The organism is Alsobacter sp. R-9, from assembly GCF_054612375.1.
The window spans coordinates 467,354-581,405 of record NZ_JBTSWJ010000001.1; the positions used below are offsets into that span (position 1 = coordinate 467,354).

93 protein-coding genes and 2 tRNA genes (2 of these 95 cut by a window edge) are annotated in these 114,052 nt (G+C 70.9%); 52 read left to right on the forward strand and 43 right to left on the reverse strand.

The window, feature by feature from the left end:
• Positions 1-147, forward strand: partial view of an ABC transporter permease gene (locus ACX9GQ_RS02180; RefSeq protein ID WP_459627889.1) — the 3' end only. 729 nt of this gene lie to the left of the window's left edge; 147 of the gene's 876 nt are visible here — the last part of the coding sequence; its start codon lies beyond the left edge, outside the window; the stop codon is at positions 145-147.
• Positions 148-193: 46 nt separating this feature from the next.
• Positions 194-1,987 carry a gamma-glutamyltransferase family protein gene (locus ACX9GQ_RS02185; protein ID WP_459627890.1) on the forward strand — a complete coding sequence of 598 codons (1,794 nt, stop codon included), beginning with the start codon at positions 194-196 and terminating at the stop codon, positions 1,985-1,987.
• Between the two features lie 48 nt (positions 1,988-2,035).
• Here ACX9GQ_RS02185 and ACX9GQ_RS02190 read toward each other — a convergent pair whose 3' ends face one another.
• Positions 2,036-2,629, reverse strand: coding sequence for a Spy/CpxP family protein refolding chaperone (locus tag ACX9GQ_RS02190; RefSeq protein ID WP_459627891.1), 594 nt, complete (start codon positions 2,627-2,629; stop codon positions 2,036-2,038).
• A 424-nt stretch (positions 2,630-3,053) separates the two neighbouring features.
• Here ACX9GQ_RS02190 and ACX9GQ_RS02195 point away from each other — a divergent pair, with 424 nt between their 5' ends.
• The 3 genes from ACX9GQ_RS02195 to ACX9GQ_RS02205 are packed head-to-tail and all read left to right on the forward strand — an operon-like array spanning position 3,054 to position 7,156.
• Positions 3,054-5,693 (forward strand): ABC transporter transmembrane domain-containing protein, encoded by a 2,640-nt coding sequence (locus ACX9GQ_RS02195; protein ID WP_459627892.1) that lies wholly within the window; start codon positions 3,054-3,056, stop codon positions 5,691-5,693.
• 44 nt (positions 5,694-5,737) lie between these two features.
• Positions 5,738-6,193 (forward strand): Crp/Fnr family transcriptional regulator, encoded by a 456-nt coding sequence (locus ACX9GQ_RS02200; protein ID WP_459627893.1) that lies wholly within the window; start codon positions 5,738-5,740, stop codon positions 6,191-6,193.
• Between the two features lie 48 nt (positions 6,194-6,241).
• Positions 6,242-7,156, forward strand: coding sequence for an MBL fold metallo-hydrolase (locus ACX9GQ_RS02205; RefSeq protein ID WP_459627894.1), 915 nt, complete (start codon positions 6,242-6,244; stop codon positions 7,154-7,156).
• Here the strand turns inward: ACX9GQ_RS02205 and ACX9GQ_RS02210 are convergent.
• From ACX9GQ_RS02210 to ACX9GQ_RS02240, 7 genes are all read right to left on the reverse strand, one after another.
• Positions 7,118-9,295 carry a CHASE2 domain-containing protein gene (locus ACX9GQ_RS02210; RefSeq protein ID WP_459627895.1) on the reverse strand — a complete coding sequence of 726 codons (2,178 nt, stop codon included), beginning with the start codon at positions 9,293-9,295 and terminating at the stop codon, positions 7,118-7,120. The genes ACX9GQ_RS02205 and ACX9GQ_RS02210 overlap by 39 nt on opposite strands.
• 184 nt (positions 9,296-9,479) lie before the next feature.
• Positions 9,480-10,127 carry an SOS response-associated peptidase gene (locus ACX9GQ_RS02215; protein ID WP_459627896.1) on the reverse strand — a complete coding sequence of 216 codons (648 nt, stop codon included), beginning with the start codon at positions 10,125-10,127 and terminating at the stop codon, positions 9,480-9,482.
• 69 nt (positions 10,128-10,196) lie between these two features.
• Positions 10,197-10,436, reverse strand: coding sequence for a hypothetical protein (locus ACX9GQ_RS02220; RefSeq protein ID WP_459627897.1), 240 nt, complete (start codon positions 10,434-10,436; stop codon positions 10,197-10,199).
• Positions 10,437-10,625: 189 nt separating this feature from the next.
• A complete protein-coding gene (locus ACX9GQ_RS02225; RefSeq protein WP_459627898.1) occupies positions 10,626-13,175 on the reverse strand; it encodes an arylsulfatase in 2,550 nt (849 codons plus the stop codon).
• A gap of 523 nt (positions 13,176-13,698) precedes the next feature.
• Positions 13,699-13,775 (reverse strand) — tRNA-His (locus ACX9GQ_RS02230).
• Between the two features lie 147 nt (positions 13,776-13,922).
• Positions 13,923-14,735, reverse strand: a complete 813-nt coding sequence (locus ACX9GQ_RS02235; protein WP_459627899.1) for a phasin family protein — start codon at positions 14,733-14,735, stop codon at positions 13,923-13,925.
• A 138-nt stretch (positions 14,736-14,873) separates the two neighbouring features.
• On the reverse strand, positions 14,874-15,350 hold the full coding sequence (locus tag ACX9GQ_RS02240; RefSeq protein ID WP_459627900.1) for a phasin: 477 nt from the start codon (positions 15,348-15,350) through the stop codon (positions 14,874-14,876).
• 253 nt (positions 15,351-15,603) lie between these two features.
• Here ACX9GQ_RS02240 and ACX9GQ_RS02245 point away from each other — a divergent pair, with 253 nt between their 5' ends.
• From ACX9GQ_RS02245 to ACX9GQ_RS02255, 3 genes are all read left to right on the forward strand, one after another.
• Positions 15,604-18,666 carry a PAS domain-containing sensor histidine kinase gene (locus ACX9GQ_RS02245; RefSeq protein WP_459627901.1) on the forward strand — a complete coding sequence of 1,021 codons (3,063 nt, stop codon included), beginning with the start codon at positions 15,604-15,606 and terminating at the stop codon, positions 18,664-18,666.
• 77 nt (positions 18,667-18,743) lie between these two features.
• Positions 18,744-19,901 carry an acyl-CoA dehydrogenase family protein gene (locus ACX9GQ_RS02250; RefSeq protein WP_459627902.1) on the forward strand — a complete coding sequence of 386 codons (1,158 nt, stop codon included), beginning with the start codon at positions 18,744-18,746 and terminating at the stop codon, positions 19,899-19,901.
• A gap of 462 nt (positions 19,902-20,363) precedes the next feature.
• On the forward strand, positions 20,364-20,552 hold the full coding sequence (locus ACX9GQ_RS02255; protein ID WP_459627903.1) for a DUF3008 family protein: 189 nt from the start codon (positions 20,364-20,366) through the stop codon (positions 20,550-20,552).
• A 169-nt stretch (positions 20,553-20,721) separates the two neighbouring features.
• Here ACX9GQ_RS02255 and ACX9GQ_RS02260 read toward each other — a convergent pair whose 3' ends face one another.
• Complete coding sequence (locus ACX9GQ_RS02260; RefSeq protein WP_459627904.1) at positions 20,722-21,615, reverse strand: substrate-binding domain-containing protein; 894 nt, start codon at positions 21,613-21,615, stop codon at positions 20,722-20,724.
• An 89-nt stretch (positions 21,616-21,704) separates the two neighbouring features.
• Here ACX9GQ_RS02260 and ACX9GQ_RS02265 point away from each other — a divergent pair, with 89 nt between their 5' ends.
• From ACX9GQ_RS02265 to ACX9GQ_RS02310, 10 genes are all read left to right on the forward strand, one after another.
• Positions 21,705-22,406, forward strand: coding sequence for an ABC transporter permease (locus ACX9GQ_RS02265; RefSeq protein WP_459627905.1), 702 nt, complete (start codon positions 21,705-21,707; stop codon positions 22,404-22,406).
• A gap of 4 nt (positions 22,407-22,410) precedes the next feature.
• Positions 22,411-23,136 (forward strand): ATP-binding cassette domain-containing protein, encoded by a 726-nt coding sequence (locus ACX9GQ_RS02270; RefSeq protein WP_459627906.1) that lies wholly within the window; start codon positions 22,411-22,413, stop codon positions 23,134-23,136.
• Between the two features lie 50 nt (positions 23,137-23,186).
• Positions 23,187-23,999, forward strand: a complete 813-nt coding sequence (locus ACX9GQ_RS02275) for an ABC transporter substrate-binding protein (protein WP_459627998.1) — start codon at positions 23,187-23,189, stop codon at positions 23,997-23,999.
• A gap of 5 nt (positions 24,000-24,004) precedes the next feature.
• Entirely contained in the window at positions 24,005-24,505 is a 501-nt protein-coding gene (gene tsaA / locus ACX9GQ_RS02280) for a tRNA (N6-threonylcarbamoyladenosine(37)-N6)-methyltransferase TrmO (RefSeq protein WP_459627907.1), read from the forward strand.
• Positions 24,502-25,527, forward strand: coding sequence for an iron ABC transporter substrate-binding protein (locus ACX9GQ_RS02285; RefSeq protein WP_459627908.1), 1,026 nt, complete (start codon positions 24,502-24,504; stop codon positions 25,525-25,527). The genes tsaA and ACX9GQ_RS02285 overlap by 4 nt, the downstream gene beginning before the upstream one ends.
• Positions 25,524-26,540 (forward strand): FecCD family ABC transporter permease, encoded by a 1,017-nt coding sequence (locus ACX9GQ_RS02290; RefSeq protein WP_459627909.1) that lies wholly within the window; start codon positions 25,524-25,526, stop codon positions 26,538-26,540. Before ACX9GQ_RS02285 ends, ACX9GQ_RS02290 begins: the two co-directional genes overlap by 4 nt.
• Positions 26,537-27,301: an ABC transporter ATP-binding protein gene (locus ACX9GQ_RS02295; protein WP_459627999.1), complete on the forward strand. Its 765-nt coding sequence runs from the start codon at positions 26,537-26,539 to the stop codon at positions 27,299-27,301. Before ACX9GQ_RS02290 ends, ACX9GQ_RS02295 begins: the two co-directional genes overlap by 4 nt.
• A 376-nt stretch (positions 27,302-27,677) precedes the next feature.
• On the forward strand, positions 27,678-29,369 hold the full coding sequence (locus tag ACX9GQ_RS02300; RefSeq protein ID WP_459627910.1) for a mucoidy inhibitor MuiA family protein: 1,692 nt from the start codon (positions 27,678-27,680) through the stop codon (positions 29,367-29,369).
• A 198-nt stretch (positions 29,370-29,567) separates the two neighbouring features.
• A complete protein-coding gene (locus ACX9GQ_RS02305) occupies positions 29,568-30,860 on the forward strand; it encodes an adenylosuccinate synthase (RefSeq protein ID WP_459627911.1) in 1,293 nt (430 codons plus the stop codon).
• Between the two features lie 31 nt (positions 30,861-30,891).
• Positions 30,892-32,358, forward strand: coding sequence for a hypothetical protein (locus tag ACX9GQ_RS02310; RefSeq protein WP_459627912.1), 1,467 nt, complete (start codon positions 30,892-30,894; stop codon positions 32,356-32,358).
• A 179-nt stretch (positions 32,359-32,537) separates the two neighbouring features.
• Here the strand turns inward: ACX9GQ_RS02310 and rpoH are convergent, their stop codons facing one another.
• Together rpoH and ACX9GQ_RS02320 are read right to left on the reverse strand one after the other, a co-directional pair.
• Complete coding sequence (gene rpoH / locus ACX9GQ_RS02315; protein ID WP_459627913.1) at positions 32,538-33,443, reverse strand: RNA polymerase sigma factor RpoH; 906 nt, start codon at positions 33,441-33,443, stop codon at positions 32,538-32,540.
• Positions 33,444-33,606: 163 nt separating this feature from the next.
• The gene (locus ACX9GQ_RS02320) at positions 33,607-34,620 is read right to left on the reverse strand and encodes an RluA family pseudouridine synthase (protein WP_459627914.1); all 1,014 of its coding nucleotides are present in this window, start codon (positions 34,618-34,620) and stop codon (positions 33,607-33,609) included.
• Positions 34,621-34,664: 44 nt separating this feature from the next.
• Here ACX9GQ_RS02320 and ACX9GQ_RS02325 point away from each other — a divergent pair, with 44 nt between their 5' ends.
• Positions 34,665-35,099, forward strand: a complete 435-nt coding sequence (locus ACX9GQ_RS02325) for a hypothetical protein (protein WP_459627915.1) — start codon at positions 34,665-34,667, stop codon at positions 35,097-35,099.
• A 149-nt stretch (positions 35,100-35,248) separates the two neighbouring features.
• Here the strand turns inward: ACX9GQ_RS02325 and ACX9GQ_RS02330 are convergent, their stop codons facing one another.
• Both ACX9GQ_RS02330 and ACX9GQ_RS02335 read right to left on the reverse strand, forming a co-directional pair.
• Complete coding sequence (locus ACX9GQ_RS02330) at positions 35,249-36,052, reverse strand: UDP-2,3-diacylglucosamine diphosphatase (RefSeq protein ID WP_459627916.1); 804 nt, start codon at positions 36,050-36,052, stop codon at positions 35,249-35,251.
• Between the two features lie 114 nt (positions 36,053-36,166).
• Entirely contained in the window at positions 36,167-38,452 is a 2,286-nt protein-coding gene (locus ACX9GQ_RS02335; protein ID WP_459627917.1) for a methyl-accepting chemotaxis protein, read from the reverse strand.
• Between the two features lie 414 nt (positions 38,453-38,866).
• Here ACX9GQ_RS02335 and ACX9GQ_RS02340 point away from each other — a divergent pair, with 414 nt between their 5' ends.
• Positions 38,867-39,262: a hypothetical protein gene (locus tag ACX9GQ_RS02340; RefSeq protein ID WP_459627918.1), complete on the forward strand. Its 396-nt coding sequence runs from the start codon at positions 38,867-38,869 to the stop codon at positions 39,260-39,262.
• Positions 39,263-39,322: 60 nt separating this feature from the next.
• Here the strand turns inward: ACX9GQ_RS02340 and ACX9GQ_RS02345 are convergent, their stop codons facing one another.
• Both ACX9GQ_RS02345 and motA read right to left on the reverse strand, forming a co-directional pair.
• Positions 39,323-40,198, reverse strand: a complete 876-nt coding sequence (locus ACX9GQ_RS02345) for a flagellar motor protein MotB (RefSeq protein WP_459627919.1) — start codon at positions 40,196-40,198, stop codon at positions 39,323-39,325.
• Between the two features lie 23 nt (positions 40,199-40,221).
• The gene (gene motA / locus ACX9GQ_RS02350; protein ID WP_459627920.1) at positions 40,222-41,085 is read right to left on the reverse strand and encodes a flagellar motor stator protein MotA; all 864 of its coding nucleotides are present in this window, start codon (positions 41,083-41,085) and stop codon (positions 40,222-40,224) included.
• 259 nt (positions 41,086-41,344) lie between these two features.
• Between motA and ACX9GQ_RS02355 the strand changes: the two genes are divergently transcribed.
• The 4 genes from ACX9GQ_RS02355 to ACX9GQ_RS02370 are packed head-to-tail and all read left to right on the forward strand — an operon-like array spanning position 41,345 to position 43,366.
• Positions 41,345-41,707 (forward strand): ArsR/SmtB family transcription factor, encoded by a 363-nt coding sequence (locus ACX9GQ_RS02355; protein WP_459627921.1) that lies wholly within the window; start codon positions 41,345-41,347, stop codon positions 41,705-41,707.
• Positions 41,700-42,233, forward strand: coding sequence for an arsenate reductase ArsC (locus ACX9GQ_RS02360; RefSeq protein WP_459627922.1), 534 nt, complete (start codon positions 41,700-41,702; stop codon positions 42,231-42,233). The genes ACX9GQ_RS02355 and ACX9GQ_RS02360 overlap by 8 nt, the downstream gene beginning before the upstream one ends.
• Complete coding sequence (locus ACX9GQ_RS02365; protein ID WP_459627923.1) at positions 42,227-42,955, forward strand: MIP/aquaporin family protein; 729 nt, start codon at positions 42,227-42,229, stop codon at positions 42,953-42,955. The genes ACX9GQ_RS02360 and ACX9GQ_RS02365 overlap by 7 nt, the downstream gene beginning before the upstream one ends.
• A gap of 39 nt (positions 42,956-42,994) precedes the next feature.
• The gene (locus tag ACX9GQ_RS02370; RefSeq protein WP_459627924.1) at positions 42,995-43,366 is read left to right on the forward strand and encodes a DUF1045 domain-containing protein; all 372 of its coding nucleotides are present in this window, start codon (positions 42,995-42,997) and stop codon (positions 43,364-43,366) included.
• Positions 43,367-43,481: 115 nt separating this feature from the next.
• Here ACX9GQ_RS02370 and ACX9GQ_RS02375 read toward each other — a convergent pair.
• Positions 43,482-43,557, reverse strand: a tRNA-Glu gene (locus ACX9GQ_RS02375).
• Between the two features lie 210 nt (positions 43,558-43,767).
• Between ACX9GQ_RS02375 and ACX9GQ_RS02380 the strand changes: the two genes are divergently transcribed.
• The 3 genes from ACX9GQ_RS02380 to ACX9GQ_RS02390 all read left to right on the forward strand — a co-directional run bounded on the left by ACX9GQ_RS02380 (position 43,768) and on the right by ACX9GQ_RS02390 (position 47,649).
• Positions 43,768-44,913, forward strand: a complete 1,146-nt coding sequence (locus ACX9GQ_RS02380) for a M24 family metallopeptidase (RefSeq protein WP_459627925.1) — start codon at positions 43,768-43,770, stop codon at positions 44,911-44,913.
• Positions 44,914-44,917: 4 nt separating this feature from the next.
• A complete protein-coding gene (locus tag ACX9GQ_RS02385) occupies positions 44,918-46,423 on the forward strand; it encodes an amidohydrolase family protein (RefSeq protein ID WP_459627926.1) in 1,506 nt (501 codons plus the stop codon).
• Positions 46,424-46,500: 77 nt separating this feature from the next.
• Positions 46,501-47,649 (forward strand): M24 family metallopeptidase, encoded by a 1,149-nt coding sequence (locus ACX9GQ_RS02390; protein ID WP_459627927.1) that lies wholly within the window; start codon positions 46,501-46,503, stop codon positions 47,647-47,649.
• A 77-nt stretch (positions 47,650-47,726) separates the two neighbouring features.
• Here the strand turns inward: ACX9GQ_RS02390 and ACX9GQ_RS02395 are convergent, their stop codons facing one another.
• From ACX9GQ_RS02395 to ACX9GQ_RS02405, 3 genes are all read right to left on the reverse strand, one after another.
• Positions 47,727-49,418, reverse strand: a complete 1,692-nt coding sequence (locus ACX9GQ_RS02395; RefSeq protein ID WP_459627928.1) for a SulP family inorganic anion transporter — start codon at positions 49,416-49,418, stop codon at positions 47,727-47,729.
• Positions 49,419-49,644: 226 nt separating this feature from the next.
• A complete protein-coding gene (locus tag ACX9GQ_RS02400) occupies positions 49,645-50,307 on the reverse strand; it encodes a class I SAM-dependent methyltransferase (protein ID WP_459627929.1) in 663 nt (220 codons plus the stop codon).
• A gap of 114 nt (positions 50,308-50,421) precedes the next feature.
• Positions 50,422-51,852, reverse strand: coding sequence for an amidohydrolase (locus ACX9GQ_RS02405; RefSeq protein ID WP_459627930.1), 1,431 nt, complete (start codon positions 51,850-51,852; stop codon positions 50,422-50,424).
• 240 nt (positions 51,853-52,092) lie between these two features.
• Between ACX9GQ_RS02405 and yghU the strand changes: the two genes are divergently transcribed.
• Together yghU and ACX9GQ_RS02415 are read left to right on the forward strand one after the other, a co-directional pair.
• On the forward strand, positions 52,093-52,962 hold the full coding sequence (yghU, locus tag ACX9GQ_RS02410; protein WP_459627931.1) for a glutathione-dependent disulfide-bond oxidoreductase: 870 nt from the start codon (positions 52,093-52,095) through the stop codon (positions 52,960-52,962).
• Positions 52,963-53,342: 380 nt separating this feature from the next.
• Positions 53,343-53,465 (forward strand): hypothetical protein, encoded by a 123-nt coding sequence (locus ACX9GQ_RS02415; protein WP_459627932.1) that lies wholly within the window; start codon positions 53,343-53,345, stop codon positions 53,463-53,465.
• Positions 53,466-53,568: 103 nt separating this feature from the next.
• Here the strand turns inward: ACX9GQ_RS02415 and ACX9GQ_RS02420 are convergent, their stop codons facing one another.
• Entirely contained in the window at positions 53,569-55,749 is a 2,181-nt protein-coding gene (locus ACX9GQ_RS02420) for a methyl-accepting chemotaxis protein (RefSeq protein ID WP_459627933.1), read from the reverse strand.
• A gap of 31 nt (positions 55,750-55,780) precedes the next feature.
• Positions 55,781-56,935: a TRAP transporter substrate-binding protein gene (locus ACX9GQ_RS02425; protein ID WP_459627934.1), complete on the reverse strand. Its 1,155-nt coding sequence runs from the start codon at positions 56,933-56,935 to the stop codon at positions 55,781-55,783.
• Positions 56,936-57,139: 204 nt separating this feature from the next.
• Between ACX9GQ_RS02425 and ACX9GQ_RS02430 the strand changes: the two genes are divergently transcribed.
• Entirely contained in the window at positions 57,140-57,943 is an 804-nt protein-coding gene (locus tag ACX9GQ_RS02430; protein WP_459627935.1) for a DeoR/GlpR family DNA-binding transcription regulator, read from the forward strand.
• A gap of 16 nt (positions 57,944-57,959) precedes the next feature.
• Here ACX9GQ_RS02430 and ACX9GQ_RS02435 read toward each other — a convergent pair whose 3' ends face one another.
• The 13 genes from ACX9GQ_RS02435 to ACX9GQ_RS02495 form a co-directional block, all read right to left on the reverse strand.
• Positions 57,960-58,610, reverse strand: a complete 651-nt coding sequence (locus ACX9GQ_RS02435; protein WP_459627936.1) for a response regulator — start codon at positions 58,608-58,610, stop codon at positions 57,960-57,962.
• Positions 58,603-59,976, reverse strand: coding sequence for a sensor histidine kinase (locus tag ACX9GQ_RS02440; protein WP_459627937.1), 1,374 nt, complete (start codon positions 59,974-59,976; stop codon positions 58,603-58,605). Before ACX9GQ_RS02440 ends, ACX9GQ_RS02435 begins: the two co-directional genes overlap by 8 nt.
• Positions 59,977-60,317: 341 nt before the next feature.
• A complete protein-coding gene (locus ACX9GQ_RS02445) occupies positions 60,318-60,968 on the reverse strand; it encodes a transcriptional regulator (RefSeq protein WP_459627938.1) in 651 nt (216 codons plus the stop codon).
• Positions 60,969-61,150: 182 nt separating this feature from the next.
• Positions 61,151-62,857, reverse strand: coding sequence for an adenine deaminase (gene ade / locus ACX9GQ_RS02450; protein WP_459627939.1), 1,707 nt, complete (start codon positions 62,855-62,857; stop codon positions 61,151-61,153).
• A gap of 73 nt (positions 62,858-62,930) precedes the next feature.
• Complete coding sequence (locus tag ACX9GQ_RS02455) at positions 62,931-65,138, reverse strand: mechanosensitive ion channel family protein (RefSeq protein WP_459627940.1); 2,208 nt, start codon at positions 65,136-65,138, stop codon at positions 62,931-62,933.
• A gap of 116 nt (positions 65,139-65,254) precedes the next feature.
• Positions 65,255-65,545, reverse strand: a complete 291-nt coding sequence (locus tag ACX9GQ_RS02460) for a hypothetical protein (RefSeq protein ID WP_459627941.1) — start codon at positions 65,543-65,545, stop codon at positions 65,255-65,257.
• Positions 65,546-65,767: 222 nt separating this feature from the next.
• Positions 65,768-67,783: an ASKHA domain-containing protein gene (locus ACX9GQ_RS02465; RefSeq protein WP_459627942.1), complete on the reverse strand. Its 2,016-nt coding sequence runs from the start codon at positions 67,781-67,783 to the stop codon at positions 65,768-65,770.
• A 26-nt stretch (positions 67,784-67,809) separates the two neighbouring features.
• Positions 67,810-68,730: a dihydropteroate synthase gene (locus tag ACX9GQ_RS02470; protein ID WP_459627943.1), complete on the reverse strand. Its 921-nt coding sequence runs from the start codon at positions 68,728-68,730 to the stop codon at positions 67,810-67,812.
• A gap of 145 nt (positions 68,731-68,875) precedes the next feature.
• Positions 68,876-69,910 carry a methylenetetrahydrofolate reductase gene (locus ACX9GQ_RS02475; RefSeq protein ID WP_459627944.1) on the reverse strand — a complete coding sequence of 345 codons (1,035 nt, stop codon included), beginning with the start codon at positions 69,908-69,910 and terminating at the stop codon, positions 68,876-68,878.
• Positions 69,907-70,428, reverse strand: coding sequence for a methylenetetrahydrofolate reductase C-terminal domain-containing protein (locus ACX9GQ_RS02480; RefSeq protein WP_459627945.1), 522 nt, complete (start codon positions 70,426-70,428; stop codon positions 69,907-69,909). Before ACX9GQ_RS02480 ends, ACX9GQ_RS02475 begins: the two co-directional genes overlap by 4 nt.
• 11 nt (positions 70,429-70,439) lie before the next feature.
• A complete protein-coding gene (locus ACX9GQ_RS02485) occupies positions 70,440-70,742 on the reverse strand; it encodes a virulence factor (protein WP_459627946.1) in 303 nt (100 codons plus the stop codon).
• Positions 70,735-71,412 (reverse strand): DUF1638 domain-containing protein, encoded by a 678-nt coding sequence (locus ACX9GQ_RS02490; RefSeq protein WP_459627947.1) that lies wholly within the window; start codon positions 71,410-71,412, stop codon positions 70,735-70,737. Before ACX9GQ_RS02490 ends, ACX9GQ_RS02485 begins: the two co-directional genes overlap by 8 nt.
• 7 nt (positions 71,413-71,419) lie before the next feature.
• Positions 71,420-72,121 carry a corrinoid protein gene (locus ACX9GQ_RS02495; RefSeq protein WP_459627948.1) on the reverse strand — a complete coding sequence of 234 codons (702 nt, stop codon included), beginning with the start codon at positions 72,119-72,121 and terminating at the stop codon, positions 71,420-71,422.
• Between the two features lie 277 nt (positions 72,122-72,398).
• On the opposite strand from ACX9GQ_RS02495, the gene ACX9GQ_RS02500 reads away from it, so the two are divergent.
• From ACX9GQ_RS02500 to choV, 12 genes are all read left to right on the forward strand, one after another.
• Entirely contained in the window at positions 72,399-73,421 is a 1,023-nt protein-coding gene (locus tag ACX9GQ_RS02500; protein ID WP_459627949.1) for an isopenicillin N synthase family dioxygenase, read from the forward strand.
• A 147-nt stretch (positions 73,422-73,568) separates the two neighbouring features.
• Positions 73,569-75,113: a trimethylamine methyltransferase family protein gene (locus tag ACX9GQ_RS02505; RefSeq protein ID WP_459627950.1), complete on the forward strand. Its 1,545-nt coding sequence runs from the start codon at positions 73,569-73,571 to the stop codon at positions 75,111-75,113.
• A gap of 61 nt (positions 75,114-75,174) precedes the next feature.
• Positions 75,175-77,586 carry a GcvT family protein gene (locus tag ACX9GQ_RS02510; protein ID WP_459627951.1) on the forward strand — a complete coding sequence of 804 codons (2,412 nt, stop codon included), beginning with the start codon at positions 75,175-75,177 and terminating at the stop codon, positions 77,584-77,586.
• A 9-nt stretch (positions 77,587-77,595) separates the two neighbouring features.
• On the forward strand, positions 77,596-79,692 hold the full coding sequence (locus ACX9GQ_RS02515) for a hydantoinase/oxoprolinase family protein (protein WP_459627952.1): 2,097 nt from the start codon (positions 77,596-77,598) through the stop codon (positions 79,690-79,692).
• A complete protein-coding gene (locus ACX9GQ_RS02520; protein WP_459628000.1) occupies positions 79,685-80,821 on the forward strand; it encodes an iron-containing alcohol dehydrogenase in 1,137 nt (378 codons plus the stop codon). The genes ACX9GQ_RS02515 and ACX9GQ_RS02520 overlap by 8 nt, the downstream gene beginning before the upstream one ends.
• Positions 80,822-80,841: 20 nt before the next feature.
• Entirely contained in the window at positions 80,842-81,951 is a 1,110-nt protein-coding gene (locus ACX9GQ_RS02525) for a mandelate racemase/muconate lactonizing enzyme family protein (RefSeq protein WP_459627953.1), read from the forward strand.
• Positions 81,952-82,139: 188 nt separating this feature from the next.
• Positions 82,140-83,687, forward strand: a complete 1,548-nt coding sequence (locus ACX9GQ_RS02530; RefSeq protein ID WP_459627954.1) for a trimethylamine methyltransferase family protein — start codon at positions 82,140-82,142, stop codon at positions 83,685-83,687.
• Between the two features lie 107 nt (positions 83,688-83,794).
• Positions 83,795-86,302 (forward strand): GcvT family protein, encoded by a 2,508-nt coding sequence (locus ACX9GQ_RS02535; RefSeq protein WP_459627955.1) that lies wholly within the window; start codon positions 83,795-83,797, stop codon positions 86,300-86,302.
• Between the two features lie 24 nt (positions 86,303-86,326).
• A complete protein-coding gene (locus ACX9GQ_RS02540; protein WP_459627956.1) occupies positions 86,327-87,883 on the forward strand; it encodes a trimethylamine methyltransferase family protein in 1,557 nt (518 codons plus the stop codon).
• 134 nt (positions 87,884-88,017) lie between these two features.
• Positions 88,018-88,965, forward strand: coding sequence for a choline ABC transporter substrate-binding protein (locus ACX9GQ_RS02545; protein ID WP_459627957.1), 948 nt, complete (start codon positions 88,018-88,020; stop codon positions 88,963-88,965).
• Positions 88,966-89,038: 73 nt separating this feature from the next.
• Entirely contained in the window at positions 89,039-89,884 is an 846-nt protein-coding gene (gene choW, locus ACX9GQ_RS02550; protein ID WP_459627958.1) for a choline ABC transporter permease subunit, read from the forward strand.
• Positions 89,884-91,101, forward strand: a complete 1,218-nt coding sequence (choV, locus tag ACX9GQ_RS02555; RefSeq protein WP_459627959.1) for a choline ABC transporter ATP-binding protein — start codon at positions 89,884-89,886, stop codon at positions 91,099-91,101. The genes choW and choV overlap by 1 nt, the downstream gene beginning before the upstream one ends.
• 3 nt (positions 91,102-91,104) lie before the next feature.
• Here the strand turns inward: choV and betA are convergent, their stop codons facing one another.
• The 5 genes from betA to ACX9GQ_RS02580 all read right to left on the reverse strand — a co-directional run bounded on the left by betA (position 91,105) and on the right by ACX9GQ_RS02580 (position 98,166).
• Complete coding sequence (gene betA, locus ACX9GQ_RS02560; RefSeq protein WP_459627960.1) at positions 91,105-92,769, reverse strand: choline dehydrogenase; 1,665 nt, start codon at positions 92,767-92,769, stop codon at positions 91,105-91,107.
• 250 nt (positions 92,770-93,019) lie between these two features.
• A complete protein-coding gene (locus tag ACX9GQ_RS02565; RefSeq protein ID WP_459627961.1) occupies positions 93,020-94,705 on the reverse strand; it encodes a formate--tetrahydrofolate ligase in 1,686 nt (561 codons plus the stop codon).
• Positions 94,706-94,893: 188 nt separating this feature from the next.
• Entirely contained in the window at positions 94,894-95,910 is a 1,017-nt protein-coding gene (locus ACX9GQ_RS02570; protein WP_459627962.1) for a GlxA family transcriptional regulator, read from the reverse strand.
• A gap of 374 nt (positions 95,911-96,284) precedes the next feature.
• Entirely contained in the window at positions 96,285-97,412 is a 1,128-nt protein-coding gene (locus ACX9GQ_RS02575) for a hypothetical protein (protein ID WP_459627963.1), read from the reverse strand.
• A 124-nt stretch (positions 97,413-97,536) separates the two neighbouring features.
• Complete coding sequence (locus ACX9GQ_RS02580; protein ID WP_459627964.1) at positions 97,537-98,166, reverse strand: DUF1134 domain-containing protein; 630 nt, start codon at positions 98,164-98,166, stop codon at positions 97,537-97,539.
• A 142-nt stretch (positions 98,167-98,308) separates the two neighbouring features.
• Here ACX9GQ_RS02580 and ACX9GQ_RS02585 point away from each other — a divergent pair, with 142 nt between their 5' ends.
• From ACX9GQ_RS02585 to ACX9GQ_RS02610, 6 genes are all read left to right on the forward strand, one after another.
• Positions 98,309-98,788 carry a YHS domain-containing (seleno)protein gene (locus tag ACX9GQ_RS02585; protein ID WP_459627965.1) on the forward strand — a complete coding sequence of 160 codons (480 nt, stop codon included), beginning with the start codon at positions 98,309-98,311 and terminating at the stop codon, positions 98,786-98,788.
• A 107-nt stretch (positions 98,789-98,895) separates the two neighbouring features.
• Positions 98,896-99,543, forward strand: a complete 648-nt coding sequence (gene chpT, locus ACX9GQ_RS02590; protein ID WP_459627966.1) for a histidine phosphotransferase ChpT — start codon at positions 98,896-98,898, stop codon at positions 99,541-99,543.
• 109 nt (positions 99,544-99,652) lie between these two features.
• Entirely contained in the window at positions 99,653-102,313 is a 2,661-nt protein-coding gene (locus tag ACX9GQ_RS02595; RefSeq protein ID WP_459627967.1) for a hybrid sensor histidine kinase/response regulator, read from the forward strand.
• Positions 102,310-102,831 carry a chemotaxis protein CheW gene (locus tag ACX9GQ_RS02600; protein WP_459627968.1) on the forward strand — a complete coding sequence of 174 codons (522 nt, stop codon included), beginning with the start codon at positions 102,310-102,312 and terminating at the stop codon, positions 102,829-102,831. Before ACX9GQ_RS02595 ends, ACX9GQ_RS02600 begins: the two co-directional genes overlap by 4 nt.
• Complete coding sequence (locus ACX9GQ_RS02605; protein WP_459627969.1) at positions 102,828-103,193, forward strand: response regulator; 366 nt, start codon at positions 102,828-102,830, stop codon at positions 103,191-103,193. The genes ACX9GQ_RS02600 and ACX9GQ_RS02605 overlap by 4 nt, the downstream gene beginning before the upstream one ends.
• 16 nt (positions 103,194-103,209) lie before the next feature.
• Positions 103,210-104,040 (forward strand): CheR family methyltransferase, encoded by an 831-nt coding sequence (locus ACX9GQ_RS02610; protein ID WP_459627970.1) that lies wholly within the window; start codon positions 103,210-103,212, stop codon positions 104,038-104,040.
• A 117-nt stretch (positions 104,041-104,157) separates the two neighbouring features.
• Here the strand turns inward: ACX9GQ_RS02610 and ctrA are convergent, their stop codons facing one another.
• A complete protein-coding gene (ctrA, locus tag ACX9GQ_RS02615; protein ID WP_459627971.1) occupies positions 104,158-104,859 on the reverse strand; it encodes a response regulator transcription factor CtrA in 702 nt (233 codons plus the stop codon).
• Positions 104,860-105,248: 389 nt separating this feature from the next.
• Here ctrA and fliI point away from each other — a divergent pair, with 389 nt between their 5' ends.
• Together fliI and fliJ are read left to right on the forward strand one after the other, a co-directional pair.
• A complete protein-coding gene (gene fliI, locus ACX9GQ_RS02620; protein WP_459628001.1) occupies positions 105,249-106,562 on the forward strand; it encodes a flagellar protein export ATPase FliI in 1,314 nt (437 codons plus the stop codon).
• A 62-nt stretch (positions 106,563-106,624) separates the two neighbouring features.
• Positions 106,625-107,041, forward strand: coding sequence for a flagellar export protein FliJ (fliJ, locus tag ACX9GQ_RS02625; protein ID WP_459627972.1), 417 nt, complete (start codon positions 106,625-106,627; stop codon positions 107,039-107,041).
• 87 nt (positions 107,042-107,128) lie between these two features.
• Here the strand turns inward: fliJ and ACX9GQ_RS02630 are convergent, their stop codons facing one another.
• Positions 107,129-107,749 carry a GNAT family N-acetyltransferase gene (locus tag ACX9GQ_RS02630; protein ID WP_459627973.1) on the reverse strand — a complete coding sequence of 207 codons (621 nt, stop codon included), beginning with the start codon at positions 107,747-107,749 and terminating at the stop codon, positions 107,129-107,131.
• A 548-nt stretch (positions 107,750-108,297) separates the two neighbouring features.
• Here ACX9GQ_RS02630 and ACX9GQ_RS02635 point away from each other — a divergent pair.
• Together ACX9GQ_RS02635 and ACX9GQ_RS02640 are read left to right on the forward strand one after the other, a co-directional pair.
• On the forward strand, positions 108,298-109,338 hold the full coding sequence (locus ACX9GQ_RS02635; protein ID WP_459627974.1) for a lysylphosphatidylglycerol synthase transmembrane domain-containing protein: 1,041 nt from the start codon (positions 108,298-108,300) through the stop codon (positions 109,336-109,338).
• A gap of 12 nt (positions 109,339-109,350) precedes the next feature.
• Positions 109,351-110,184 (forward strand): class I SAM-dependent methyltransferase, encoded by an 834-nt coding sequence (locus ACX9GQ_RS02640; protein ID WP_459627975.1) that lies wholly within the window; start codon positions 109,351-109,353, stop codon positions 110,182-110,184.
• 231 nt (positions 110,185-110,415) lie between these two features.
• Here the strand turns inward: ACX9GQ_RS02640 and flhA are convergent, their stop codons facing one another.
• Both flhA and flbD read right to left on the reverse strand, forming a co-directional pair.
• Positions 110,416-112,548, reverse strand: a complete 2,133-nt coding sequence (gene flhA / locus ACX9GQ_RS02645) for a flagellar biosynthesis protein FlhA (protein WP_459627976.1) — start codon at positions 112,546-112,548, stop codon at positions 110,416-110,418.
• A gap of 939 nt (positions 112,549-113,487) precedes the next feature.
• On the reverse strand, positions 113,488-114,052 hold the 3' end of the coding sequence (flbD, locus tag ACX9GQ_RS02650; RefSeq protein ID WP_459627977.1) for a sigma-54-dependent transcriptional regulator FlbD. The gene runs 797 nt beyond the window's last position; the window shows 565 of its 1,362 coding nt (coding positions 798-1,362); its start codon lies off the right edge, out of view; the stop codon is at positions 113,488-113,490.

A 114,052-nucleotide genomic window follows, 5' to 3' on the forward strand; every position in this document is an offset into this window, starting at 1 on the left:
GCGATGCTCAACACCGGCAAGAACTTCGTGCAGCAGGGGCAGTGGTGGATGTCGGTGTTTCCCGGCGTCGCCATCTTCCTCACCGTGCTCGGCTTCAACCTGCTCGGTGACGGCTTGCGCGACGCCCTCGATCCGCGCGAAAGCTGATCGTCCGCATCACCCAGACAACAAGAAGCATCCGGAGGTCCGCCCCGTGTTCACCACCCGTCCCGAGATCAAGGGCACCTTCGGCGTCGTCACCTCGACGCACTGGCTCGGCACCGCCGTCGGCATGGCGATCCTGGAGAAGGGCGGCAACGCCTTCGACGCCTGCGCTGCCACCGCCTTCGTCCTGCAGGTCGTGGAGCCGCACCTCGTCGGCCCCGGCGGCGACATGCCGGCCGTGTTCTGGTCGTCGCGCACGAAGAAGGTCGAGGTCATGTGCGCGCAGGGCGTCGCCCCGAAGGGCGCGACGATCGAGGCCTACAAGGCGCGCGGCATCTCACTCATCCCCGGCTCCGGCCTCCTCGCCACCGTCGTCCCCGGCGCCTTCGACGGCTGGATGACGCTGCTGCGCGACCACGGGACGATGCGCCCGCGCGACGTGCTCGAGCCCGCCATCCACTACGCCCGCCACGGGCACCCGATCCTGCCGCGTGTCTGCGACACCATCGCCGGGCAGGCGGATTTCTTCCGCAAGGAGTGGCCGACGTCGGCCGCCACCTGGATGCCGGGCGGCGACGTGCCGAAGCCCGACTCGCTCTTCCGCAACGAGGTCCTCGCCGACACCTACGAGCGCATCTGCCGCGAGGCCGAGGCCGCCGGCGGCGACCGGGAGCGCCAGATCGAGGCGGCGCGCGCCGCCTTCATGAAGGGTTTCGTCGCCGAGGCCATCGACCGGTTCTGCCGCACGCAGGAGGTGATGGACGCCAGCGGCCACCGCAACGGCGGCGTGCTCACCGGGCAGGACATGGCCGAGTGGCAGGCGAGCTACGACGCGCCGCAGACGCTGGACTACCACGGCTGGACCGTCTGCAAGCAGCGGCCCTGGGGGCAGGGCCCGGCCTTCCTGCAGACGCTGTCGATCCTCGAGGGCTTCGACATCGGCAAGCTCGACCCGGTCTCGCCGGACTTCGTCCACCTCGTCGTCGAGGCGATGAAGCTCGGCTTCGCCGACCGGGAGGCCTATTACGGCGACCCGGACTTCGTCGACGTGCCGATCGACCGGCTGCTCTCCAGGGAGAACGCCGCCGCCCGCCGCGCGCTGATCGGCGAGACCGCCTCGCGCGAGCTGCGGCCGAGCGTCCTGCCGGGCTACGAGGAGCAGGTGCGCCGCACGCTGGAGCTGCTCGCCTCCATCGGGCCGACGCAGGGCGGGGCGGGGGTCGGCGAGCCGACCATGGCGCACCTGCGCACGGCGCGCCGCGGCGACACGGTGCACATCGATGTCATCGACCGCTGGGGCAACATGATCTCGTCGACGCCGTCGGGCGGCTGGCTGCAGTCGTCCCCGGTGGTGCCGGAGATCGGCTTCCCGCTCAACTCGCGGGCGCAGATGTTCTGGCTGGAGGAGGGACTGCCGTCGAGCCTGGCGCCCGGAAAGCGGCCGCGCACCACGCTCACGCCCTCGCTGGCGCTGCAGGACGGCGTGCCGCGCATGGTGTTCGGGACGCCCGGCGGCGACCAGCAGGACCAGTGGCAGATCTCGCTGTTCCTGCGGAAGGTCCACCACGGGCTCAACCTGCAGGAGGCGATCGACCTGCCGCTGTTCCACACGGGGCACTTCCCCTCGTCGTTCTTCCCGCGCGAGGCGAAGCCGGGCAGCCTGATGATCGAGAAGTCGGCGGGGGAGGCGACCATCGCCGAGCTTCGCCGGCGCGGGCACGACGTCGAGGTGGCGCCGGAGTGGACGGTGGGCCGCCTCACCGCGGCGCAGCGCGACGACGACGGCCTGCTCCGCGCGGCGGCGACGCCGCGCCTGATGCAGGCCTACGCCATCGGTCGCTGAGAGGGGACGAGCCGGCCGCCCCGGCGATGGGGCGGCGGCTCGGCAGGGTCAGTTCCAGCGGTGGCGGTGGCCGTCCATCATGTGGCCGCCGGCTCCGCCGCGCGTCGACCAGCGCATCTGGTCGCGCTGCTTGTCGTCGAGCTTGGCGTAGAAGGCGTCGAAGGCGGGCCGCACCGTCCTGATCGCGTCGAGCGCCGCGGTCATGCGCTTCTCGGCGAGCGCGAGGCGGCCCGTCGGCGTGCGGTCGTTGCGCTCCGCCTCCGTCGGGCACGCGGCCTTCAGCGTCGACTCGGCCTTGGTCATCGCGGCCTTCAGCGCCTCGAAGTCGGGCTTCTGGGCGTCGGTGAGCGTGACCGAGCGCTCCAGGCGCTGCGTCATGCGCGGCACGAAGCTCTCGGACGCGTTGCAGAGCCGGCCGCCCATCATCATCGGACCGCCCATCATCCCGCCCATGCCGTCCATTCCGCCCATCCGGTCGCCGCGGTCGCCGCCGCCGCGGCCTTCGCGCCACTGCGTCTGCTGCAGGCCGCCCTCGACGCCGCGGTTCTCCGCGGCATAGGCGACGCCGCCGGCCGCCAGCACGAGGGCGAGGCCCGCCGCCGTCAGCACGGTCCGGTCCATACGATTCGACAGGGTGCTCATCGTCTTGCTCCACGTTTCGAGCCGGCGTGACGCCCGGCACACCACCAGACAAACCCGGTCCGGCCTTCCGCCGCGTGGCGACAACATTACTGTTTCGCAATGGTTCCCGGCGTGGCCTCGGCCGCGTTCACGGGATTCTGAGCACGGATGCCCGCGAACCGGCGTAGAATTAGCACGTTGTCATCCCGTTGAGGAGCAAACCCATGCTCGACCGGATCGCGACCGCCATCTTCGCCCTTCTCATGGCCCTCTCGATGGGAGCGGTCTCGCTGCTGCCCCTGTAGCGGCTACAACCTACGGTTAATGAGACTGCAAGGCTGCTTGGGTTCTTGCAACCATAAGCTATAGTTGCCGCAGGGGTACGGGGGGTCGTGCCTCATCCTCGCGCGGAGCCGGGTTGCCGGTTTCCGGTCCGGCGGCCTGCATGAACCGAAATCTGTTTTCGTACATCTGGACGCACAGCCGGCGCGAGCAGCTGGCCATCCTCGCGGTCGTCCTCGTATCGCTCCCGTTCTATTTCGTCTCGCTCGACCTGCCGAAGTACATCGTCAACGACGCGATCCAGGGCCGCGCCTTCGCGGGCGGCAAGACGGAGGCGACGCTCTTCGCGTGGAAGGTGACGCTGCCATCGTGGCTGGGCGGGGCGCAGTTCACGCTGTTCGACGGCCTGTCGCTGGAGCGCTTCCCCTACCTCTTCGCGCTCAGCGGCATGTTCCTGCTGCTCGTCTTCGTCAACGGCGGGTTCAAGTGGTACATCAACCTGCGCAAGGGCAAGCTGGGCGAACAGCTGCTCAAGACGATGCGCTTCGAGCTGTTCTCGACGCTCGTGCGCTTCACGCCCGAAGGCATGCGGGCGGTGAAGCCCTCGGAGATGGCGACCGTCATCAACAACGAGGTCGAGCCCATCGGCGGCTTCGTCGGCGACGCCTTCGTCACGCCGGTCTTCCTCGGCGGGCAGGCGCTGACGGCGCTGACTTTCATCGTCATCCAGAACCCGATCCTCGGGCTCATCACCGGCCTCATCGTGGGCGTGCAGGCGATCCTGATCCCGCATCTGCGGCGCGAGCAGCTGCGGCTCGGCAAGCAGCGCCAGCTCGCCGCCCGCGCGCTGGCCGGGCAGATCGGCGAGGTGGTGGAGGGCATGTCGGCCGTACACGGCCACGGCACGGCGCAGTACGAGCTGTCGCGGGTCGACCGGCGGTTGAGCCAGCTCTTCAAGATCCGGTTCGATCTCTACAACCGCAAGTTTATGGTGAAGTTCATCAATAACTTGCTGGCCCAGTTCACGCCCTTCGTCTTCTACTCGCTGGGCGGCTACCTCGCGCTCACCGGCCGGCTCGACATCGGCCAGCTCGTCGCCGTCATCGCCGCCTACCGCGAGTTGCCCCCGCCGGTGAAGGAGCTGATCGACTGGGACCAGCAGCGCATGGACGTGCAGGTCAAGTACGACCAGGTCGTGGACCAGTTCGCCTCGGTGAACCTCATCCCCGAGCCGACGCAGATCCCGGAGCCCGCCGCGACGCTCGTCGGCGCCATCGAGGCGTCGGGCCTCAAGGTGGCCGACTCGCGCGGGCACATGCACCTCGACAACGTGACCTTCGCGGTGCCGCTGCCTTCCCACGTTGCGGTCACCGCAGAGGGCGGCGACGCGCCGGACGTGCTGGCGCGCATCCTCGGGCGCCAGATCATGGCCTACACCGGCCGCCTCAGGGTCGCCGGCTATGATGTCTCGGCCATCCCGGCAGAGACCGCCGGGCGGATGATCGGCTATGCCGGTCCCGAGACGGTGATCTTCCAGGGCAGCATCCGCGACAACGTCGCCTACGGCCTCAACCTCAATCGCCCCGTCGACGAGACGTGGGACCATCCGGGCGACTGGATCGACTACGCCACGGCGGGGGCTGACGGGCCGGACGAACTCGACCGGCGCATCATCGAGGCGCTGCGCATCGCCGGCATGGACCAGACGATCTACCGCTTCGGCCTCGGCGGGCTCATCGATGCCGGCCGCTTCCCGACGCTCGCGGTCAAGGCGGTCGAGGCGCGGCAGGCGGTGTTCGCCGCGCTGGCTGCGGCGGGGTCGACGGATCTCATCGAGCCCTTCGACCCTGCGCGCTACAACCGCAACGCGACGGTGTCGGAGAACCTGCTGTTCGGCATCCCGATCGGCGGGACCCTTGCCGGCCGCAACTTCCTGCGCAACGCCTTCATCCGCGAAACGGTGGAGACGTCCGGGCTCAGCGCCGACCTCACCCAGATGGGCCGCGAGATCGCGGCGACGATGATCGACATCTTCGCCGACCTGCCGCCGGACCACTTCCTGTTCGAGCAGTTCTCCTTCATCCGCTCGGACGACCTGCCCGAATTCGCCGCCATCGTGGCGCGCAAGGACCGCGGCGAGGCGCTGGACGAGGGCGAGAAGGCCCGCCTCGTCGAACTCACCCTCGACTACATCGAGCCCCGGCACCGCCTCGGCCTGCTCAACGGCGAGCGCGAGCAGCGAATCGTCGCGGCGCGCCGGCTGATCCAGGCGAACCTGCCGGCCGCCCTCTCGGGCGCCATCGAGTTCTACGATCCGGCGCGCGTGTGCGCCTCCGCCCCGCTCAAGGACAACCTCCTCTTCGGCCGCATCACCTACGGGGTGGCCGGCGCCGAGGACCGGGTGCTCGCGGTCGTGCGGCGCTGCGTCACCGACCTTCGCCTCGACGAGGACGTCTACCGGCTGGGCCTCGACTTCCAGTGCGGCCCGGGCGGACGCTTCCTCACGCCCTCGCAGCGCGCCGCCGTCTCGCTGTCGCGGGCGCTCGTCAAGCGGCCGTCGGTCCTCGTCGTCAACGACGCGCTGTCGCAGTTCGGCGACGGCGAGCGCCGTCAGGTCTTCGAGCGGATTCAGGCCGCCATGGGGGATGCCAGCCTCGTCGTCTCGATGCGGACGGCGGAGGCGCCGGACGGGTTCGACCACGTCGTCGCCTTCGCAGGGCCCAAACTGCGCGGTACGATGGAAGTCGGCCGGGCACGCGGCGGCGGCAAGCTCGCCGCCGACGCCGCGGCCGGGAGGGCCTGAGATGCAGTGGGGGCTTCCGGCCATGAACCGAGCGGGACGCGCCGATGGGACTTGAAGCCGAAGTCGAAAGCCTGCGGGCCGTGCCCATCTTCAAGGGGCTCGATCCGCGCCGCCTGAAGCTGATCGCGTTCACCAGCCAGCGGCTGTCCTTCAAGACGGGCGACGTGATGTTCCGCCAGGGCAGCGACAGCGACTGCGCCTACGTCATCATCGAGGGCTCGGCGGACGTCGTGCTGGAGACGGCGTCCGGGCCGCTCGTCGTGTCGCGCATCGGCGCCCGCTCGCTGGTGGGCGAGATGGGCGTCATCACCGGCGCCCCGCGCTCGGCCTCGGTCATCGCCGCGTCCGACGCCAGCGTGCTGCGGTTGCCACGGGATCATTTCTTAAGCTTATTGGAAGAATTCTCTCAATTGGCGCTGGCGGTCATGCGAGACCTCGCCCATCGCCTCGAGGCCACCAACCGGCTGCTCGTCTCGCGCAGCGAGTCGAAGCCGGGCTGAGGACCTCGGCGGACAGGACACGACGCCGCGCGCGGCGGGAAGGACTTGATGACGCCTTACGGTCGCACGGGCCTCGATCTCGACGGGGCCGCACAATCCGGCCACCTGCGCGGCATTTCCGTTCGCTTCTGGGGCGTTCGCGGCTCCTTCACGGTCGCCGACCCGCGCGTGAAGCGCTACGGCGGCAACACGTCCTGCGTCGAGGTGCGCCTCGCCGACCGCATGTTCGTGGTCGACGCCGGGTCGGGCATCATCGGCCTCGGGCAGGTGCTGGCGCAGGAGGCGCACGAGGAGGTCAACGTCCTCCTCAGCCATCTCCACCACGATCACATCGCGGGGCTCGCCTTCTTCGAGCCGCTGTTCCGCGAGGGCACCACGGTGCGCATCCACTGCGGCAACCTCGGCGGCCAGACGGCGCAGGCCGCTCTGGACAGGATGTTCGACGAACCGCTGTTCCCGCTGCGGCTCTCCAGCCTGCCGGGCACGATCGAGCATGTCGGCTTCGAGGCGGGCGGGACGCTGCGCTTCGGCAATGCCTGCGAGGTGCGGACCTGCCGCCTGGCGCATCCGGGCGGCGCCACGGGCTACCGGTTCGAGCACGGCGGGCGCAGCGTCTGCTACGTCAGCGACGTGGAGCACGCGCCGGAGGGGTTCGACAAGGACCTCGTCGCCTTCGTCGCAGGCGCCGACCTCGTCATCTACGACACCACCTACACCGAGCGCGAGTATCCCGGCCATGTCGGCTGGGGCCACTCGACGTGGCAGGCGGGCGTGGCGCTGTGCAAGGCCGCCGGAGCCCGCGCGCTCGCGGCCTTCCACCACCATCCGTTCCGCGACGACGCCGCGCTCGACGCCATCGAGGCGGAACTGTCGGAAGCGCTGCCCGGCTCGTTCGTCGCCCGCGAGGTGCAGACCCTCGTCCTCTCAACCCCCGGCGACTACCCGTTCATGATCGGCGTCTGACGCCGCCCCGGCCGACAGCGACAGCCGCCACGCCGCGTAGGTTCCGCCGAGTTCCGCCCCGATCGGGTGGCGCTCCAGCAGGGCGATGAGGCCCTCCGCACCCGGCGCTCCCGAGCGCACCGCGTCCAGCGCCCGGTGGTGGGCGGCGGCGAAGGCGGGAAACTCCTCCCCGGCGGCCTCCAGCGTCCCCAGCAGCGCGTGGATTCGCGTCTCGCGGGCCTGTCCCTTGAGCCGCAGCACGTCGACGGCGAGGAAGGCGAAGCCCGGTGCCGCCTCGCGCACGTCGTCCGAAACGAGGATCGGCACGCCGTAGGCCTTGGTCAGCGGCTCCAGCCGCGCGGCGGTGTTCACGGCGTCGCCGACGATGGAGTAGTCGAAGCGCAGCGCCGAGCCCATGTTGCCGACGCAGGCGAAGCCTGTGTGAAGGCCGATGCCGAGCCCGAGGGGCGTCGCCAGCGCCTCCTCTCCGATCTCGGCGGCGAGCGCGCTGCGGATCGCCGGCAGCGCCTCGGCCATGCGCAAGGCCGCGCGGCAGGCGCGGGCCGCGTGGTCGGGCACGTCGACCGGCGCGTTCCAGAAGGCGAGGAGCCCGTCGCCGATGTACTTGTCGATCGTGCCGTTTTCTTCCAGCACCGCCTGCGTCAGCGGCGTGTGCATGGCGTTGAGGAAGCGGATCACCGCCTCGGCCGGCATGCTCTCGGCGAAGGGCGTGAAGCCGCGCAGGTCGAAGAACAGGATCGACAGCGGCCGCGTCTGCCCGCCGAGCTTGAGGAGCGAGGGATCACGCGAGAGGGTGCGGACGATCTCCGGCGACACGTAGTGCGAGAAGGCCTCGCGGATCTGCCGGCGCTCGCCCTCGGTGCGGCGGAAGACGATGACGGTGGCGACGGCGAAGGCGGCGACGATCGTCGCGCCCGGGACTACGGGCTCCAGCACGAGCCCGCCGCGGACGAAGGCGGCGAAGGCGCCGATCCACAGTCCGCCGAGAAGCGCGACGAGCCCCAGCGCCGCGCCCACCGGCCGCAGCGTGCGGGCGAGCAGCACGGCGACGACGGATCCGAGCAGCAGCACAGCGATCTCGATGCCGCGGGCATAGTCAGGCCGCACGAGGAACTGGCCCTGCAGCACCTGACCGATCACCTCGGCGTGGATGTCGACCCCCGGCACGCTCGCGTCGAGGGGCGTCGCCTTCACGTCGCCCAGCGCCATGGCGCTCGTCCCGATGAGGACGATGCGACCCTCCACCTCCTCGCGCGCCAGCGCTCCGGGCTCGACGACCCGCCAGAACGGGATCGCGCGCTGCTCCCGCCCCGCGGCGTAGCGGATGCGAACGGAGCTGTCCGCGTCGGTGGGCACCACCGTGCTGCCCACCCGCAGCGCGGCGACCCCGGCGGCCGTCGTGCTCACCGCTGCCGTGGCACCGCCCTGGGCGACCCGTAGCGTCTCCAGCGCCAGGGAAGGCACCACGCGGCCGTCGCCGTCGAAGAGCAGCGGCACGCGGCGGACGACGAGGTCCCTGTCCGGGATCCAGTTCACCGCCCCCTGGCCGCGCGCGGCGGCGGCCAGCACGGGCAGCGTCGGGATCGCCCCGCCGAACCGCGGGAGGAAGGGCTGCGGCGGGCCGCCGAGGAAGGCGAAGCCGGCCGTGCCTGCGGGCGGCGGCTGCCCGCCGAAGTCGGACAGGGCGAAGCCGAGCACCGTGGGAGTGCTGCCCATCGCCCGCGCCAGCGCGGCATCGTGCGAGCGGCCGCTGAGGATCCGGGCGACCGCCTCCCGCTCCGCGCCGGCGGGCAGGGCGGCGACGATCTCCTCGGGAGAGGTGCGGTCGGGCTCGGTGAAGAGGATGTCGAGCGCCACCACGCGGGCGCCCAGCCCGCCCAGCCGTTCGACGGCCTCGGCGATGCGGTCGCGCGGCCAGGGCCACTGGCCGATGCGACGCAGCGACTCGTCGTCGACATGCACGACCCGCACGAGGTCGTCCTGCGCGGGCCGCGGCGCCAGCCGCTGGAAGCCGTCGAACACGAGGTTGCGCAGTCCCTGCAGGCCGGGGCCGTCCTGCAATGCGAGCATGGTGCCGAGCACGAGCGGGGCCGCCGTGAGCACCGCGCCCCCGATCATCCCGCCGAACCGGCGCCCCATCACGGTCCCCCTGCGTCGTCCCCTGTCCACGATCCCTGCCTTAAGCGTCACCGGTGAAGCTTCGCTGCATGGCGGGGCGGCGCGGCGCGCTCACCTCGTGTCGAGGTTGACGCTTCCTTGCCGGGCGCGACAGGGCGGATCCGCCGGGGGCGGGCGTTGCGGAGCGGGTTCCGGACCGGGTCCGTCAGGCCGGCGCGGGGGCGGCGTCCTGACGGGGACCGCGGGCGACCACGCTCAGGCTGCCGTCCGGGAGCGGCACCTGCAGGGAGCCCAGCTCCTCGGCAGGCGCCGAGAGCCACCGCTCCATCGCCTCCGGCTCCGCCAGGACGACGGGCATGGCCTTGGGGTGGATGGCACCCACCTCGGCGTTGGGCTCGCAGGTGAGGAACGAGAAGACGAGGTGCTCCGCCGGCTCCTCGGATGCCTTGCGCGCTCCCCACCAGCGGCGCCAGAGTCCGGCGAAGGCGAAAAGGGGCCTGTCCTCGCCGAGGGCGAACCACACGGCGGTCTTGCGGGGCTGCGTGTCCTCGTACTCGCAGAAGCTCGTCGCCGGCACGAGGCAGCGGTGCTGCGGCTTCAGCCAGGCGCGCCAGTGCGGGGAGGCGAGGTTGCGGATGTTGGTGACCGGCCGCTCGCCGGCCTGCTTCGGGCCGGGCATGCCCCAGCGCATCGTGACGAGTTCCCGGCCGTCCTCGCCCTCGCGCACGACGGGCGCCATCTGGTCCGGGAAGATCGCGGGAAGCGGCGGCAGGTTGCCCGCACGGTCGTGCATGGCCCGCGTGAGCTCGCGGATCGCCTGCTGCCCCTTGGTCATGCTGTAGAGGTTGCACATGGCGGCGAGACTACGCCGCCGCGCCTGCGAGGCAAGCCGAGGTGGGCCGGACGGGTCCGCCGCGGCGCGTCAGGCGACGCCGGCCAGCCGCGGAATGCGCACCCACGTCACGCCGGCGAGGAAGTCGCCGACGCCGGTGGCCATGAACGCCCGCAGCCGGGCATCCTGCTCGTCGGCGCAGGGGGTGACGACGGTTCGGCCCTCGCTGCCGTTGGACAGAAGCCAGCGGCGGCCGGACGGGTCGTTCCAGTCGGGCATGATCTGAACCATCGCGATCTCGTCGTTGGTGTTCGCAGGGCTCAAGACCACGGCAGGCCCCCTTTCCGGAGAGGACAAAGAAGGCTTTGGGGGAGGCCCTCATCGTGACGGCGGGGATGCTTTCGCGCAAGCGAATTTGTCGTTAAGCGGCCACGCCACATCCGGCAAGCGAGGTGTCCTCGCCTGCCGGACGAAACCGTGACCGACGCGACGCGGTGCCTGCCGCGCCGGTCATGGGCCTCATTTCTTGGCCGGCTTGGCAGCGGCTGCGCCGTCTGCCGCCGCGGCCATCGCGGCCTCCAGCGCCTTGACGTCGGCCGGCGAGAGCTGCGGGCGATCGACCTTGATGGTCAGCCTGTTGAGCTTCGCCGTCAGCGGGAAGGGCGGCTTGTAGTCGGCGTCGTTCACGCCCGTCAGGGTGTCCGAGCCGATGTCGAAGGCCTCGTCCCACTGCAGGATCATCGGCAGCGTCTGGTCGAGCTTGATGGTCTGCACCACCTTGCCGTCGACCTTCAGCGTGCCGGTGCCCGACCGGCCGATGCCGCTGGCGTTGTTGAAGGCGAGGGTGCCGGCGCCGAGGCCCTCGTAGCGGAAATCGAACTCGAGCACGTGCCGGCCGGGGGACAGCGCGTCGGGCCCTTCCCACTTCACCCGCTTCAGGTCGACGAGGTTCCACAGGAACACCGGCTTGCCCTGCAGCAGGTAGAAGCCGTAGCCCGCGAACCGTCCGCCGGACGTGAGGATCATCCCCTCGGCCCCGCCCTGCGGCACGTCGACGTCGGCGGTGATCGTGTAGGAGCTGTTGAGGAGGCTCGGGCTGTCACCCTGCGGCAGGCCCGTCATCGGCCGCGTGTACACGAACTCGGTCCGGCCGGCCGTGATGTTGGGCCGCGGCGCCACGATGCGCGCGCCGACCGAGGCGTCCATCGGGAACACCTGGTACTTGCGAGCCTCCGCCTCGAACCTGGCCCGCATCGCCTTGACGCGCTGCGGGTACTGCTTGGACACGTCGACGCGCTGGTTGAAGTCCTTGCGCAGGTCGAACAGCTGGAAGACCTGGTTGTTCAGCGGGTCGGCGTTGGCCGGGCCGAAGGCCTCCCACGGCGCGCGGTTGACGGCGGTGCTGAGGAACCAGCCGTCGTCGTAGAGGGCGTACTGGCCCATCATCTCGAAGTACTGGGTCTTGTGGCGGGTCGGCGCCTTCGCGTTCTTCGGGTCGAAGGTGTAGAGGAAGCTCGTCCCCTCGATCGGCGCCTGCTTGATGCCGTCGACCTCCTCGGGCGCGCGGATGCCGGCCGCCTCCAGGATGGTCGGCACGACGTCGATGACGTGCACGAACTGCTCGCGCAGCGCACCCTTCTCCTTGATGCGGGCCGGCCAGCGGACGGCCATGTTCTGGTTGATGCCGCCGAGCTGCGAGGCGTTCTGCTTGAACCACGGGAACGGCGTGTCGAAGGCCCAGGACCAGCCGGCAGACATGTGGTTGTAGGTGAGGTCCGTGCCCCACACGTCGTAGAACTTCATCTGCACCTCGGCGGGCAGCGCGTTGAGGCCGTTGAAGAACGCGACCTCGTTGGGCGTGCCGAGCGGACCGCCCTCCGCGGAGGTGCCGTTGTCGCCGTTGATGTAGATGACGAGCGTGTTGTCGAGCTGTCCGATGTCCTCGAAGGCCTTGATGACGCGGCCGATCTCGTGGTCGCTGTAGGCCGCGTAGGCGGCGAAGACCTCGACCTGCCGGATGAACAGCTTCTTCTCGACGTCCGTCAGCTTGTCCCACGGCTTCAGGTGCTCGGCCGGCCACGGCGGCAGCTCCGTGGACTGCGGCACGACGCCCAGCCGCTTCTGGTTGGCGAGGATGCGTTCGCGCAGCTTCTCGTAGCCGTCGTCGAACAGGTGCATCGCCTGGATCTTCTCCACCCACTCCTTCGTCGGATGGTGCGGCGCGTGCGTGGCGCCGGGGGCGTACTTCACGAAGATCGGCTTGCCCGGCTGGATCTGGTTCATCCGCGTCACGTAGTCGATGGCGTCGTCGGCCATCGCGGTGACGAGGTTCCACGTGCCCGGCGCCTTGCCCTCGAAGGGGTAGATCTGCGTCGTGTTGCGGAAGAGGTTCGGCTGCCACTGGTTGGCGTCGCCGCCGACGAAGCCGTAGAAGTACTCGAAGCCCATGCCGATGGGCCACTGGTCGAACGGCCCCGTCTGGCTCGCCTGGAAGGCGGGCACGTTGTGGTCCTTGCCGAACCACGCGGTGGAGTAGCCGTTGTCCTTCAGCATGCGGCCGATCGTGGCCTTGTCGCGGTCGATGATGCTGTTGTAGCCGGGGAAGCCCGTCGACTGCTCCGAGATCACGCCGAACCCGGCGGAGTGGTGGTTGCGCCCGGTGATGAGGGCTGCGCGCGTCGGCGAGCACAGCGCGGTCGAGAACACCCGGTTGTAGCGCAGGCCCTCGTCGGCGATGCGGTCCAGCGAGGGCGTCGGGATCACCCCGCCGAAGGTGCTCGGCACGCCGAAGCCGGCGTCGTCGGTGATGATCAGGAGCACGTTCGGCGCGCCCTTCGGCGGCACGACGCGCGGTGCCCACCACGGCTTCGACTGCAGGGCATCGTTCTTGATGACGCCGCCGAAGGCCGGGTCCGGAGGCGGCAGCTGCCGCCCATCGAGGGACATGGTCGCCCCCGGCGAGCCGATCGGCGGGGCCTTCTGAGCGTCCGCCGGGCCTGCCAGCGCAGCCAGGCCGAAAGCGAGGGCGAGCGCCCCCATCGATCCACGCATGGTGCAACCAGCCGTCATCGCACGCCCCCTTGGTGTAGAGTCCCTCGTTGCACCGACCTTAACCGGGAGGGGCAGGGCGAACCTTGCGTTTTGGGGTCATAAGTAGTCGTGCGGAGGATGTCCGGGCACCGGGGGAGGCGTGCCCGCGCCGCGTACTTCAGTTTCCAATCCTGGCACTCGACAGGCAGTGCCGCGCGTCGCGACGGTGCTCCGTGATCCGCCATTCATGGCATCGAAACGTCGATCAACGGCCTGACGATCGAGGACTTGCGACCGACGACTTGCGATCGACGAACTGCGATCGAGCGTCGGCGGGCTCAGGGTGGCGATGCCGAAAGCGATCGGCCTCTATGCGATGGGCCACGGCGTGGGGCAGCGCCTCCCGCCTGGCGCAAGCACCCCGCCGATCGATCGCGGCGTCATCCTGTGCCGCCAGCGTGCGCGTCGCGCCGTGCCTGTCCCGGTCGGGCCCAGCCCCAATCCGCAGCTTGCGCGGCGCAAGCCATCGATCCGGTATCTCTGCATTTTCGAGAAGGCGGGGTGGTACAGCTGCCCCGGCTCGAACGGGGGACCCCCAGATCCACAATCTGGTGCTCTAACCAACTGAGCTACAGCTGCACGAAGCGCGTGTGCGGTGGGGACGTTTAGGCCGATCGCGTCCGCTTTTCAAGCCGAATGTCGGCCTCTCGACAGCGTCGCGGAAGCGGCCGCGGCGGGAGGCCGCGGCCGGGGAGGGGACGGGAGGCGTGGACGGCCCGCGCGGCCTCAGGAGGCGCGGTGCAGCGTCGCGTCGAGGGCCTTGCGCACGGGCGCGGCGGTCTCGGTCGCGGTCTTGTTGACGATGCCGGCGAGCGTCTTGGCCTGCGCCGTCATCGTCTCGAACTGCAGGCGGGCGTGGCGGGCCTGGAGCTCGATGGCCTCCGACAGGGTCTTCACGCCGGCGAGTGCGCGCAGGAAGCCCAGCGTCGCATCGGCGTTCGACTGGATCTGTTCCAGCATCGTGGTCGAGAAGCTCTGCAGGCCACGGGCAGCGGCCTCGCCGCTCGTGTTCAGCCCGCTCGAGAGCGTCTCCGCCGACTGGCGGATCGTCGCATAGGCCTCGCGCGCCTGGGCGAGGCCGGTGTCCGCGACGCCCTTCACTGCCTTCGGCAGAGCCTCCGGCGGCAGAACGGCCGTGACGGCGGCGACCGGCGTCAGCGTCAGCGGCGCCGGGGGAGCCTCTGCCTTGGCGACGGGAGCAACCGGAACAGGCTTCACGGCCGGCGCGGGAGTGGCCTCGACCTGCGGGGCCTCGACCCTCGGGGCGGCCGCGGCGACCGTCGCCGGCGCGGGGACCACCGGAGCGGCGGGCTTCACGGGAACGCTCTTCGCCGCCGCGGGCGCGGGCGCCTTCACGAGAGCCGACCTTTCGGCGGCGGGCTTTGCAGCAGCGGGCTTGGCCGGCGCGGGCTTCGCCGTCGCCTGGGGCACGGACTTGGCTGCCACCGGCCTGGCGGCCACGGGCTTCGTGGCGACGGGCTTGGCGGCGAGGGCCTTGGGGGCGGCGCGGCGCGCCGGCGTCTTCGTCGGGGCGGGCATGGTCGACCTCTCCAGCTTCACGGCCCGGCGCGGGTGCGACCGGGCGGGGAAGGGGCCGCCGGGCAGGACAGGGTCCCGCGGGCCGCCCCGGGTTGCGCGGCGCGGGCGCGGCCTAAGCCGGCGCCCGCGAGCGGCCTGTTACTTGCGCTTGGTCACCTCGGCGGTGGCCTTCTGCAGGGTGGCCTGGGCGTCGGCCGCGGCCTTCTGCACCTCTGCGGTCGCCTTCTGGACCGTGGCCTGCGCCTCGGTGGCGGCCTTCTGCAGGTTGGTCTGCATGGCGGTGCCGAGCTCCTTCATCTGCGACTGCAGAGCGGCGGCCTGCGCCTTCAGGTACTCGGTCTGGAGGTGCATCATCTCCTGCACGTCCTTCGCCTTCACCAGGGCGGAAGCATGCTCGAAGGCGGCGCCGACATTCTGCTCGGCGAAGCTGAACGCCTTCGTGGCGAACTCCTTGCCGTTGGCCTGGAGCGTCGCGGTCTGCGTCTCGGCGGCCGAGACGGCCTTGGTGGCCGCGCCGACGAAGCCGTCGAAGGCCTTGCGGGCCTGCTCGACGCTCTTCTCGGCGAAGTCGCGCATCTCGGTGGGAATCTCGTAGGAGGTCGGGCTCTTGGCCATGTTCGCAATCCTCAGCGGAGCCTGTGGCGTTGGCACCCGCCGAGCGTCGGCTCCGGGCGACGGCGTGCCGTTCATTGTGCAGTGCAACATAATGATGCGATGCACAATCGTCAAGGGCGGACCGGGGACCCGTTAACGTAAACCCGCGACGGGCGGCCGGCGAGTCCACCGGTTCGTTTACGCGGGCCGCGCGGGTCCCTAGAATTAAGCATTCATTGACCATAACGGGTTCCGACCCGTGGGGGAGCAGGGCGTGGCGCAGGAGAGCGGGCCGGAGAGCGGCGTGCGTCGGCAGGTCGTCGCCGACATGGCGGCGGCCGCGGGGGCGGGGGCCCCCGTGGCGGCGCTTGCCGCCGACGGCGCGACGGTGCTGTGGGCCAGCGCCGCCGGCCTTGCGCTGCTGGGCCTGCCGCCCCAGTCGACGCTGCCTGCCGCGCTCGACCCGTCCCGCCTGCCGGTGGCCCGCTTCGCCGAGCTCGCGGCCGGGCTCGCGCCTGTCGCCGGCCAGCGGCTGGAGCGCCTCCGGCTCCCTGTGGGGCGCCGGCTCGACCTCGTGACCCTGGCCTGCCGCCGCGTCGTGGGCGGCGGAGGGCCGGACTTCCTGATGCTCGCCGGCACGCCGCCCCGTGGCGCGGCTCCGCAGCCGGTGCCCGAATTGACCGCCCTGCTGGCGGTGGCGCCGGGTCCGCAGACGGACGCCGTTCTCACCGCCGAGGCCCTCGTCGCCAGGGCCGGAGGCCGGCCGTTCCTGCGCTTCATCTGGCAGTGCGACGGCTCGGGCCGCATCACCGCGCTGTCGCCGGACCTCGGCTCCGCCATCGGCGCCGCGATGCCGGCCGACGCGGAGACGTGGCCGGCCTTCGAGGCGCGGGCGCTCGTCGACTCCGAAGGCCGCGTCGGCGCCGCGGTGGCCGCCGGCCGCACGTTCACCGGTCTCGACGTGACGTGGCGCCTCGCCTCGGGCGGCCATGCCGTGCCCGTGTCCCTCTCGGGCGTGCCGACGGTCGTGGACCGTGTCGTCACCGGGTTCCGCGGGTTCGGCCTCGTGCGCCTCGCCGGCCTCGTCGTGCTCGATGCCGGGATTGCGCTCGACGCGCACAGCGAGCCGCCGCCGGTCCAGACCGAAGTCCCGCAGCCGGCCGAAGGCCCTGCCGCGGATGAACCGGCTCCGGTCGAGGCTTCTGCCGAGTCCTCGTCTTCGGCTCCTTCGGACGACGAGGTGATCGATCTCGCGGAGGAGGGGGCCCTTCCGCCTCCCGCGACGTCCGTGGTCCCGTTCCCGCCGCGCACCCCGCCTGAGCCGGTCGACCCGAAAGTGGTCCCGCTGCGCGGCGCGCCGCAGCGTCCGCCGGTCCCGGATGCCGGTCGCGGGCTGAGCCGCAGCGAACGGCATGCCTTCCGCGAGATCGCGCGGGCGCTCGGCGCCCGCATCGAGGGCGAGGACGAGGGTGACGATGCGGTCGTCGAACCGGCTGCTGCCGCGGAAGCGGAGACCGCGGCGCCGGAGCCTTCCGCGGGCCGCCCGTCGTCGTCGAGCCCTGCCGAGGCCGCCGCCGCGACTGGCAGTGCGGGCGCCCCGGCCCTGACACCCGCCGCCGAGGCGGCGCTGCGGGCCGCTGCGGCCGCGGAGGCAGCTGCCGCGGAGGCGGTGCGTGCGGGGGCGCCCGACGACGGCGCGATGGCCGGTGCGGCCGGCGGCACGGAGGCAACGGTCGATCGGGGCCTTGCTGCTGACGAGACGCCCGCCCCTGCCGCCGTGGCGGAGGTTTCCGCCCCGGTGCTGCCGGTGCCCGTCGTCGCCGCGGCCCCGGAAGCGCCTGCGTTGTCCGACCTCGCCCGCCACGCCGAGGAGCTGTTCGATCGCCTGCCCATCGGCGTGCTGGTGTGCCGCGGCGAGGTGCCGATCGTCATGAACAGGACGCTCCGCGACCTCGTCGGCTGGGATTCGATCGACGCCTTCTACGACGGCGGCGGGCTCGCCCGGATGTTCCGCGGGCGCGGCGCGGAGGCGATCCCGGCGGGCGGCGAGGGCGGCACGGTCGCCCTCACCACGCGCGACGGCGACATCGTCGCGGTCGACGCGCGCATCCAGACCCTGTCGTGGGACGGGCTTCCGGCGACGCTGATGAGCTTCCGACGCGCCGCCGACGTCGACCTGACGCCGCGCCTCAAGGCGGCGGAACTGGAGCTGCGGCGCCGCGAGTCCGAGGAGCGCGAGCTGCGCGCCATCCTCGACACCGCCACCGACGGCGTCATCGTGCTGGACGTCGACGGGCGCATCCTCAGCATCAACCGCTCGGGCGAGGCGCTGTTCGGCTACGACCAGAAGGAGATCGCCGGGGAGACCTTCATCTCCCTGCTGGCGCCCGACAGCCACGCGACCGCCCTCGACTACCTCGAGGGGCTGAAGTCGAACGGCGTCGCCAGCGTCCTCAATGACGGCCGCGAGGTGGTGGGGCGCGTGCGCCAGGGTGGGCGCATCCCGCTGTTCATGACGCTCGGCGCCATCTCGACGGCGCCGGAGGTGCGCTTCTGCGCCGTGCTGCGCGACATCACGCCGTGGAAGAAGGCCGAGGCCGACCTGATGGAGGCGAAGAAGGCGGCCGAGGCGGCAAGCTCGCAGAAGTCCGACTTCCTCGCCAAGATCAGCCACGAGATCCGCACGCCGCTCTCCGCCATCATCGGCTTTGCCGAGGTGATGATCGAGGAACGCTTCGGCCCCGTCGGCAACGAGCGCTACCTCGAGTACCTGCGCGACATCCATTCGTCGGGCGGGCACGTCATCAGCCTCGTCAACGACCTGCTCGACCTCTCCAAGATCGAGGCCGGGCGCTTCGACCTCACCTTCGTCGGCGTCGACGTGAACGAGATTGTCTCGCGCTCGGTGTCGCTCATGCAGCCGCAGGCCGGCGCCTCGCGGGTGGTCGTGCGCACGGCGCTCTCCGCCCGGCTGCCGCGCGTCGTCGCGGACGAGCGATCGCTGCGGCAGATCGTGCTGAACCTGCTCTCCAACGCGGTGAAGTTTACCGATCCCGGCGGCCAGGTGATCGTCTCGACCGCCTTCACCGACCGTGGCGAGGTGGCGATCCGCGTGCGCGACACCGGCATCGGCATGACCGACAAGGAGATCGAGACGGCGCTGGAGCCCTTCCGGCAGCTCGCCACCGCGCGGCGCGCCGGCGGCACGGGCCTCGGCCTGCCGCTCACCAAGGCGCTGGTGGAGGCGAACCGCGCCACCATGACGATCCGCAGCGCACGCGACAGCGGCACGCTCGTCGAGGTGCTGTTCCCCACCAACCGGGTGCTTGCCGAGTAGCGGGGGCTCGCGCCGCGCCCGGGCCGCGCTACACTGCGCGGCGCGCTCCACTGCGGGCCGCACTTGGGACGACCGCCATGGACTTCGCCTTCACCGAGGAAGAACAGCTCATCCGCGCGACCGCCGAGCGGCTGGCGGCCGAGCGGCTCGCGCCCGTCGCCGCCCGGCTCGACCGCGGCGAGGGCCGCGACGAGCTCCTCGCCAACCTGCGCCTCCTCGCCGAGAACGGCTTCATGGCGCTCAACGTCGACCCCCGGTTCGGCGGCACCGGCGCCGGCACGGTGGCCTTCGCGCTCTCCGTCGAGGCGCTGGCCCATGCCTGCGCCGCGACGGCGGTGACCGTATCCGTGACCAACATGGTGGGCGAGGTGATCCAGGCGGTCGGCTCGGCCGAGCAGAAGGCACGCTGCCTGCCGCGTCTCGCCGACGGCACGTGGCCGGCGGGCGCATTCTGCCTCACGGAGAGCGGCGCAGGGTCCGACCCCGCGGGCATGGCGACGCGCGCGCGGCGCGACGGCGACCATTGGGTGCTCGACGGGCAGAAGCTCTACATCACCTCGGCCGAGTATGCCGGGGTCTTCGTGGTGTGGGCGGTCACGGACCCGGACCGGCCGAAGGGCAAGGGCATCTCCTGCTTCCTCGTCGAGGCCGGCACGCCGGGCCTCGTCGTCGGGCGCGCCGAGGAGAAGATGGGCCAGCACGGCTCGGCCACCAACACGGTGCACTTCGAGGGCTGCCGCGTCCCCGCCGGCGCGCTGATGGGACGAGAGAACGACGGCTTCCGCATCGCCGTCGGCGAACTCGCCGGCGGACGTATCGGCGTCGCCGCGCTGTCGCTCGGCATCGCGCGGGCGGCGATGGACGCGGCCAAGTCCTACGTCGCGGAGCGCCGGCAGTTCGGCCAGCGCGTCGCCGACTTCCAGGGCGTGCAGTGGATGATCGCCGACCGCGAGACGGACCTCGAGGCGGCCCGCCTGCTGATCCTCTCGGCCGCGGCGCGGAAGGACCGGGGCGAGCCCTTCGCCAAGGAGGCCTCCATGGCCAAGCTCTTCGCGTCCGAGGCCGCCCACCGCTGCACCGACACCGCGCTTCAGCTGCACGGCGGCGCCGGCTACGTGAAGGACTATCCGGTGGAGCGCTACGCCCGTGACGCGCGCATCACGCGCATCTACGAGGGCACCTCCGAGATCCAGCGGCTCATCATCGCTCGCGAGACGATGCGCAACGCGGGCTGAGGGGCCGCGCTGCCCCTGATCCGGCGCTGCGGGCGCGGGCAATGGCCCGCACCCCCGCGCCGGGTGAGGGAGCGTCGTCGCGAAGAGCGGATCGCGGAAGGCAGTCCGGTATCGGGGAAGCAAAAGGGGGGAGGCTGGACCGCCTTCCGCGCCGCTTCAGTTCCAGTGGGCCGGCCGCCGCGCGACGGCCGGCTTCAGTCCCGGCTCCGGGGAATCGTCACAACCCCTCGGCCTCGGCACGACGCGCGGGCCCTCGCGTCGCCTCCGGCCCCGGGCCGGATGGTCCGGTCCCATCCCGCGTCGAGGCCCGGGAATGATGCGCGATCACGCATGCGATGTAAAGTAATTATTCCTATCAATGCGGAGGGGACAAGGATTGGTTCCGTCAGCCGCCGGAGCATGGGGAACGTCGGGCTGCAGGCGCGATTGAGAGGGCGGTTCCACCGGTGACAGGAGACACCCATGCCCGCCAAGTCGAAGGCCCAGCAGAAGGCGGCTGGCGCGGCGCTTGCCGCCAAGCGCGGCGAGGTGCCGGCAAAGTCGCTGAAGGGCGCGTCGCGCTCGATGGCGAAGTCGATGGACCAGAAGCAGCTGCACGACCTCGCCGCGACGCCGCGCAAGGGCAAGCCCGACCACGTCCGGAAGAACTAGCGGCAACGAGGAGGCGGGGCCTCGTGCAAGTGGGGGCACCGTGGGACCGTGCCTTGCCTTCAGGCTCCGCGAAGGCCCCCCACCCCTGTCCCTCCCCACAAGGGGAAGGGGTGACGCTTGAGGTCGAGCGAACGTTGGAGGCCGGCCGGATGCCCGTCGGGCGCGATGCTCAGCGATTGAGACGCACGCGGCCGGCATCCGCGACGTCGTAGCCGCCGAGACGCGATGCCTGCGCGGCGAAGGCCGGATTGCGAACGGTCTCCAGGAGCAGCTGGAGGCCCGGTTCGAAGTAGGTCCGCCGGCGCATCGCGAGGTCGAAGCGCTCCCAGGCGAGCGGCAGGAACCCGAGCCCGGCGCCCGTCGCGACCGCGCGCGACGCGATCCCGCAGTCCACGTCGCCGGCACGGATCGCGGCGGCGAGGTCCGCTCCCGTCGGGAACGGCTCGTTGGCGGCCTGCACGTCGTCCAGCGTCATGCCCGCGCGCTCGAGGAGCACGGTCAGAAGGAGCTGGGCGCCCGCGCCGCGCTGGCGCAGGCCGAAGGAGAGGCGACGGCGGACGGCGTCCGCGAGCGATGCAACGCCGGCGGCGCCCGCCCCGAGGACCAGCCCCTGCTCGCGGCGCGCCAGCGCAATGAGGACGCAGTCGTGCAGATGGGAGCGCGAGGCGACGGCGCGGACGTTGGCATCCTCGTCGCCCGTGGCATCGTGGCAGTGAATGGCCGCCACGGCGACCTCGTCATGGTCGAGCCGGGCAAGGCCGGCCTCCGACCCTTCCGGCAGCATGGCGAGACCGCAGCCCGAGCGGCGGATCGCCCATTCCAGCAGCGGGTCGTGGCTGCCGCCGACGATGGGGGGCGTCGGGGCCGGCGCCATGCCGTCCGGCCGGCTCATGCCGGATTCGATCCAGCGATCGAGCGCCGCGCGCGGGAACAGCCACTTGCCGGTGACCTTCGAGCAGGGGATGCCGCCTTCGGCCACCAGTTCGTAGAGCTTGCGCTCCTTCAGGTGGAGGTACTTGGCCGCCTGCGCGGTCGTGAGGTACGAACCAAGCTGCTCTGACATGCAAAAACCTGCGGGGTTTACGAATTTGCCTTCCTGCGTGGCGAGACCATATGTGTGCGCGTTCCTGAGGGGAAGGGCCTGCCGCAGCCATGGATGTCGCGAGCGCGTTCTCAGCCGCGATCCGCCTGATCGTGACGCTCGATCCGGCGTTCACGCAGGTTGTCCTCCTGTCGCTGCGCGTGACGCTCTCGGCCGTGCTCATCGCCGCCGTCATCGGCCTGCCGCTCGGCGCGCTGCTGGCCCTCTCGCGCTTTCCGGGCCGCTCTGCCCTCGTCGTTCTCGTCAACACGCTGATGGGCCTGCCGCCGGTGGTGGCTGGACTCATGGTGTTCCTCGCGCTGTCGCGCTCCGGGCCGCTGGGCCCGCTCGGCCTGCTGTTCACGCCGGGCGCCATGATCGCGGCGCAGACGGTTCTCGTGCTGCCGATCGTCGTGGCCCTGACGCGGCAGGTGGTGGAGGACCTGTGGGCCGAGTACGGCGAGCACCTGCGCTCCCTCGGCCAGACCGGGCTCGCTGCCATCCCGACTCTGCTGTGGGACGCGCGCTTCTCGCTGGCGACCGCGCTGCTGGCCGGGTTCGGGCGGGCGAGCGCCGAGGTCGGCGCGGTGCTGATCGTCGGCGGCAACATCGCCGGCTACACCCGCACGATGACCACCTCCATCGCGCTCGAGACCTCCAAGGGCGACCTGCCGCTGGCGCTCGGCATGGGGATCGTGCTGATCCTGCTGACGCTGCTCATCAACGGGCTCACCTTCGGCGCCAGCCGCATCGGCGCCCGCCATGCGGGCTGAGCCGATGCGCGACACCCCCTCCATCCTGCCGCTGCGGGTCGAACGGCTGGGCTACGAGGCGGGCGGCGCGGACCTGCTGACGGACGTGTCGTTCGACATACCCGCCGGCGGCTGTACCGTCGTTCTCGGCCCCAACGGCGCGGGCAAGTCGCTGCTTCTGCGCCTGTGCCACGGGCTGATCGCGCCCTCGGCAGGGAGCGCGTCCTGGGCGCAGCCGGGCGGCGCGATCGCCGGGCGGCGGCGCCACGCCATGGTGTTCCAGCGGCCGGTGATGCTGCGCCGCTCGGCCCGCGCCAACATCCTGCATGCGCTGGCGGCGGCGGGCGCCGGCGGGGACCGGGACCGGCGGGCCGACGCCGCGCTTCAACGCTTCGGCCTCGAGGCGCTGGCGGACCGGCCGGCGCGGCTGCTGTCGGGCGGCGAGCAGCAGCGCCTCGCCATCGCGCGGGCGTGGGCGCTGTCGCCGGAGGTGATCTTCCTCGACGAGCCGACGTCGGCGCTGGACCCCGGCGCGACGCGGCAGATCGAAGCGATGCTGCAATCGCTGCGCGAGGAGGGCGTCACCCTCGTCATGGCGACGCATGACCTCGGCCAGGCCCGCCGCCTCGCCGACCGCGTGCTCATGCTCCACCGCGGCCGGCTCGTCGAAGCCGGTTCCGCCACACCCTTCTTCGCCGGCCCGCGCGCGGACGTCGCGCGGGCCTTCCTCGCCGGCGATCTCATCTGGTAATCCCGTCCAAGGAGGATCTCGTGACGAAACTCGGACTGACCCTCGGCCTGATGGCCGCTCTCGTGCTCGGCGCTCCCGCGCAGGCGCAGACGGCCCCGGCCGGCCAGCGCTTCATCACCGTGGCCTCGACCACCTCGACGCAGGACAGCGGCCTCTTCGGGTACCTGCTGCCGATCTTCACCGCCAAGACGGGCGTCGAGGTGAAGGTCGTGGCGCAGGGCACCGGGCAGGCGCTCGACACGGCGCGGCGCGGCGACGCGGACGTTGTGTTCGTCCACGCCAAGTCGCAGGAGGACAAGTTCGTCACGGAAGGCTTCGGGCTGCCCCGCCGCCCGGTGATGTACAACGACTTCGTCGTCATCGGCCCCGCCGCCGACCCGGCGAAGATCAAGGGCGGCAAGGATGTCGTCGTGGCGTTCAAGGCCATCCAGGAGAAGCAGGCGCCGTTCGTGTCGCGCGGCGACCGCTCGGGCACGCACACCGCCGAGCTTGCCCTGTGGCAGGCCGCCGGCATCGACATCGCCGCCGCCAAGGGGCCGTGGTACCGCGAGATCGGCCAGGGCATGGGCGCCGCGCTGAACACGGCCGGCGCGATGGGGGCTTACGTGCTGTCCGACCGCGCCACGTGGATCAGCTTCAAGAACCGTGGCGACCTCGGCATCGCGGTCGAGGGCGACCGCAAGCTCTTCAACCAGTACGGCGTGATCGTCGTGAACCCCGCGAAGCACCCGCACGTGAAGACCGCCGACGCGCAGCTCTTCGCCGACTGGCTGGTGAGCCCCGAGGGGCAGGCCGCCATCGCCGGCTACAAGATCAACGGCGAGCAGCTGTTCTACCCCAACGCCGGCCAGCCGGGAGCCTGACCCGCATGACGCAGCACGACCGGACGCGGCCGGGGGAGATCGAGGCGCCGCTGCCCGAGCGGGCGGATGCCCGGCTCGTCTTCATCGGCCGCATCCGGACGCCGTTCGCCACGCGCGACGACTGTCCGCGCCAGGGCAAGGCGGACGGGCCGGAGTGCCGCGTCGAGATCGACGAGCCGTGGCGGCCTGCGCTGAAGGGGCTGGAGCGCTACCGGCGCGCCGAGGTGCTCTACTGGATGCACCTCGCCCGGCGCGACCTCGTTCAGCAGAGCCCGAAGTCGGACGGCGATACGCACGGCACCTTCGCCCTGCGCTCGCCCGTGCGGCCGAACCCGATCTCCACGTCGCTGGTCGAGATCGTGTCCGTCGAGCCGTGGGGGCTCGTGGTGCGCGGCCTCGATTGCGTCGACGGCACGCCGCTGCTCGACGTGAAGCCGGACCGCTGCTCGTTCACGCCGCTCGCCCCGCCGGGGCCGGGCGACCGCGCGCAGGGAGGCGGCGCATGAGCCTCACCCGCCGCCACATGCTCGCGGCCGGCGCCGCGCTGTGCCTGCCCGCCGTGGCGCGGGCGCAGACGATCCGCGACGGCGCCGGGCGGGAGGTCGCGATCCCGGCCCGGGTCGAGCGCGTGTTCCCGGCGGGGCCGCCGGCCGCCATCACGCTCTATACGCTGGCGCCGGACCAGCTGCTCGGCTGGCCGCGTGCCAACCGGCCGGAGGAACTCGCCTACCTCGACCCCGCCGTCGGCGCGAGGCCGGAGCTGGGGCGGCTCACCGGCCGCGGCAACACGACCAACCTGGAGAGCCTGCTGCAACTGCGGCCGGACCTCATCGTCGACATCGGCTCGGTGGCGCGTACGTTCGTGGAGACCGCCGACCGCATCCAGGCGCAGACGGGGCTGCCCTACGCGCTCCTCGACGGGCGCTTCGACAAGGTGGCCGAGAGCTACCGCCTGCTCGGGCGCCTGGCCGGGCGCGGCGAGCGGGGCGACGACCTCGCGCGGCGCTGCGACGAGGTGGTGCGCACCTGCCAGTCGCGCGTCGCCACCGTGCCGGCCGAAAAGCGCCCGCGCGTCTACTACGCCCGCGGTCCGCGCGGGCTGGAGACCGGGCTCGGCGGCTCGATCAACGTCGAGACCATCGAGTTCATGGGCGCCGTCAACGTCGCCGGCGGCACGCGCGGCGGCCTCGCCTCGGTGTCCGTCGAGCAGGTGCTCGCGTGGGACCCCGAGGTCATCGTCACCATCGACCGGGAGTTCGCGGCCTCGGTGCGCAGCGACCCGGCGTGGAAGGGCGTGCGGGCCGTGAGGGACGGGCGCATCCACCTGTCGCCGAAGATGCCGTTCGGCTGGGTCGACTTCCCGCCCTCGGTGAACCGCATCCCGGGCCTGTGGTGGCTCGGCAGAATCCTCTACCCGAGCCTCTTCCCCGAGGACTTGCGGGCCGTCACGCGCGACTTCTACACGACCTTCTACCACCGCACGCCCGACGAGGCGCAGGTGGCGGCCGTGCTGGACGGGCGCGGATGACCAACCTCGGCCCGGGGCGCGGGATCGCGGTTGCGCTCGCGGTGCTGGCGCTCGGCGTCGCGGTGGCCTTCACGCTCGGGCGCTTCCCGGTGTCGGCGGGCGACGTTGCCACCGTGCTGTGGAGCCGGCTCGCGGGCCGCCCCTCCGGCCTGCCGGGGTCGGTGGAGGCCGTGGTGCTCTCGGTGCGCGGGCCGCGCGTCGTCGCGGCCATCCTGTGCGGCGCGGCGCTGGCGACGGCGGGCGCGGCGTTCCAGGGGCTCTTCCGCAACCCGCTCGTCTCGCCCGACATCCTCGGCGCCTCGTCCGGCGCGGCGCTGGGCGCCGTGCTCGGCATCTACTGGTCGCTCGGCATCGTCGGCATCCAGCTGCTCGCCTTCGGGGGCGGGCTCGCCGCGGTCGCCGCGGTCTACGCCATCGGCGCGTCGCTGCGGGCGGGCGACACGACGCTCGCCCTCGTCCTCACCGGCGTCGTCGTGGGGGCGCTGCTCGGCGCCGGCGTCGGCCTCGTGAAGTATCTCGCCGACCCGTACAACCAGCTCCCTGCGATGACCTTCTGGCTGCTCGGCAGCCTGTCGGGCACCGACGCCTCCGACCTCGTGCCGCTGCTGGGCCCGGTGGTCGCGGGGACGGCGCTGCTGCTGGCGCTGCGCTGGCGGCTCAACGTGATGTCGCTGCCCGACGAGGAAGCGACCGCGCTCGGCCTGCGGACGGGGCCGGTGCGGCTGGCGGTGGTGGCCGCGGCGACGCTGGTGACGGCGGCGAGCGTGGCGGCGGCCGGGGTCATCGGCTGGGTCGGGCTCGTCGTGCCGCACCTCGCCCGCTTCCTCGTCGGCCCGGACTTCGGACGCCTGATGCCGACGGCGGCGATCCTCGGCGCCGGTTACCTGCTGCTGATCGACACGCTGGCGCGCACCGTGGCGCCGGTCGAGGTGCCGCTCGGCATCCTCACGGCGGTGGTGGGGACGCCGTTCTTCATCTGGCTGCTCGCCTCCTCGCGCCGGGGCTGGTCCTGATGCTGGAGGCGCGCGGGCTCAGCTTCGGCTATCCCGGCCGCGTCATCGGGCGCGACGTCGCCATGGGCGTTGCCCCCGGCGAGGCGGTGGCCCTGCTCGGCCCCAACGGCGGGGGCAAGACGACGCTGCTGAAGACGCTGCTCGGCCTGCTGGAGGCCATGGCCGGCGAGGTGCGTCTCGACGGCGAGCCGCTGGCGGCGCTGCCCGTGGCCGAGCGGGCGCGGCGCCTCGCCTACGTGCCGCAGGCCCATGCCGGGGCCTTCGCCTTCACGGCGCTGGAGATGGTGACGATGGGCCGGACGGCGCGCGGCGGGCTGCTGGGCCGGCCGGGCCCGCGCGACGTGGCGCTGGCGCGCGCCATGCTGGACCAGATGGGCGTCGGCCACCTCGCCGACCGGCCCTACACGCTCATCTCCGGCGGCGAGCGACAGCTCGTCTTCGTCGCCCGCGCGCTGGCGCAGGAGCCGCGCTATGTCGTCCTCGACGAGCCGACCGCGAGCCTCGACTTCGGCAACCAGGGCCTCGTCATGCGCCGCATCCGCGACCTCGCGGCCAGCGGGCTCGGCGTCCTGTTCACCACGCACGATCCAAACCAGGCGCTGCGCCATGCCGACAGGACGGTGATGCTGCGCGAGGGCCGGCTTGACCGCGACGGCCCTTCCGCGGCGGTCATCGACCCCGACGCGCTGCAGCGGCTCTACGGCGCGCCGGTCGAGACCGTCGTGGCGGGAGACGGGACACGCGCCTACCTGCCGGGGTGACGGGGGCGGGGCTGCGGGTCGCATGACGCGCCAATGGCCGTCGTGGCCGCCGGCCCCTCATCCGCCTCCGCTGTAGCGGAGGCACCTTCTACCCGCAGGCGGGGCGAAGGGGGGGCGCGGCATCGTTGCGGCTTGCCGATCGCCGCGGATCCAGGAGGCCGCGACGGCTCCGCCTCCTTCTCCCCGCCTGCGGGGAGAAGGTGGTCCGCAGGACCGGATGAGGGGATGGGCGCGGCGTCCATGGCGGAGAGCCTGCGCGTGCCAGTCCCCGCGGACCGCCGCCGTCGTCGTCCACAAACGGCCATGCTGCCGCCGCAGTGAATCCGCGATCCGGGGTCTTGATCATGATGATCCTGTTCCTGTCCGGGCCCCCCCCATGACACGTTCCGCCCTCCTTGCCGCCACGGCGCTCGCCGCCGTGCTGCCCCAGGCCGTTTCCGCCGCCGAGATCGAGGCCGAGAGCCGGATCGAGGCGGTGACCGTGTTCCCCGACGGCGCCAGCGTCGTGCGCGCGGTGCCGCTGCGGGTGCCGGCCGGCTCCCACACCATCGTGCTGCGCGGCCTTGCGGGGACCGTCGATCCTGCCTCCATCCGGGTGGAAGGGCAGGGGTCCGCCAGGCTCGCCATCGGCTCGGTCGATGTGCGTGCCGTGCCCGGAGACGCGCAGCCGGCGGTCGACCCGGCGCTGGAGAAGCGCATCACCGCCCGCCGCCAGGACCGCGACCGCCTTCAGGCGCGCATCGACTCGGCCGATGCCAAGCGCGTCGCCATCGAGAAGTTCGCGGAGACGGGCGGCGGCACGCCGAAGGACGGACCGCCGCTGCCCGTGGATCGGCTTGTCGCCGCCTGGGACGCGGTGGGCGACGCGCTGGAGAAGGTCAACGCCCAGCTCGTCGACCTGCGCATCAAGGCCAAGGAGCTTGACGACGAGATCGAGGCGCTGGAGCAGGCCCGGCCGAAGCCGGTGCCGGGCCGGGCGCCGAAGCGCGACGTGACCATCGCGCTGGAATCCCCGGTCGACGCCGAGGCGGCGCTGAAGGTGACCTACCGCGTCGCCGGGGCCCGGTGGACGCCCGTCTACGACGTGCGCCTCGACACCGGTGCCCGCGACCGCAAGCCGAGCCTCGACGTTGTCCGGCGCGCGCAGGTGGCGCAGACCACGGGTGAGGACTGGGCCGACGTGGCTCTGACCGTCTCCACCGTCCAGACGGCGCGCGGCACGCAGGCGCCGGAGCTGCGCGAGCAGACGCTCTCCCTGTTCGATCCCGCCGAGCTGGCGCGGCGCAACGAGGTCCGTGCGAAATCGCAGCGGGAAATCGCGCGCGCGGCGCCCCTGGCGGCGGCCGCGCCACCGGCGCGGATGGACCTGTCGGCGGAGCCCGAAGCCATCGCCGAGACGACCGCCGAGGCGGTGACGGGCGGCTTCCAGGCGGCCTTCCGCGTGCCGGGGAAGGCGACCCTGTCCGCCGACGGGACGCAGCGAACCTATGCGCTCGCCACCCGCACGCTCGACCCCGCGCTCGTGGTGAAGACCGCGCCCGTCCTCGACGACACGGCGTATCTGGAGGCCTCGTTCACGCTGGAGGACGACGTGCCTCTGCTGGCGGGGCCCGTGACCCTGCAGCGCGACGGCGTCTATGTCGGGCGCGGGCGGCTGCAGGCCAAGGCGCCCGGCGAGCGGATCGACCTCGGCTTCGGCGCCGACGACAAGGTGAAGGTGACGCGCGTGCCGCTGAAGCGGCAGGCCAGCGACCCGGGCTGGATCGGCAACACCCGCAGCGACGTGCGGGCGTTCCGCACCACCGTGCGCAACCTGCACGACACGCCGCTTCGCATCGTCGTCGTCGACCAGACGCCGGTCAGCGAGAACGCCTCGGTCACCGTGGAGCCGCTCTCCGGCATGACGGCGCCGACCGAGAAGACCTTCGGCGACCAGCGTGGCGTCGTGGCATGGAGCTACGACTACAAGCCGGGCGAGCAGCGCGAGATCCAGCACGGCTACAAGATCGCCTGGCCGGCCGACAAGGAGCTCGTGACCGGCGGGCGCCCGCAGCCCCTGCTGCGCTGAACGGCGGGGACGGCGGGGAGGCCCGTGGCGGGGGGCCGGTACTTGCGCGCTTTACGCTCCCGTCCTGATTGGATAACACCTCCCGGCAAGCCCCGGCCCTGCCGCCTTGCGGTCGCGCCCGGCCGGGAGCCGCCGCTGTCCCGGCAGGACCGCGCCCGGCGCCTCCAGATGGAGGCTCAATCCGCGGAGTGAATGCCAATGGCGAATGTGGTGGTGGTCGGCGCCCAGTGGGGTGACGAAGGGAAGGGCAAGCTGGTCGACTGGCTGTCGGAGCAAGCCGACACGGTCGTGCGCTTCCAGGGCGGCCACAATGCGGGCCACACGCTGGTCATCCAGGGGGTGACCTACAAGCTGTCGCTGCTGCCCTCCGGCGTCGTTCGCCCGGGCAAGCTCGCGGTGATCGGCAACGGCGTGGTGCTGGACCCCTATGCGCTCGCCGCCGAGGTGGACAAGCTGCAGGCGCAGGGCGTGGCGATCTCGCGCGACAACCTGCGCGTCGCGGACAACGTGACCCTGATCCTCTCCGTCCACCGGGAGCTCGACGCGCTGCGCGAATCCTCCAACAGCGGCACGGTGATCGGCACCACGAAGCGCGGCATCGGCCCCGCCTACGAGGACAAGGTGGGCCGCCGGGCCATCCGGCTGATGGACCTCGCCGACCTGCCGACCCTTCCTGCCAAGATCGACCGGCTGCTGGCGCACCACAACGCGCTGCGCCGCGGCTTGCGGCTGCCCGAGTACGACGCGGGCGCGATCTACGAGGAACTGGCCTCGGTGGCGCCGCGCGTGCTGCCCTACATGGACACCGTGTGGCAGCTGCTCGACAACGAGCGTCGCGCCGGCAAGCGGATCCTGTTCGAAGGCGCGCAGGGCGCGCTTCTCGACATCGACCACGGCACCTATCCCTTCGTGACGTCGTCCAACACGGTCGCCGGGCAGGCCGCCACCGGCTCCGGCATGGGGCCGCGCGCCATCGGCTACGTGCTCGGCATCGCCAAGGCCTACACCACGCGCGTCGGCGGCGGACCGTTCCCGACCGAGCAGGACAACGAGATCGGCCAGCTGATCGGCGAGCGCGGGCACGAGTTCGGCACGGTCACGGGGCGCAAGCGGCGCTGCGGCTGGTTCGATTCGGTGCTGGTGCGCCAGACCGTGCGCACCTCGGGCATCGACGGCATCGCCTTGACGAAGCTCGACATCCTCGACGGCTTCAAGGAGATCAAGGTGTGCGTCCGCTACCGGCTGGACGGGGTCGAGATCGACCACCTGCCGGCGAGCCAGGGCGCGCAGGCGCGGGTCGAGCCCGTCTACGAGACGATCGAGGGCTGGTCCGGCTCCACGGCGGGCGCGCGCTCCTGGGCGGAGCTGCCCGCGCAGGCCATCAAGTACGTCCGGCGCATCGAGGAGCTGATCGGCGCGCCGGTGGCGCTGCTCTCGACGAGCCCCGACCGCGAGGACACCATCCTCGTGCAGAACCCCTTCGAGGCTTGACCGGAGCCGTTCACGGGCTGATCTGACATCCATGGCGGACTACTATCCCCTCATCTCCCGCGCGGTCGCGAACCTCGGCACGAGCACGCCCGAGCAGCGGCGCGAGCTGTACACGCGGGCGACGAACGCCCTCGTGGGGCAGCTGCGGATGTCCGATCCTCCGATTCCGGAGGCCGACATCACGCGCGAGCGGCTGGCGCTGGAGGAGGCGATCGGCCGCGTGGAGACGGAGGTCGCCGGAGGCGTGACCCGGACGACCGATCCGGCACCGGAGCCCGTGCCGGCGCCTGTCCCGGCCACGCCGTCCACCGTACCGGAACCGATCCCGCCTCAGGTGTCGGCCTCCGAGGATTCGAGGGGGGAGGCCGCGGTGGTCCCCGCGGCGCCGGTCGCGGCGGAGCCCCCGCCGGCGACGCCGGTGCGCGCGACGACCGCCGAGGAGACCGCCGACCAGCTGTACGAGGCGATGTCGTCGGCGAAGGCGACCCAGCCCGAGCCGCTGGCCCCCGCGGACGACATGTGGTCGCGCTCGCCGCGGGAGGAGATCGAGCCTCCCGCCGTCGTCGACGACGCCGTGCGTGAGGTGGCTGCCGGTACCCGCCCCCGGCCGCAGGCGCCCCGGCTGGAGACGCGCGACCGGCGCTGGATCCGTGCCGCCGTGATCGGCCTCGCCATCGCGGTCGTCGTCGGCCTCACGGCGACGGCGGCGATCATGCTGAAGCACCAGCCGGCCGACTTTGCGCCGCAGAGCCCGGCGGCCACCGCGTCCGTTGACGCGCAGGGCAAGACGCAGGATCGCCTGCCGGGCGAGGCCCCAGCGACGCCGGCCGTGCCCGGGACGACGACCACCGCGGCCGCGCCCGTCGCCGCGCCGACGCCCGCACCGGCACCGTCGGCGCCGGCGCCTGGGCAGGCCGCGCCCACCGGCCGCACCGAGCCGGCCCCCATCGGCATCCTTCAGCGCGTCCTGCTCGTCGAGGAGCCGGCGGAGGGCACCAAGGAGATCCGGCAGACGCCCGGACGCGTGCGCTGGCGGCTCGACAACGTGAGCGGCGGGGCCGGGGAGCCGCTGGACGCGGCGGTGCGCGCCGAGATCGAGGTTCCGGACGCCGCGCTCAAGGCCGACCTGCTGCTGCGTCGCAACCGCGATGCCGCGCTTCCCGCATCTCACACGCTTGAGCTGAAGTTCGTCCCGTCCGCGGCGGCGCCCAACGGGGCGGTGCGCGACGTCGGCGTGCCGGAGATGCGGCAGGACGAGACGATGCGCGGCGCGCCGCTGGCCGGCATCGCCGTTCCGGTGACGGAGAACCTGTTCCTGACCGGGCTCTCGAACCTCAGCTCCGACGTGCAGCGCAACATCGACCTGCTCAAGGGCCGCAACTGGTTCATGGTGCCGCTGCGCTTCGCCAACGGCCGCCGCGCCGTGCTGCTGATCGAAAAGGGCCCCACCGGCAGCCGCACGATCGCGGATGCGGTGCAGGCCTGGCAGCAGAGCTGAGGCAGAAAGTTCCGACGGGCAAGGGCACCGCCCACCGCCGTCTGATGCCGTTCGTCAGCGTTCGGTTCTGCGGCCTTTTTCCCACGTCATCCCCGGCGCCCGGCGCAAGCCGGGCGGGAAGGGGATCCAGACCTTTCGGCGCCGGGAGAAGACGCAGGGCGTCCGCGGGACCGGCCGCCTCACCCCCTCGCGGGAAGCGCGAGGCGCGAGGCCTCGCGGCGGGCGACGGCTTCCTTCACCGCCTTCTGCACCTTCTCGAAGGCGCGCACCTCGATCTGGCGGACGCGCTCCCGCGACACGCCGAACTCGGCCGAGAGGTCCTCCAGCGTGACGGGGTCCTCGGCGAGGCGGCGCGCCTCGAAGATGCGGCGCTCGCGGTCGTTGAGCACGCCGAGGGCTTCGCGCAGCGCCGCGTGGCGCTGGTCGGCCTCCTCCTGCTGGACGAGGATGCTCTCCTGGCTGGCGCTGTCGTCGGCCAGCCAGTCCTGCCACTCGCCCTCGCTCTCGCCGTCGGCGCGGATGGGGGCGTTCAGCGAGGCGTCCCCGCCGAGCCGGCGGTTCATCTCCACCACCTCCTGCTCGGCGACGCCGAGCTTGGTGGCGATGGCCTTCACCTGGTCGGGGCGCAGGTCGCCGTCGTCGAGGGCGGAGATCTGGCTCTTCGCCTTGCGCAGGTTGAAGAACAGCTTCTTCTGGTTCGCGGTCGTGCCCATCTTCACGAGCGACCACGAGCGCAGGATGTATTCCTGGATCGACGCCTTGATCCACCACATCGCATAGGTGGCGAGCCGGAAGCCCTTCTCAGGCTCGAAGCGCTTCACGGCCTGCATCAGGCCGACATTGCCCTCCGAGATGACCTCGCCGATCGGCAGGCCGTAGCCGCGATAGCCCATGGCGATCTTGGCCACGAGGCGCAGGTGCGACGTGACGAGCTTGTGGGCGGCGTCGGAATCCCCGTGCTCCCGCCAGCGCTTGGCGAGCATGTACTCTTCCTGCGGCTGCAGCATCGGGAACTTGCGGATCTCGTCGAGATACCGCGACAAGCCGCCTTCGGCGGCAATGGTGGGCAGGGCAGCGGATGCCATTCGATCCTCCTTCGGGCCCCCCGTCATGGGCGGACCTCGCCGCGGCCGCTTCAAGCCGACCGCTTCGGGACGCTATCATCATGCAGACCTTGACCGAAAGAGGGCAATCAGGGCCGCGAAGATTGCAAATGCGCAATGCCGGGCGTCGGTTCCGCCCTGCGGACTAGCCGTCCAGAGCGGCCACCAGCGCCGCGAGGTCGGGCGGCAACGGGCTCTCGAAATGGAGGTCCGCTTCGCGCGCGGGGTGACGGAAGCCGAGCTCGGCGGCGTGCAGCGCCTGGCGCGGGAACGCCTCGACCGCCGCGCGGGCCGCGGGCGGCAGCAGCGTTGCCTTGGTGCGGAAGCCGCTGCCATAGACGCCGTCGCCGACGAGGGGGTGGCCGATGTGGGCCATGTGCACGCGGATCTGATGGGTGCGCCCGGTCTCGAGCCGGCAGGTGACGAGGCTCGCCACCGCCTGTCCGTCGGCCCCGGCGAAGGTGCGCTCCACCGTGTAGTGCGTGATGGCCTCCCGCCCCTTGCCGTGCGGAACCACGGCCATGCGCTCGCGGCTGCGCGAGGAGCGGTCGATGGCGGCGTCGACGGTACCGTGCTTGCGGGGCGGCACGCCCCAGACGACCGCCGTGTAGGCGCGCTCGAGCGGCCCGGTGCGCCCGTGGTCGGCGAACTGGGCGGCGAGCCGCTGGTGGGCCCGGTCGTTCTTGGCCACCACCAGCAGGCCGGTCGTGTCCTTGTCGAGGCGGTGGACGATGCCTGGGCGGCGGACCCCGCCGATGCCCGAGAGGCTGTCGCCGCAATGGGCGATGAGGGCGTTGACGAGAGTGCCGCTGTCGTGGCCGGCGGCCGGGTGGACGACGAGGCCCGCCGGCTTGTCGATGACGATAAGGTCGTCGTCCTCGTAGACGACGGCGAGGGGGATGTCCTCGGCGGCCGGCTCGGCGGGCTCGGGCGGGGGTACCTCCAGCGTCACCACGGCGCCCGCCTCGAGCTTTCGCCCCGGATCGTCGATCGTGACGCCCGCCACCGCGACGCGGCCGGCCAGGACCAGCGCCTTGAGGCGGGTGCGGGAGAGGTCTGGCACGGAGCGTGCGAGGAAGCGGTCCAGCCGCTCGCCTTTGTCGCCGTCGCCCGCTACAAGCTCCAGCCTGTCCCCGTCGTCGTGGTCCCGCTCGGTCACGGCGCTTCCCTTCGTCTTTCCTTCACTGCCGGACGATCCGCCGCATGACCGCCAAGCCGACCGCCGCACCGCCGGGCGATGCCGACGATCCGGAAGCCGCGATGCGCCAGCAGGCGCGGCTCATGGCCCTGAAGATCGTGGTGATCGTGCTCGGGGTCATCCTGGTGGCGATGGCCCTCGTGGTCTTTTCGACGCTGATCATCCGCATCGTCAAGGGCAGCGGGTCGGGCGCGAGCCCGGCGGCCACCGCCGGCGCTCCGGCCGCGCCCGCCGCGCCTGCCCCGGGAGCGATCGGAACCGTGGCCCCCGCGGGGGGTGCCGCGCCACGGCTGCCGGCGGGCGCACGGGTCGTCTCGACGGCGCTCGGCGACGGGCGCCTCGCCGTCACCTTCGAGGCCGGCAACCGCCTGACCGTGGTGGTCGTGGACGTGGCGACCGGCCGCGAGACCGCTCGCTTCGACCTCGCCCCGCCGAACTGACGCCGGCAGCCGACGGCACGCTCCCCGGGCCGCGCGACATTCGCGCCGGTCGCGATCGGGCTTCCGCACGGCCGTGCAGGCGCCGGCCGGCTTGCCGAGGGCGACGGTGCATCCGGTGATGGCGGTCAGGTGACGGGGCCGGGATCCCGTCAGGCCGCGACGGGGGCGGGGAGGGCGACGGGTGCGGGGCCCTGCTCCACCTCGAGGCGAGGAGAGGTCCAGCGCAGCAGTTCCAGACGGCCGTCGTGGTGCTCGACCACGGCGGAGCAGGATTCCACCCAGTCGCCCGTGTTGACATACAGCACGTCGCCGATGCGCTTCACCACCGGGTGGTGGATGTGACCGCAGACGACCACGTCGGCCCCGTGCCGGGAGGCTTCGGCCGCGACGGCCTCCTCGAAGGCGCCGATGAAGCTGACGGCCTTCTTGACCTTCTGCTTGCTCCACGCCGAGAACGACCAGTAGGGCAGCCCCAGCCGGCGCCGGACCCTGCTGATGTGGGCGCTCATCCAGATCGCGAAGTCGTAGGCGCTGTCGCCGAGATGCGCGAGCCAGCGCGCATGCGCGATGACGACGTCGAACTTGTCGCCGTGGAGCACGCGCACGCACCGCCCGTCCGCCGTGACGTGCACAGCCTCCTCGGCCACCTCGATGCCGCCGAAGGTGGAGCCGGCGTAGTCGCGCAGGAACTCGTCGTGATTGCCCGGAACGTAGACGAGGCGGGTGCCCTTCCTGACCTTGCGCAGGAGCTTCTGCACCACGTCATTGTGCTCCTGCGGCCAGTACCACCCCGCCTTCAGGCGCCAGCCGTCCACGATGTCGCCCACGAGGTAGATCGTCTCGGCCTCGCAGTGCCTGAGGAAGTCGAGCAGCAGGTCGGGCTGGCAACCCTTCGTGCCGAGATGCACGTCGGAGAGGAACAGCGTGCGCACGTCGATCGTGGGATGGCTCATGCGACAGCCCCGCCCTTGTTGCTCCGGGGCCGCTTACACCTGATTTGTCTGTCAGTCGGATGACGGACCGCTCCGCGACCCTGCGGCGGCGGAGCGGCGCGGGCGGGCGCGGCGCTAGCGTGCGGCGCGCCTCGGCGAGCCGGGGCGTCCCGCGGCCGCAAAGGCGGCCTCCGCCATGCCCCGCAGACGGGCGGGTCCGGAACCCGATCCGGGCTCGACGGAGCGATGGCTTGCGGCGAGGCCGCCGCCGGCGTTCTCCCGGGTCCGGAAGATCGCCACGGCCTCGTTGAGACGGTCGATCTGGACGCTGAGCGAGGTCGCCGAGGCTGCGCTCTCCTCGGCCAGCGCGGCGTTCTGCTGCGTCGTCTGGTCCATCTGGGCGACGACCTGGCTCATCTCGTCGATGCCGTTCGCCTGTTCCGCCGTGGCGGAGGCGATCTCGCCCACCGTCGCGGCCACGTGGTGGGACGCCGACACGATCTTCGTCAGCGCATCGCCCGCCTCGCGGACGAGCCGGACGCCCTGCACGACCTCGGTTCCCGACGCCTGGATGAGACCGGTGATGTCCTTGGCCGCCTCGCTCGACCGCTGCGCCAGGGTGCGCACTTCGGACGCGACGACGGCGAAGCCCTTGCCGGCGTCGCCGGCACGGGCGGCCTCGACGGCCGCATTCAGCGCGAGGAGATTGGTCTGGAACGCGATCTCGTCGATCACCGTGGTGATGTCGGAGATCTTCTGGGACGCCTGCTCGATCCGGGCCATGGCGTCGACCGCCTGGCCGACGATGGAGCCGCCGGATTCCGCCACCTTCATGGCCTCCTCGGCCAGTTCGAGGGCCTTGCGGGAGGACTGGGCCGAGGCCTTGACGGAGGCTGCCAGCTGTTCGGTCGTGGCGGCGGTCTCCTCCAGCGACGCGGCCTGTCCCTCCGTGCGGCGGGAGAGATCGTTCGCCCCCGCGTTGATCTCGCGCGCCGCGCTGGCGACGTCGACCGCGGCGACCTGGACGGTGCCGACGGTCTGAGAAAGCCGCTCGATGGTGGTGTTGATCGCCCGCTTCAGATCGGCGAACCGGCCCCTGTACTCGGCCGCGACAGGCTGGGTGAGGTCGCCCTGGGAGATGCGCTCCAGCACGGCGGCGAAGTCCGCCGTGGCGGAATCGACGACCGCGTTGATCTGGTTCACGCCGTCGACCAGCCGCGCCATCTGCGGATCGTCGGTCTGCACCTGGAGGCGTGCCGAGAAGTCGCCGGCGGCGGCGGCGGCCACGACCTGGCCGACGTCCTGCACCGTGGCGATCATCGCCTCGGTGCGCGCGGCGCGCTCGGCGGCGGCGGCGCGCTCCTTGGCCTCGAGGTCCCGGACGCGCAGGCCGTTCTCGCGGAAGACCGCGACCGCCCGGGCCATGGCCCCCACCTCGTCCTGCCGCTCGGAATGCCTCACCTCGGAGTCGAGATGGCCCTCGGCGATCTTCGACATCGACGCGGTGACGTCCTGGATCACCGCCGCCAGGCGCCGCATCAGCACGATGACGGCCGGCAGCAGGAGCAGCAGCGCGAGGGACGCCTGGCCGAGGAAGGCGAGCGTGAAGCGGGAGATCTCGTCCATCGCGGGACGAACGTCGGTGAGGCTGACGACCTGCACGTCGTCCGACCCCGTGGTGCGGATCGAAGCCCGGGCGGTGCTGTAGCGCGAGCCGCCCAGGTCGATGGTTTCCGCGCCGGTCCCGGACGCGGCCGGAACCGCCTCGATCCCCGGAATCGTGGAGACGTTCACCTTGCCGCCGCGGGTCATGATGATCTCGGAACCGGATGCGCTCTTCAGCTCCGCCGCCGTGTCGGCCCGAAGGTAGGCCCCCACCTTCACCGTTCCCACCTGCACCCCGTCGTGGAACAGCGGGACGACTCCCTCCGCCGCGACCTCACCCGACGTCGGCGAGACCGAGTAGCCGTTCGAGCGTCCGCCCTTGAGCGCATCCCGGAAGAGGGGGTCGGACGACTTGTTGTCACCGAACTGGGCGGGTCGATGCCCCCGCATCAGGATGACGCCCTTGTCGTTCGTGACCTCGAGGGCTGAGACCGATGGATCGGTGCGCCGGACCTCCTCGAACAGCCTGGTCAGCCTGGTGCGGAGCTCCGCTGCATCGCCCCGGGCGGCAGCCGCGGCGAGAGCCGGGTTCTGCGCCATGACGTCGGCATGCCCGAGCATCCTCAGCCGGATCGTCTCCAGCGTCTGTGCCGCACGGTCCCGCGCCTGCATCGTGTTGCGGCTCAGGTCCTCCAGTGCGTTGCTCCGGAGCGACCAGAACGTCAGTCCCGCCAACGCTCCCGACACGACGAGACACGCAGCAACGAGGGTGAAGATCAACTGGAGACTCAAGGACCGGCGATAGCGGGACAACATCGGGACCATTCCAAGCAAGCACTGAACTGCCTCTTTTTTGCTCAGAACAAGCTTCGATCAAGTTAACTGGCTGCCTTATTATTAGTGTAATCGATCTCGTTATAAAGTAATCGTGCAATTCTTGCTGTAACGAATGGAGTGTAGTTGGCCGGAATCGGTGGTTGGCGCGGCGATGTTGCGTACAGGCAAGCCGTCCTTCGCGAGCCGGGCGCGTCTGGATCGTCGTTCGGGTCCCGGATGCTTGCCGGCCGTCCGAGGCCCATGAGTGCCAGGCCGCGCCGAAGCGGACGTTTTTCCGACAGAATGGCGTGTAGCGTGGCGGCGCGATCGGCGCGTGTCCGGCCGTCGCCGCCCGGGGCCGGTCGTTGTCCTGCGGCCAGGCGATCAACCGGGCGCAATGGATGGAGGTCTCGAATGAAGCGCGAAGCGACGACTGCTGCCAGGCGACGGGCCACGCTTCGCCTTGCCGCGCTCGTGCTCGCCGCCGGATGCTGGGGCGGTCTCCTCGCATCCGGGCCGGCATCCGCCCAGAAGGAGCGTGACTCCGCTGCGCCGTCGAAGAGCTGGCCGGAAGTGAAATGCGAGCGTTACACCGCGTTCTGGAAACTCGAGCTGGCGCGGTCGGGCGGAACGGGGATCAGCGCCGAGTTCATCTCGCGCCATGACGCGTTCCTGGCCTCCGGCTGCACCGGACGGGCGGATGTCTGCCCGCGCACCAGGGAAGAGCTGGACCTCTCGAACAGGCTGACGGTCCGCGCGATGAACATGGGCACCGCCAGCACCTTCCTGCCCTTCGTCTGCCGCTCCTGACAATGGCCGCGCCGCGTCGCGCGGCCGCATCGCCTCCCGCCGCGGTGCGACTTCTTGTCGTCAGCGAAGGCCGCTCGGAGGCAGCGGAGGCGCCTCGTTGATCAGCGTGATCGTGACCCGCTGGTTCGCCGAGAGGTAGGGATTGTCGGGGAACACCGGCTCGGTGTCGGCACGTCCCGCCACGGAGGTGAAGCGGTCCTTGGGGAACCCGGCGCCCGACAGGATCTCGCGCACGGCGACCGCACGCCCGGCGGTGAGGCTCCACGAGTCGATGGCCCGTGCCGAGCCCGGGCGCACGGCGGCCGTGTGGCCGGTGACGGAGACGCGGTTGTTCATCCGGCGAAGGGTGGGCGTGATCGCCTCCAGGACGCGACGGGTCCGCTCGTAGGGGTTGACCGAGCCCTCGGGGAACATGGCGCGGCCGTCCTGGTCCATGAGGGACACGTTCACCCCATCCTTGGTCGGCTCGACCACGATGTTGCGCGACAGCTCGCCGATCTCGGGCATGCTCTGGAGCGCCTGCCGGATACTGGCCGCGGCGCTGATGTTGGCCTGCATGTTGGCGTTCGGGCGGCTGGCGTCGCGGTCGCTGACGTTGCCCGAAGTCCCGACCGAGGCGTCGCGGTCGTTGCCGCGGCCCGCGCTCCAGGGCGCGTCGCGGGGATCCGACGCCTTGCTGCCGGCCTTGTCGATGGTCGTGCCCATCAGGATGCCACCGGAGCCACTGGTGGTGGGACTCACGTTCGGCGGCGAGAAGTAGTTCGCGAGACCGATCTTCTGCTCCTTCGTCGTCATGCTGATCAGCCACATCAGCAGGAAGAACGCCATCATGGCGGTCACGAAGTCCGCATAGGCGATCTTCCAGGCCCCGCCATGGTGCTCATGGGCGGCCTTCTTGACCTTCTTGACGATGATCGGCTGGGGCGACTTGGCCATCGAGATCCTGCTGGACGATCGGGTCAGACGGTGGCCGGCAGGGCGGCCGTCGCCTCTTCCACTTCGCGGAAGGTCGGGCGGACTTCGCTGAACAGGGCCTTGCGGGCGAACTCGACCGCCATGACCGGCGGCTGCCCGTTGATATGGGCCAGAAGGCCCGCCTTGAGCGAGAGGTAGTACTTGGATTCGGCCTCGAAGGTGTTCTTGAGCGAAGCCGCCATGGGCGCGAAGAAGCCGTAGGCGACGAACACCCCGAAGAAGGTGCCGACGAGCGCGCCGCCGATCAGATGTCCCAGCACCTCCGGCGGCTCGGAGATCGCGCCCATCGTCTTGATCACGCCGAGCACCGCGGCGACGATGCCGAGCGCCGGCGTTCCATCGGCGAGCGACTGCATCGCCGACACGATGCGATGCTGCTCCTGGTGGTGCGTCTCGAGTTCCTCGTCCATGAGGGCTTCGATCTCGTGCGCGTTGTCCGCGCCCATCGACAGCATGCGCATGTAATCGCAGACGAACTCGACCGCGTGGTGGTTGGATGCAAAAGTCGGGAACGCGTTGAAAAGGCTCGATTCCTCGGGGTTCTCGATGTGCGGCTCGACCGCAGCCACGCCTTTCTGCTTCGCAAGCTTGTACAAAGCAAACTGCATCGCCAGCAGTTCGACGTAGCAATCCTGCTTGTACTTGGGGCCCTTGAACAGCGTGCCGAACACGCTGGGCATGGCCTTGAGCACCGGACCCGGGTTGCCGATGATGAAGGCCCCGATTGCCGCACCGAGAATGATCACGAACTCGAACGGCTGCCACAGGACCTCGATATGGCCCCCCATGGCCGCGTAGCTGCCGAGGACGCAGACGAAGACAATGATGGTGCCGACGATCAGCCGCATGGTTTGTCACCCTCGCGCCACGGCAGGTTGTACCCCCGCGAAGCTACTACTTGACCAACGACATGACGGATCGAGATTAAGGGCGAGTTTAGAGCCATGGGCACGAATGCCCGTAAGCCTCCCACGCCGGCCTGCCATCGGGAGTCGAGCGCGTGGCCGGGCAGGGGCAAGGGCCCGAAAGGCTCCGAAACCCGCGGCCGTCATCGGCCTGTCATCGATGCGGGCCAGACATCTCAACAGTGATTGAGATGACTGGTCCATGCCACCCCAGCTCACCGAGAGCCAAGCCATCGGAGCCTGCGCGGCGCTCGCGCAGGAGACCCGTCTCCGAATCGTCCGGCGCCTGGTGCGCGCCGGGCCGGAAGGGCTTCCGGCGGGCGTGCTCGGGGACGCGGTCGGCGCCTCGTCCTCACGCCTGTCGTTCCATCTCGCGGAACTGCGGGACGCCGGCCTCGTGACCTCGCGCCGGCAGGCGCGGTCGATCGTCTATGCGGCGCGGTTCGACACGCTCGGCGCGCTCGTGCGGTTCCTGGCGCAGGACTGCTGCGACGGGCACCCCGAGGTCTGCGCGCCGCTCGCTGCACCCTCCTTCGAATGCTGCCCGGAGAGCGCCGATGCCTGACCGCGTCTTCAACGTCCTCTTCCTGTGCACCGGCAACACCGCGCGGTCCGTCCTCGCAGAGGGCATCCTGCGCAAGGAGGGCGCGGGCCGGTTCAGGGCCTTCTCGGCCGGAAGCCAGCCCAAGGGCACGGTGAACCCCTTCGCCCTCAGGGTCCTCGGCAGCTTCGGCTATCCCACCGACGGCTACCGCTCGAAGTCGTGGGAGGAGTTCGCGGCGCCGGGCGCGCCGGCCATGGACTTCGTCTTTACCGTCTGCGACAGCGCCGCCGGCGAGGCCTGCCCGGTCTGGCCCGGGCACCCTTCGACGGCGCACTGGGGCATAGAGGATCCGGCGGCCGTCGAGGGCACGGACATCGAGAAGGAACAGGCTTTCGTCGAGGCCTTCCGCCTCATGCGCAACCGGATCGCCGCCTTCGTGGCCCTGCCGGTGGAGAGGCTCGACGCCGCGACGCTGAGAGGACGGCTGCAGGAGATCGGCCGCATGGATGGCGCAACGAAGGAAGCCGCGAAGGACCGCGCATGGTGACGACGCTGCCGCTTCCTCGCAGGCTGCTCGCGGAGGCCACGGGGACGATGCTCCTCGTCGCGACCGTCGTCGGCTCCGGCGTCATGGCGACGCGACTGACGAAGGACGTCGCCCTCGCCTTGCTGGGGAACACGATCCCGACCGGCGCGATCCTCGTGGTGCTCATCCTCATGCTGGGGCCCGTGTCCGGCGCGCACTTCAATCCCGCGGTGAGCCTCGTGATGACGCTCAAGGGCAAGCTGCCGGGGCGGGAGGCGTTGCCCTACGCGGCGGCGCAGATCGCGGGCGGGTTCGCCGGCACGCTGCTCGCCCACGCGATGTTCGAGCTTCCGCTCTGGCAATGGTCGCAGACCGTCCGTTCGGGGCCGGGGCAGTGGCTTGCCGAGGTCGTGGCGACGTTCGGGCTCGTCCTCGCGATCCTGGGCGTGTCGAAGCATCGGCCCGAGAGTGTTCCCCTGGCCGTGGGGCTCTACGTCACCGCCGCGTACTGGTTCACCGCGTCGACCTCCTTCGCCAATCCGGCCGTGACGCTGGCGCGCGCGGCGAGCGACACCTTCGCCGGGATCGCGCCGGGCGACGTCGGTGCCTTCGTTGTCGCGCAGCTCGCCGGGGCGATGGCGGCCTTGTGGTTCGGCAGCATGCTTTTCGGCGACGGCGGGAGCGGTCATCCCGCGAGCGGGAACGCCTCCAGCACCGTGAAGGGCCTGAGCCGGTCCGCCTGACGGAAGACGGCGATGCGATCGACGCTGAGGTTCGCCGGCTTGGCATCTCCGGCTCTGCAGTCGCCGGGCCTCACGGCCGTCGCGGCTGGGTGCGTGCTGCCGTTGCAGCCCTTCCGCGCGCCGCTCTCGCCGGACGACCGAGCCTGGCGGAGGCCGGAGCGGCTCGACGACGTCGGGCGTAGGTATCTCGACCGGTACGGCTACCCCTACGTGCTCGACCGGTTCCGCTTCCACATGACGCTGTCCGGCTCCCTCGACGACGCCAGGAGGGAACCGACCCGCCGCTCTCTCGCGGCGGTGCTGTCCTTGAACAGCTTCAAATATCGGAGCTCCGCTGCCAGGCACTCGGCCATGAAGCGCGTGAAGGACGGAGCGGCACTGGTGAGCTGGATCCCGAGGCGTCCGACATAGCACTGTACGAAGGCGCGCTGGGTCTCGGCGTAGGCTTCGACGGTGATGTCGTTCAGGAGCCGCGTCCGGTCGAGTTGCCGCCGCACCGCAGCGTCGTTGCGCCAGTGGCAAGGAATGGCGCTCCCAAGGGGACTCGAACCCCTGTTTTCGCCGTGAGAGGGCGACGTCCTAGACCGCTAGACGATGGGAGCGGAGCGCGGCGCGGGGCCGCGGCTGGGCACTCCTATAGCGACCTGCCCGCCGGGCATCAAGTCCATTGCGGCGGGAGGCCGGAGAAATTCGGGTCGGTTTCCGGAGGGGCATCGAGCCGTGCCGGGGCGTGGGGACGGCAACTTCACGATGCCATCGCGGCTCGGGCCCGCTAGGCTGGCCGCAGCAACCAGAACCCCGGGGGCGGTCCGATGGAAACCGAGTCCACCGTCATGCCGATGCCGGATCCGGACGTGCTGGCGCGACGCCGGACGCGGGCCGCCGCCGCGGCGCTCGCCGGGGGCTGCGAGGCGCTGGTCGCGGCCGGCGACACCGAGTTCAACAAGCACGGCTATGTCCGCTACCTCACCGGCTGGCGTCTCTACGGCGGAACCGGCTTCGTCGTGCTGCGGCCGGACGCCCCGGCCGTGTTCGTGCTCGGGCTCGGCGCGCAGGCCGAGTGGGCGGCGGACGCGTGCCGCGGCCTCGAAGTCCGGCCCGTGCTCGACAAGGTCGCTGCCGTCGCGGAGGCGGCCTGCGCCGGGACCTCCGCCACCGCTCGCATCGCGGTCGCTGGGCTCGACGCGATCATGTCCCACGGCGATGCGCGACAGCTGCAGCAGGCCGTCGGGGCGCGGGAGCTGGTCGATGCCTCCGCGCTCCTCGAGGACCAGTGGGTGGAGCTGGAGCCTGGCGACATCGCGGCCGCCGAGCAGGCCCATGCGATCGTCGCCGAGGCGTTCAAGGCCTTCCGCGGTGCGCTCGCCCCCGGGCGCACGGAGCGGGAGGTCGTGGCGGCCGCATACGGACGTGCGGCCGAGCTCGGCTGCTTCGACGGCATCGTCAATGTGTCCGTCGGGGCGGGTGCCGGGACACATCCTGCGACCGGCCGGCGCTTCGAGCGGGACGACATCGTCAAGATGTTCATGGAGTTCCTGACACCGCAGGGCTTCCTGATCGAACTCGGCGGCTGCTTCTCGTTCGGCGAACCGCCTCCGGCGTGGCGCGACCGCTTCGCGCTGGCCGCCCACGTGATCGATGCGGCGGTCGCCGCGACCCGACCGGGCATGGTCGCCGACGACCTCGTGCGCTTCATCGCCGACGAGATGCGCCGGGCCGGCGGGCAGGTGGTCGGGCGCCGGCTGTGGGATTTCCACGGCCAGGGCTACCACTCGCTGCAGCGCCCCTTCGGCCTCCCGGGATCGCAGGACCCGATCAGGGCGGGGATGATGATCAATATCCATCCGGGCCTGCTCACGGCCGACGGTCTCGGCGTGTCGGCGACCAACAACTACGTCGTGATGCCCGGCGGCGGGCGCCCCCTGGGCGGTTTCCGCCATGTCTGGCAGGTGGTCTGAACCGATGCAGCCGACACCGATCGATCTCGTCGTCGCGGGCGGCCACGTCCTGACGATGGACGCACGGTCGCCCGAGATCGCCGACGGCGCGGTGGCCGTCCACGCGGGCCGGATCGTCGCGGTCGGCGAACGGCGGGACATCGTCTCCCGCTTCGTGGCGGAAAGGACGATCGATGCGGGCGGCTGCGCGGTGCTGCCGGGGCTCGTCGACGCTTACGCCCATGCGGGCCACGGGATGATCCGCGGCCTGATGCATCCGTCCGCCGGCTGGCCTTCGGCGATGTACTGGCATGCGACGACGCCGGCATGGTGGCGGGCCGAGGCCGACCTGTCCGCGCTGGAGCGGCTGGAAGCGGGCGTCACGACCGGCCTGTCGGTAATCGGGGCCACGCCCGCCCGGATGGACGACACGGCCTTCGCCGATGCCAATGCGGAGGCCTATGCCGCCGCGGGACTGTCGCTGGTGCTGGGGGTCGGCCCTCCCGACCCGGTCTTCCCGCATCTCGCCGAGCCCTTCTCGGGCTCCCACCGCGTCGAGGGCCGCTGGGTCGAGCGCGGCTTCACGGCCGAGGACGCGATGGAAAACACGCGCCGCGTGATCGAGCGCTGGCACGGTGCGGCCGACGGACGGCTCCGGGTGGCGCTGGCCTCGCCCTACCTGTTCGGGCGCCACGTCGCCCACAGGCGCAGCCCGCACCGGCTTCCCGACGCGTCGGACGCGCCGGCCATCCACGCGCATGCCCAGGCGATGCGCGCGCTGGCCGACGCGGCCGGCCTCATCGTCCAGACCCACATGTTCGCCGGCTCGGTCGATTACGCGGTCCGCCATTTCGGCGCCGCCGAGGTCGCCCGGCTGCTGGGGCGCGGCGACGTCCTCGTCGCGCACGCCAACGGCCTGTCGCCGTCCGAGTGCGAGGTGCTGGGAGCGGCGGGCTGCGGGATCGCGACGGTGGCGTTCACCCACGAGAACCTGTGGTACGGCGTGGCGCCGGTCCCCGACCTTGCCAGGGCCGGTTGCGCAGTCGCCATCACCACGGACGGCGCGGCGCCCTACACGTCCCTCGACCTGTGGCGGGAACCGGCCCGTGCGGCGTGGAACCAGTGGATGGCGCGCGGGTCGCAAATGGTCATGCCGCCCGAGACGCTGCTCCGCATGATCACCATCGACGCGGCCCGTGCCCTGCGGCTCGACCACCGGATCGGTTCCCTGGTCCCCGGCAAGGATGCCGACATCATCGTCGTGGACCTCTCCGCTCCGCATTTCGGACCGGTCACGGACCTGGTGCAGAGCCTTGCCCTGTACGCGACCGCGTCGGATGTGCGGGAGGTGGTGGCGAAGGGCGAGTGGCTGCTTCGGGCGCGGCGGCCCCATCGCGTCGACCGGGCCGCCATTCTGGCCCGCGCCCGGGACGAGGCTGCACAGGCATTCGGCCGGACCGACCTGGCTCCCTATCGCCGCGGCCCTGACCGTTGGTCGGGCACGGTGGCGTGGCCTGACGCGGGAACCTAGCGGCTGGGCGTCTTGCGCGGCGGCGGGCCGCAGGTCAGGCTGGCCCGGTCGCACCGTCATCTCCTGCGGTTTCTCCCATGCACGATCCCGACGCCCTGAAGCGCGAGTTCGAACGTCGCGTGGGCCATCTTCAGGCGCTGATGCACCGGCTCGATCTCGACGGGCTGTTCGTGGGCGGCAACGGCTCCCCCGACGGCGTCGCGAGCGTTCGCTGGCTCACGGGAGCACGGGCATGGGCCGGCGTCCTCGTCGCCGTGCTGCTCCGCGACGACCCGGCCCCCTACGTCGTGTCGCACTCGTCCTATCAGGCGCTGTGGGCCCGCAGGCGCGCCGCCACGCATCCCGATCGGGTCGAATGGTCGTCAAGGCCGGTGTCGCGCGCCGTTGAACGTCTTGCCGCCGCGCGGCGGCCTGGCAGGATCGGAGTCGTGGCGCGCGCGAAGATGGCGGCGACGGACCACGACGACCTCTCCGTCGCGCTGCGCGACGTCGATCTCGTCGACGTGACGGGCGCGTTCGACGCGCTCCGACGGCAGAAATCCCGACTCGAGATCGAGGAGTTCGAGGACAACGGCGCGCGCCTGAGCCGGGCGCTGCAGATCTTCGCGGATCGCGCCACGCCCGGCGTCCCGCTGATCGAGACGGCGCTCGCGGCGGAGGCCGAGGCGCGCCGCGACGGCGGCTTCTGGTCGCGCGCCAAGGTCGCGGTGGGACCGGTGCCCTACACGATCCCGCCGGAGCCGGGAGAAACGATGCCGGCCGACGAGGTCGTCACGTGCGAGCTCGTCACCGAATCGCCGCTCGGCTACTGGACGGAGATGACGGTTCACGTGACGTGCGGCGCCGTTCCGGACGAGACGGCACGACTGTTCGACGCGTACTGGGCCGCGTCGGAGGCCGCGATGGCGGCGGCGCGCCCGGGCGTGCGGCAGGGAGAGATCGGACGGGCCGGCGACGCAGTCCTCGCGGCCCACGGCTTCCCGCCGGCCGGGAGGCACACTCCCGACTGCCACTCCATCGGCCTCGACGGCGCCGACGGACCGAGCAACAGCGCTGACCCGGAGTTCGTTCTCCAGGAGGGAATGGTGCTGTCGATGCACCCGGGCGCCATCACGGCCGGCGACCGCGGCTTCCTCGTCTCCGACAACGGGCTCGTCACGGCGCAGGGCGCCCGGCGGCTGTCGCCGCACGGCCGGGAGCGGCGCTGGATCGTCAAGCCGGCCTGAAGGCGAAGCACCTGTTCGGGGTCCCCGCGCACGAGCACGGCGGTTGCGCCAGGGCTCGTCTCCGCGATGCCGGGGCGTCATTCCTCCCGGTGGTCGGCGAGGTAGTCTTCCACGGCGGCTTCGACGGTGGGGTGGAACGCGTCGGGAGCGAGCGTCCGCAGGACGCCGAGCCGGAGGAACTTGTCCTTCACGGGGTCCTTCAGCTCGGCGAAGTCCAGATCGATCCCCTTCTCGGCCAGTTCATGCACCAGGTCGACAAGGGCGTCGGCCGCAGTGACGTCGATGCTCGTCACCGGCTCGGCCGCCACCACGACGCGGCGCACGCGCGACGGCGCTGCCGCGACGGCCGCGAGCACGCGTTCGCGGAAGAACTCGGCATTCGCGAAGAAGAGCGGAGCGTCCCAGCGGAACAGCACCAGCCCCGGCACCTGGCGCGCTTGGGGATAGCGGCGCAGGTCGTGGAAACCGGCCACGCCCTCGGCCTTGCCGAGGACGGCGGAATGCGGACGCCAGCCGTCCCACAGGAACTCGATCACGGCCCCGACGATCGCCAGTCCGATGCCGGGGATGACGCCGAGGAGGAGCACCCCGGCGCTGCAGGCGACCGAAAGCCAGAACTCCCACGGCTGCACCCGGGCGATGCGGGCGAGGTCGCCGACGGTGACGAGCCCTGCCGCCGAGACGATGACGACCGCGGCGAGTGCCGCGACCGGGAGCGACTCGATCAGCCGCGGCGCCGTCACGAGCAGGACCGCGACGGCGACAGCCCCCACGACGCCGACCACCTGCGTGCGGGCACCGGATGCCTCGGCCACCGGCGTGCGGGACGAGCTGCTGCTGACCGGGAAACCCTGGAAGAACCCCGTGGCGACGTTGGAGAGCCCCAGCGCGACGAGTTCCTGGTTGGGGTCCACCCGGTGTCCCGTCTTCAGGGCGTAGACGCGGGACAGCACGCTCATGTCGGCGAACGCGACGAGCGCCACGGCCGCGCCGCCGAGCAGGACCGGGCCGAGATCGGCGGGCGAGACCGCGGGCACCGACCAGGAGGGCAGCCCCTGCGGGAGCGTGCCCAGGACCGCGACCCCCGTCGGGCCGGCGAGGTCCAGCGCCTCCACGATGCCGATCGCAACGACGAAGGCCACGAGGAAGGCGGGAATGCGCGGCACCCGCCGGAGCACGAGGATGAGGAGCAGCAGGCCGATCCCCAGCCCGGCCGCCGCCGGGCGGAGTTCTCCGCCCGCCATCGCGGAGGCCAGCGCGCGCAGCGTCCCCACGGGATGCTCGGCCCTGACGGCGAGGCCGAGCAGCTTGGGCAGCTGGTCGAGAATGACCGTGAGTGCGATGCCGTTCATGTAGCCGTAGCGGATCGGCTTCGACAGGAGCTCGGTCACGAAGCCGAGGCGCGCGAGGCCGGCGACCACGCAGATCGACCCCGCCACGACGGCGACGGCGCCGGCGACGGCGACGGCGCGGGCCGGATCGCCGGGTGCCAGCGCCAGGACCGTGCCGAGGATGATCGGCGCGAGCGCGGAATCCGGGCCGAGCACCATGATGCGGCTCGGGCCGACGAGGGCGTAGACGAGCAGCGGGACGATGGTCGCGTAGAGGCCGTAGATGCCCGGAAGGCCGGACGCGACCGCATAGGCGATGCCGACCGGCACGAGCATGGTCGACAGCACGAGCCCGGCGAAGACGTCGTGATGCAGCCAGGACAGCCGGTAGTGCCGCAACACCACCAGGCCGGGCAGCCAGCGTGTCCATGAGCCCATCGCCCTCGCAGCCTCTCCCTGCCCGTCGCCTCGCCACGAGGTTCCGCGACGCCCCATCCGACGGCCGAACGGGCGGGCTGTCCAGCGCGACATCACCGCCCGCGTCCACGCGTCGTTGTAGCATTCGCCACCGGTCCGGGAGAGCGGGCCGACGGCGCCCCGGGGTGTCGCGCGCCATTGTCCCACGGCCGCCAGGTGCTGACCGGCATGCTGCAGGCGGGCGCGCTCACGCCTCCCGGCGGCGGGCCAGCAGCACGGTGTGACCGGCACATGCCGGATCGTCGGGGACGAACTCGACGATGCCGGCCCCCGACGCCGCGAGCCGCGCCGCGTATTCCTCCGGCGCCAGGCTCGCATGGTAGACGGGTTGGCCGGCGACGCTCCCGACCGGCTCGCCGGCGGCGGGGCCCACCGTCAGAAGCAGGCCTCCGCCGGGTTGCAGGTGCTCCACCAGACGGGGCAGGAGCGCCCGCTGCTCGTCCGGCGTGAGGTGGAAGAAGCTGTCCCAGCCCACGATGGCATGGAACCGTTCCTCGAGTTGCAGGCGCCGCATGTCGCCGACGATCCAGCGCGCCTGCGGCAGCCGGGCACGCGCGATCCCGATCATCTCCTCGGCGCTGTCCAGTCCCGTCACGCGCAGGCCGAGCCCGGCGAGGTAGAGCCCGATCGGGTCTCCCGCGCCGCACCCGAGGTCGAGCACGGACCCGCCGGGCGGCAGGCTGTCCGCCAGCCGGTCGAGCCACGGCTTCTCGAAGAGCGCCCGCGACCGCTCCGCGTCCCACGCCCGTGCATGACGGCGGTAGACGTCGCGCGTCGCGGCGGCCTCCGCCTGCCGGTCGCGCTCATTCTCGGCCGGCACGGCTGCTATGTCGCCAGCGGTCATCTTCATGGCCTGTCGTCCTGGGCGCGCTGCGTCGGGACAGGCGTGCTGTCGTCCATCCCAGCGCGTTCGTACGCGGTGCCTGCGCCCGGTCGGGCCGAAGACACAACGCGCGCCCGCGCCTCAGCCCGAGGCCGGGCCGCGGGACATGTCGAGCGGGGGCATGACCTCCGGCGGGATGGGGCAGACGTAGGGCGTGCCCCGCAGACGGCGGGCGAGGTCGTCCTTCGCCGCCTGCACGAGGCCGGGCTCGGTGACGGCGCGTGCCGCGAGCGCGGCCATGGCCTTGGCGGCCTGCACCATCGCCTTGTGGGCGGCGGGCTCCTTGCCTTGCGCCACGATCTGCCACGTGTGGAAGGGCGTGCCGATGGCCACCGTCGGCGCGTGGACCTGCACCGTGGGCACGACCCACGACACGTCGCCGACGTCGGTGGAGCCGATCATCGGGTTGCGCTTGACGTCGAGCGGCACGGTGAAGTCGGCGAGCGGCGCGCCGGTGTCCTCCATGCCGAGCGCGTGCCACGCGGCGGCGATCTCCTGCGGCGAGAGCGTGGCGCGGATCGCCGATGCGAAGGCGCGGTCGCGGTCATCGAAATGCGGCGGCCCGAGATCCTCGATGATCGCCTGCAGGGCCTCCTCGAGCGGCGTGTTGCCGACGACGTTCGAGACGGCGCTGACGATGCGCACGTCGACGCTCGTCTCCGTCATCAGCGCGGCGCCCTGCGCGACCTTGCGCACGCGTTCGACGAGTTCGAGCATGCCCGGCAGGTCGCGGGCGCGGATCGAGTAGCGGACGCGGGCGTGGGCCTGCACGACGTTGGGGGCGATTCCGCCGGTGTCGAGCAGGGCGTAGTGGATGCGCGCATCGCTCGGCATGTGCTCGCGCATGTAGTTGACGCCGACGCTCATCAGCTCGACGGCATCCAGCGCGGAGCGGCCGAGATGCGGGTAGGCGGCGGCGTGCGCGGCGCGGCCGGTGAACACGAAATCGGCGCGGGTGTTGGCGAGCGACAGGGGTGGGGTCACCTCCCACCAGCTCGACGGGTGCCAGCACAGGGCGATGTCGCAGTCGGAGAAGGCGCCGGCGCGCACCATGAAGGCCTTGGCGGCGCCGCCCTCCTCGGCCGGGCAGCCGAAGTAGCGCACGCGACCGGGCAGGCCGTTGGCGGCGAGCCAGTCCTTCACGGCGGTGGCGGCGAGGAGCGAGGCGGCGCCGAGCAGGTTGTGGCCGCAGCCGTGGCCGTGGCCGCCGGCCTCGACGGGGCTCTTCTGCGCCTTGCCGGCCTCCTGGCTCAACCCGGGCAGGGCGTCGTACTCGCCGAGGATGGCAATGACTGGCCCGCCCTCGCCGGCCTCGCCGACGATCGCGGTCGGGATGCCGGCGACGCGCTCGGTGACGCGGAAGCCTTGGTGGAGTAGTTCCGCCTTGTGCTCTGCGACCGATCGCTCCTCGGTGTAGCAGACCTCCGGGATGGCCCAGACGCGGTCGCTGAGGGCGATGAGGCGCTCGCCATGCTGGTCGACGTGACGCCAGATCTCGTTGCGGTTGTCCATGCGGTGGTCCCGGCCCTGCCCAAGTGCCCGCCGTGCCGGCGGCCCGCACACCGTGGGGCGGCGGCCGGGGCTTGTCCAGACGCGGCGGGTGGCCGTCCGGGCAACCCAGCCCTGCACGGTCGCAAGGCCGGCCCTGCGACCGTGCAGGGCTCGCGCCCTTGTCATGACGCCCGCCCACCCGATGATGCTATGGCGCCTCGTCCCCCGTCGGGGCACCCGACAGCCTGCGGAGATCCAACGATGACCGGTTCTAGCGAGTACGTGCCGCCCAAGGTGTGGGTATGGAACAAGGCCAACGGCGGCCGGTTCGCCAACATCAACCGCCCGATCTCCGGGCCGACGCACGAGAAGGAACTGCCGCGCGGCAAGCACCCGCTGCAGCTCTACTCGCTCGGCACGCCCAACGGCGTGAAGGTGACGGTCATGCTGGAGGAGTTGCTGGCGCTGGGGCATGCCGGCGCCGAGTACGACGCGTGGCTGATCCGCATCGGCGAGGGCGAGCAGTTCGGCAGCGGCTTCGTCGACGTGAACCCGAACTCCAAGATCCCGGCGCTGCTGGATGTCAGCGGCCCCACGCCGGTGCGGGTGTTCGAATCGGGCGCGATCCTCGTCTACCTCGCGGAGAAGTTCGGCGCCTTCCTGCCGACGTCGCAGCCCGCGCGGGCCGAGTGCCTGTCGTGGCTGTTCTGGCAGATGGGCAGCGCGCCCTATCTCGGCGGCGGCTTCGGGCATTTCTATGCGTATGCCCCGTTCAAGATCGAGTACGCGATCGACCGCTTCGCCATGGAGGTGAAGCGCCAGCTCGACGTGCTCGACCGCCGTCTGGCGGAGAACGAGTTCATCGCCGGTTCCGAGTACACGATCGCCGACATCGCGATCTGGCCCTGGTACGGCGGGCTCGTGAAGGGATGGCAGTACGGCGCGGCCGAGTTCCTGCAGGTGCACGAGTACACGAACGTCGTGCGCTGGGCCGAACAGCTCTACGCCCGCCCGCCCGTGCGGCGCGGCCGCATGGTCAACCGCACCAGCGGAGAGCCGCATGAGCAGCTGCGCGAGCGCCACGACGCCTCCGACTTCGAGACGAAGACTCAGGACAAGATCGGCGGCTGAGGCGGCGCGGAGCCTTCCGGGATCGCCTCACGGTGGCATGGGCCGGGAGCCGCCTGTGCGGCTCGGACGGGCCCGGCTGCTCGGTTTCCCTCGTCATCGCCGGCGGTCCGCGCAGCGGACGGGGAAGGGGGGCCAGCCTTGCCCTGCCAGGGTCTCGATCCCTTACCCGACCGGCTGATGCCGGCCGGCGGGGATGCCGGCGGAGGGGGCATGCGACAGGAGCGACCAGGCTCCAGAGACGACGGCACACCCTGCGGACCGTAGCAGAGTATCTTGCGTGGATGCAATGAACGGGTCGTAATCACAGCTATTGTATTGCGCCGGATCGCGCTTATCTCTGCCATCGTCGGTCCTTGCGACCGCCCTTGTCCGGAGCCCCCATGTCCCCAGCCTGCGTTTCCGCGCGTCGCGACAGCCTCCTCGGCTGGGGCGTCGCCGCCCTCATCGCCGCCATCGGCGGCCTCAACGTCGCGGTGACGGTGGCCTCGCTGCTGCGCCTGTAGTCGTCCGCGCGCCGCGTCGCGCGCCGCTTCCAGCACCTCCCGTGCAGACCGTGCCGGGGCAGGGAGGTTTTCCGACCGTCCTGCCGGCGATGCCGGGCGCGGATCAGCGCCGGGTCTGAACCCCGGCGAGGAAGCGGTTGCTTTCCGTGCCCAGCGTGCGCGCCTCGGCCAGCAGGCGCTGGGCGGTGTGGCGCAACCCCTCGGTCGAACGGCTGATCTGCTCGGAGCGGTTGGCGATCATCACCACCGCGCTGGTCACCTCGGAGGTGCTGTGCGCCGTCTCGATGGTGCTGGCCGTGATCTCGCTCGCCGCGTCGCTCTGCTCGCGCACCGCGCATTCGATGGTGGCGCCGATGTCCTTCAGGTCGGCGACGATGCGGTTGATCGTCTCGATGCTGTCCGTCGCCGCCGAGCTCGACTGCTGGATCGCCTGCACGTGGCGGGCGATCATGTCGGTGGAGTTCGCGGTCTGCGCGGCGAGTGCCTTCACCTCGGCGGCCACCACCGCGAAGCCACGGCCGGCCTCGCCGGCGCGCGCGGCCTCGATCGTGGCGTTGAGGGCGAGAAGGTTCGTCTGGCGGGCGAGGGCGTGGATGAGGTCCACCACGCTCGTGATCTGGGAGGCGGCCGCATCGAGCCCGGCCATGATCCCGGTGGCGACGCGGCTGCACTCGGCGGCCTTGTCCGTCATGCGGGCCGCGGTCTCGACGCGCTGGGAGATCTGCAGGATGGAGCTCTGCAACTGCTCGATGTTGGCGGCGACCACGCGCACGCGGCTGGAGGTCCCCTCGGCCTCGGACGAGACGAACCGGGCCTGCGCCACGGCCTCGCTCGCCGCCGTCGCCATGTTGTCGACCTCGGTGCTGGCGGCGATGGCCGACTGCTCGACCTGCGAGGCTCCGCTCTTGACGCTCGTCTCGAAGCGGAAGGCGAGTCTTTCCAGCTCCTCGCTGTAGCGCAGGATCAGGTCCTCCTGGCGCTTGCGCTCGGTGATGTCCTTGTGCACGCCCACGACGCCGCCGCTCGCGGTGGCGCGTTCGGTGACGAGAAGCCACCGGCCGTCCGGGAGCAGCAGTTCGTGCGAGCCCTCGCCGGCGCGATGGCGCTCGATCATCGCCTGCACGAAGGATTCCTCCGTGCCCGCGCCGGGGTACTGGCCGTGACCGGCACCGCCCCGGACGAAGGCCTCGAAGGTGCTGCCGTGCTTCGTCCACGGCCTGCTCGCCGCGTAGAGCCGGCGGAAGGGTTCGTTGCAGGCCGCCAGCCGGTCGGAGGCATCCCACATCACGAAGCCGTCCGACATCGAGTCGATGGCGTCCTCGAGCGTGCGCTGGGCGTCGCGCCGCTCGCGGTCGAGCCGGTCGCGGTTGAGCAGTCCGGCGAGCACGATCAGGGCGAAGAGGGCCAGCATGACGGACGCCGTGGCGGCCGCGTACATGAGGTGCTCGCGGTCGCGCGCCCAGTCGCGCATGGCGACCGGCCCGTCCAGCCTCAGCACGATCCGAAGGTCGCCGAAGAGCGTCGGACGCGCAAAGACCATGTCCGCGCCGGCGCCGTCCTGACGCGGCACCATCTCCGGGGCGGAAGTGACCTGCGGGATGCCCGGATCGCGCACGCGCCCGACGTTGAGCTCGTCGTGCGGCATGCTGGCGACGAGGCGGCCGTCGGCCCGGACGAGCGCAATGTCGAGGCCCGGCATCTCGCCGATCGGCGCCAGCGCGGTCGTGAGACTGGAGATCGGGATCTCGGCGAGCGCCAGCATTTCGCCCGCGCCGGGAACGGACACCGTCCGGCCGAGGTAGAGCGACCACTCGCCGGTCGACGGATTGCGCACGGGACCATAGACCGCGCTGGAGCCCGGCGCGTCGGGACCGGGCAGGCCGTCGTTGCCGGTCACGGCGCTGCGCCCGCGTCCTCCCGGCCTCGCCGACGTCCAGACCTCGCCGCCGGGCCGCACCAGCAGCAGGTCGCGGAAGACGAAGGTCTGGCTGGCGAGGCTCTGCAGGAGACGGCGCGCGGCCACGGGATGCGCGGTGCCGGCGGGGGACATCGCCAGTGAAGACAGCAGCTCCGGCAGGCCGACCAGCACGCTGTCGACCTGCAGGAGGTTCCTGTTGGTAATGCTCTCGGCGGCGCGGCCCGTCCGGGCCAGGGCGTCCTCGGCCTGCTGCGAGGCCGTGGTCCAGCCGCGCTCGACCAGCAGCATCGCGCCGTACCACAGCGCGCAAAGCAGCATCAGCGTGCCGCCGAGCACCGCGAGCCGGAGTCGACTGTGGCCGTTCACGTGGTCGTCCGTCCTCGTCCTGGCCGAGCGCTCAGCGCGTCGTCTTCACGTCGTCGGGAGACGCCACCGTCGTCCCCGTGCCGGCGTCCCCCGTCACGGCGAGGCCGAGCTCCGGGGCCATGATCGCATTCCAGCCTTCGACGCAGTCCGTGCCGCAGCGGTCGATCCACCGCGGCAGCACCGCCTCGACGAGGACCTTGCGACGCACGGCCTCGTCGGCGGTCGTCACGGGCACGAGCGCCATGCGTCCCTTCCGGCCGCTGCGGCAGCCGTCGGCGCCGACGTTGCACTGGATGCCACCCAGCGTCTCCTGCTCGGCCATCGACCAGATGCTCTGCTCGAGTTCGGCGACCCCGCCGCGGATCATCGGCCGCAGGTCGGCCGGGACGGCCTCCCAGGCGGTGCGGTTCGCTCCGAAGATCGACAGGCCCCAGTTGATCGCCATGGCGTGGATGTGGGTGGTGACCTCCGTGAGGCCGACCTCGTTGCCGCTCAGCGTTCCGGTGACGGCGCAGTCGACCACCTTCTTCGACACGGCGCCGACCATCTCGGCGAAGGGCGTGATGACCGGGACGGCGCCGAGCGCCGCGAACATCTCCGACTGGCTGACGGACGAGGTCCGCACCCGCCGGCCCGCCAGATCCGACAGTCCCGAGAAGGGCTTGGCGCAATAGACCACCTGGGCCGGATAGGCATAGACGCCGAGCAGCACGATGTTGTGCTGTTCGAGGAGCAGTTTCTCGGTGTGAGGCCGGTACAGCGACACGACCTTTCGCAGGGTGGCGATGTCGGGCGCGAGGCCCGGCAGGTCCATGGCGTTCAGCTCGGGATCGTCCGCTGCGACGACGCTGAGGAGCGCCGTGCCGAACGGCACCACGCCCACGCGCATGAGCTGGAGCATGTCCTGCGCGCGAAGGCCGCTCTGGTCGAAGGGCTGGATCGTCGCGGCGATGCGGCCGCCGCTGCGCTGGCGGATCGTGTCCAGCCAGAACGGCGCCTCATGCTGCTTGTACTGGTTGACGCCGGCGAGGCCGCCGACGATGCGAAGCGAAACGGCGGGGGCCGGCGGGTTCTGCGGAGAGGTGGCGCGGGCGGGAAGCGGCGAAGCGACGGCGGCGCCGAGAACGGCGGCCAGGGCGGCGAGGCAATGCCGCGTGGAAAACCATGATGAGGAAAGAATGCTCATTGACCATAATCCATCGATGGCGACCGTTTGACCCGGCCTTATCGTGTGTTCATCAGCTTAAGCTGGCCGCGTTAAGAGACCGTTGGTTGTGAAAAGCTCTGACAAATCCGCATGATTGCAGATGGCCCGCGCCCGCCCGTTTGGCGGGGCTCGCATCCGCGCCAATGTTCGCCTAAATTCCGGGCTCGTCCCTCGAGCCCTCCGATGAGCACGATCTCCCAGCGTCAGAAGGACATCGTCGCGCTGGCCCGCAGCACCGGCCGCGTCAGCGTCGAGGATCTCGCGGCGCGCTTCGACGTCAGCCCGCAGACGATCCGGAAGGACCTCAACGACCTCTGCGACCAGCGCCTGATGTCGCGCGTCCATGGCGGCGCCGTGGTGGCGTCGGGCGTCGAGAACCTCTCCTACGAGGCGCGCCGCTTCATCGCGCGCGAGCAGAAGGTGGCCATCGGCAAGGCGGCCGCTGCGCTCGTGCCCAATGGCGCCTCGCTGTTCATCAACATCGGCACGACCACCGAGGAAGTGGCCAAGGCGCTGGCGGACCACGAAGGTCTCCTCGTGATCACCAACAACCTCCACGTGGCGGCGACGCTGTACCCCCGGCCGCGCATCGAGGTGATCGTCGCGGGCGGACCGGTGCGGCGGTCGGACGGCGGGGTGGTGGGCTCGGCGGCGGTCGACCTGATCGGACAGTTCAAGGTCGACTATGCGGTCGTCGGCACTTCGGCGATCGATCCCGATGGGGCGCTGCTGGACTTCGACTACCAGGAGGTGCGTGTTTCGCGAGCCATCATCGGCAATGCGCGGCACGTCATCCTCGTCGCCGACCGCACCAAGCTCGACCGTTCGGCGCCCGTCCGCATCGGCCACCTGCGCGACGTCGGCACCCTCGTCACCGACCATCTGGCCTCCGACGCGCTGCGCGACCTGTGCCGTCGCGAGGGCATCCGGGTGGTCGAGACGGGGCCGGCCGACGATGCGTCCGCCACGGGCGAGGCGGCCGCCTAGAGGCGGCGCACCGCGGTCAGCTGGCCATGCGGCGGCGCGACGCGAGGACCGCCTCGACGCGGTTGCGGACCTGCAGCTTGTTCATGATGTTGGTCATGTAGTGCTTCACGGTCTTCTCGCTGAGCGAGAGGCGCGCCGCGATTTCCTTGTTGGTGAGCCCGCGGGACACGAAGGCGAGGATCTCGTCCTCGCGACTGGTGAGTTCCACCCGGTCGTCGCCGCGGTCCGCGACGGGCGCGGCCTGCTGCTTCATCTGCGTCAGAAGGCGGGCGGCCAGACCGGGGGAGACGTAGCTGTCGCCCTCGTAGATGGCGCGCACCGTCCGCACCAGTTCCGCCGCACTGCTGCCCTTGAGCATGTAGCCGCGGGCGCCCGCCTGGAGGGCGGCCGCCACGTGCTCCTCGCTCTCCGACACGGTGAGCATGACGATCCGGATGTCCGGCGCCATGGTCGAGATGGTCTTCGCCGCCTCGACGCCGCTGCCGGGCATGCTGACGTCGAGGAGGATCATGTCGGGGCGCTGCTGCGTCACGATGCGCATCGCATCCGCGGCGCTCGATCCCTGGCCGACCACCTCGAAGCCTCCGGCGGTGTCGAGCGTGAAGGCCACGCCCTCGCGGAAGAGCGGATGGTCGTCGATGACGGCAATCTTGATGGTGTCAGACATGGCACTGCTCTGCTGGCGCCAGGGGGATTGTCATGCGCAGTCGCGACCCCAGACCGGGGGCGCTGTCGATGGCGAATTCGCCGCCGAGGGTTCCGATGCGGTCGCGCAGGCCGGCGAGGCCGAGGCTGCCCTGTCCGGCCTTGCCCGAGGGAAATCCCGGGCCGCGGTCGGACACCTCGACGACGAGGCTCTCGTTCTCGATGCGGGCGCGGATCGTCTGGCCCTGGGCCTCGGCGTGGCGGAAGGCGTTGTTGAGGCCTTCCTGGGCAAAGCGGTACACGCAGGTCTTCAGGGCGGCGCTGCCGCGGTCGGGAAGCTCGTCGATGTCGAGCGTGACCGCCGTGCCGGTGCGCCGCTCGTGGTTGCGGGCGGCCAGCATCAGGGTCTGCGTCAGCGACGTGTTCTCGAGTTCCGGCGGGGCGATGCCGGCGGAAAGATTGCGGATCTCCTCCAGCGCGTCCTGCAGCGCAGAGCGGATGATGTCCGCGTTGTGCTCCTGCTTATTGTCGAGATGCGCCTGCACCACCTTGCGGAGCGCGTCGAGGCGCAGGAGCGCCAGTCCGATCAGCTGGGCCGGGCCATCGTGCAGGTCGGCTCCGATGCGCCGCAGGAGGCGTTCGTTGGTGTCGGCCGCCTGCCTGCGCGCCTCGTTGACGTGACCGCGGAGCTCCTCGTTGCGCCTGAGCAGCGTCGACAGTTCCTCGATGCGATCGCGCAGCGCCAACTGCTGCAGGGAGATCGTGCGGCTGCCGCGGCGGACGATGCCGAACAGCGCGCCGGCCATGCCGAGGGTGACGAGAGCGACGATGAGCCAGCTCTGCAGCGTGGCGCGGTTCACGTCCGCGAAAAGCTGCTCCGCGGAGGTGTAGAACTCGGCGACGGCGATGATGCGGTCGGTGCCGTTCGCATGCATCGGGATGTAGATTTCCATGAGCGGAAGCCGCATGGCGCGCTCATGGGCATTCTCCTCGTCGGTGAGGTCGTCGAGGGACCCCATCACCTTGCCGCCCAGCGCCGCGCGCAGGTCCTCGCCCACGGGGTAGGACTTGCCGATCAGCTCGGGATCCTTGCTGTAGAGGATCGTGCCGTCCGTGCCCCAGATCTTGATCGAGGCGACCCGGCGCCCGATCGGGGTCTCGGTGAACAGCCGGTGGAACCCCTCCTTCGACGCCGGCGACAGGTCCTTCGAGGTGCCGAGGTCCTGCACCAGCGGCTCGATGAAGCTGTGCATGTAGATCGCCGTCGTCGCGACGGCGTTGTCGATGACGCCGCGCTCGATGCGGTTGGCCACCCACGAGCCGAGGACGGCCATGCTCACGGAGAGCACCATCGATCCGGCCAGCGCGAACTGGCGCGCAAGCGTCAACGCGTTCCATGCTGCAACCACGCGGTGCAGTGGCGATCGTCCGGCCTTGATCGACAGTCCAAGCAACATGGGCCCAATTTACCCGACGAGGGCTTAGCCGTTCATGGACTGAGGTCTTAGATCGCCTCCGATGATTAATGTGCGAATAATCTTGATTCAAATTGAAAGAAACGCCCAATTTCCGAGGCGTTTCAGGGCGTCTCGCGACGTTGAACGTGTTTCTGTGCGCAGAACGGCCGCTTCAGTGCCCGTTCTGGATGACGGGACACGCGGTACGCTGGGCGGAGTGAAGGATTAAATTAACCTAGACTTAAGCCCTAAACGGTGGGGCGGCAGCGCCTTCAGTGCCGAAAGAGGCCCGCGCCGGAGCGCACCGGCAGTGGACGGTCCACCGCCGTCTCCAGCGCTTCCAGCCGTTCGACCACGGTCGCGACGCAGCCCGCGACGGCGCCCTCTGCGAGGCCCAGCTCGCTGGCGATCTCGGTGTTGCTGTAGCCCCGTGCCACCATCCGGATGATGCGCTCGTCGCGCGACATGGGCGCCGGCTTCTCGCGCGACGCCGCGCTTCTGGAGGCCCGCGCCACCAGGATGCGTCCACCCACGTGCGGAGACACCCACGTGTCTCCCTTCGTCACCGACCGAACGATCTCGGGGAGGTCCGCGGCGTGGCGGCTTCGGGGAACGTAGGCTCGGGCGCCCGCGGCGAGCGCGGCGCAGAGGCTGTCCTCGTCCTCCGACGCGCCGAGGACGACAATGGCGGCGCGGCAGCCCGTCTCGCGGAGCCGGCGCACGGTCAGCAGCGCCTGAGAGGACCTCGCGAGGCCGAGCACGAGCACATCCACCTCGCCGTTCCAGCCGAGATCCGTCGCATCCTCCGCCGAGCGGCCCTGCGCGACAACCGACAGATCCGCCGGCGCCGAGAGGGTGGCGACGAGGCCGAGGCGGGCCATGGTGTCGTCATCGACGACCGCAACACGAATGACATCCGGCATCGGCTTCCTCCGGGAGACCTCGATCCGGCACCCAGGGTGCCGGTGCTCTCCTCATGTGGACCTGACCTTAGCGACGCCAGGCTGACAGCATCCTGACACGCTGGGTCAGGATGCATGCGTTCGGCGTCGGCCTGCGTCATTTTTTGGGAAACGGTTCCGGCAGAGTTATGGCGCGGGTGTGATCAACCGTCGACGAAGGCAAAGCGGTCGACGTCGACGAGGCCCCGGTCCGTGATCTTCAGGTGCGGGATCACCGGCAGGGGCAGGAACGCAACCTGCAGGAACGGCTCCTGAAGGGTCACGCCGAGGCCGCGGGCCGCGGCGCGCAGCGGCAGCAGGCCGTCCCGGACGTCCTCGTGGGACGCAAGGCTCATCAGGCCCGCGACGGGCAGGGGCAGCTCGGCGACGACCGAGCCGCCGTCAGCCACGACGAAGCCGCCTTCAATCTCCGCGAGGCGGTTCACGGCCACGGCCATGTCCGCGTCGGTCGCGCCGACCACGCAGACATTGTGGCTGTCGTGCCCGATGGAGGACGCGATGGCGCCGTGCCGCATCCCGAAGCCCTTCACGAAGCCGACCGCGATGTTGCCGTTGCGGCCGTGGCGCTCGACGACGGCGACCTTGACGATGTCGGCGTCGAGATCCACCTGCCGCACGCCGTCGCCGTAAGGAAGCGTGGCGGTGAGGTGGTCGGTGATGATGCGACCCGCCTGGACGCCGATGACCGCTGTCAAGGGACCCGAGCCTCGGGCGACGAAGTCGGAGGCGCCGACACGGCGCGCGTGGACGCTGGCGCGGCCAACCGGAGGCACCGTTCGACGTGCGGCGAAGAGCGCGTCGTCGACGATCCTCCCGCCGCTCAGGACGAGACGAACGGCGCAGCCCTCGACGTCGTCGAGCACGACGAGGTCCGCCCGCCAGCCCGGTGCCACGAGGCCCCGGTCGCGCAGCCCGAAGGCCCGGGCGGCCGAGATGGAGGCCATCCGGTAGGCGTCCAAAGGCCGCGCGCCGAGCCTGATGGCGGTGCGGATGATGTGGTCGAGGTGCCCCTCCTCGGCGATGTCGAGCGGGTTCCGGTCGTCGGTGCAGAAGGCCATGAACGGCGCCGTCTCCGGCCCGATCAGCGGGGCCAGCGCGTGCAGGTCCTTCGAGACCGACCCCTCGCGCACGAGGATGGTCATGCCCTTGGTCAGCTTCTCGCGCGCCTCGTCCAGTCGCGTCGCCTCGTGGTCGGTGCGGATGCCGGCGGCGCAGTAGGCATCGAGCTTGCGGCCCATGACGAGCGGCGCGTGGCCGTCGATGTGCCCGCCCGAAAAGGCGGCGAGCTTCTCGAGGCAGCCCGGGTCGCCGGCGAGCACGCCGGGGAAGTTCATGAACTCGGCGAGCCCGATCACCTTGGGATGGTCGCGCAGCGGCAGCAGGTCGGCGGCGCCGAGGCGGGCGCCGGAGGTCTCGAGTTCCGTTGCCGGGACGCAGCTCGACAGCTGCACGCGCAGGTCCATGGCGGTCGCGAGCGACCAGTCGAGGAAGTAGCGGATGCCTTCCGCACCGAGCACGTTGGCGATCTCGTGCGGGTCGCAGATCGCGGTGGTGACGCCGTGCGGCAGGACGCAACGGTCGAACTCGCCGGGAGTCACGAGCGACGACTCGATGTGCAGGTGCGTGTCGATGAAGCCGGGGGCCACGACGGTGCCGCGCACGTCGATCTCCCGGCGACCACGGTATTCGCCGCCGGTGCCGACGATGGTGTCGCCGCAGATGGCCACGTCGCCCGTCCGGATCTCCCCGGTGACGAGGTCGAACCAGCGTCCGCCCTTCAGGACGAGGTCGGCCTCCTCCGTGCCGAGGCCCTGGGCGATCCGGCGTCCGATGGTCGCGGGGTTCGTCATGCTGCGGCGCTCCTCGTGTGGGAGCGCCACGATGGAGGACCCGTCCCCGGCCGGCAAGCGCCGGCCCCGGATCTCATCCCGTGGTCGTTGCCGCGGCTTCCGCCTGGGCCCGTGCCTGAAGGGCCTGGACCGCCGCGCCGGCGCTCGCGGCATCGCCGCCCACCGTCTGCACGGCCACGGTGGCGCTGGCGAACTCGATGCCCAGCCCGGGGAAGGTGCGCACCATGCGTTTCACCGCGTCGCGCTGGATGAAGGATGGCTTGCCGGGCTTCACCGTGAACTTGAAGCGGGCGACCAGCGCATTCTCGAGAATGTCGGCGACCCCCTGCATCTTCAGGGGCTCGATGATCTCCGCCTTCATCTCGGGATCCTCGAGCATCTCCTGCCCGATCTTCTTCGTCGCCTTGCGCAGCTTCTCCACGTCCGTGTCGCGGGCGAACTTCAGGTTGAACTTCACCGTCGTCCAGTCACGGCTGAAGTTGGTGATCTGCCCGAGCTGACCGAAGGGGATGGTGTGAACCTGCCCGTTCTGGTGACGCAGCTTGATGGAGCGCAGCGTGAAGCCCTCCACCGTGCCCTTCGCCTTGCCGCAGTCGATGTACTCGCCGATGCGGAAGGCGTCGTCGGCCAGGTAGAAGATGCCCGACACGATGTCGCGCACCAGCGTCTGGCTGCCGAAGGAGATGGCCAGGCCGAAGACCGAGGCGCCGGCGATGAGGGGCGTGATGTTGACCCCGAGCTCGGACAGCACGATCAGCAGCGACACGATGCTGATGACGATGGCCAGCGCGATGCGCAGCAGCGGCATCATCGTGGCGAGCCGCGAGGCATTGCCGGCGGCATGCTCGTCCTCGTCGACGTGCCCGGCGCTCTTGGCGACGTAGCGGTCGGTGAAGAAGCGGACGACCTCCCACATCACGTAGGCGATGAACAGGACGGCCCCGGCCTTGGCGGAGCCGCGGGTGAGGCTGTCCCACCCCGCATCGTCCACGAGGTGGACGACGTCGACGATCCAGCGTTCCGTCACCCGGGTCACGGCGAAGATCAGCACCGCGACGCGCAGGCACCGCGCGATCACGTCCGCGACGCGCGGCTCGGCCCGCTCGCCGGCGCCTGCCGGGGCGGTTGCACTCCCGCCCAGCCGGACAACCGCGGCCGCGAGCAGCGTCTCGAACAGGATCAGCGCCATCGCCGTGTTGAGGGTGACCAGCATGGCGGCCGGTACCGAGAACTTGGCCGAGATCGCGCCGTAGACCTGCGCGCCGACGAGCACGATGAAGAAGGGGATCGCCACCCGCGTCCAGTGCAGGCCGATGGCGGCCCAGACGCTGCCGGGACGGGCGAGGGCCGTGAACCAGCCCGCGACGGGGTCGCGCGACCGGCGCGCCGCCCAGACGAAGGCGGCGAGGATGATGGCGTTGCCGATGAGCTGGCCCGCCGAGATCGCCTCGGTCGGCGAGTGAAGGGCGATGAGGGAGCGCAGCGGCACGCGCACGGCGAGCACGGCGATGACGGCGATCGAGAGGTTGCGGAACACCGCCGCCGCCCCCTCGTCGCTCATCGCCACGAGCCGGGCCTGCGACAGGCCGGGCCGCAGCACGAGGCGGAAGGCGAACATGTAGAGCGCCCAGGAGAAGATGCTGGCGAGCACGAAGCCCGCGAAGCGCGATTGGGCGTCCGTTCCGGCAAACCAGAGCCCGGTCGCGGCATTGCTGACCAGCCACATGGCGCCCAGCGCCACGCCGTCGATCAGGGCGATGCCGACGAGGCGCAGCAGCGCCAATGGGCCGCCGTCGGGCCCCGCGTCCTTGGCCAGCGACCTGCGGAACCGTTCCAGCCCGCGCTCGACGATGCCGTAGGCGGCCACGGCCGCCGCGCCGCTGGCGACGAGCAGGAGGAGGAAGACGAAGACGCCGCGCCCGCCCTCGTGCGAGCGGTCCAGCGCCCCGGGGATCCGGGCGAGCTCCGAGAAGAAGGACGGCATCGCCAGCAGGATCGTGCCGCCGCGCGAGAAGAACTCGGCGAAGCCGGCGGCCGCCGCATCGGGTCCTTCCGAGGAGGGTGGACGCCGTGCTTCGGCGGCCGGGGCCTGTCCCCCTGCGGGGGATGCGACGGCGCCCTCCTTCCTGAGGCGCTCGACGACGGACTGGCTGATGGCGTCCACGAGCCGGTCGAAGTCGGCCTGGCTCAGCCCGGGCGGCGGCGGGGCGGCCGCCTGCTGCGCGGCGGCGGATCCCGCGCCGAGGGCCAGCGTCAGGACGAGAAGAAGCGCGCGCAGCATGTCGGGCTCACATCGAGGGAACTGCAGAGGTCCCGTCGATGATTATCCGATGGCGTGCGCTTCCGAAACTGCTGGAACGGCCCGATACCGGGGAATGTGGCCGAAGATGGCCTCCGTCAGGCGGCCGCCTCGGCCATGGCGGGCTCGAACACGAGGCGGATCACGTGAGGGTTGCCGCTATCGGTCACCGGCACGTGCCAGTAGGCATGGTCCATGCCGGGGAACCGATCCATGCAGAGCTGGATCTCGACCAGCGGGGTGCGGAAGCGGTTGGAGGCGGAGATGGCCCCGTCGAGCAAGCGGACCAGCTGGTCGTCGGTCCGGGGCAGCTCGGTGACCACGAAGGACAGTCGGTTGCTGGCAGAGGCCAGGCTGGCTTCGAGCGTCTTCATGAGGTCGCCGAGCATCCGCTTACTCCTGCAGGTTGGGCGAGGCGAAGGAAGCACGCAAAGGCTGCCAGCGCCACGGTGATGTTAACCCAGCGTTAACTCGCATCCTTCCCGAAGGTTCGGCTTAAGCGCAACCATTAAGCGTTGAGTTTAATCAATGCGCTGTGAAAAGAGTAACGACGACCGCCCCCGCCTGGCGGTTTCTCCCGCTCCGTGGCGGTCAGGAAGGGCCGGCCCGGCTCAGGCCTCGCGCCGCCGTCGCCGGCGGCCGCCGTCTTCTCCGCCGCCCGGCGCCTTGGGCTCCGGGAACACAACGACCTTGCCCAGTTCCGGGAAGGGGTCGCGCTTGTTGGGGATCGCCATCGCGTCGACGAAGTGCGCCTGGAAGGCCGGCTCGAGCGCCGTCTCGATCTTCTCGATCCGCTGGACGGTCGACTCGATCTCGGCGCGCGACTTGAGGTTGAGGAGCGCGATGCGGGCGCCCGTGCCGGCTGCGTTGCCGGCGGACGCGACCTTCTTGAGGTCGCAGTCCGGAATCAGGCCGAGCACCATGGCGTAGGTGACGTCGATGTGACTGCCGAAGGCGCCGGCGAGCGTGATGCGCTCGACCCTCTCGACGCCGTAGCGGTCCATCAGCAGCTTGATGCCGGCATAGAGCGCCGCCTTGGCGAGCTGGATGGCGCGGACGTCGTTCTGGGTGATGGCGATGCGCGGCTCGCCGTCGCGCACCAGGTAGGAGAACGTCCGCCCGCTGGCCTCGATGCGGGGCGTGCGCGCCTGCAGCGCGCCGTCGACCACGCCGTCCTGGCTGATGATGCCGGCGAGGTACATCTCGGCGATGATCTCGATGATGCCGGAGCCGCAGATTCCCGTGACGCCGGTCGCGGCCGTGGCCTCGGCGAAGCCCGGATCGTCGGACCACAGGTCGCAGCCGATGACCTTGAAGCGCGGCTCCAGCGTCTCCCGGTCGATCCGCACGCGCTCGATGGCGCCCGGGGCAGCGCGCTGGCCGCAGGAGATCTGGGCGCCCTCGAAGGCCGGGCCCGTCGGGGACGAGCAGGCGAGCATCCGCGCCCGGTTGCCAAGCACGATCTCGGCGTTGGTGCCGACGTCGACGAGAAGGGTCAGCTCGTCCTTGAGGTAGGGCCCCTCCGACAGCACGACGCCGGCGGCGTCGGCGCCGACATGGCCGGCGATGCAGGGCAGGGCGTAGATCATGGCGCCGGGTGCGATCGTCACGCCCAGTTCGGCCGCCCGCGCCTCGTAGGCGCCGTCGATGGTCAGCGCGAAGGGCGCGCCCCCGAGTTCCACCGGGTCGAGCCCGAGGACGAGGTGGTGCATGATCGGGTTGCCGACGACGGTCATCTCGACCACGTCCGTGCGCGCGACGCCCGCCTCGCGCACCACCGCGCCGACGAGCTGGTCAAGTGCCTCGCGGACGGCGGCCGTCAGCTCGCGGTCTCCGCCCGGGTTCATCATCACGTAGGAGACCCGGCTCATCAGGTCCTCGCCGAACCGGATCTGCGGGTTCATCAGGCCCGAAGAGGCGACGACCTCGCCGGTGAGCAGGTTCGTCAGGTGCGCGGCGATGGTGGTCGAGCCGACGTCGACGGCAACGCCGAAGGCGGCCTCCTTGAGGCCTGGCCACACGGCGACGATGCGGCCGTCCGCGCGAACCGCGGCGGTGACCTGCCATTCGCCGGTCCGCAGCGTCTTCTGAAGCCCGGCGATGACGGACAGGTCGGCGCTGGTCCGCTCGAGTCCCCACTGCCGGGCGAGCGCCTCCTGCAGGCGACGGAAGTCGGACGAGGGGTCGTGCATGTCGGGCTGCGCCACCTCGACGAAGCACAGCCGCACGACCGGGTCGATCTCGATGGGATGCGCCTCGGCGCGCTTGCGCACGACCTGCCGGTGGACCTGCGAATCCGGCGGCACGTCGACGACGACGTCGCCGCACAGCTTCGCCTGGCAGCCGAGGCGGCGATGGCCCGCCAGCGCGCCGCGCTTCGTCGTGTAGCGCTCCTCGACGGCGTTCCACGCCGTCACGTGGTCTGCCCGGCTCTCGATGCCGTGCTTGGCGAACTCGCCCTCGGCCACCTCCACCTGGCAGCGCCCGCAGATGCCGCGGCCGCCGCAGACGCTGTCGAGGTCCACCCCGAGCCGGCGCGCCGCCTCGAGCACGCTGGTGCCGTCGGCGAAGCGTCCCCGCTTGCCGGAGGGCGTGAAGACGACGAGATGCGGTTCGGTCTCGGACACGCGAGCGGGTCTCCGAAGGGTGGTGTTCAGCTCTCGCGGGCGCGACGACGGTTCTCGCGCCCGCCGCGGCGGCCGCCGGCCGCCTCGCCCGCGCCCTCGGGCGCCGGCTCGCGGAACTTGCGGATCCACGCGCCGCAGTTGGGGTCGTTGCCCATGACCACGTCGGCGCCGAGGATCGCCTGGATGTCCTCGTTGTGCAGCGGGTTCATGATGGCCGACGTCATGCCGGCGCCGATCATCATCGGCAGGAAGGCCGCGTTGAGGCCGCGCCGGTTCGGCAGGCCGAAGGAGAAGTTGGAGGCGCCGCAGGTGGTGTTGACCTTCAGTTCCTCGCGCAGCCGGCGCAGCAGGCGGATCAGCTGGCGCCCGGCGTCGTTGATGGCGCCGACGGGCATCACGAGCGGGTCGACCACGACGTCCTCGCGCGGGATGCCGTGGTCCGCAGCGCGCTCGACGATCTTCTTGGCGACGGCGTAGCGGACGTCCGGGTCCTCGGAGATGCCGGTCTCGTCGTTGGAGATGGCGACGACGGCGGCATTGTACTTCTTGACGAGCGGCAGCACCTGCTCGAGCCGCTCCTCCTCGCCGGTGACCGAGTTGACCAGCGGCTTGCCCTTGTAGACCGCAAGCCCGGCCTCCAGCGCCGCGACGATGGAGCTGTCGATGGAGAGCGGAACGGGGACGGTGTCCTGCACCAGCTTGACGCACTCGGCCAGGATCTTCGGCTCGTCGACGAGCGGGATGCCGGCGTTGACGTCGAGCATCTGCGCCCCGGCCTCGACCTGGGCGATGGCGTCGGCGACGACGCGGCTGTAATCGCCCGCCGCCATCTCCGCCGCCAGCAGCTTGCGCCCCGTCGGGTTGATGCGCTCGCCGATCATGACGAAGCGGTGCTCGAAGCCGATCACGACCTTCCTCTTCTCCGAGGTGATCACCGTCTCCGTCATCTTCTTCCTCCGTGGCCCGCCCGTGCGGCTTGCGCGTGTCTACCCAGTGGTCGCATGCGTCTCGCGAAAAGGCGGCTTCCACCTTTTCGCGGCATGCTCTAGCAGAAGCCGTTCGGCAAGAGAAACATTTCGTTTGGTTTAGCGGTTAGGCGGTGCCGAGCGTTTCGACGGGCCGCAGGCTGGGCTGGAACTCGCGACGCCACGGCGTGCGGCCGGACAGCACGCCCGACTCATGCACGATCTCGGACACGTATTCCTCCTGCCGGTAGGCCATCACGTGGACCCCGGCGACGCCGGGGATCTCGCGGACCTGCTGGATGATCTCGATGCAAATGCGCTTGCCCTCGGCCTTCTGGTCCTGCGCGCCCTCCAGCCGCTCGATGATGCCGTCGGGGATGTGCACGCCTGCGACGTTGGCGCGCATCCACCTGGCGGTGCGCGCCGAGGCGAGGGGGCCGACGCCCACGAGGATGAAGCAGCGCTCGTGCAACCCCAGGTCACGGACCTGCTGCATGAAGCGCTGCAGCATCGGGACGTCGAAGCAGTATTGCGTCTGGCAGAATTGTGCGCCGGCGGCGACCTTCTTGGCGAGGCGCAGCGGGCGGAAGTCGTAGGGCGGGGCGAAGGGGTTCTCGGCCGCGCCGAGGAACACGTCCGGCGCCGTGGTGATCCTGCGGCCGGAGAGGAAGCGCTTCTCGTCCCGCATGGTGCGGATGGTCTGCAGGAGCGACGTTGAGTCGAGGTCGAAGACGGGCTTCGCCTCCGGATGGTCGCCGCACTGCACGCCGTCGCCCGTGAGGCAGAGGATGTTGCACACGCCGAGCGCCGCGGCGCCGAGCACGTTGCCCTGGATGGCGATGCGGTTGTAGTCGCGGCAGCTGATCTGCATCACCGGCGCGTAGCCCATGCGGGTCAGCAGGGCGCAGATCGCCACGCTCGACATGTGGCAGTGGGCGCCCGAACCGTCGGTGGCGTTGATCCCGTCCACCCAGCCCTCGAAGATCGCCGCGCGCCGGTACACGTCCTCCGGATCGGCGGAATCCGGCGGATTGAGTTCGGCCGTCACGGCGAACTCGCCGCGCCGCAGCACGCGCTCCAGCCGGCCGCGGGAGGTGTGGCCGGGCAGCGGCGGGAGCGGGGCGTGCGGCTCGGGTCCGATGTCGTCGGGGTGCGGGGTCATCGCGCCGCCTCCGCCGTGTCGGGGCACTTCTCCCGCATCACGCGCAGCCAGGACGACGTGCCTTTCTGGCGATGGTCCACCGGCGGCTGCACCTCGCGGATGCGTTGGCCGTCCGTCATCGCCAGGCTTCCCTCCCAGGCCTGCACCCAGACGCAGGGCATGTCGGGATAAACCTCGCAGTGGCCGTTGGCCCGGACGCCGCCGCAGGGGCCGTTGCGCAGGTTCTTCGGGCAGTTCATCGGGCAGGACATGCCCGTGGAGGACAGGACGCACTGGCCGCACATGCGGCAGTCGAAGAGGGCGGACTTCACCCCCTGCTCCACCACGGCGACGGGCCCCTCCAGCCGCTGCCAGCCGATGCGCCGCGCCAGCGGGGCGAGCTTCACCAGCATCGGCTCGAAGCCGGCATAGAGCCGCTCCAGCGCCCGTGCGTGGCGGATGGACCAGAAGCGCAACCGGGCCGAGCCGGCCTTCGGCGGGCGCTTGCCACGCGGTTCGAACGCTGCGGGGGTCAGCATCGTCGTCGGCCTCAGGAAGTGGCGTGGCCCTTGTTGGCGATGAGCGCCTTGAGACGCTCCGCGTCGTAGTCGGCCTCGAGCCGCGCCGCCGCGGCGGCCGCCTCCGCCTCGAGGTCGTCGCCGCACGGCGTCGCGTCGCCGCGCCGCCACGAGGCGAGGTAGTCATCCGTGCCGTGGGCGCCGGCGCGCATCGCCGCCATGTCGATCGCTTCCGTGAAGCGCAACGGCAACTCCCGCTTGGCGCTCTTGCGCCCGGCCTTGGCAATGACCTGCGCCGGGATGTCGCGCCAGTAGAGGATGGTCAGGTCAGGCATCAGGGCCTCGGGCTGGGTTCTGGTGGGAAAGGAAGTCGGCGATGCCGCCGCGGCCTGTCGGCAGGTGCTCGAAGGCGAGGCCGAGGCGCGATGCCGCCTCGCGGGCCTTGCCGAGCAGCGCCTCATCCGGCGCCTGCGACAGGTAGACGACGCGGGTGTAGTTGCCGAAATAGGCCGGCAGCAGCTCGGGGAACCGGTCGAGCCCGAGCCCTTTCCACACCAGCCGGTCGAAGTGCCGCGTCAGGTAGTCGGTGAGGAAGAAGGTCGCCGGGTCCTCGTCCGTCAGCGCGGCGAAGTCGGGTGCGCCCGCAAAGAATTCGTAGCAGTGCGCGCCGGGGATGCGCTCGACGCCTTCCTCCGCCAGCACGGCGTCGAGGAGGCCGCCTGTCCCGCAGTCGCCGTAGAGGCAGAGGATCTCGTCGAAGTGCCGGCGGCCGGCGCGGATCTTCGCGCGCACCGCGTCCGGTATCTTCTCGGGCCGGTTGTGCAGGATGGCGGGGAGGCAGGTGACCTTCAGGTGGTCGAGGCGGTTGGCCTCGACCACGGCGAGGAGATCGCGGGCCAGCGCGCCGCAGGCGATGACGAGGGTGCGCGAGCCCGGTGCGCCTCCCCGTGGCGCCTTGCCCGGACCGACCGGTGCGACGGCGCCCGGGGTCGCGCGCGCCGCCATCGCTGCCTCAGGCGCGCGACTGGACGCTGCCCTGCCGGCGCGCCATGAAGGCCTTGGCCGTCTCCACGGCCACGGCCGCGTCGCGGCAGTAGGCGTCAGCGCCGATGGCGTCGGCGAAGGTCTCGTTGAGCGGGGCGCCTCCGACCAGCACGACGTAGTCGTTGCGCAGGCCCTTCTCCTTCATCGTGTCGATGACGACCTTCATGTAGGGCATGGTCGTGGTGAGCAGCGCCGACATGCCGACGATGTCCGGCTGGTGCTTCTCCATCGCCTCGAGATAGTTCTCGACCGGGTTGTTGATGCCGAGGTCGATCACCTCGAAGCCGGCGCCCTCCATCATCATGCAGACGAGGTTCTTGCCGATGTCGTGGATGTCGCCCTTGACCGTGCCGATGACCATCTTGCCGATCTTCGGCGCGCCGGTCTCCGCCAGCAGCGGGCGCAGGATCGACATGCCCGCCTTCATGGCGTTGGCCGACATCAGCACCTCGGGGACGAAGAGGATGCCGTCGCGGAAATCCTCGCCGACGATCCGCATGCCCTCGACGAGCGACTGGGTGAGCACATCGTAGGGGGTCCAGCCCCGGTCGAGCAGGATGCGGACGCCCTCCTCGATTTCCTCCTTCAGCCCGTCGTAGAGATCGTCGTGCATCTGCTCGACGAGTTCGTCGTCGCTGAGGGTGCTCAGATCGAGTTCGTCATCGGCCATCGGCCACGTCTCCGGATGGATCCCCGCGCGCGGCAGGGATCATGGTCAAAGCTTGCGCGGGTTTGCCCGAGACCAATGTCGCGCGCAAGACACCGTGTGCGAAGATTGCGACATAGCCGATCCGGGTTGATGGAGCGTGCATGTCCCGTCTGCGACACGCCGGCCACCCGTCGTGGTGATGTCACGGCGTTGTCCGCGTGGCGGACTCGCGGCGGCGAGCCCTCGACAAGGGCCCGGTGACGCGCTCACATGGCATGGTGAATCCGAGGAGGTGCCCATGATCCCCACCATCGACGTCTCGCCCCTGTTCGGGCCGCCCGGCCCAGCGCGCGACGCCGTCGACGCGGCGATCATGGCGGCTGCCGCCGACGTCGGCTTCATGGCGATCCGGGGGCTCGAAGGGCACGTTCCCGTCGGCAAGGCGGCGCGGGCCGAGCTGCTGCGGCTGTTCTCGCTGCCGGATTCCGAGAAGGCGACGCTGCTGCGCCGCACCTTCGATCCGGGCCGGCCCAACGTCTACCGGGGGTTCTTCCCGCTGCAGAACGGGGCCGCGACCTACAAGGAGGGCATCGACATGGGCCCGGACGTCGCCCACCCCGGCGTCCCCGTCGATGCCGCCGACCCGCTGTGCGAGGCGACCCCGCTGCCGCGGGAGGCGGCGCTGCCCGGCTGGCGCAAGGCGGTGGCGGACTATTATGTCGGCATGGAGACGCTCGGCCGCACGCTGATGCGCTCCATCGCGCGCGGGCTGGGGCTGCCGGAGACGCAGTTCGAGGCGGCCTTCGTCGGCGGCATCTCGACCTTGAGGTTGATTCATTACCCGGTTCGCCCGGAGGACAGCTTCGTCGGCGCGGACCCGAACAAGGCCTGGGTGGAGCACGAGGGGCGCAAGCGGTACGTGTCCGGCGGCGCCCATGTCGACTCGGGGTTCGTGACGCTGCTGGCGCAGGACGGCGTCGAGGGGCTGCAGGCGAAGCTCGCCGACGGCCGTTGGATCGATGTGCCGCCGGTCGACGGGACGCTCGCCGTCAACTTCGGCAAGCTGCTGGACCGCTGGACCGGCGGGCGGATCAAGGCGACCGAGCACCGCGTGCTGGGGCCGGGCCGCACGCGCTACTCGATCCCGTTCTTCTACGAGCCGGCGGTGGACGCCGTGATCGCGCCGTTGCCGATCGCCGGGGCGGAGACGTTCCCGCCCTTCAGCTACGGGGATCATCTCTGGGAAGCGATGGTCAAGTTCGTGGAGTTCAAGGCGCTGGACGGCATGCGCAAGCCGCGCGGCGTCGCCCGCGCCGCCTGAGGCGCCGCGCGCCGCCGTCGAAGCTGGGCCAGCACGCGTCGCGGCTGGAGCATTCGGCGCCGGTGCGGCGGCGGAGAGTGAGCCCAATGCGTGGCGAAGGCGGGCCGTGATCCGCCGGCCCGACGTCGTAGGAGAGACGCCCTTCCGATGGATGCCCCCACCGACCCCCGTGGCCGCCGCGGCCGCCGTGCCGGGCGCGAAACGCCCGGGTCTGCCGCCGCGCCAAAGCCGCAGCCGCGCTTGCCTTTCGCGCCGGTTCCCGCCGTGTCGGCCGACGAGCTCGAGGCCATCCACGAGGCCTCGCTGACGGTCCTGGAGGAGATCGGCATGGATTTCCTCCATGACGGCGCCCGGCAGATCCTGAAGGACGCCGGCGCCGATGTGGAGAGCGGTTCGCTGCGGGTGCGTTTCCCACGCGCCCTGGTGGAGTCCAAGATCGGCCTCGCACCCAGGAGCTTCACGCTCCATGCGCGCAATCCGGCGCGTTCGCTCGCCATCGGCGGAGACGCGGTGGCGTTCTGCTCCGTGGCCAGCGCGCCGAATGCCGCCGACCGCGACGGCGGCCGCCGTCCGGGCAACCGCGTCGACTACCAGAACCTGATCCGGCTCGGGCACACGCTCGACGCCGTGCACCTGTGGGGCGGATACCCGGTGGAGCCGGCGGACATCCACGCCTCGGTGCGCCACCTCGACGCCCTGTTCGACATGCTGACGCTGTCGGACAAGGCGATCCATGCCTACTCGCTGGGCCGCGAGCGCAACCTCGATGCGCTGGAGATGGCCCGCATCGCGCGTGGCGTGGACCGCGAGACCTTCGAGCGCGAGCCCTCGCTCTTCACCATCATCAACTCGTCCTCGCCGCTGCGGCTCGACGGGCCGATGCTGGAGGGCATCATCCAGATGGCCCGCGCCAACCAGGTGACGGTGCTGACGCCGTTCACGCTGGCCGGCGCCATGGCGCCCGTCACCGTGGCCGGCGCGGTCACCCAGCAGAACGCCGAGGCGCTGGCGGGCCTCGCCTTCACGCAGATCGTACGGCCCGGCGCCCCCTTCGTCTATGGCGGCTTCACCTCCAACGTCGACATGAAGTCGGGCGCGCCCGCCTTCGGCACGCCGGAGTACATGAAGGCCTGCCTTCTCGGCGGCCAGCTGGCCCGGCGCTACGGCGTGCCCTACCGTTCGTCGAACGCCAACGCCGCAAACACGCTGGACGCGCAGGCAGCCTATGAAAGCGTGTTCTCCCTGTGGGGCGCCATCATGGGTGGCGTGAACCTGCTCATGCACGGCGCCGGCTGGATGGAAGGCGGCCTGCACGCGTCCTTCGAGAAGATGGTGCTCGACGCCGACCTGCTCGACATGGTCGCCGAGTTCCTGCGGCCGGTGAAGGTCGATCCGGAGGAGCTGGCCCTCGACGCGATGCGGGAGGTCGGCCCGGGCGGCCACTTCTTCGGCTGCGCGCATACGCAGGCGCGCTATCGCACCGCGTTCTTCGCGCCGATGATCTCTGACTGGCGCAACTACGAGTCGTGGCGGGAGGGCGGCGCGCCCACCGCCTACGACACCGCCAACCGCCTCTACAAGCAACGCCTCGCCGCCTACGAGCCGCCGCCCATGGACCCGGCGGTCCGCGAGGAGCTCGAAGCCTTCGTCGCCCGCCGAAAGGCCGAGGGCGGCGTGCCGACGGATTTCTGAGCGCCGAAGCCCCGACGATGCGGATTTCTCACCCCACTGCCCACATATCGGGAGTCACACCATGAAGACCCACGCCCAGGCCGTCGTGATCGGGGGCGGCGTCGTCGGAGCGAGCGTGCTCTACCACCTGACCAAGGCCGGGTGGAAGGACGTGGTGCTGATCGAGCGGTCGGAGCTCACGTCCGGGTCCACGTGGCACGCCGCGGGCGGCATGCACACCATCAACGGCGACCCCAACGTCGCCAAGCTGCAGCAGTACACGATCAACCTCTACAAGGAGATCGAGGAGATCTCCGGCCAGTCCTGCGGCGTGCACCTCACCGGCGGCCTCATGCTCGCCGGAACCCCGGAGCGCATGGACTGGCTGAAGATGGTCTATGCCCGCGGCCGCTACCTCGGCATGCATCTCGACATGCTGTCGATCGAGGAGGCCTACAAGATCTTCCCGCTGATGGACCCGAAGTACTTCGTCGGCGCCATCTACGACCCCATCGAGGGCCACGTCGACCCGTGGGGCGTCACCAACGCCTACGCCAAGTCGGCGCAGATCCAGGGCGCGACGATCTACCGGCACACCCGAGTCACCGACACGGTGCAACGCGAGGACGGGACCTGGGACGTCGTGACCGAGAAGGGCACGATCAACGCCGAGCATGTCGTCAACGCCGGCGGCCTGTGGGCGCGCGAGGTGGGCCGCATGGTGGGGCTGGAGCTGCCCATCCTCGCCATGGAGCACCAGTACATCATCTCCGAGGACATCCCGGAGCTCGCCGGCGCCGACAAGGAGATGCTGCACGTCGTCGACTTCGAGGGCGAGATCTACATGCGCCAGGAGCGCGGCGGCATCCTGCTCGGCACGTATGAGCGCGCCGGCGTGCCGTGGTCGGAGAAGGAGACGCCGTGGACCTTCGGCCACGAACTCCTGCAGAACGACCTCGACCGCATCGCGCCCTCGCTGGAGGTCGGCTTCGCCCATTATCCCGTGCTGGAGCGCGCCGGGATCAAGAAGGTGATCAACGGCCCCTTCACCTTTGCGCCGGACGGCAACCCGCTGATCGGTCCGATCCGCGGCATCCGCAACTACTGGGTGGCCTGCGGCGTGATGGCCGGCTTCAGCCAGGGCGGCGGCGTCGGCCTCGCGCTCGCCAACTGGATGGTGAACGGCAACCCCGGCTTCGACGTGTGGGCCATGGACGTCGCGCGCTATGGCGAGTGGGCGACGCTCGCCTACACCAACGCCAAGGTGCGCGAGAACTACTCGCGCCGCTTCCGCATCCGCTTCCCTAACGAGGAACTCGTGGCGGCGCGCCCGCATCGTACGACGCCGATCTACGACAAGCTGCAGGCCGAGAACGCCGTCTTCGGCGACAGCTACGGGCTGGAGCACCCGCTCTGGTTCGCACCGAAGGGAACCGAGCCGGTCGAGGACATCACCTTCCGCCGCTCCAACGCCTTCCCGCACGTGGCGGAGGAGGTGAGGACGGTGCGCGATCGCGTCGGCCTGATGGAGATCTCCGGATACGCCAAGTACCACGTCACCGGCGATGGCGCCGAGGCGTGGCTGTCGCGCGTCATGGCGAACCGCATGCCCGCGACGGGGCGCATCGTGCTCACGCCGATGCTGAACCACGAGGGCAAACTCATCGGCGACTTCACGGTCGGCAAGCTCGGTCCCGAGGACTTCCTCGTCGTCGGGTCCGGCCCGGCCGAGAACTACCACATGCGGTGGTTCCTCGCGCAGGCGCCGGGCGCGGTGCGCGTGGAGGCCTGCGGGCAGACCCTGCAGGGGTTGTCGGTGGCAGGGCCGCGCTCGCGCGAGCTCCTGCAGTCGCTCACCCATGTCGACCTGTCGACGCCGGCCTTCCCGTTCCTGTCGATCCGGCGGATGGACCTCGGGCCCATCCCCTGCATCGTCGGGCGCATCACGTTCACCGGCGACCTCGGCTACGAAATCTGGGTGTCGCCCGAGTACCAGCGCGCGCTCTTCGACCTCCTGTGGGAGAAGGGGCAGGCGTTCGGCATCGGCCATTTCGGCGGCCGGGCGCTCAACGCCATGCGGCTCGAGAAGAACTTCGGCACCTGGGCGCGCGAGTACCGGCCGATCTACGGCCCCTACGAGGCGGGCCTCGGCCGGTTCGTCGACCTGAAGAAGAACGACTTCATCGGCCGCGCCGCGGCCGCGCAGGAGAAGGAGAGCGGCGGCAAGCTGCGCCTCGTCGTCTTCGCGGTGGACGCCAGCGATGCCGACACCATCGGCGACGAGCCCGTGTGGCACGACGGAAAGGTCGTCGGCTGGATCACGTCGGGCGGCTACGCCCACGGCGCGAAGACGTCGGTCGCCATGGGCTACGTGCCCAAGGAGCTCGCGGGAGCCGACAGCGGCTTCGAGATCGAGATCATCGGCGAGCGGCGCAAGGCGACGCCGATCCGCGAGCCGCTGTTCGACCCCAAGGGCGAGCGGATGCGCGGCTGACTGGCGACCGTGGACCGCTTCGTCATCGGCATCGACACCGGCGGGACCTACACCGACGCGGCGCTGGTCGACGGCGCCGCGCGGCGCGTGGTTGCGCGGGCGAAGGCCCTGACGACCCGGGGCGACCTCGCCGTCGGTGTCGGCGAGGCGCTGGCTGCCGTGCTGGCGGAGGCGGACAAGGCTGGCATCGGCCCGCGCGACATCTCGCGGCTCTGCCTGTCGACGACGCTCGCCACCAACGCCATCGTCGAGGGGCATGGCTCGCACGTCGCGGTGATCCTCGTCGGGTTCGACGACGCGATGGCGGAGCGGACGGGCATCGCCGCGACCCTGCCGGGGACTCCGGTGCTGCGCGTGGCGGGCGGGCACGACCACGCGGGACAGGAGCAGGCTCCGCTCGATCTCGTGTCCGCGGAGGCTTTCGTCGGGGAGATGAAGGGGCGTGTCGCGGCCTATGCCGTCGCCTCCCACTACGCCGTCCGGAACCCGGCGCACGAGCACGCCGTGCGCAACGCCGTGGAGCGGATCGCCGGCGTCCCGACCAGCCTCTCCGTCGACCTCTCCCGCGCGCTGGACGCGCCGCGCCGGGCGCTCACCGCGGCGCTCAACGCCCGGATCATCGCGCGCATCGCCGCCCTCGTCGCCGCCGTGCGACAGGCCATGGTCCGCAACGGCCTCGACGCGCCATTGATGGTGGTGAAGGGCGACGGCTCGCTCGCCGCCGCCGACTTGGTGGCGCGCCGGCCGATCGAGACCATCCTGTCGGGTCCTGCCGCCAGCGTGGTGGGCGCGCGGTTCCTCTCCGGGCTCGACGATTTCGTCGTGTCCGACGTCGGCGGAACGACGACGGACGTGGCGACGGTCGAGAAGGGCTGGCCTCGGCTGGACCGGGAGGGCGCCGTCGTCGGCGGTCGTCGCACGCTGGTGCGAGCCGTCGCCATGCGGACCTACGGGCTCGGCGGCGACAGCGAGGCGACCGTCGCCCCCGACGGGACGGTGAGCCTGAAGCCCAACCGCGTCGTGCCGCTCTCGCTCATGGCCGCACGCCATCCCGCCGTGATCGACCGCATGCGGCTGATGCTGGACGACCCGCAGGGAGAGCCTCATGCCGGTCACTTCGTCATGCGTCCTTTCGCCCGGAAGGACGGGGCCGACCCGCGCGGGCTCGGGGTCCGCGAGGCCGAGATCCTCGCTGTCGTAGGGGACGAGCCGGTGCCGCTCGGCCGGGTCGTGCACGGGCCGACGCGGCAGAAGGCGCTGGAGCGCCTCGTGGCGCAGGGCCTCCTGCATGTCGCCGGCTACACGCCGAGCGACGCCGCGCACGTGCTCGGCCGGCAGGGTCAGTGGAACCGCGAGGGCGCCGTGCTCGGCGGGCTGCTGCTGCAGCGCCGGCTGACGATGGTCGCGCCCGGTACCGCGGAGGACCGCGAGGCGGCGGCGCTGGCCTTCGCCGAGGCGGTGACGGAGGCGATGGTCCGCCAGTCCGGCCGCGTGCTGATCGCGTCGCTGGTCGAGACTCCTCCCGCGGAGGGAGACCCGTTCGTGGAGGCCGTGGCGAGCGGCACGGGCCGGGTCGGTGGCCTCGCGGTGTCACTGCGCCCGGCCGTGCCGCTGGTGGCAGTCGGCGGTCCGGCGCCCGTCTTCTATCCCGAGGTGGCGCGGCGGCTCGGCTGCGAGCTCGTGCTCGCCGAGCACGCGGACGTCGCCAACGCCGTGGGCGCCGCGGTCGCACTGGTCCGGGCACGGGCCAGCGTCGAGGTCACCTCGGCGGGCCCGGGTCTGTGGCGAGTGCACGGAGAGGGCGAGCCGGTGTCGTTCATGGACCCCTCGGAGGCGCTCGCCGCCGCGGTCGGCGTCGCGCGCGCACAGGCCCGTGCGACCGCCCTTGCCATGGGCGGGGAGGGGACCGACATCGAGCACGCCATCGACCGCGCCGACATCCCCGGCGCCCTCGGCGACAAGGGGCTGGTCGCCGCCACCGTCATCGCGTCATGCTGGGGCGCGGCCGCGCCCACTCCCGCCGAGGGCGCTGCCGCGCCTATTGCCACCTTGGGCGCTGGCGCGCCCGGGGCCACCGAGGAGACGACCCGTGCCCGTGATGCTTGAACCCGTGCCGCCGATGCTCCAGGGCGAGGGCGCGCTCGATGCGCTGGGCGGCCATGCCGCCCGCCTCGCCGGCGAGGGTGCCGCCGTGCTGCTCGTCGCCGATCCCGGCCTCGCGGCCTCGGGCATGATCGACGCTGCCGCCGCCTCGCTGCGTGCCGCCGGGCTCGGGCCGGCCGTCTTCTCCGACATCAAGAGCGACCCCACCTCGAAGCAGGTCGACGCGGCGGCGGCGCTGGCGCGGGAGGCAGGCGCCCGGGCCGTCGTGGCATTCGGCGGCGGCTCGGCGATGGACGCCGGCAAGCTCGCCGCCGCCGTCGCGGGCGGGCGGGAGCCTGCCGGGCACTACGCGCTCTGCGCCAACCCCTTCCCCGCCGGCGCGCTGCCGAAGATCTGCATCCCCACCACCTCGGGCACCGGGTCGGAGACGACACGCGTCAGCGTCATCGGCGACGAGGCGGGCGCCAAGCAATGGTACTGGGGGGCGGAGCTGCGGGCAGATCTCGTGCTGCTCGACCCGGCGCTGACGGTGGGGCTTCCGCCGCACCTCACCGCCGCGACGGGCATCGATGCGCTGGTGCACGCGATGGAGGCGGCGACCAATCGCAACGCCAATCCCGCGAACGACGTCTATGCCCACGCCGCCATCCGGCTCGCCGTGCGGCACCTCGAGACGGCGGTGGCCCGGCCGACAGACATCCCCGCCCGGGCCGGGATGCAGCTTGCGGCGGCCTTCGCCGGTGTCGCCATCGACAATGCCGGCACGGCCATCGGCCACAACATCGGTCACGCCCTCGGCTCGCTGCGTCCGATCCACCATGGCCGCGCCGTCGGTGTGGCGATGGTGGCGACGCTGCCGTGGAACGTGGAGGGCGACGACGGGGCCTTCGCCGCCGTTGCTGACGCGATGGGCCTGTCTGCCGCGTCGGAGGTCCCGGCGGCCTTCGAGCGGCTGATGCGCGCGACCGGCGTGCGGATCTCGCTCGCCGGCGAGTTCGACGGCGTCACGCCGGAACGGCTGGCGGCGCAGATGGCGCGGCCGGAGAACGAGGCCATGCGGCGGTCGAACCGCCGGGCGCCGGGCGACGACGACATGCTGCGCTTCGCGCAGGCCGTGCTGTCGCAGGCGTGAGTGCGCAGGGGAGGGACGCCATGAAGATCACCGGCATTGAGATCACGCAGCACCGCTACCACTTCGACCCGCCCTTCCATGCCAGCTGGGACACGCGGCCGCGCACCTTCTGGGACGCGACCATCGTCCGCGTTCACACCGACGGTGGCGTGACGGGCATCGGCTCGGGCGACCTCATGGTCGGCTTCGCCGGGCACGAGCACCTGTTCGTCGGGCAGGACCCAATGGACATCGAGCGGCACTACCGCGTCATCAACAACATCCAGTTCCACTACGGCCGCTGTTGGCCGCTCGACCTCGCGCTGTGGGATCTCGCGGGAAAGATCACCGGCCAGCCGGTCTACAAGCTGCTCGGCGGCCTGACCGACAGGGTGCGCGCCTACGCGTCCTCCGGCATGCTCCGCGACCCCGAGGCGCTGGCCGACGTGGCCGAGCGCTACATCGCCCAGGGCTTCCGGGCGATGAAGATCCGCTTCCACCGCGGCGACTGGCGCAAGGACATCGCGGCGCTCTCGGCCGTCCGCAAGCGCGTCGGGCACAAGCTGGAGCTGATGGTCGACTGCAACCAGGGCTGGCGCCTGCCGTGGGACACCTATCCGGCGTGGTCGCTGAAGGACGCGCTCGTCGTGGCGCGCGAGTTGGAGCAGCTCGGCGTCTACTGGATGGAGGAGCCGCTGCACCGCTCCGACCGCGAGGGCATGCGGCGGCTGCGCGAGATGACGGCGGTGCGCGTCGCGGGCGGCGAGATGACGCGCGAGCTCTACGAGTTCCGCGACCTCATCGTCGACCAGTGCCTCGACGTGCTGCAGCCTGACGCCGCGCTCGTCGGCGGCATCACGGGGCTGCGCCGCGTGGCGGCGATGGCGATGGAGCACAACCTCGTCTTCACCCCGCACACCTGGACCAACGGCATGGGCGTGATGGCCAACGCGCATCTTGTCTGCGGCATGGTGGAGGGCGTGTTCCTCGAATACCCCTACGACCCGCCCGAGTGGGGCCTCGACCGGCGCGACTACATGATGGCCGAGCCGCTGAAGGTCGACGGGGACGGCTTCATCGTCATGCCCTCGGCTCCTGGCCTCGGCTATGCGCTGGACGAGGAGATGCTGGCGAAGACGCGGGTGGGGTGAGCCCGCCTCCTGCGTCTCTCCCGGTCCCGTCCTTCTGCAAGGGCTCCTCCGCCGTCATCCCCGGCGGCGTCTTTGTCCCAATCGCGACCCGCGTGACGCATTCGGGAAAGTCCCCGACGCGCCTCCGGAAGCAGCGGCCGGCCGTCCCCCCATCATGCCGTCGAGACGGGACGCGGGCGGAGACGGCGATGAGCGAGGACATCCAGGCGACCGGCCGCGAGGGCCGGCGCGGACGCGAGGCGCGGCGCGCGGCGCGGGCCCAGCGCGGAGCGGCCTCGATCCCCTACATCACGCGCAATATCCCGATCACGGAGGTGCTGTCCGCCGAGGGGCTGGAGATCATCGAGCACAATGCCGAGACGATCCTGCAGGAGATCGGCATCGACTTCCGCGATTGCCCTTCGGCGCTGGCGCTGTTCAAGGCCGCCGGCTGCGACGTGAAGGGCGAGCGCGTGCGCTTCCCGCGCGGGCTGGCGCGCCAGCTCGTCTCGACCGTGCCCTCCGACTACGTCCAGCACGCGCGCAACCCCGCGCGCAGCGTCCACATCGGCGGGAAGGACACCGTCTTCGCGCCGGTCTACGGCTCGCCCTTCGTGCACGACATCGAGAAGGGCCGCCGCTACGGCACGATCGAGGACTTCTGCAACTTCGTGAAGCTCGCCTACCAGTCGCCCTTCATGCACCACTCGGGCGGCACGGTGTGCGAGCCGGTCGACCTGCCGGTCAACAAGCGCCATCTCGAGATGGTCTACGCGCACATGCGCTGGTCGGACAAACCCTTCATGGGGTCCGTGACCCATCCCGACCGCGCGCAGGACACGGTGAACCTCGCGGGCATCCTCTTCGGCGACGAGTTCATCCAGTCGAACACCGTCTGCACGAGCCTCATCAACGCCAACTCCCCGATGGTGTGGGACGCGACGATGATCGGTGCGGCCGAGGTCTATGCGCGAAACAACCAGGCGACGGTGATCACGCCGTTCATCCTGTCGGGCGCGATGAGCCCGGTGACCATCGCCGGCACGCTGACGCAGGTGCTCGCGGAGGTGCTGGCCGGCGTCGCCTTCACCCAGCTCGTGCGCCCCGGCGCGCCGGCGATCTTCGGCACCTTCGTCTCGACGCTGTCGATGCAGTCGGGCGCGCCGACGTTCGGCACGCCGGAGGCGGCGCTCGCCATCTACGGGGCGGCGCAGCTGGCGCGGCGCCTGAACATGCCGTTCCGCACCGGCGGGTCGCTCTGCGCCTCCAAGCTTCCGGACGCGCAGGCCGCCTACGAGAGCGCGCAGACGCTCATTCCCACGCTGCACGCCGGCACCAACTTCGTGCTGCACGCGGCCGGCTGGCTGGAGGGCGGGCTCGCCTCGTCCTACGAGAAGTTCGTCATGGATTGCGACCAGCTCGGCATGATGCACGTGCTGGCGAAGGGCATCGACGTCAGCGAGAACGGGCAGGGGCTCGACGCCTTCCGCGAGGTGGCGCCGGGAGGGCACTTCCTCGGCTGCGCGCACACGCAGGCGAACTTCGAAACGGCCTTCTACCGGTCGTTCATCGCCGACAACAACTCGGTCGAGCAGTGGGAGGCCGAGGGCCGTCTCGACGCCGCCCAGCGCGCCCACCGCGTGTGGAAGAAGTCACTCGCCGACTACGAGGCGCCGCCGATCGACCCGGGCGTCGACGAGGCGCTGCGCGACTACATCGAGCGCAAGAAGGCCTCGATGCCGGACGCGACGCATTGAACGCAGGATGACGGGCCGCTGCGCAGCACCGCCATGCGCGGGCTGCGTCGGGGCTCGCGCCGGCCGTGGTGCCGGCCTAGGATCGAGGACGACGGGGGAGGGCAGGCATGCGGACGCAGGCGCGGGCGGTGGTGATCGGCGGCGGCGTCGTCGGCGTCTCGACGCTCTATCATCTGGCGAGGAAGGGCTGGACCGACAGCGTCCTCATCGAGCGCAAGGAGCTCACCTCCGGCTCCACATGGCATGCCGCCGGCCTGCTGCCGCTCTTCAACATGAGCTACTCGGTCGGCCAGATCCACAAGTACTCGGTGGCGCTCTACAAGCGCCTCGAGGCGGAGACGGGCCAGCCGGTGGGGCTGAAGCCCGTGAGCAACATCCGCCTCGCCCGCACGCGCGACCGCTGGGACGAGTACATGGCCTATGCCGGCGTCGCCGCGACCATTGGCGTGGACGTGCGGGTGCTCACCCCGGCGCAGGTCAAGGAGATTTGGCCGCTGTGCGAGACGGATGGGCTGCTGGGCGCGATCCAGCATCCCGAGGACGGCTACATCCAGCCCGCCGACCTGACGCAGGCTCTGGCCAAGGGCGCCCGCGCCATGGGCGCGGAGATCAATCGCTACACGACGGTGACCGGCGTCGAGCGGACGCTGTCCGGTGAGTGGCGGGTGAAGACGGACAAGGGCGACATCGTCTGCGAGCACGTCGTCTGCGCCTCTGGCAACTTCGCCCGCCGTACGGGTGCGATGTTCGGGCTCGACGTGCCGGTGATCCCGGTGGAGCACCAGTACGTCGTCACCGAGCCGCATCCTGCCATCGTCGAGCGGCACCGGCAGGGTCTGCCCGAGATGGGCGTGCTGCGCGAGTCCGACAGCTCCTGGTACATGCGCGAGGAGAATGGCGGGCTCATCCTTGGCCCCTACGAGAAGGGCGCCCCCTGCTGCTACGTCGACGGGCCCGACGACGGCAGCGAGTACGAGCTGTTCCAGGAGGACCTCGACCGGCTCGCGCCGCACATCGAGACCGCCATCGCCCGCGTCCCGGCCTTCGGCGAGGTCGGCATCAAGAAGGTCTACAACGGCGCCATCGCCTACACGCCCGACGGCAGCCCCATCGTGGGCCCCGCCTGGGACGTGCCGAACGTGTGGCTCAACGAGGGACATTCCTTCGGCGTGACGGCCGCCGGCGGCGCCGGCTGGCAGCTCGCCGAATGGATCGTGGAGGGCGAGCCCACCATCGACATGATGGGCGTCGACCCGCGCCGGTTCGGCCCCTATGCCGGCCGCGGCTACCTGCGCCGCAAGACGGAGGAGGCCTACGCCAACGTCTTCACCGTCCACTACCCGGACGAGGAACGCATCGCGGCGCGGCCGCTCAAGACCACGCCGTGCCATTCCCGCATGAAGGCACTCGGCGCGGTGTTCGGCTCGGTCTACGGCTGGGAGCGGCCGAACTGGTTCGCGCCGCCCGGCTACGCCGTGCCGGCGTCGGAGCTCAACGTCGACGACGTGTTGCTCAACGAGAACCACGCCCCGGCGGCGGAGGACGGCAAGGTGAAGGAGCGCTGGAGCTTCCGCCGCTCCAACTACTTCCCCTTCGTCGGCGAGGAGGTGAAGGCGGTCACCGGCGGCGTCGGCCTGCAGGACATGTCGGCCTTCGCCAAGGCCCTCGTCACCGGTCCCGGCGCGCGGGCGTGGCTGGACTCGATCTTCGCCAACCGCATCCCGAAGCCGGGGCGCATCGCGCTCTGCCACCTGCTCACCACGCGCGGCGGAGTGCGGGCCGAGTTCACCGTCTACGAGCGCGCGCCGGGCGAATTCTACCTCGTCTCGGCGGGGGCGCTGGAGCGGCACGACCACGATACGCTGAGGAAGCTCCTGCCCGCCGATGGCAGCGTCACCTTCACCCCCTTCACCCAGATGCAGGGCGTGCTCGTGCTCGCCGGCCCGCGGTCTCGCGAGGTGCTGCAGTCGCTCACCGACGCCGACGTGTCGAACGCCGGGTTCCCATGGCTGACGGGCAAGCGGATCTCGGTGGGGCCGGTGCACTGTGACGTGCTGCGCGTCAACTTCGTGGGTGAGCTCGGCTACGAGTTCCACCATCCTATCGAGATGCAGAACGCGCTGTTCGACGTGCTGATGGAGGCCGGCGCGCCGTTCGGCATCCGGCCCTTCGGCATCCGCGCCATGATGTCGATGGCGCTGGAGAAGTCCTACCGCCTCGTCGGCCGCGAGATGTCCATCGAGTACTCGGCCTACGAGTCCGGCCTCGACCGCTTCGTGCACCCGAACAAGGGCCCGTTCCTCGGCCGCGACGCGCTGGTGGCGTGGCGCGAGCGCGGGGCCGCCAACCGCTTCGTGACGCTGGAGGTGCACGGCGTGACCGACGCCGATGCGCGCGGCTCGGAGCCGATCCGCCTGAACGGCGAGATCGTGGGGCGGTCCACCTCGGGCGGCTTCGGGTGGCGCACCGGCAAGTCGCTCGCTCTCGCCATGGTGCGGCCCGACCTCGGCGAGATCGGGCAGGAGCTGGAAATCTCCATTCTCGGAAAACCGCATCGGTGTACGGTGATCGGCGAGAGCCCGTTCGATCCGACAAACGAACGGCTGCGCGCCTAGCCCATCGCCTCGAAAGTCATCGCCATGTCCGACGCCGCCGGTTCTCCCGCCCGCTCCCGCCGCGAGGGGCACCGCGCGCCGCGGGCGCGCGTGCAGCGCATCGCCGAGCGGCAGATGCCGTGGCGGCAGCTGCGCAACCCCTATCGCCCGTTCGAGATCCTGTCGGCCGACGCGGTGGAGGCCATCCACCGCGCCTCGCTCGACATCCTCGAGACAACGGGCATCGCCATCCAGTCGGAAAGCGTGCGGCGGCTGTGCGTCGAACACGGCGCGGAGCCCGTGGAGGGTGCGCGCGTTCGGTTCGACCGGGCGCTGGTGGAGAGTGCCGTGGCGACGGCGCCGTCCTCCTTCTCCATGCACACGCGCAACCCCGGGCGCAGCGTCACGGTGGGCGACGGGCACCTCGTCTTCGCCACGGTGAGCGGGCCGCCCAACTGCTCGGACCTCGAGCTTGGTCGCCGGCCCGGCACCATGGCCGACTACGAGGACTTCCTGCGCCTCGCGCAGTTGTTCAACATGGTGCATGTCGTGGGCGGCTATCCGGTCGAGCCCCTCGACGTGCCCGTGCCGATCCGCCACTTGCACGGCCTGCGGGCGATGGTGCGGATGACCGACAAGGTGCCGCGCATCTACTGCCATTCCCTGCAGCGCACCCGCGACGCACTGGAGATCATCCGCCTCGCCAACGGCCTGTCGGAGGCACAGGTGACGGACAGGCCGGTGGCCTTCGCCATCATCAACACCAACTCGCCGCTGCAGCTCGACGCGGCGATGGTGGAGGGCATCGCCGAGATGGCGCGGCTGAACCAGCCCACCGTCATCACGCCCTTTACGCTCTCCGGGGCGATGGCGCCGGTGACGCTGATCGGCGCCATCGCGCAGCAGAACGCCGAGGCGCTGGCCGGCATCGCCGTGAGCCAGTTCGCCCGCAAGGGCGCGCCGGTGGTCTACGGCGCCTTCACGACCAACGTGAACATGAAGTCGGGCGCGCCCGCCTTCGGCACGCCTGAATATGCCAAGGCGGCGATCATCTCCGGGCAGATGGCGCGGCGCTACGGGCTGCCGTTCCGCTCGTCCAACATCAACACGTCGAACGCGCCGGACGCGCAGTCGGCATACGAGTCGATGATGGCGACGTGGTCCGCCGTGACGGGCGGCGTCAACTTCCTGCACCAGGCCATGGGGTGGCTGGAGGGCGGGCTCACCGCCAGCCTCGAGAAGTTCGTGCTCGACGTCGAGATGCTGCAGCTCTTCGCGAGCTTCCTGCAGCCGGAGACGGTGGACGCCGACACGCTGGCGCTCGGCGCCATCGACGAGGTCGGCCCCGGCGGGCACTTCTTCGCCACGCCCCACACGCTGGCTCGCTACGAGACGGCCTTCTACAGCCCGCTGGTCTCCGACTGGCGCAACTTCGAGAGCTGGCGGCAGGACGGCGCCGTCGACGCCACGCACCGCGCCGGGGCCATCGCACGGCAGGCGCTGGCGGAGTATGAGCCCCCGCCACTCGACCCCGCCGCCGCCGAGGCCATCGACGCCTTCGTCGCCCGCCGCACCGAGGAGGGCGGGGCGCCGGTCAACTGACGATCGCGGCGGTGTCGATGATACCGGCGCCTGAAATGCCCGGGATGGCGCGCGGGCCGCTCTTCCGTGTGACAGAACCGTGATGCACCATGCGGCGCGGGGCCGATGAACGGCCCGGGACGAAGAGGGGTGTCATGAGCGTTTCACGGTCCATCCTGGCGGGTTTCGCCGCCGTTCTGCTGTCGGCGGGGTCCGCGGCGGCTGCCGATCCGGCGGCGTGCAAGACGGTGCGGTTCTCCGACGTCGGCTGGACCGACATCACCGCGACGACGGCCATGGCATCGGCGGTCCTCAAGGGGCTGGGCTACACCCCGAAGACGGAGGTGCTCTCGGTTCCGGTGACCTACACGTCCCTGAAGAACAAGAACATCGACGTCTTCCTCGGCAACTGGATGCCGACGATGGAGGCCGACATCAAGCCGTACCGCGAGGACAAGTCGGTCGAGGTGGTGCGCGTGAACCTCGAGGGTGCCAAGTACACTCTCGCCGTGCCCGCCTACACCTACGAGGCCGGGCTCAGGACCTTCGCCGACATCGCCAAGTTCGAGAAGCAGCTCGGCGGCAAGATCTACGGGATCGAGCCCGGCAACGACGGCAACCGGCTGATCCTCGACATGATCAAGGATAACAAGTTCGGCGTGAAGGGCTTCCAGCTGGTCGAGAGCTCCGAGCAGGGCATGCTCACCCAGGTGGAGCGGGCGACCCGGCGCAAGGAGCCCGTCATCTTCCTCGGATGGGAGCCGCATCCGATGAACTCCAAGTTCCAGATCAAGTACCTCGAGGGCGGCGACGACGTGTTCGGCCCCAACCTCGGCGGGGCGACCATCTACACCAACGTCCGCGCGGGCTACCTGCAGGAGTGCCCGAACGTCGGCCAGTTCCTGAAGAACCTCACCTTCACGCTGGACATGGAGAACCGCGTGATGGGCAAGATCCTGTTCGACAAGGTGGAGGCCGACAAGGCGGCGGCGGAGTACCTCAAGGCCAACGCCGCGGTGCTCGACGGATGGCTCGCCGGCGTCACCACGCTCGACGGCAAGCCGGGCCTGCCGGCGGTGAAGGCGTCGCTCGGCGTGAAGTGAGCGGTCGCGGCGCGGGGCCGGCGGGATGTTCCTGCTCCACTCCGCGCCCTGACCCCGGAACGGGGCACACGCCATGGAAGAGTGGTTCACCGGCTGGAAGCTGCCGCTGGGGCGGTGGATCGAGAGCGGGATCGAGGTCCTCAACGACAATGCGCAGGGCGTGTTCGACGTCATCTCCGCCGTGCTCGGCGGCGGCATCGGCGCGGTCACGGCGGGCCTGCTCTGGCTGCCGCCCGCGGCGGTGATGGCGCTCTTCGCCGCCGGGGCGTGGTGGCTGCACCGCTCGGTCGCGCTCGTCGTGTTCATCGTCGCGTCATTCGCGCTCATCGCCAATCTCGGCTACTGGCAGCCGACGATGGAGACGCTGTCGCTGGTGGCCTTCGCCACGCTCACCTGCGTCGTCATCGGCGTGCCCGTGGGCATAGCGGCCGCTCACCGTCCGTGGCTCTACGCCGTGCTGCGGCCGGTGCTCGACCTCATGCAGACGATCCCCACCTTCGTGTACCTGATCCCGACGCTCCTGCTGTTCGGCCTCGGCGTTGTGCCGGGGCTGATCTCGACGGTCATCTTCGCCATCCCGGCCCCGATCCGTCTCACCTGGCTCGGCATCACCGGCGTGCCGAAGCAGATGATCGAGGCGGGCGAGGCGTTCGGCGCGACGCGCTGGCAGCTGCTGTGGAAGGTCGAGCTGCCGGCGGCGCTGCCCACCATCATGGCCGGCATCACGCAGTGCATCATGCTCAGCCTGTCGATGGTGGTCGTCGCCGCGCTCGTCGGCGCGGACGGGCTTGGCAAGTCGGTGGTGCGGGCGCTGAACACGGTGAACGCCGCGATGGGCTTCGAGGCCGGGCTCGCCATCGTCATCATCGCCATCGTGCTCGACCGGGTGCTGCGCCAGCCGCAGAAGAAGGCCCGCTGATGCAGCCCGCGGCGATCGCCTTCGAGGACGTCGACATCGTCTTCGGCGAGAGGCAGAAGGAGGCCTTGGCCCGGCTCGACGCCGGGGGCACGCGCGCAGACATCCTGGCGGAGACCGGCGCCGTGATCGGCGTCGCCGGCGCCACGCTCTCCGTAGCGCCGGGCGGCATCTGCGTGCTGATGGGGCTCTCGGGCTCCGGCAAGTCGACGCTGCTGCGCGCCGTCAACGGGCTCAACCCGGTGACGCGCGGGCGGGTGCTGGTGCGGCATGGCGAGGCGGTCGTCGACGTCGCGTCGTGCGCTCCCGAGCAGCTGCGGGCCCTGCGCTCCACGGGCGTGGCGATGGTGTTCCAGCAGTTCGCGCTGCTGCCGTGGCGCAGCGTCGCCGAGAACGTCGGCTTCGGCCTCGAACTGCGCGGCGTGCCGCGGGCCGAGCGGGAGCGGATCGTCGCCGAGAAGCTGCGCATGGTGGGGCTCGAGGCTTGGGCGAACAAGCATGCGAGCGAGCTCTCGGGCGGGATGCAGCAGCGCGTCGGGCTGGCCCGCGCCTTCGCCACGGACGCCGACATCCTGCTCATGGACGAGCCGTTCTCGGCGCTCGACCCGCTGATCCGGGCGAAGCTGCAGGACGAGCTCCTCGACCTCCAGAAGCGGCTGCGCAAGACGATCCTGTTCGTCAGCCACGATCTCGACGAGGCGCTGAAGCTCGGCAGCCACATCGCCATCATGGAGGGCGGCCGGATCGTGCAATCGGGCACGCCGGAGGACATCGTCCTGCGGCCCGCCAATGCCTATGTCCGCGAGTTCGTCGCCCATGTGAACCCGCTCAACGTGCTCACGGCGTGGAACGTGATGCGCGACCGGCGCGACCTCGAGCCGTGCCCGGACGGCGATGGCGGCGGCTGGCTGTGGCTCGACCGCCGGCGCACCACGCGCTTCCGGATCGACGCGGATGGGCGCGTGACGGCGGCCGAGCGCGACGGCCGCCCGGCCACGTGGCTCGCCTGCGAGGAGGCGGAGGCGGACTTCGCGCCTGCGGCGAACCCGGTGTTCTGGGCGCGGACCGACACGCCGCTGCGCCCCGTGATGCTCGCCATGCACCGCGATGCGGCACCGGTGGCCGTGTTCGACGGCGAGGACCGGTTCCTCGGGGCCATCGGCGTGCGGGACCTGCTGCAGGCGATCCTCAAGCGCGACCGCGAGCCGGCCGTGTCCTGAGCCTCAACGCTGGCGAGTCTGCCAGTCCTGCGCGACGAACACCGGGACGTTCGAGGCCGCCATCGGTTCGCGGCCGAGGATGAGGTCGGAGGCCTTCTCGCCGATCATGATGGCCGGAGCGTTCAGGTTGCCGGTGGTGATTGTCGGCATGATCGACGTGTCTGCGACGCGCAGGCCCTCGACGCCGATGACGGCGAGCGTCGGGTCGACCACGGCACCGGGGTCGTCGGCGCGGCCCATGCGGCAGGTGCCGCAGGGATGGTAGGCGCTCTCGACGCGCCGGCGGATGAAGGCGTCGATGGCCTCGTCCGACTGCACGTCGGCGCCGGGCGAGATCTCCCTGCCGCGGAAGCGGTCGAAGGCCGGCTGGGCGAAGATCTCGCGCGTCAGCCGCACGCAGGCGCGCATCTCCTCCCAGTCCTCCGGGTGGCTCATGTAGTTGAACAGGATCGAGGGCGGCGCGAAGGGGTCGGCGTTGCGCAGCGCGACGCGGCCGCGGCTCTTCGAGCGCATCGTGCCGACATGCGCCTGGAAGCCGTGGGCCGTCACCAGCGCGCTGCCGTCGTAGGAGATCGCCGCCGGGAGGAAGTGGTACTGGATGTCGGGCCACTGCACGCCGGCGCGGCTGCGGATGAAGCCGCAGCTCTCGAAGTGGTTCGTGGCGCCGAGGCCGTCGCGCCGCAGCAGCCAGCGCAGGCCGATCATCGCCTTCGCCACCGGGCTCATCGCCGAATAGAGCGTGATGGGCTCGCGGCACTCCACCTGGAAGTAGAACTCGAGGTGGTCCTGCAGGTTCTGGCCCACGCCGGGCCGGTCGGCGACGACGCCGATGCCGAGGCGCGCCAGGTCGGCGGCGGGGCCGATGCCGGAGTGCAGCAGCAGCAGCGGCGAGTTGATGGCGCCGGCGGCGAGCACCACTTCGCGCCGCGCGCGCGCCACGGTTTCCGGCGCTCCGGGTCCCGGCCGATAGGCGACGCCAACGGCACGACGCCCTTCGAAGACAATGCGCGTGGTCATCACCTGGCTGCGCAGGTGGACGTTGGGGCGGCGCAGCGCCGGCCTGAGGTAGGCGTTGGCGGCGCTCCAGCGGCGGCCGGCATGGATGGTGCGGTCCATCCGGCCGAAGCCCTCCTGCCGGTAGCCGTTGACGTCCTCCGTCTCGGCGTAGCCCGCCTGCTTCGCCGCGTCGATGAAGGCGCGGTAAAGCGGGTTCGTCATCGGCCCGTAGCTGGTGTGAAGCGGCCCCGAGCCTCCGCGCCACGCGTCGGCGCCCTCCTCGCGGGTTTCGGCGCGCCGGAAGTAGGGCAGCACGTGCCGCCAGCCCCAGCCGTCGGCGCCCTGGCTCTCCCAGCCGTCGAAGTCCAGCGCGTTGCCGCGGATGTAGACCATGCCGTTGATCGACGACGAGCCGCCGATCACCTTGCCGCGCGGCACGTGCAGGCGACGCCCGTCGAGGTGGGGCTCGGGTTCGGTCTCGTAGCGCCAGTCGTAGCGCGGCGAGTTCATCGGGATCGACAGCGCGCTCGGCATCTGGATGAACGGCGAAGCGTCGGAGCCGCCCGCCTCCAGCACGAGCACGGTCGTCGTGCCGTCCTCCGACAGGCGGTTGGCCATGACGCAGCCGGCCGACCCGGCGCCGACGACGATGAAGTCGAACGCGTCCGCCATGGTCAGCGCCGGCGGTGGCCTGCGTGCGGCGCCCGCCCCTCATCCGGCCGTGCCGGCGCACGGCCACCATCTCCCCGCAAGCGGGGAGATGGGATCGGCCGCCTCCTCGCGTCGTGCCGGACGTCGTCCTCGTGAACCGCGTGCAGGGGCGAGGCAAGAACGAGGCCCGGATGCCGGGCAGCTTTCCCTTCGCCCCGCTCGCGGGGAGAAGGTGGCGCGAGGCGCCGGAGGAGGGGCCTTGCGGCAGCGGTCACGACAGGCCCTCGATCAGCCCTGCCGCATCGAGCCGGATCTGCTCGGCCGCGGGCACGCGCGGCAGGCCGGGCATGGTCATGATCTCCCCGCAGATGACGACGAGGAACCCGGCGCCGGCCGAGAGGCGCACCTCGCGGATCGGGACGACGTGGCCGGTCGGCGCACCGCGCAGGTTCGGGTCGGTGGAGAACGAGTACTGCGTCTTCGCCACGCAGATCGGCAGATGGCCCCAGCCAGCGGCCTGAAGGTCGCGGAACTGGTTGCGCACTCCCTGGTCAGCGATGATGTCCGCCGCGCCGTAGATCTCGGTGGCGATGAGGCGCACCTTGTCCCAGAGCGGCAGTTCGTCGGCGTAGAGCGGGCGGAAGCCCTCGCCGTCGAGAGGCCGCTTGCGCTCGGCGAGCGCCACGACCTCGTGCGCCAGCGCCTCGATCCCCCGCGACCCGTCGGCCCAGTGCGAGCAGACGACGGCGGTGACGCCGAACTGGTCGCGGCACATGGTGCGGATCAGCTCCAGTTCCGCCTCGGTGTCGGTGCCGAAGCGGTTGATGCCGACGACCACGGGCACGCCGAACTTGCGCACGTTGGCGACGTGGCGGCCGAGATTGGCCATGCCGCGGCGCACCGCCTCGACGTTCTCCGGGCCGAGCTGGTCGCGCGGGATGCCGCCGTGCATCTTCAGCGCGCGCACCGTGGCGACGACCACCGCGGCCGCCGGATCGAGCCCGGCCTTGCGGCACTTGATGTCGAAGAACTTCTCCGCCCCGAGGTCGGCGCCGAAGCCGGCCTCCGTGACCACGTAGTCGGCGAGCTTGAGCGCCGTGCGCGTCGCCATCACCGAGTTGCAGCCGTGGGCGATGTTGGCGAAGGGGCCGCCGTGGACGAAGGCGGGGTTGCCCTCGAGCGTCTGCACCAGGTTGGGTTGCAGCGCGTCCTTCAGAAGCACCGTCATCGCGCCCTCGGCCTTGAGGTCGCGCGCCGTCACGGGCGCCCTGTCGCGCGTTTGCGCCACCACCATGCGTCCGAGCCGGTCCTCGAGGTCTGCGAGGTCTTTGGCGAGGCAGAACACCGCCATCACCTCAGAGGCCACGGTGATGTCGAAGCCGTCCTCGCGCGGGAAGCCGTTGGAGACGCCGCCCAGCGAACCGACGATCGAGCGCAGGGCACGGTCGTTCATGTCGAGAACGCGTCGCCACGTGACACGGCGCGGATCGATGCCGAGCCCGTTTCCCCAGTAGACGTGGTTGTCGAGCATCGCGGCGAGCAGGTTGTTCGCCGAGGTCATGGCGTGGAAGTCGCCGGTGAAGTGCAGGTTGATCTGCTCCATCGGCACGACTTGCGCGTAGCCGCCGCCCGCCGCGCCGCCCTTCATGCCGAAGCATGGCCCGAGCGAGGGCTCGCGCAGGCAGATCATGGCCTTGCGGCCAATGCGGTTGAGCCCGTCGCCGAGGCCGACCGTCGTCGTCGTCTTGCCTTCCCCCGCCGGGGTCGGGCTGATGGCGGTGACGAGGATCAGCTTTCCGTCGGGCTTGTCGCGGAGGCTGTCGATGTGGCCGAAGCCGACCTTGGCGATGTGGTGCCCGTAGGGATGAAGCGCCTCGCCGGGGATGCCGAGGCCTGCCGCGACCTCCTGGATCGGGCGCAGCCGCGCCGCCCTTGCGATCTCGAGGTCGCTTGCCATGGTCCCGTCTCCCCCGCCGCTGACTGCCCGGTCGTCCCACCGGCTCCGGTCACGCCAGTGTGGCCCGGCGGCGGCCCGGGGTAAGAACCCTTTGCGTCGCCTTCTGGCCTGAATGCGTCGCGACCGTTCTCCAGGCGACATCCGCCAGGCACCAGCCGCGGCACGGCCCGCGTGCGAGCGATGCCTGCTCACGCCACGTGGCGGCGTTCCTGGCTCGGCGTGCGGCCGAAGTGCTCGCTGTAGCACTTGGAGAAATGCGAGGCCGAGACGAACCCGCAGGCGAGCCCGATGGTGAGGATCGGCATCGACGTCTGGCGAAGCAGGTAGCGCGCACGGTTCAGGCGCAATCCCAGGTAGTAGCGAGTGGGGGCCTCGCCGATATACTTTCGGAACAGCCGCTCCAGCTGGCGCGTGGAGAGCCCGACCTGCCGGGCGAGGTCGGCGCAGGAGAGCGGGCTCTCCAGGCTCTGCTCCATCTCCGACACCACGGCGAGGAGCTTGGGATGGGCGACGCCGAGGCGCGCGCGCAGCTCCATCCGCTGGCGCTCGTGGCTGTCGCGCTGGCGGTGGTGGATGAGCTGGTCCGTCACCTGCGCGGCGATGTCCGGCCCCTTCTGCTTGGTGATCATCGACAGCATCATGTCGATGGCCGCCGTCCCGCCGGCGCAGGTGAACCGGTTGCGGTCGATCTCGAAGAGCTCCTGCGTGACCTCGATGTCGCCGAACTCCTCGCGGAAGCTGTCGTGGTTCTCCCAGTGGATCGTGCAGCGCCGGCCGGAGAGCAGGCCCGCCTTGGCGAGCACGTAGGTGCCCGTGCACACGGCCCCGATCGACACGCCGTAGAAGGCGAGGGTGCGCAGCTTGGCGATCAGCTCGCGGTGGTCGAAGCGATTGACGTCGATCCCCGCGCACACGACCACGGCGGGCATCGGCCCGACGTCGGCATAGGCGCCGTCGACGGCGATGGTGACGCCGTTCGACGCGGTCACGGGCTTGCCGTCCGGCGAGAAGATGCGCCAGCCGTAGATCGGCTTCCCGTAGCACCGGTTGGCGAGTCGCAGCGGCTCCAGCGCCGACGTGAAGGCGATCATCGAGAAGTCGGGCACCATCAGGAACCCGAAGGTGTGGACGCTGTCGGCGACCGGACCCTCGGGCTGGGACGGCGCGGGCTCGACGACGGCGCCCCGCGGCGGCGTTCCATGCATGGCAGACTGTGCCCTTTGCGACATCGATGCGCCACGACCGGACGGCGTGCGTGCCGAAGGTCGAGCATATGCGACACCTTATGTCGCAAATGGTCAAGTCCGGCGCGACGTCGCGGCCGGTCGTCCTTCTCCCCGCGTGCGGGGAGAAGGTGGCGCGAAGCGCCGGATGACGGGGGCGGCGTGCCTGGATAATGCGTGGACGGGCAACTGCCCGCGCCCATGGACCGGAGGAGGGGTTGTTGCCGGCCACTCCGGGCGGCCACCCCTCATCCCCCTCTGCTTCGCTCCGGGTTCTCCCCGCCCAGTTCCGGGTTCTCCCCGCCCAGTGGAGAGAAGGGAGCAGCCGATCCGTTCGGGCGGGGCCTGCCGTTTGCTCAGCCCTTCGGCGCGGGCTCGGCGACCGTGGTGAGGCGCGCGCGGCGCCGGTCGGGGCGGGGCGGGGCCGGCGGTTCGCCGGACTGGGGAGACGCGACGCGGAGGATCTCGGCGGAAAGCCGCTCCATCTCCTCGCGCAGGGCCTCGTTCTCGAGCCGCTGGGCGGCGAGGCCCGCGTCCTTCTCGCGCCGCAGGCGGTCGCGCTCCGCCTTCAGCGCCTTGCGCGTCTCGGCGGCGGCGGCGAGGGCCTTGTCGGCAGCCTCCTTGTCGGCCCGCAGTTCCTCGATGCGGCGGGCCAGTTCGGAGAGTTCGCCCTCGGCGGTCTCGATGCGCTGCGTCTCGGCGTGCAGAAGCTTCTGGCGCTCGGCGCTCTCTGCCGTCGCGGTGGCGAGGCGGGCCGTGGCCTCCGCCCTCTCCCCGCGCAGCCGCTCGATGAGCGCGTCCTGCTCGTCGCGCTCGTGCTGCAGGCCGTGGAGCCGGTTCTCGGCAAGCGCGCGGTCCGTCTCCAGGCCGTTGATGCGCTCCTCGCGCTCCTCGATCGTCCGGCGGGCGTCGTCGAGGTCGCGAGACAGGTCGGCGACCTGAAGATCGAGGGCCTCGATCCGCGTCTCCAGCGTCGCGATGACGACGCGCCGCTCGTCGGCGACGAGTTGCAGGGCCGCGTGCTCGGTGCGCAGCGCGGCAAGGTCCCCCTGCCGCGCGGCGAGTTCGGCGGAGAGGCGCTCGCCCTCTGCCTTCGAGGCTGCGAGGGCGGCTTCGGTCTCGGCGAGCGTCTTCGTCAGCGTGGCGACCTGGTCCTCGAGCCGCGCGATGGTGGCGGCCTGGCTGGCCGACAGCGCCTTGAGATCGGCGATCTCGACCGCTCGCCGGCCGAGCTCGGCCATGTCCTCGGCCTTCGTCTTCAGCACCGATTCGGCGCGCAGTTCCGCCTTGCGGGCCTCCACGGCCAGCTCGGCGCGCAGGTGGTCGCGCTCCGCGGCGACCTCGGCGAGGGAGAGGGGCAGCCGCGCCTCGATGCGCCGGCGGGCCAGCCGCTCGGCACGCCCGGCCAGCGCCGGAAGGATCAGCAGCGCCGCGAAGGCCGTCGCGAGCACGCCCATGGCGAACACCATGACGAGTTCGATCACGGGCGGCTGACCTCGCTCAGTGGGCCAGGATGCTGGAGGACTGCAGTCCGGGGCCGAAGGGGTGTGGGCACGTTACACAACGCCGTCCGGAGTGGCAAAGGCCCCGGACCGGGAGCAAGGCCGGTCAGAAGGGATTCCACGTCGCGTCGGGCGTGAACTTCAGGTAGCCGACGTTGACGCCGAGCCGGGCGCCCACGCCGGCCGAGATCGGCACCACGACGATGTCGTTGGCGGTCAGGCCCGTCATGCGGAAGCCGCCGACGAAGTAGGCGGAACCGTCGATGCCGCCGAAGCGCTGGAAGATCGCGTCCGTGGCGGGCAGGTTGTAGACGAGCATCATCGTGCGCGAGCCGTCGCCGCCGAAGTCGAAGCCGAGCGAGGGCCCCTGCCAGAACACGCGGCGGTCGCCGGCGTTTCGGGTGTAGAGCGTCCCCTCGCCGTAGCGAAGGCCGCCGAAGAAGGCGCCCGCGGCCTCCTGCCCGAGGATGTAGCCGTTCGGCTGGCCCCATCGACGCCCGGCCTCCTCGATCGTCATGGCGAGGCCACGGGAGACGTTCCCGAAGAACTTGTGGCCGGAGTCGACGAGTTCGTTCGGGCTGAAGGTATCGGGCTTCTGCGAGGTGCGCGGAGGTTTCGCTCCTCCCTGCTGGGCCGCGGCCGGGCCGGCGAGCGGCCCGGACAGCGTGCCCCCCGCCGCCAGCATCGCCGACATGCCCAGGAGAACAGCCTCACGCCTCGTGCGCTTCGCGGTCATGTCCCTTCCCCTCGTCGCGGCCGGGCGTCCGGTCGCCGTAACGGAACGTCAAGGCCCTTCGCCGCTGATAGGGGCCGGAGCCGGCATGGGCCGGCGGCCGCGAATCGCGATGGCGGGCAGCACGACACGATCCCGGCGAAACATGACCCTTGCAAGGCGAAACCTGATCACGGGCGCAGCCGTGTCCGTCCTCGCCGCGGCGCTGCCGGGCAGAGCCGGCGCGGCGCAGACGGAGCGCATCCTCGTCGACCCCGTCTCCGGGCTCGCCATCTACGGTTTCGACCCGGTCGCCTACTTCATCGAGGGCCGAGCCATGGCGGGAAGCCCGGACCACGAGGCCCCGTGGGGCAACGCCGTCTGGCGCTTCGGGTCGGAGGGCAACCGCGCCGCCTTCCTCGCCGATCCGGATGTCTACGCCCCGGCCTTCGGCGGCTACGACGCCGAGGCGGTGCTGAACGGCCTGGCGGTGGCCTCCGACCCCAACGTCTTCGCCATCATCCAGCAGCGGCTCCTGCTCTTCCGCGTCGCTGAGGGGCGGGACCGCTTCCTCGCAGGGGGCGCCTCGCTCGTCGCCGACGCCGAGAAGGCGTGGACGACGCTGCGCGAGACGCTGTCTCCGTGAGGGGCGCGACTTTCCCGGCAGGCGGTGGCAGTGTAATCGCGTGTGATCACCAGTTCCCAGACCGATTCGCCCGCGCCGCGGCGGCCGCGGGCGCCCCGGGAGGCCCCATGACGGTCGTCAATCTCGAAGCCCTGGATCTCGCGGCGCTCCTGTGCAGCCGCGTCTGCCACGACGTGATCAGTCCCGTCGGCGCCATCGTCAACGGCCTCGAGGTGCTCGAGGACGAGAAGGACGAGGCCATGCGCGGCTTCGCCCAGGACCTCATCCGCAAGAGCGCGAAGCAGGCCTCGGCTCGCCTCCAGTTCGCCCGCCTCGCCTTCGGGGCGGCCGGGTCGGCGGGGGCGTCGATCGACACCGGCGACGCCGAGAACGTCGCGCGCGGCTTCATCCAGGACGAGCGCACGACGCTGACGTGGACGGCGCCGCGGGTGCTGCTCCCCAAGAACCAGGTGAAGCTGCTGCTCAACCTGCTGCTGATCGCGCAGACGGCGGTGCCGCGGGGCGGCACCATCGGCGTGACGCTGACGGTCGAGGGCGAGCAGGGGACCTTCAAGGTCGCGGCGAAGGGCCTCAACGCCCGCATCCCGCACGCCGTCCCGGCGCTGCTGCGCGGAGAGCCGGAAAGCGGCACGGTCGATGCCCATGCCATCCAGCCCTTCTACACCGGGCTCATCGCCCGCGCGGCGAAGATGGACGTGACCCTCTCCATCGACGGCGACACCGTCACCATCGACGCGGTGCCGAAGGCGGCTTGAGCCGGGACGCCGGCGCGGCCTGAGCCGGCGCCGCGCCTTCATCCTCAACGGATCCTCAACCTTCCCACGCCACAGTGGCAGCCGGCGAAGAACGGCCTGCGGACGGCGGATGGACGAGATCCTGCGCGACTTCCTGACGGAAACCACCGACTCGATCGAGCAGGCGGACCGGGAACTCGTGCGCTTCGAGCGGGAACCGAACAACGAGACGGTCCTCGCCAACGTCTTCCGCATCGTCCACACCATCAAGGGCACCTGCGGCTTCCTCGGCCTGACGCGGCTCGAGACGCTGTCGCACGCGGCCGAATCCCTGATGGCCCGGTTCCGTGACGGCGCGCCCGTCACCTCCGACGCCGTCGACGTGATCCTCGCGGCCATGGACAGGATCAAGATGATCCTGCGGACGCTGGAGGAGACGGCGGCCGAGCCGGACGGCGACGATGCCGACCTGATCGCCGAGATGGACAAGCGCCTCGCGCGCATCGACATGCTGGCGGGCCTCGTCGACGAGGCGCTCGCCGAGGCGCCGGAGGCGGCACCGACCCCGCCGCCTGTCCGGCAGGGTCCGCCGCCCGCCGCCGATCCCGCCCCCGTGGCGGCTGCGCAACCGCTGCGTGCTCCTGCGCCGGACCCCGTCGAGCCCAGCCCGGCAGGGACGCGCAGCGCCGAGCCGCGGTCGCCCCGCCGGCCGTCCGCCCCGCCGGCGCCCGCCACCCCGGCGGTCCCCCGCACACCGATGATCCGCGTCAGCCTCGACACGCTCGAGAGCCTGATGACGATGGTGTCCGAGCTGGTCCTCACCCGCAACCAGCTCGTCGAGATCGCCCGCCGGACGGACAACAACGACTTCAAGGGTCCGTTGCAGCGCCTGTCCAGCGTCACCGCCGAGCTGCAGGAGCGCGTGATGAAGACGCGCATGCAGCCGATCAGCACCGCGTGGCAGAAACTGCCGCGGCTCGTCCGCGACCTCTCGGCGGAACTGGGCAAGGACATCGAGCTCGAGCTTTCCGGCGCCGAGACGGAGCTCGACCGGCAGGTGCTCGAGCTCATCAAGGACCCCTTCACCCACCTCATCCGCAACGCGGCTGACCACGGCATCGAGACACCGGAGGAGCGCCGGAAGGCGGGCAAGCCCGGTCGCGGGATCATCCGCATCTCGGCCGAGCACGAGGGCGGCACCATCACGATCGCCGTGGCCGACGACGGCCGCGGCCTCGATGTGGGGCGCATCGCCGCCAAGGCGCTGGAGCGCGGCCTCGCCTCGCCGGCCGAGATCGACCGGATGGACGACGAGCGCGTGGCGCGCTTCATCTTCGAGCCCGGCTTCTCCACAGTGTCGTCCGTCTCGCACGTCTCCGGCCGCGGCGTCGGCATGGATGTCGTTCGCAGCAACATCGAGCTCATCGGCGGGTCGGTCGACGTGCGCTGGACGCCGGGGCGCGGAGCCGTCTTCACGCTGAAGATTCCGCTGACGCTCGCCATCGTCTCCGCGCTCATCATCGAGACGGGCGGACAGCGCTACGCGATCCCCCAGTCGGTGGTGATGGAGCTCGTCCAGCCCGGCGCCTCGCCGGACCACCAGATGAAATCGGTGAGCGGCAGCCTGCTGCTGCGCCTGCGCGACACGCTCGTGCCCGTCGTGCGCCTCGCCGCTCTGCTCGGCATCGAGGAGGCCGGCACGGCCCCCCCGCCGGAGGAGGGCTTCATCGTCATCATGCGCGTCGGCTCGCGCGTCTGCGGGCTGGCGGTGGACGGCGTCTACCACACCGAGGAAATCGTCGTGAAGCCGATGTCGGGGCTGCTGCGCAGCCTGTCGATGTTCTCCGGCAACACGATCCTCGGCGACGGCGCCGTCATCCTCATCCTGGATCCGAACGGCGTCATGAGCCGCGTCGGCGATGAGCCGCGGACGCTCGCCGCCGATGCCCCGCAGTCCTCCGGCCCGCTGGCCCCGCGGCAGGACGAACGCACCTCTTTCCTCGTGTTCCGGGTCGGTCCGTCCGAGGTGAAGGCCGTGCCGCTCGCGGCGGTCACCCGCCTCGAGGAGATCGAGACCAGCGCCTTCGAAACCGCGGGCGGGCGCATCGTCACCCAGTACCGGGGCGAGCTGATCCCCATCGTGACCGCCCATCCGGGGATGGCGCTTCGCACGGAGGGCATTCAGCCGGTGCTCATCTTCACCGACCAGGAGCGCACGACCGGCGTCGCCATCGACGAGGTGGTCGACATCGTCGAGGAGCGTCTCGACATCCAGCCGATGGGGCAGGCGGCCGGCGTGGTGGGGACTGCCATCATCCGCGGCCGCGCCACCGAAATCCTCGACGTCGCGCACTATCTGCCGTCCCCGGACCGCGACGGCCGCGGCGCCGTGGCCTCCTCGCTCGGCGGACGCCGCCGCGTGCTGCTGGTCGACGGCGCGCCGTTCTTCCGCGGGATGCTGCTGCCCGTGCTCAAGGCCGAGGGCTACGACGTGGTGGCTCTGGCCGACGTCGACGCCGCACTCGGCCTCATCGCCCGCGGCGAACGCTTCGATGCCGTCGTCGCCGACGTCGACACGCCCGGTCGCGGCGGGTTCGACCTCGCCGAGGAACTGGCGGTTCCGGGCCGCGAGGGCTCGCCGCCCGTCATCGCGCTCGCGTCGCGCCTCCAGTCGGCGGCGGTGGACCGGGCCCGGCGGCTCGGCATCGCCGAGTTCGTCCTCAAGTTCGATCGCGGCGGCCTGCTGGGCGCCCTCGCCGAAGTGCTCGGCATGGTCGAGGAGGCCGCATGACCGCCCACGCGATCCGCGATGCGCTCGAGCCGGTCGCCTCCGCCACGACCGACTACGTGACGGTCGTCGTCGGCGGCCAGCTGTTCGGGCTGCCCATCGGCTGCGTGCACGACGTCTTCTTCACCGGCGCCGTGACGGCCATCCCGCTGGCGCCGCCGCAGGTGTCGGGCCTCATCAACCTGCGCGGCCGCGTCGTGACGGCGCTGTGCCTGCGCTGCCTGCTCGGCATGCCGAAGGGACCCACCCTCGCGGGAACGATGGTGGTCTGCCTCGAGCACGACGGGGAGAGCTACGGGCTCATCGTCGACCGGGTGGGCGAGGTGATGAACCTTCCCGCCTCGGAGAGCCAGCCCATCCCCATGAACCTCGACCCGCGGTGGGCACGCTGCGCGTCGGGCATCCACTGGCTGGAGGAGGGCCTGCTCGTCGTCGTCGACGTCGACCGGCTGCTCGATCCCGCCCAATTCCCGGCCCAGGAATGCAGGCCGGACGAGACCCAGAAAGGACAAGTCCCATGAAGCACTGTCTGATCGTGGACGACAGTTCCGTCATCAGGAAGGTGGCCCGCCGGATCCTCGAGTCCCTCGACTTCGAGATCGCCGAGGCCTCGGACGGGGAGCAGGGGCTCAAGGCGTGCTCGTCGCGGATGCCGGACGCCATCCTGCTCGACTGGAACATGCCGGTGATGGACGGCTACGAGTTCCTCAAGTCGCTGCGGCGCATGCAGGGCGGCGAGAAGCCGAAGGTCGTCTTCTGCACCACGGAGAACGACGTGGCGCACATTGCCCGCGCCATCCATGCCGGCGCGGACGAGTACATCATGAAGCCGTTCGACAAGGAGATCATGACGACGAAGTTCCAGCAGGTCGGCCTCGTCTGACCGCCGGATCGCCGCCATGACCCGCGACGACTTCAGGGCGCTGCAGGCGCTGCTGCAACGCAGCGCCGGGATCGCCCTGTGGGACGAGAAGCAGTTCGTCGCGGAGCGTCGCCTCGAGACGCTGGCCGGGGAGACCGGCTGCGCGAGCGTCGACGATCTGATGGCCCGCGTTCGCCGCGGCGACGGCGAGCTCGAGACGCGGGTGGTCGAGGCGCTCACCACCAACGAGACCTACTTCTTCCGCGACATCCGGCCGTTCGAGCAGTTCGAGACGGTGATGCTGCCGGCGCTGATCCGCGCACGGGCGGCGCAGCGGCGCATCCGGATCTGGTGCTGCGCGGTGGCCTCCGGCCAGGAGGCCTACTCGATCGCCATGGTGCTGGCCCGCCACAAGGCGGCGCTGGCAGGCTGGAAGGTCGACATCCTCGGCACTGACCTGTCGAGGGCCATGGTCGCGCGGGCGGAGGCGGGCCGATACACGCATTTCGAGGTGCAGCGCGGACTGCCGATGCGCGAGCTCGTGGAGCACTTCACGCGCGAGGCGGACGGCTGGCACGTCTCCGCCGCGCTGCGCGCGGCCGTCGAGTTCCGCGTCGTGAACCTCGCCAGGGACCTGCCGGCGCTGGGCAGCTTCGACGTCGTGTTCTGCCGCAACCTCCTGATCTATTTCGACCTGCCGATGAAGGCGACCGTCCTGACGCGCGTCGCAAGGCTGCTGGCGCCCGACGGCTGGCTTGTCCTCGGCGCGGCGGAATCCGTCGTCGGCCTGAATGCCGGCCTCGTCCCCGACCCCGCGAACCGGGGCCTGTACGTCCGCACGCCGGCGGCGGCAGCGGCCACGGCCTGACGCCCCTTCAGGTCCCTCGGGGGATTGCGGCGCCGGCACACGCGCGGAAGCCTGCCGAAAACGACGAAGGCCCCGCCGGGGGAGCGGGGCCTCGCGGAACCGGGAGGGGCAGGCGCGTCAGGCGGGGATGCGCTCGTCGGTCTCGTTGGGCTCGCGCAGCACGTAGCCGCGGCCCCAGACCGTCTCGATGTAGTTCTTGCCCTGCGACGCGTTGGCGAGCTTCTTGCGGAGCTTGCAGATGAACACGTCGATGATCTTCAGCTCGGGCTCGTCCATGCCGCCGTAGAGATGGTTGAGGAACATCTCCTTGGTCAGCGTCGTGCCCTTGCGCAGGCTGAGGAGCTCCAGCATCTGGTACTCCTTGCCGGTGAGATGCACCCGCGAGCCCGACACCTCGACGGTCTTCTGGTCGAGGTTGACGATGAGGTCGCCAGTGGTGATGACCGACTGGGCGTGGCCCTTCGAACGCCGGACGATGGCGTGGATGCGGGCGACGAGCTCGTCCTTGTGGAACGGCTTCGTGAGGTAGTCGTCGGCGCCGAAGCCGAGGCCGCGGACCTTGTCCTCGATGCCGGCGAGACCGGAGAGGATGAGGATCGGCGTCTTGACCTTCGCCACGCGCAGGCTGCGCAGCACCTCATACCCGGACATGTCGGGGAGGTTCAGGTCGAGCAGGATGATGTCGTAGTCGTAGAGCTTGCCGAGGTCGATGCCTTCCTCGCCGAGATCCGTCGTGTAGACGTTGAAGTTCTCGGACTTGAGCATCAGTTCGATGCTCTGCGCCGTCGCGCTGTCGTCCTCGATGAGCAAAACGCGCATGATCAGCTCCCCAAGCTCGCCCTCTGGTTCCAGCCGTCAGCTTCAGCCGGTGGAACCCGGCGGAGCCCCTCGGGGAGCCCTGCGGCACCCCGATCCGTTCCGACTCGCACCTTATCTCCACAATGGTTAACAAAACCTGATTCTGCCGCGCAAGCACCCATCGACCGTTCTTTCGCGAATCGGTCTAAGATGTTGCTGCGAAACAATATTACCGGCCGTTCAGGTCTCATGTGGCACATGAAGAAAAGGCGCTAACAGATTCAAGCGACTCACGTCTCCCCACGCTTCGGGGAAGACAGGACACGCAGAACCTGCAGGGTCATTGTTAACCGGTCGGGTAAACGAATCGTTACGGAGCCGCGGCAAACGTGAACGAGGACGACGGATCACTGGCGGCGCTGCGCGCGGAGGTCGACGGCCTCGACGCGATGACCGTCTACGGCCGGGTGGCGAGCGTGCGCGGGCTGCTCATCGAGGTGGCCGGCCCGCTGCACGCGATGCACGTCGGCGGCCTGGTCGACCTGGAGGTCGCGCCGGGCCGGCTGGTCGCGAGCGAGGTCGTCGGCTTCTCCGGCGAGCGCGCGCTGGTGATGCCGTTCGGCGTCGTCGACGGGCTGCGCCGCGGCTGCCGTGCGCTGGTGCGCGGCGCCGAGGGCGGGGTTCGGCCGAGCGCGGGCTGGCTCGGGCGCGTCGTCAACGCCATGGGGGAGCCGATCGACGGGCGCGGGCCGCTGCCGGCCGGCCCGAAGCTGGTGCGCTTCCGCAACGACCCGCCTCCGGCCCATGCGCGCCGGCGCGTCGGCCCGCCGCTGGACCTCGGCGTGCGCGTGCTCAACACCTTCGCCACCTGCTGCGTCGGGCAGCGCATGGGCATCTTCGCCGGCTCGGGCGTCGGCAAGTCGGTGCTGCTGTCGATGCTGGCGCGCAACGCGGCGGCGGACGTTTCCGTCATCGGGCTCGTCGGCGAGCGCGGCCGCGAGGTGCAGGAGTTCCTCCAGGAGGACCTCGGCGAGGAGGGCCTCGCGCGCTCCGTCGTCGTCGTCGCGACGTCCGACGAGCCGGCGCTGATGCGCCGCCAGGCCGCCTATCTCACGCTGGCGCTCGCGGAGTACTTCCGCGACGAGGAGCGGCAGGTGCTGTGCATGATCGACAGCGTCACCCGCTTCGCCATGGCGCAGCGCGAGATCGGGCTCGCTGCGGGCGAGCCGCCAACCACGAAGGGCTACACGCCGACCGTGTTCACCGAGCTGCCGCGCCTTCTGGAGCGTGCGGGGCCGGGGACGGGGGAGGGCGCCATCACGGCGATCTTCACGGTGCTCGTCGACGGCGACGACCACAACGAGCCCGTGGCCGACGCGGTGCGCGGCATCCTCGACGGCCACATCGTCATGGAGCGGGCGATCGCCGAGCGCGGGCGCTATCCGGCAGTCAACGTCCTCAAGAGCGTGTCGCGCACGATGCCCCGGTCGTGCGACCCGGCGTTCTGGCCCGTCGTGCAGGCGGCGCGGCAGGCGATGGCGACCTATTCCGACATGGAAGAGCTGATCCGCCTCGGCGCCTACCGGCCCGGATCGTCACCCGAAGTGGATGCGGCGATCCGCCTTCATCAACCTCTGGAGGAATTCCTCGCCCAAGGTAAGGAAGAGTCAACCTCGCTGAGTCATGGTTACCGTCGTCTCGCGGAGATCATGTCCTCCACTTGAGGTTGATCTTCGCCTTTGTCCCGGCCGGCTGACCGACGGCCCTGCGAGGTGAGTGGATCGACATGAAGTCGCGTGAAACCATCATGCGCCTGAAGCGCTTCCAGGTCGACGAAAAGCGTCGCCGGGTTGCGCAGATCGAAATGATGATCGCGGATTTCGAGCGCATGGCGACGGACCTCGATCGCGAGATCGCGCTCGAGGAGCAGCGGGCGGGCATCTCCGACAAGAGCCACTTCGCCTATCCGACCTATGCGCGTGCTGCCATGCAGCGGCGCGAGAACCTCGTTCGCTCCGCCGACGACCTGAAGTTGCAGCTCGCCGACGCGCGCCGCGAACTCGAGGAGGCGTTCGAGGAGCTGAAGAAGTTCGAGATCCTCGACGACCGCGAGCAGGCGCGCGAGCGCAGCGCCGAGCAGGTGCGCGAGCAGAACGAGATGGACCGCATCGGCCTCGCCATGCGCGGCTTCGCGCGGGCCTGAGCCGGGTCCGTCCCGCCGGCTTCAGCCACACGGTTTTCGATCCCCCGTCGGCCCCCCGGCGGGGGATCGCGCTTTCCCGGCCTTTCCTCAGCGGTCGGAGGGCGGCGGCATGTCGGGCCAGATGTCCGGCGCGACGAGGCCCTGTGCCCGCGGGTCGTCGGCGATTTCCACCGCCATCCGGTACGGCACGAAGCCCGAGCGCCGGTAGAAGGGGATGGCGCCTGGATGGTCGAGCGTGCAGGTGTGCAGCCAGAAGCGCCGGATCGGCCGCGCGAAGGCGATCGCGATGGCGCGATCCATCATCCAGCGCCCGGCGCCCTTGCCGATCATCGGCTCCGCGAGCCCGAAATAGACGAGCTCCGCCTCGTCGTCGCGATCCCTGCGGTCGATCTCCAGGAGCCCCACGTCGCCGTCCGGCGACGCGAGCGCATAGGCCTCGATGCGCTCGTCGGCGAGCAGCGCCGAGAGTTCCGCCTCGGAGAGCGCCAGCCGCGAGAACCAGACCCACCGCTCCCCGATGACGCGGTAGATGGCGCGGTAGCGCGCGGCGTCCCCCGGGCCGAGGCGGTCGAGCCGCAACCCCTCGGGGGCCGGGCGGCCGCGGGGCGCGGGCGGTGCCGCCATCTCGAGAAAAGTCACCACGGAGGCGATCTTGCCGGGCGGGACGGCGAGGTAGCCGTCGGGGAGGGGGAGCGTGACAAAGTCCATGCCGGCCTCTAGCACCGGTGCCGCCGACTGTCATGGTCTGGGTGCGCGGCGGGCAGCCCGACGCCCCTCATCCCCCTCCGCTGCGCTCCGGGACCTTCTCCCCGCGCCGCGGGGAGAAGGGAAGGGCCGGCACGCCCGTCCGCGTCGGCCGACGCGCGTCGCATCCCGGCGTCCCCTGCCTCCCGGTCCCGTACGCGGGGATGTCGCATCCTCCCTTCGCCCCGCGCCGCGGGGAGAAGGTGGCGCGAAGCGCCGGATGAGGGGCCGACATGGCCAGAGGTCCCGAAGCGCCGGATGAGGGGCCGACACGGTCAGAGGTCGCGAAGCGCCGGCCAAGGGGCCTGCATGGCGGGACTGGTCGCCGACGATGGCCGTCGGCATGCGCCACCCGCCTCCCGCGCTGGTGCGCTCCTTGCAGGCGAGACGAACGGGGCAGGGGGACCAACAACCGGGCGGCGCGTCAGTCCGTGCTTGCCCTCGTCGAGCGGGTCAGGCACAGATGCGCGGCTTTTCAACTGCCTGCTGGGGGCGGGCCTTTGGGTTCAGGCATGAAACGGGTCCTCGACTTCTTCTGGCCTCTCCTCGGACTCGTCGCCGTCGTCTGGTCGGTCGACCTGCTCTACAAGAAGCTCAAGGCCGAAGCCGCCGTGGACCCGGCCGTGAAGGCGGCGCTGGACGTCGGCTCGCTGTGGGCGAACATCGGCACCATCGCGAGCGTCATCGGGCAGAAGATCGCCGCCATCCCGCCGTCGGGATACCTGCTGGCCGGGCTCTCCACCCTGGTCGCCTACTGGGCGCTCGCCTGGTACGACCGCATCGCCCTCATCCACCTCAACCGCGAGAAGGGCATTTCCTGGCTCTACATCGCGGTCTGCTCGTTCGTGACCTATGCCCTGTCGCACAACATCGGGGCGTCGGTGTTCTCCGGCGGCATGGTCCGCTACCGCGCGTACACGGCGAAGGGCCTCTCGGCGACGGAGGTGGCCGTGCTCGTGGCGCTGTGCTCGTTCACGTTCAGCTTCGGCACCATCCTGCTGCTGGGCCTCGTGCTGGTCGGCGAGCCGCACATCCTCAAGCCGCTCAGCTCGCTCGCCTCGTGGTTCGCCATCAGCGAGTCCATGGCGCGGCTCATCGGCTTCGGGCTGCTCGCGTTCTGCGCGCTGTACACGGTCGGCGCGTGGCTCCGGTTCCGGCCGCTCAAGATCGGCTCGTTCGAGCTCGTCTATCCGCGCCTCAACGTGGTGGCGCGCCAGTATGTCGCGGCGCCGCTGGAGCTCATCGGCGCGGCCGGCATCATCTATTTCGCGCTGCCCACCGAGGGGAACCCTGGCTTCTTCGTCGTGATGGGCGCGTTCCTGCTGTCCTTCTCGGCGGGCCTCCTGTCGCAGGTGCCGGGCGGCGTCGGCGTCATGGAAGCGGTGTTCCTCGCCATCATGCCGACCATGCCGGCGCCGGCGGTGTTCGCCGCGCTGCTCGTGTGGCGCCTCTTCTACCTCATCCTGCCGCTCGTCTTCTCCCTGCCGGTCGTGCTGCTGTTCGAGCGTTCGCAACTGGCCCGCAAGGCGCAGGACCCGCCGCCCGCGACGTGAGGACGCCTTCCCATGTCTGAACTGCGCCGACTGCTCTTCGGCTTCGCCACCCTGTCCGGCATCGCCGAGCGCGGCTTCTTCATCCCCTACCGCTACGCCGGTACGGTGCGGCCGGGCTCGTACCCGGCCATCGAGCCGCTGTTCGACACGGCGCGCCCGCGCTTCGCCGCCATGCTCGCCGACATCGAGACCCACGCCGAGACGCTGGCGAAGTTCGGCAAGACGACAGCGGCCCCCGGCTCGCCGAAATGGAGCCAGGACTGGTTCCCGCGCCTCGACGCGGCCGCCGCCTACGCCATCGTCCGGCGCGAGCGCCCGCGGCGCATCGTGGAGATCGGGTCCGGCCACTCGACCCGCTTCCTCGCCCGGGCCGTCGCCGACGGGGGGCTGTCCACCGAGATCGTCTGCATCGACCCGGCCCCGCGGGCGCCGCTCGGGCAGCTCAAGGTCAACCACGTCAAGCGCGTCTTCGGCGACGCCGACACCCCGCTCGCCACCGCGCTCGGGCCGGGCGACATCCTGTTCATCGACTCGAGCCACATCGCCATGCCGGGCAGCGACGTGGACCGGCTGGTGCTCGACGTGCTGCCGCGGCTGCAGCCCGGCGTGCTCGTGCACGTCCACGACGTGCTGCTTCCGGACGGCTATCCCGAGGTGTGGGCCTGGCGCGGCTACAACGAGCAGACGGTCATCGGCGCGCTCCTGCAGGGCGGGGCCTTCGACCTCGTCTTCGGCAGCCACTTCGTCGCCACTCGCATGGCCGACCTCGTCGCCGCCGGCGTGCTCGGCCGCCTGCCGTTGAAGAAGGACGTGCTGGAGACGAGCCTCTGGCTGCGGAAGCGGTGAAGGCGGCCGCCCGCGGCAGCAGTCTCCTTGTCCCGGTATCTCTGCGTCATCCCCGGCGACCGCGAAGCGGTCGGGAAGGGGATCCAGGCTTTCCGACGGCCATCGCCTGGATCCCCTTCCCGCGCCTGCGGCGCGCCGGGGATGACGGCGGAAGTGCGGGGGCCGCGCTCGGGCTGGGGATGACGCCGGAGGGGGCCGGAAGGTCAGCCTCGACCCTCGGTCATCCCTCCGCTACACGCTCCCCACCGTCTTAAGCCGCGCCCGCGGGTGGATCTCGGCCTGCGACACCACCGGCGTCTCGCGCCGGAAGCGCTCGATGATCGAGCGGGCGAAGGGGCGGACGTAGGCGGAGGTCACGAGCACCGGCATCTCGCCCATGCGGGCGGCGTCCTCGAAGCGGTCGCGCACGGTGGTAACGAACTCCTGCAGCTTGGAGGGCTGCATGGCGAGGTGACGCTCGTCGCCCTGGCCCACGATGGACTCCGCGAACACGGTCTCCCAGTGGGGCGAGAGCGTGATTATCGGCAGCTGCCCCTGCGGGCCGGCGTACTGGGCGCAGATCTGGCGGGCGAGGCGCTGGCGCACGATCTCGGTGATGTCGCGGGCGTTCTTGGTGCCGTTCACCGCGTCGGCGATGCCCTCGAGGATCGTCCCGAGGTCGCGGATCGAGACGCGCTCGGCGAGCAGGTTCTGCAGCACGCGCTGGATGCCGGTCATCGGGATCTGCGCGGGCACGAGGTCCTTCACGAGGTCGCCGTGCTCCTTCGGCAGGTCCTTCATCAGCTTCTGCAGCTCGACGTAGGAGAGCAGCTCGCCGACGTTGGCCTTGAGGATCTCGGTGAGGTGAGTCGAGATCACGGTTGCGGCGTCGACCACCGTGTAGCCGCGCAGCTGCGCGTCCTCGCGCAGCGAGCCGTCGATCCAGGTCGCCGGCAGGCCGAAGGTGGGCTCGATGGTGTGCTGGCCGGGCAGCTGGATCATGCCGCCCATCGGGTCGATGGCCATGAACTGGCCCGGGTAGACCATGCCAGTGCCCGCGTCGACCTCCTTGACCTTGATGACGTAGGTGTTGGCGTCGAGCTGCACGTTGTCGAGGATGCGGACCGAGGGCATGACGAAGCCCATCTCGGCGGCCAGCGTGCGGCGCAGCGCCTTGATCTGCTCGGTGAGGCGGTCGGTGCCGTCCGGGCTGTTGACCAGAGGCAGCAGCGCGTAGCCGATCTCGATCTTGAGGTCGTCGATCTTGAGGACGTCCGAGATCGGCTCCTCCTTCGGCGCGGCGGCGGCCGCGGCGGTCTGGGCGACGCTCTCCTTCTCGTCGATGACGTCCTTCTGCGTCAGCCACAGGCGGCGTGCCATGTAGGCGGCGCCGGCGGCGAGGCCGAGGAAGGGCACCATGGGGATGCCGGGCAGGAAGGCGATGGCGGCCATGACCATCGACGACATGCCGAGCGCCTTCGGCATGCTGGCGAGCTGGCGGGCGATGGCCTTGTCGGTGGAGCCGCTGACGCCGGCTTTCGACACCAGCAGGCCGGCGGCGGTCGAGACGATGAGCGCGGGGATCTGGGTGACGAGGCCGTCACCGACCGTGAGCAGCGTGTAGGTGTGGCCGGCGGCCGAGAACGTCATGCCCTGCTGGGCGACGCCGATGATGATCCCGCCGATGACGTTGATGAAGGTGATCAGCAGCCCGGCGATGGCGTCGCCGCGCACGAACTTGGAGGCGCCGTCCATGGCGCCGAAGAAGGAGCTCTCGTCCTCGAGCTCCTTGCGGCGGGCCTTGGCGGTCTGCTCGTCGATGAGGCCAGCGGACAGGTCGGCGTCGATCGCCATCTGCTTGCCCGGCATGGCGTCGAGGGTGAAGCGCGCCGCCACCTCCGCGATGCGGCCAGAGCCCTTGGTGATGACGACGAAGTTCACGATCAGCAGGATGGTGAAGACCACCACGCCGATCACGAAGTTGCCGCTCATCACGAAGTGGCCGAACGCCTCGATGACGTGCCCGGCGGCGTCCGTCCCGGTGTGCCCGTTGGCGAGGATGAGCCGGGTCGAGGCGAGGTTCAGCGCCAGGCGGAACATCGTCGCGATGAGCAGCACCGTCGGGAAGGACGAGAACTGCAGCGGCTCCTCGATGAAGAGCGCGGTCATCAGGATCAGCACGGACAGGATGATCGAGACGGCCAGCAGGAGGTCGAGGATGAAGGCCGGCAGCGGGAAGATGAGCACCACGAGGATGCCCATCACGCCGAAGGCAAGGCCGATGTCGGAGCGCCTAGCGAGCTTGGCCAGGCCGTCGCGAGTCGGCATGGCGAGCGTCGGCGCCCGCGCCCGCCCCGTCCCGCCTCTCGCCGACACGTCCGTCATGCCCGCTCCCACGCAAGCTGCCGGGGGGCGCCGCACGGCATCCCCCACCCGGCAATTTCTGCCGGGAGCATGGTTAGCGCCGGGTTAACGGCGCGACGGTGACCGTGGTCGGCGCCTTGGCGTGCCCTTCCCGGTCGGCCGCGCTGCGGGGGATGACGTGAGAGGGCGGCGCGAGGGTGCGCCCATCAGTTCGCGTCCGGCCACGGATGGCGGACGTCCTGCCGTTCCACTACCGGTTGAATCCGTGTCGATAAGGATGATAATCCTTGACATCGCATCCCGCGCAGCCAAGGCTGCCCGTGCCTCGCATCGACGGGGATGCGTCCGAACTGGCACGTCGGGCGCCTCACCGTGGGGCTCCGGTCCTTGTCAGGCCGGGGGATGCGGGGGCAAGGGCTGGTGGACGACGGATGACACACCGGCTCCGCACGCCACGACTGCGCGGATCGGCGGCGAGCGAGACGTCGCCGGATTGAATACACCCTTCAACCCGGCACCGCCGGGGACGCCAACCTCCCGCCGATCCGCGCCACCCCGCGGTCTGCCCACCCAGAAAAGCCCGAGCACCGACAAACCAGCCCCGCCGCTCCCGCGCCGGGGCCGAAGGCGCATGTGCAGCCCGCCTCTTGCAGCACACAGGGGTGCACGCAGGCCACCGGGCCGTCACCAGCCAACCCTCCGCCGTCATCCCCGGCGGTCCGCGCAGCGGACCGGGAAGGGGATCCATGGACGGCAGGGTCAGCACGAAAAGTCTGGATCCCCTTCCCCTCCGCGCCTTCGGCGCTCCGGCCGGGGATGACGATGGAGGGCGCCGTGGCGAAGGAGGGGCGACGGTGGAGGGCGCCGTGGCGAGGGATGGGCGACAGCGGTGGCCCGATCAGGCGGATGGCCGCGCCCCCGGGGGGAGGCCTGGCCAGGCGCGCTGGAGCGTGCCGCGGACTACAGCCCGCTCACCCGTGCCTCGCCGGGAGCGGGCACCGGGATGCCCTCGGACGTGTACTCGTTGAGCTTGTTGCGCAGCGTGCGGATGGAGATGCCGAGGATCTTGGCGGCGTGGGTGCGGTTGCCGAGGCAGTGGTCGAGCGTGTCGAGGATTAGCTCCCGCTCGACCTCAGCCACCGTGCGCCCCACGAGCGCGCGGGCGGTGGCCTCCGCCGTCTCGGCGGCGCGGGCAACGCTGTCGCGCGGGCCGGCTCCGAGGGTCTCGCCCTCCGGCGTCATCAGCGCATCGGGGCCGATCTCGGCGCCCATCGCCAGCAGCACGGCGCGGTGGATGGTGTTCTCCAGCTCGCGCACGTTGCCGCGCCAGGGATTGGCCAGCAGCATCCGCCGCGCGTCCGGGGACAGCGGGCGCTGCGGCACGCCGTTCGCCTCCGCGTACTTGCGGGCGAAGTGGTGGGCGAGTTCCAGGATGTCCTGCGTGCGCTCGCGCAGCGGCGGGATCTTCAGGTGGACGACGTTGAGGCGGTAGAACAGGTCCTCGCGGAAGGTCCCCTTGCGCACC

Excerpts from the sequence above, each read along its gene's own strand:
- ACX9GQ_RS02190 (WP_459627891.1), bottom strand. The coding sequence starts at position 2,629 with ATGAGCACCCTGTCGAATCGTATGGACCGGACCGTGCTGACGGCGGCG.
- ACX9GQ_RS02195 (WP_459627892.1), top strand. The coding sequence starts at position 3,054 with ATGAACCGAAATCTGTTTTCGTACATCTGGACGCACAGCCGGCGCGAG.
- ACX9GQ_RS02200 (WP_459627893.1), top strand. The coding sequence starts at position 5,738 with ATGGGACTTGAAGCCGAAGTCGAAAGCCTGCGGGCCGTGCCCATCTTC.
- ACX9GQ_RS02205 (WP_459627894.1), top strand. The coding sequence starts at position 6,242 with ATGACGCCTTACGGTCGCACGGGCCTCGATCTCGACGGGGCCGCACAA.
- ACX9GQ_RS02210 (WP_459627895.1), bottom strand. The coding sequence starts at position 9,295 with ATGGGGCGCCGGTTCGGCGGGATGATCGGGGGCGCGGTGCTCACGGCG.
- ACX9GQ_RS02215 (WP_459627896.1), bottom strand. The coding sequence starts at position 10,127 with ATGTGCAACCTCTACAGCATGACCAAGGGGCAGCAGGCGATCCGCGAG.
- ACX9GQ_RS02225 (WP_459627898.1), bottom strand. The coding sequence starts at position 13,175 with ATGACGGCTGGTTGCACCATGCGTGGATCGATGGGGGCGCTCGCCCTC.
- ACX9GQ_RS02235 (WP_459627899.1), bottom strand. The coding sequence starts at position 14,735 with ATGCCCGCCCCGACGAAGACGCCGGCGCGCCGCGCCGCCCCCAAGGCC.
- ACX9GQ_RS02240 (WP_459627900.1), bottom strand. The coding sequence starts at position 15,350 with ATGGCCAAGAGCCCGACCTCCTACGAGATTCCCACCGAGATGCGCGAC.
- ACX9GQ_RS02250 (WP_459627902.1), top strand. The coding sequence starts at position 18,744 with ATGGACTTCGCCTTCACCGAGGAAGAACAGCTCATCCGCGCGACCGCC.
- ACX9GQ_RS02255 (WP_459627903.1), top strand. The coding sequence starts at position 20,364 with ATGCCCGCCAAGTCGAAGGCCCAGCAGAAGGCGGCTGGCGCGGCGCTT.
- ACX9GQ_RS02260 (WP_459627904.1), bottom strand. The coding sequence starts at position 21,615 with ATGTCAGAGCAGCTTGGTTCGTACCTCACGACCGCGCAGGCGGCCAAG.
- ACX9GQ_RS02265 (WP_459627905.1), top strand. The coding sequence starts at position 21,705 with ATGGATGTCGCGAGCGCGTTCTCAGCCGCGATCCGCCTGATCGTGACG.
- ACX9GQ_RS02270 (WP_459627906.1), top strand. The coding sequence starts at position 22,411 with ATGCGCGACACCCCCTCCATCCTGCCGCTGCGGGTCGAACGGCTGGGC.
- ACX9GQ_RS02275 (WP_459627998.1), top strand. The coding sequence starts at position 23,187 with ATGGCCGCTCTCGTGCTCGGCGCTCCCGCGCAGGCGCAGACGGCCCCG.
- tsaA (WP_459627907.1), top strand. The coding sequence starts at position 24,005 with ATGACGCAGCACGACCGGACGCGGCCGGGGGAGATCGAGGCGCCGCTG.
- ACX9GQ_RS02285 (WP_459627908.1), top strand. The coding sequence starts at position 24,502 with ATGAGCCTCACCCGCCGCCACATGCTCGCGGCCGGCGCCGCGCTGTGC.
- ACX9GQ_RS02290 (WP_459627909.1), top strand. The coding sequence starts at position 25,524 with ATGACCAACCTCGGCCCGGGGCGCGGGATCGCGGTTGCGCTCGCGGTG.
- ACX9GQ_RS02300 (WP_459627910.1), top strand. The coding sequence starts at position 27,678 with ATGACACGTTCCGCCCTCCTTGCCGCCACGGCGCTCGCCGCCGTGCTG.
- ACX9GQ_RS02305 (WP_459627911.1), top strand. The coding sequence starts at position 29,568 with ATGGCGAATGTGGTGGTGGTCGGCGCCCAGTGGGGTGACGAAGGGAAG.
- ACX9GQ_RS02310 (WP_459627912.1), top strand. The coding sequence starts at position 30,892 with ATGGCGGACTACTATCCCCTCATCTCCCGCGCGGTCGCGAACCTCGGC.
- rpoH (WP_459627913.1), bottom strand. The coding sequence starts at position 33,443 with ATGGCATCCGCTGCCCTGCCCACCATTGCCGCCGAAGGCGGCTTGTCG.
- ACX9GQ_RS02325 (WP_459627915.1), top strand. The coding sequence starts at position 34,665 with ATGACCGCCAAGCCGACCGCCGCACCGCCGGGCGATGCCGACGATCCG.
- ACX9GQ_RS02330 (WP_459627916.1), bottom strand. The coding sequence starts at position 36,052 with ATGAGCCATCCCACGATCGACGTGCGCACGCTGTTCCTCTCCGACGTG.
- ACX9GQ_RS02335 (WP_459627917.1), bottom strand. The coding sequence starts at position 38,452 with ATGTTGTCCCGCTATCGCCGGTCCTTGAGTCTCCAGTTGATCTTCACC.
- ACX9GQ_RS02340 (WP_459627918.1), top strand. The coding sequence starts at position 38,867 with ATGAAGCGCGAAGCGACGACTGCTGCCAGGCGACGGGCCACGCTTCGC.
- ACX9GQ_RS02345 (WP_459627919.1), bottom strand. The coding sequence starts at position 40,198 with ATGGCCAAGTCGCCCCAGCCGATCATCGTCAAGAAGGTCAAGAAGGCC.
- motA (WP_459627920.1), bottom strand. The coding sequence starts at position 41,085 with ATGCGGCTGATCGTCGGCACCATCATTGTCTTCGTCTGCGTCCTCGGC.
- ACX9GQ_RS02355 (WP_459627921.1), top strand. The coding sequence starts at position 41,345 with ATGCCACCCCAGCTCACCGAGAGCCAAGCCATCGGAGCCTGCGCGGCG.
- ACX9GQ_RS02360 (WP_459627922.1), top strand. The coding sequence starts at position 41,700 with ATGCCTGACCGCGTCTTCAACGTCCTCTTCCTGTGCACCGGCAACACC.
- ACX9GQ_RS02365 (WP_459627923.1), top strand. The coding sequence starts at position 42,227 with ATGGTGACGACGCTGCCGCTTCCTCGCAGGCTGCTCGCGGAGGCCACG.
- ACX9GQ_RS02380 (WP_459627925.1), top strand. The coding sequence starts at position 43,768 with ATGGAAACCGAGTCCACCGTCATGCCGATGCCGGATCCGGACGTGCTG.
- ACX9GQ_RS02385 (WP_459627926.1), top strand. The coding sequence starts at position 44,918 with ATGCAGCCGACACCGATCGATCTCGTCGTCGCGGGCGGCCACGTCCTG.
- ACX9GQ_RS02390 (WP_459627927.1), top strand. The coding sequence starts at position 46,501 with ATGCACGATCCCGACGCCCTGAAGCGCGAGTTCGAACGTCGCGTGGGC.
- ACX9GQ_RS02395 (WP_459627928.1), bottom strand. The coding sequence starts at position 49,418 with ATGGGCTCATGGACACGCTGGCTGCCCGGCCTGGTGGTGTTGCGGCAC.
- ACX9GQ_RS02400 (WP_459627929.1), bottom strand. The coding sequence starts at position 50,307 with ATGAAGATGACCGCTGGCGACATAGCAGCCGTGCCGGCCGAGAATGAG.
- ACX9GQ_RS02405 (WP_459627930.1), bottom strand. The coding sequence starts at position 51,852 with ATGGACAACCGCAACGAGATCTGGCGTCACGTCGACCAGCATGGCGAG.
- yghU (WP_459627931.1), top strand. The coding sequence starts at position 52,093 with ATGACCGGTTCTAGCGAGTACGTGCCGCCCAAGGTGTGGGTATGGAAC.
- ACX9GQ_RS02415 (WP_459627932.1), top strand. The coding sequence starts at position 53,343 with ATGTCCCCAGCCTGCGTTTCCGCGCGTCGCGACAGCCTCCTCGGCTGG.
- ACX9GQ_RS02425 (WP_459627934.1), bottom strand. The coding sequence starts at position 56,935 with ATGAGCATTCTTTCCTCATCATGGTTTTCCACGCGGCATTGCCTCGCC.
- ACX9GQ_RS02430 (WP_459627935.1), top strand. The coding sequence starts at position 57,140 with ATGAGCACGATCTCCCAGCGTCAGAAGGACATCGTCGCGCTGGCCCGC.
- ACX9GQ_RS02435 (WP_459627936.1), bottom strand. The coding sequence starts at position 58,610 with ATGTCTGACACCATCAAGATTGCCGTCATCGACGACCATCCGCTCTTC.
- ACX9GQ_RS02445 (WP_459627938.1), bottom strand. The coding sequence starts at position 60,968 with ATGCCGGATGTCATTCGTGTTGCGGTCGTCGATGACGACACCATGGCC.
- ade (WP_459627939.1), bottom strand. The coding sequence starts at position 62,857 with ATGACGAACCCCGCGACCATCGGACGCCGGATCGCCCAGGGCCTCGGC.
- ACX9GQ_RS02455 (WP_459627940.1), bottom strand. The coding sequence starts at position 65,138 with ATGCTGCGCGCGCTTCTTCTCGTCCTGACGCTGGCCCTCGGCGCGGGA.
- ACX9GQ_RS02460 (WP_459627941.1), bottom strand. The coding sequence starts at position 65,545 with ATGCTCGGCGACCTCATGAAGACGCTCGAAGCCAGCCTGGCCTCTGCC.
- ACX9GQ_RS02470 (WP_459627943.1), bottom strand. The coding sequence starts at position 68,730 with ATGACGGAGACGGTGATCACCTCGGAGAAGAGGAAGGTCGTGATCGGC.
- ACX9GQ_RS02475 (WP_459627944.1), bottom strand. The coding sequence starts at position 69,910 with ATGACCCCGCACCCCGACGACATCGGACCCGAGCCGCACGCCCCGCTC.
- ACX9GQ_RS02480 (WP_459627945.1), bottom strand. The coding sequence starts at position 70,428 with ATGCTGACCCCCGCAGCGTTCGAACCGCGTGGCAAGCGCCCGCCGAAG.
- ACX9GQ_RS02485 (WP_459627946.1), bottom strand. The coding sequence starts at position 70,742 with ATGCCTGACCTGACCATCCTCTACTGGCGCGACATCCCGGCGCAGGTC.
- ACX9GQ_RS02490 (WP_459627947.1), bottom strand. The coding sequence starts at position 71,412 with ATGGCGGCGCGCGCGACCCCGGGCGCCGTCGCACCGGTCGGTCCGGGC.
- ACX9GQ_RS02495 (WP_459627948.1), bottom strand. The coding sequence starts at position 72,121 with ATGGCCGATGACGAACTCGATCTGAGCACCCTCAGCGACGACGAACTC.
- ACX9GQ_RS02500 (WP_459627949.1), top strand. The coding sequence starts at position 72,399 with ATGATCCCCACCATCGACGTCTCGCCCCTGTTCGGGCCGCCCGGCCCA.
- ACX9GQ_RS02505 (WP_459627950.1), top strand. The coding sequence starts at position 73,569 with ATGGATGCCCCCACCGACCCCCGTGGCCGCCGCGGCCGCCGTGCCGGG.
- ACX9GQ_RS02510 (WP_459627951.1), top strand. The coding sequence starts at position 75,175 with ATGAAGACCCACGCCCAGGCCGTCGTGATCGGGGGCGGCGTCGTCGGA.
- ACX9GQ_RS02520 (WP_459628000.1), top strand. The coding sequence starts at position 79,685 with ATGCTTGAACCCGTGCCGCCGATGCTCCAGGGCGAGGGCGCGCTCGAT.
- ACX9GQ_RS02525 (WP_459627953.1), top strand. The coding sequence starts at position 80,842 with ATGAAGATCACCGGCATTGAGATCACGCAGCACCGCTACCACTTCGAC.
- ACX9GQ_RS02530 (WP_459627954.1), top strand. The coding sequence starts at position 82,140 with ATGAGCGAGGACATCCAGGCGACCGGCCGCGAGGGCCGGCGCGGACGC.
- ACX9GQ_RS02535 (WP_459627955.1), top strand. The coding sequence starts at position 83,795 with ATGCGGACGCAGGCGCGGGCGGTGGTGATCGGCGGCGGCGTCGTCGGC.
- ACX9GQ_RS02540 (WP_459627956.1), top strand. The coding sequence starts at position 86,327 with ATGTCCGACGCCGCCGGTTCTCCCGCCCGCTCCCGCCGCGAGGGGCAC.
- ACX9GQ_RS02545 (WP_459627957.1), top strand. The coding sequence starts at position 88,018 with ATGAGCGTTTCACGGTCCATCCTGGCGGGTTTCGCCGCCGTTCTGCTG.
- choW (WP_459627958.1), top strand. The coding sequence starts at position 89,039 with ATGGAAGAGTGGTTCACCGGCTGGAAGCTGCCGCTGGGGCGGTGGATC.
- choV (WP_459627959.1), top strand. The coding sequence starts at position 89,884 with ATGCAGCCCGCGGCGATCGCCTTCGAGGACGTCGACATCGTCTTCGGC.
- betA (WP_459627960.1), bottom strand. The coding sequence starts at position 92,769 with ATGGCGGACGCGTTCGACTTCATCGTCGTCGGCGCCGGGTCGGCCGGC.
- ACX9GQ_RS02565 (WP_459627961.1), bottom strand. The coding sequence starts at position 94,705 with ATGGCAAGCGACCTCGAGATCGCAAGGGCGGCGCGGCTGCGCCCGATC.
- ACX9GQ_RS02570 (WP_459627962.1), bottom strand. The coding sequence starts at position 95,910 with ATGCATGGAACGCCGCCGCGGGGCGCCGTCGTCGAGCCCGCGCCGTCC.
- ACX9GQ_RS02580 (WP_459627964.1), bottom strand. The coding sequence starts at position 98,166 with ATGACCGCGAAGCGCACGAGGCGTGAGGCTGTTCTCCTGGGCATGTCG.
- ACX9GQ_RS02585 (WP_459627965.1), top strand. The coding sequence starts at position 98,309 with ATGACCCTTGCAAGGCGAAACCTGATCACGGGCGCAGCCGTGTCCGTC.
- chpT (WP_459627966.1), top strand. The coding sequence starts at position 98,896 with ATGACGGTCGTCAATCTCGAAGCCCTGGATCTCGCGGCGCTCCTGTGC.
- ACX9GQ_RS02595 (WP_459627967.1), top strand. The coding sequence starts at position 99,653 with ATGGACGAGATCCTGCGCGACTTCCTGACGGAAACCACCGACTCGATC.
- ACX9GQ_RS02600 (WP_459627968.1), top strand. The coding sequence starts at position 102,310 with ATGACCGCCCACGCGATCCGCGATGCGCTCGAGCCGGTCGCCTCCGCC.
- ACX9GQ_RS02605 (WP_459627969.1), top strand. The coding sequence starts at position 102,828 with ATGAAGCACTGTCTGATCGTGGACGACAGTTCCGTCATCAGGAAGGTG.
- ACX9GQ_RS02610 (WP_459627970.1), top strand. The coding sequence starts at position 103,210 with ATGACCCGCGACGACTTCAGGGCGCTGCAGGCGCTGCTGCAACGCAGC.
- ctrA (WP_459627971.1), bottom strand. The coding sequence starts at position 104,859 with ATGCGCGTTTTGCTCATCGAGGACGACAGCGCGACGGCGCAGAGCATC.
- fliJ (WP_459627972.1), top strand. The coding sequence starts at position 106,625 with ATGAAGTCGCGTGAAACCATCATGCGCCTGAAGCGCTTCCAGGTCGAC.
- ACX9GQ_RS02630 (WP_459627973.1), bottom strand. The coding sequence starts at position 107,749 with ATGGACTTTGTCACGCTCCCCCTCCCCGACGGCTACCTCGCCGTCCCG.
- ACX9GQ_RS02635 (WP_459627974.1), top strand. The coding sequence starts at position 108,298 with ATGAAACGGGTCCTCGACTTCTTCTGGCCTCTCCTCGGACTCGTCGCC.
- ACX9GQ_RS02640 (WP_459627975.1), top strand. The coding sequence starts at position 109,351 with ATGTCTGAACTGCGCCGACTGCTCTTCGGCTTCGCCACCCTGTCCGGC.
- flhA (WP_459627976.1), bottom strand. The coding sequence starts at position 112,548 with ATGACGGACGTGTCGGCGAGAGGCGGGACGGGGCGGGCGCGGGCGCCG.